This is a genomic window from Streptomyces gelaticus, from assembly GCF_014649535.1.
Classification (GTDB): domain Bacteria; phylum Actinomycetota; class Actinomycetes; order Streptomycetales; family Streptomycetaceae; genus Streptomyces; species Streptomyces gelaticus.
This window is the reverse complement of record NZ_BMTF01000002.1, coordinates 113,960-228,411: the sequence shown is the minus strand read 5'-3', so window position 1 is coordinate 228,411 and position 114,452 is coordinate 113,960. Positions and strand designations below refer to the sequence as shown.

At 71.3% G+C, this 114,452-nt stretch carries 107 protein-coding genes and 2 pseudogenes (2 of these 109 running past the window's edge); 42 read left to right on the top strand and 67 right to left on the bottom strand.

The genetic code is table 11. The annotated features are described in order from the left end of the window. The 3 genes in view from dmpG to IE107_RS03765 are tightly spaced (each overlapping or abutting the next) and all read right to left on the bottom strand, a layout consistent with a single transcriptional unit that may run on beyond the window. Positions 1–908, bottom strand: partial view of a 4-hydroxy-2-oxovalerate aldolase gene (gene dmpG, locus IE107_RS03775; RefSeq protein ID WP_189541005.1) — the 5' portion only. It extends 175 nt beyond the left edge of the window; only the first 908 of its 1,083 coding nucleotides appear in the window; its start codon is at positions 906–908; its stop codon lies off the left edge, out of view. Next, positions 905–1,873 (bottom strand): acetaldehyde dehydrogenase (acetylating), encoded by a 969-nt coding sequence (locus IE107_RS03770; RefSeq protein WP_189541002.1) that lies wholly within the window; start codon positions 1,871–1,873, stop codon positions 905–907. Before IE107_RS03770 ends, dmpG begins: the two co-directional genes overlap by 4 nt. Further along, a complete protein-coding gene (locus IE107_RS03765; RefSeq protein WP_189541000.1) occupies positions 1,870–2,685 on the bottom strand; it encodes a 2-keto-4-pentenoate hydratase in 816 nt (271 codons plus the stop codon). The genes IE107_RS03770 and IE107_RS03765 overlap by 4 nt, the downstream gene beginning before the upstream one ends. A 218-nt stretch (positions 2,686–2,903) precedes the next feature. Here IE107_RS03765 and IE107_RS03760 point away from each other — a divergent pair, with 218 nt between their 5' ends. Continuing rightward, the gene (locus IE107_RS03760) at positions 2,904–3,512 is read left to right on the top strand and encodes a helix-turn-helix domain-containing protein (protein WP_229866674.1); all 609 of its coding nucleotides are present in this window, start codon (positions 2,904–2,906) and stop codon (positions 3,510–3,512) included. Between the two features lie 62 nt (positions 3,513–3,574). On the opposite strand, the gene IE107_RS03755 is transcribed toward IE107_RS03760, so the two are convergent. Next, the gene (locus IE107_RS03755) at positions 3,575–4,426 is read right to left on the bottom strand and encodes an IclR family transcriptional regulator (protein ID WP_189540998.1); all 852 of its coding nucleotides are present in this window, start codon (positions 4,424–4,426) and stop codon (positions 3,575–3,577) included. Positions 4,427–4,611: 185 nt separating this feature from the next. Beyond that, positions 4,612–5,580 (bottom strand): zinc-binding dehydrogenase, encoded by a 969-nt coding sequence (locus IE107_RS03750; RefSeq protein ID WP_189540997.1) that lies wholly within the window; start codon positions 5,578–5,580, stop codon positions 4,612–4,614. Between the two features lie 313 nt (positions 5,581–5,893). Here IE107_RS03750 and IE107_RS03745 point away from each other — a divergent pair, with 313 nt between their 5' ends. The 9 genes from IE107_RS03745 to IE107_RS03705 all read left to right on the top strand — a co-directional run bounded on the left by IE107_RS03745 (position 5,894) and on the right by IE107_RS03705 (position 14,504). After that, positions 5,894–6,814, top strand: coding sequence for a VOC family protein (locus tag IE107_RS03745; RefSeq protein ID WP_189540995.1), 921 nt, complete (start codon positions 5,894–5,896; stop codon positions 6,812–6,814). Then, positions 6,811–8,118: an aromatic ring-hydroxylating dioxygenase subunit alpha gene (locus IE107_RS03740; RefSeq protein WP_189540993.1), complete on the top strand. Its 1,308-nt coding sequence runs from the start codon at positions 6,811–6,813 to the stop codon at positions 8,116–8,118. The genes IE107_RS03745 and IE107_RS03740 overlap by 4 nt, the downstream gene beginning before the upstream one ends. After that, on the top strand, positions 8,115–8,480 hold the full coding sequence (locus tag IE107_RS03735; RefSeq protein WP_189540991.1) for a bifunctional 3-phenylpropionate/cinnamic acid dioxygenase ferredoxin subunit: 366 nt from the start codon (positions 8,115–8,117) through the stop codon (positions 8,478–8,480). Before IE107_RS03740 ends, IE107_RS03735 begins: the two co-directional genes overlap by 4 nt. Then, positions 8,477–9,691: an NAD(P)/FAD-dependent oxidoreductase gene (locus IE107_RS03730; protein WP_189540988.1), complete on the top strand. Its 1,215-nt coding sequence runs from the start codon at positions 8,477–8,479 to the stop codon at positions 9,689–9,691. Before IE107_RS03735 ends, IE107_RS03730 begins: the two co-directional genes overlap by 4 nt. Before the next feature lie 127 nt (positions 9,692–9,818). Next, complete coding sequence (locus tag IE107_RS03725) at positions 9,819–10,382, top strand: 3-phenylpropionate/cinnamic acid dioxygenase subunit beta (protein ID WP_189540986.1); 564 nt, start codon at positions 9,819–9,821, stop codon at positions 10,380–10,382. A gap of 83 nt (positions 10,383–10,465) precedes the next feature. Continuing rightward, entirely contained in the window at positions 10,466–11,341 is an 876-nt protein-coding gene (locus tag IE107_RS03720; protein ID WP_189540984.1) for an alpha/beta fold hydrolase, read from the top strand. Between the two features lie 3 nt (positions 11,342–11,344). Further along, positions 11,345–12,217, top strand: coding sequence for a 3-(cis-5,6-dihydroxycyclohexa-1,3-dien-1-yl)propanoate dehydrogenase (gene hcaB, locus IE107_RS03715; protein WP_189540982.1), 873 nt, complete (start codon positions 11,345–11,347; stop codon positions 12,215–12,217). 81 nt (positions 12,218–12,298) lie between these two features. Beyond that, entirely contained in the window at positions 12,299–13,876 is a 1,578-nt protein-coding gene (locus IE107_RS03710; protein WP_189540980.1) for an AMP-binding protein, read from the top strand. Positions 13,877–13,979: 103 nt separating this feature from the next. Continuing rightward, entirely contained in the window at positions 13,980–14,504 is a 525-nt protein-coding gene (locus IE107_RS03705; RefSeq protein ID WP_189540978.1) for a GNAT family N-acetyltransferase, read from the top strand. Between the two features lie 27 nt (positions 14,505–14,531). Here the strand turns inward: IE107_RS03705 and IE107_RS03700 are convergent, their stop codons facing one another. Both IE107_RS03700 and IE107_RS03695 read right to left on the bottom strand, forming a co-directional pair. Continuing rightward, the gene (locus tag IE107_RS03700; RefSeq protein WP_189540976.1) at positions 14,532–14,861 is read right to left on the bottom strand and encodes a chorismate mutase; all 330 of its coding nucleotides are present in this window, start codon (positions 14,859–14,861) and stop codon (positions 14,532–14,534) included. 11 nt (positions 14,862–14,872) lie between these two features. Then, positions 14,873–15,766 carry a helix-turn-helix domain-containing protein gene (locus IE107_RS03695; protein ID WP_189540974.1) on the bottom strand — a complete coding sequence of 298 codons (894 nt, stop codon included), beginning with the start codon at positions 15,764–15,766 and terminating at the stop codon, positions 14,873–14,875. A 232-nt stretch (positions 15,767–15,998) separates the two neighbouring features. Here IE107_RS03695 and IE107_RS03690 point away from each other — a divergent pair, with 232 nt between their 5' ends. Further along, the gene (locus tag IE107_RS03690) at positions 15,999–17,804 is read left to right on the top strand and encodes a glycoside hydrolase family 35 protein (RefSeq protein ID WP_189540972.1); all 1,806 of its coding nucleotides are present in this window, start codon (positions 15,999–16,001) and stop codon (positions 17,802–17,804) included. A 24-nt stretch (positions 17,805–17,828) separates the two neighbouring features. On the opposite strand, the gene IE107_RS03685 is transcribed toward IE107_RS03690, so the two are convergent. Next, a complete protein-coding gene (locus IE107_RS03685; protein ID WP_189540970.1) occupies positions 17,829–18,605 on the bottom strand; it encodes a S1 family peptidase in 777 nt (258 codons plus the stop codon). A gap of 272 nt (positions 18,606–18,877) precedes the next feature. Between IE107_RS03685 and IE107_RS03680 the strand changes: the two genes are divergently transcribed. Next, positions 18,878–19,786 carry a hypothetical protein gene (locus IE107_RS03680; protein WP_189541378.1) on the top strand — a complete coding sequence of 303 codons (909 nt, stop codon included), beginning with the start codon at positions 18,878–18,880 and terminating at the stop codon, positions 19,784–19,786. A gap of 65 nt (positions 19,787–19,851) precedes the next feature. Here the strand turns inward: IE107_RS03680 and IE107_RS03675 are convergent, their stop codons facing one another. Continuing rightward, complete coding sequence (locus IE107_RS03675; protein ID WP_189540968.1) at positions 19,852–20,763, bottom strand: SDR family oxidoreductase; 912 nt, start codon at positions 20,761–20,763, stop codon at positions 19,852–19,854. A 98-nt stretch (positions 20,764–20,861) separates the two neighbouring features. Between IE107_RS03675 and IE107_RS03670 the strand changes: the two genes are divergently transcribed. Genes IE107_RS03670 through IE107_RS03655 form a run of 4 tightly spaced genes read left to right on the top strand, consistent with a single transcriptional unit; the run spans position 20,862 to position 24,290 of the window. After that, on the top strand, positions 20,862–21,605 hold the full coding sequence (locus IE107_RS03670; protein ID WP_189540966.1) for an enoyl-CoA hydratase family protein: 744 nt from the start codon (positions 20,862–20,864) through the stop codon (positions 21,603–21,605). Positions 21,606–21,607: 2 nt separating this feature from the next. Continuing rightward, positions 21,608–22,477, top strand: coding sequence for a CoA transferase subunit A (locus IE107_RS03665; protein WP_189540963.1), 870 nt, complete (start codon positions 21,608–21,610; stop codon positions 22,475–22,477). Beyond that, complete coding sequence (locus IE107_RS03660) at positions 22,474–23,229, top strand: CoA-transferase subunit beta (RefSeq protein WP_189540961.1); 756 nt, start codon at positions 22,474–22,476, stop codon at positions 23,227–23,229. The genes IE107_RS03665 and IE107_RS03660 overlap by 4 nt, the downstream gene beginning before the upstream one ends. Next, on the top strand, positions 23,229–24,290 hold the full coding sequence (locus tag IE107_RS03655; protein ID WP_189540959.1) for an NAD(P)H-dependent flavin oxidoreductase: 1,062 nt from the start codon (positions 23,229–23,231) through the stop codon (positions 24,288–24,290). Before IE107_RS03660 ends, IE107_RS03655 begins: the two co-directional genes overlap by 1 nt. A gap of 77 nt (positions 24,291–24,367) precedes the next feature. Here the strand turns inward: IE107_RS03655 and IE107_RS03650 are convergent, their stop codons facing one another. The 5 genes from IE107_RS03650 to IE107_RS03630 all read right to left on the bottom strand — a co-directional run bounded on the left by IE107_RS03650 (position 24,368) and on the right by IE107_RS03630 (position 29,375). After that, positions 24,368–26,029: a DEAD/DEAH box helicase gene (locus IE107_RS03650; protein ID WP_189540958.1), complete on the bottom strand. Its 1,662-nt coding sequence runs from the start codon at positions 26,027–26,029 to the stop codon at positions 24,368–24,370. Positions 26,030–26,223: 194 nt separating this feature from the next. After that, the gene (locus IE107_RS03645) at positions 26,224–26,427 is read right to left on the bottom strand and encodes a cold-shock protein (RefSeq protein WP_004985680.1); all 204 of its coding nucleotides are present in this window, start codon (positions 26,425–26,427) and stop codon (positions 26,224–26,226) included. Between the two features lie 334 nt (positions 26,428–26,761). Then, complete coding sequence (locus IE107_RS03640) at positions 26,762–27,919, bottom strand: acetyl-CoA C-acetyltransferase (RefSeq protein WP_189540956.1); 1,158 nt, start codon at positions 27,917–27,919, stop codon at positions 26,762–26,764. Positions 27,920–27,950: 31 nt separating this feature from the next. After that, positions 27,951–28,562, bottom strand: coding sequence for a TetR/AcrR family transcriptional regulator (locus IE107_RS03635; RefSeq protein WP_189540954.1), 612 nt, complete (start codon positions 28,560–28,562; stop codon positions 27,951–27,953). Between the two features lie 30 nt (positions 28,563–28,592). Beyond that, entirely contained in the window at positions 28,593–29,375 is a 783-nt protein-coding gene (locus IE107_RS03630; protein WP_189540953.1) for an SDR family oxidoreductase, read from the bottom strand. Between the two features lie 93 nt (positions 29,376–29,468). On the opposite strand from IE107_RS03630, the gene IE107_RS03625 reads away from it, so the two are divergent. The 3 genes from IE107_RS03625 to IE107_RS03615 are packed head-to-tail and all read left to right on the top strand — an operon-like array spanning position 29,469 to position 32,520. After that, complete coding sequence (locus IE107_RS03625) at positions 29,469–30,359, top strand: enoyl-CoA hydratase (protein WP_189540952.1); 891 nt, start codon at positions 29,469–29,471, stop codon at positions 30,357–30,359. Further along, on the top strand, positions 30,359–31,504 hold the full coding sequence (locus IE107_RS03620) for an acyl-CoA dehydrogenase family protein (RefSeq protein WP_189540951.1): 1,146 nt from the start codon (positions 30,359–30,361) through the stop codon (positions 31,502–31,504). The genes IE107_RS03625 and IE107_RS03620 overlap by 1 nt, the downstream gene beginning before the upstream one ends. Further along, a complete protein-coding gene (locus tag IE107_RS03615; RefSeq protein WP_189540950.1) occupies positions 31,504–32,520 on the top strand; it encodes an acyl-CoA dehydrogenase family protein in 1,017 nt (338 codons plus the stop codon). Before IE107_RS03620 ends, IE107_RS03615 begins: the two co-directional genes overlap by 1 nt. Here the strand turns inward: IE107_RS03615 and IE107_RS03610 are convergent. The 3 genes from IE107_RS03610 to IE107_RS03600 form a co-directional block, all read right to left on the bottom strand. Beyond that, the gene (locus IE107_RS03610) at positions 32,500–33,000 is read right to left on the bottom strand and encodes a pyridoxamine 5'-phosphate oxidase family protein (protein WP_189540949.1); all 501 of its coding nucleotides are present in this window, start codon (positions 32,998–33,000) and stop codon (positions 32,500–32,502) included. The two genes, IE107_RS03615 and IE107_RS03610, sit on opposite strands and share 21 nt — an antisense overlap. Before the next feature lie 87 nt (positions 33,001–33,087). Next, positions 33,088–33,651 carry a HutD/Ves family protein gene (locus IE107_RS03605; protein ID WP_189540948.1) on the bottom strand — a complete coding sequence of 188 codons (564 nt, stop codon included), beginning with the start codon at positions 33,649–33,651 and terminating at the stop codon, positions 33,088–33,090. Beyond that, complete coding sequence (locus IE107_RS03600) at positions 33,648–34,394, bottom strand: vWA domain-containing protein (RefSeq protein ID WP_189540947.1); 747 nt, start codon at positions 34,392–34,394, stop codon at positions 33,648–33,650. The genes IE107_RS03605 and IE107_RS03600 overlap by 4 nt, the downstream gene beginning before the upstream one ends. Positions 34,395–34,546: 152 nt before the next feature. Between IE107_RS03600 and IE107_RS03595 the strand changes: the two genes are divergently transcribed. Beyond that, positions 34,547–35,470, top strand: coding sequence for a rhomboid family intramembrane serine protease (locus tag IE107_RS03595; protein WP_189540945.1), 924 nt, complete (start codon positions 34,547–34,549; stop codon positions 35,468–35,470). 113 nt (positions 35,471–35,583) lie between these two features. Here the strand turns inward: IE107_RS03595 and IE107_RS03590 are convergent, their stop codons facing one another. The 3 genes from IE107_RS03590 to IE107_RS03580 form a co-directional block, all read right to left on the bottom strand. Beyond that, complete coding sequence (locus tag IE107_RS03590; protein WP_189540944.1) at positions 35,584–37,044, bottom strand: glutamate synthase subunit beta; 1,461 nt, start codon at positions 37,042–37,044, stop codon at positions 35,584–35,586. Beyond that, positions 37,037–41,620, bottom strand: coding sequence for a glutamate synthase large subunit (gene gltB / locus IE107_RS03585; protein WP_189540940.1), 4,584 nt, complete (start codon positions 41,618–41,620; stop codon positions 37,037–37,039). Before gltB ends, IE107_RS03590 begins: the two co-directional genes overlap by 8 nt. A 489-nt stretch (positions 41,621–42,109) precedes the next feature. After that, positions 42,110–42,844: a VIT1/CCC1 transporter family protein gene (locus IE107_RS03580; protein WP_189540938.1), complete on the bottom strand. Its 735-nt coding sequence runs from the start codon at positions 42,842–42,844 to the stop codon at positions 42,110–42,112. 266 nt (positions 42,845–43,110) lie between these two features. Between IE107_RS03580 and IE107_RS03575 the strand changes: the two are divergent. From IE107_RS03575 to IE107_RS03545, 7 genes and pseudogenes are all read left to right on the top strand, one after another. Further along, positions 43,111–44,161: pseudogene (locus IE107_RS03575) on the top strand (ADP-ribosylglycohydrolase family protein); the annotation flags it as partial. 5 nt (positions 44,162–44,166) lie between these two features. Continuing rightward, on the top strand, positions 44,167–45,534 hold the full coding sequence (locus tag IE107_RS03570; RefSeq protein ID WP_373302392.1) for an ADP-ribosylglycohydrolase family protein: 1,368 nt from the start codon (positions 44,167–44,169) through the stop codon (positions 45,532–45,534). Continuing rightward, complete coding sequence (locus IE107_RS03565; RefSeq protein WP_229866672.1) at positions 45,476–46,663, top strand: ADP-ribosylglycohydrolase family protein; 1,188 nt, start codon at positions 45,476–45,478, stop codon at positions 46,661–46,663. Before IE107_RS03570 ends, IE107_RS03565 begins: the two co-directional genes overlap by 59 nt. Next, positions 46,660–48,033, top strand: coding sequence for an ADP-ribosylglycohydrolase family protein (locus IE107_RS03560; protein WP_189540936.1), 1,374 nt, complete (start codon positions 46,660–46,662; stop codon positions 48,031–48,033). Before IE107_RS03565 ends, IE107_RS03560 begins: the two co-directional genes overlap by 4 nt. Then, positions 48,030–48,914 carry a ribokinase gene (rbsK, locus tag IE107_RS03555; RefSeq protein ID WP_189540934.1) on the top strand — a complete coding sequence of 295 codons (885 nt, stop codon included), beginning with the start codon at positions 48,030–48,032 and terminating at the stop codon, positions 48,912–48,914. The genes IE107_RS03560 and rbsK overlap by 4 nt, the downstream gene beginning before the upstream one ends. Continuing rightward, positions 48,911–50,110, top strand: coding sequence for a CaiB/BaiF CoA transferase family protein (locus tag IE107_RS03550; protein WP_189540932.1), 1,200 nt, complete (start codon positions 48,911–48,913; stop codon positions 50,108–50,110). Before rbsK ends, IE107_RS03550 begins: the two co-directional genes overlap by 4 nt. Further along, a complete protein-coding gene (locus tag IE107_RS03545) occupies positions 50,107–50,907 on the top strand; it encodes an HpcH/HpaI aldolase/citrate lyase family protein (RefSeq protein ID WP_189540930.1) in 801 nt (266 codons plus the stop codon). Before IE107_RS03550 ends, IE107_RS03545 begins: the two co-directional genes overlap by 4 nt. Positions 50,908–50,968: 61 nt before the next feature. Here IE107_RS03545 and lgt read toward each other — a convergent pair whose 3' ends face one another. The 11 genes from lgt to hisI all read right to left on the bottom strand — a co-directional run bounded on the left by lgt (position 50,969) and on the right by hisI (position 59,829). Then, positions 50,969–51,970, bottom strand: coding sequence for a prolipoprotein diacylglyceryl transferase (gene lgt, locus IE107_RS03540; protein ID WP_189540927.1), 1,002 nt, complete (start codon positions 51,968–51,970; stop codon positions 50,969–50,971). A gap of 109 nt (positions 51,971–52,079) precedes the next feature. Further along, the gene (locus tag IE107_RS03535; protein ID WP_189540925.1) at positions 52,080–52,904 is read right to left on the bottom strand and encodes a DsbA family protein; all 825 of its coding nucleotides are present in this window, start codon (positions 52,902–52,904) and stop codon (positions 52,080–52,082) included. A gap of 74 nt (positions 52,905–52,978) precedes the next feature. Further along, positions 52,979–53,791 (bottom strand): tryptophan synthase subunit alpha, encoded by an 813-nt coding sequence (gene trpA, locus IE107_RS03530; RefSeq protein ID WP_189540923.1) that lies wholly within the window; start codon positions 53,789–53,791, stop codon positions 52,979–52,981. Further along, positions 53,788–55,068 carry a tryptophan synthase subunit beta gene (trpB, locus tag IE107_RS03525; protein WP_189540921.1) on the bottom strand — a complete coding sequence of 427 codons (1,281 nt, stop codon included), beginning with the start codon at positions 55,066–55,068 and terminating at the stop codon, positions 53,788–53,790. Before trpB ends, trpA begins: the two co-directional genes overlap by 4 nt. Positions 55,069–55,204: 136 nt before the next feature. Further along, the gene (trpM, locus tag IE107_RS03520) at positions 55,205–55,420 is read right to left on the bottom strand and encodes a tryptophan biosynthesis modulator TrpM (protein WP_373302390.1); all 216 of its coding nucleotides are present in this window, start codon (positions 55,418–55,420) and stop codon (positions 55,205–55,207) included. Between the two features lie 8 nt (positions 55,421–55,428). Then, positions 55,429–56,238: an indole-3-glycerol phosphate synthase TrpC gene (gene trpC / locus IE107_RS03515; protein WP_189540919.1), complete on the bottom strand. Its 810-nt coding sequence runs from the start codon at positions 56,236–56,238 to the stop codon at positions 55,429–55,431. 127 nt (positions 56,239–56,365) lie between these two features. Beyond that, a complete protein-coding gene (locus tag IE107_RS03510; RefSeq protein ID WP_229866670.1) occupies positions 56,366–56,821 on the bottom strand; it encodes a DUF2752 domain-containing protein in 456 nt (151 codons plus the stop codon). 80 nt (positions 56,822–56,901) lie between these two features. Then, positions 56,902–57,150: an HGxxPAAW family protein gene (locus tag IE107_RS03505; RefSeq protein ID WP_189540917.1), complete on the bottom strand. Its 249-nt coding sequence runs from the start codon at positions 57,148–57,150 to the stop codon at positions 56,902–56,904. A gap of 121 nt (positions 57,151–57,271) precedes the next feature. After that, on the bottom strand, positions 57,272–57,925 hold the full coding sequence (locus IE107_RS03500) for a TIGR02234 family membrane protein (protein WP_189540915.1): 654 nt from the start codon (positions 57,923–57,925) through the stop codon (positions 57,272–57,274). Positions 57,926–57,939: 14 nt separating this feature from the next. After that, positions 57,940–59,433, bottom strand: a complete 1,494-nt coding sequence (locus IE107_RS03495; protein ID WP_189540913.1) for an anthranilate synthase component I — start codon at positions 59,431–59,433, stop codon at positions 57,940–57,942. 12 nt (positions 59,434–59,445) lie between these two features. Next, on the bottom strand, positions 59,446–59,829 hold the full coding sequence (gene hisI / locus IE107_RS03490; protein ID WP_072483174.1) for a phosphoribosyl-AMP cyclohydrolase: 384 nt from the start codon (positions 59,827–59,829) through the stop codon (positions 59,446–59,448). A gap of 84 nt (positions 59,830–59,913) precedes the next feature. Between hisI and IE107_RS03485 the strand changes: the two genes are divergently transcribed. Next, a complete protein-coding gene (locus tag IE107_RS03485; protein ID WP_189540910.1) occupies positions 59,914–60,546 on the top strand; it encodes a TIGR03085 family metal-binding protein in 633 nt (210 codons plus the stop codon). 35 nt (positions 60,547–60,581) lie between these two features. Here the strand turns inward: IE107_RS03485 and IE107_RS03480 are convergent. From IE107_RS03480 to hisD, 9 genes and pseudogenes are all read right to left on the bottom strand, one after another. After that, positions 60,582–60,864, bottom strand: a pseudogene (locus tag IE107_RS03480) (MFS transporter); the annotation flags it as partial. Between the two features lie 77 nt (positions 60,865–60,941). Continuing rightward, a complete protein-coding gene (gene hisF, locus IE107_RS03475; protein ID WP_189540909.1) occupies positions 60,942–61,697 on the bottom strand; it encodes an imidazole glycerol phosphate synthase subunit HisF in 756 nt (251 codons plus the stop codon). Beyond that, positions 61,694–62,092 carry a RidA family protein gene (locus tag IE107_RS03470; protein WP_189540907.1) on the bottom strand — a complete coding sequence of 133 codons (399 nt, stop codon included), beginning with the start codon at positions 62,090–62,092 and terminating at the stop codon, positions 61,694–61,696. The genes hisF and IE107_RS03470 overlap by 4 nt, the downstream gene beginning before the upstream one ends. After that, positions 62,089–62,814, bottom strand: coding sequence for a bifunctional 1-(5-phosphoribosyl)-5-((5-phosphoribosylamino)methylideneamino)imidazole-4-carboxamide isomerase/phosphoribosylanthranilate isomerase PriA (gene priA, locus IE107_RS03465; RefSeq protein ID WP_189540905.1), 726 nt, complete (start codon positions 62,812–62,814; stop codon positions 62,089–62,091). The genes IE107_RS03470 and priA overlap by 4 nt, the downstream gene beginning before the upstream one ends. Beyond that, a complete protein-coding gene (gene hisH / locus IE107_RS03460) occupies positions 62,814–63,455 on the bottom strand; it encodes an imidazole glycerol phosphate synthase subunit HisH (protein WP_189540903.1) in 642 nt (213 codons plus the stop codon). The genes priA and hisH overlap by 1 nt, the downstream gene beginning before the upstream one ends. An 11-nt stretch (positions 63,456–63,466) precedes the next feature. Continuing rightward, complete coding sequence (locus tag IE107_RS03455) at positions 63,467–63,634, bottom strand: CG2302 family histidine operon protein (protein WP_189540901.1); 168 nt, start codon at positions 63,632–63,634, stop codon at positions 63,467–63,469. Beyond that, complete coding sequence (hisB, locus tag IE107_RS03450) at positions 63,631–64,233, bottom strand: imidazoleglycerol-phosphate dehydratase HisB (protein WP_189540899.1); 603 nt, start codon at positions 64,231–64,233, stop codon at positions 63,631–63,633. Before hisB ends, IE107_RS03455 begins: the two co-directional genes overlap by 4 nt. Continuing rightward, on the bottom strand, positions 64,230–65,357 hold the full coding sequence (locus tag IE107_RS03445; RefSeq protein ID WP_189540897.1) for a histidinol-phosphate transaminase: 1,128 nt from the start codon (positions 65,355–65,357) through the stop codon (positions 64,230–64,232). Before IE107_RS03445 ends, hisB begins: the two co-directional genes overlap by 4 nt. Next, entirely contained in the window at positions 65,354–66,676 is a 1,323-nt protein-coding gene (gene hisD, locus IE107_RS03440) for a histidinol dehydrogenase (protein WP_189540895.1), read from the bottom strand. The genes IE107_RS03445 and hisD overlap by 4 nt, the downstream gene beginning before the upstream one ends. 138 nt (positions 66,677–66,814) lie before the next feature. Between hisD and IE107_RS03435 the strand changes: the two genes are divergently transcribed. From IE107_RS03435 to ybaK, 4 genes are all read left to right on the top strand, one after another. After that, the gene (locus tag IE107_RS03435; protein ID WP_189540893.1) at positions 66,815–68,416 is read left to right on the top strand and encodes an oxidoreductase; all 1,602 of its coding nucleotides are present in this window, start codon (positions 66,815–66,817) and stop codon (positions 68,414–68,416) included. Positions 68,417–68,686: 270 nt separating this feature from the next. Further along, complete coding sequence (locus IE107_RS03430; protein WP_189540891.1) at positions 68,687–69,724, top strand: hypothetical protein; 1,038 nt, start codon at positions 68,687–68,689, stop codon at positions 69,722–69,724. Between the two features lie 5 nt (positions 69,725–69,729). After that, complete coding sequence (locus IE107_RS03425; RefSeq protein ID WP_189540889.1) at positions 69,730–70,473, top strand: LON peptidase substrate-binding domain-containing protein; 744 nt, start codon at positions 69,730–69,732, stop codon at positions 70,471–70,473. A gap of 31 nt (positions 70,474–70,504) precedes the next feature. Continuing rightward, positions 70,505–71,050: a Cys-tRNA(Pro) deacylase gene (gene ybaK, locus IE107_RS03420; RefSeq protein WP_189540887.1), complete on the top strand. Its 546-nt coding sequence runs from the start codon at positions 70,505–70,507 to the stop codon at positions 71,048–71,050. Here the strand turns inward: ybaK and IE107_RS03415 are convergent. The 4 genes from IE107_RS03415 to IE107_RS03400 all read right to left on the bottom strand — a co-directional run bounded on the left by IE107_RS03415 (position 71,047) and on the right by IE107_RS03400 (position 75,156). Then, positions 71,047–71,784: an ABC transporter permease gene (locus tag IE107_RS03415; RefSeq protein WP_189540885.1), complete on the bottom strand. Its 738-nt coding sequence runs from the start codon at positions 71,782–71,784 to the stop codon at positions 71,047–71,049. The two genes, ybaK and IE107_RS03415, sit on opposite strands and share 4 nt — an antisense overlap. Before the next feature lie 34 nt (positions 71,785–71,818). After that, a complete protein-coding gene (locus IE107_RS03410) occupies positions 71,819–72,679 on the bottom strand; it encodes an ABC transporter permease (RefSeq protein WP_189540883.1) in 861 nt (286 codons plus the stop codon). A 67-nt stretch (positions 72,680–72,746) separates the two neighbouring features. Then, positions 72,747–73,721 carry an ABC transporter ATP-binding protein gene (locus tag IE107_RS03405; protein ID WP_189541371.1) on the bottom strand — a complete coding sequence of 325 codons (975 nt, stop codon included), beginning with the start codon at positions 73,719–73,721 and terminating at the stop codon, positions 72,747–72,749. A gap of 154 nt (positions 73,722–73,875) precedes the next feature. Continuing rightward, a complete protein-coding gene (locus tag IE107_RS03400) occupies positions 73,876–75,156 on the bottom strand; it encodes an NYN domain-containing protein (RefSeq protein ID WP_189540882.1) in 1,281 nt (426 codons plus the stop codon). Between the two features lie 224 nt (positions 75,157–75,380). Between IE107_RS03400 and IE107_RS03395 the strand changes: the two genes are divergently transcribed. Beyond that, a complete protein-coding gene (locus IE107_RS03395; RefSeq protein ID WP_189540880.1) occupies positions 75,381–75,560 on the top strand; it encodes a hypothetical protein in 180 nt (59 codons plus the stop codon). Positions 75,561–75,659: 99 nt separating this feature from the next. Here the strand turns inward: IE107_RS03395 and dnaE are convergent, their stop codons facing one another. Continuing rightward, positions 75,660–79,199: a DNA polymerase III subunit alpha gene (gene dnaE / locus IE107_RS03390; protein WP_189540878.1), complete on the bottom strand. Its 3,540-nt coding sequence runs from the start codon at positions 79,197–79,199 to the stop codon at positions 75,660–75,662. Positions 79,200–79,433: 234 nt separating this feature from the next. Here dnaE and IE107_RS03385 point away from each other — a divergent pair, with 234 nt between their 5' ends. The 5 genes from IE107_RS03385 to IE107_RS03365 all read left to right on the top strand — a co-directional run bounded on the left by IE107_RS03385 (position 79,434) and on the right by IE107_RS03365 (position 85,446). Continuing rightward, positions 79,434–80,759, top strand: coding sequence for a DUF2252 domain-containing protein (locus IE107_RS03385; protein WP_189540876.1), 1,326 nt, complete (start codon positions 79,434–79,436; stop codon positions 80,757–80,759). A gap of 60 nt (positions 80,760–80,819) precedes the next feature. Continuing rightward, entirely contained in the window at positions 80,820–81,539 is a 720-nt protein-coding gene (locus tag IE107_RS03380; protein WP_189541369.1) for a hypothetical protein, read from the top strand. A gap of 48 nt (positions 81,540–81,587) precedes the next feature. After that, complete coding sequence (locus tag IE107_RS03375; protein WP_189540874.1) at positions 81,588–82,403, top strand: thioredoxin domain-containing protein; 816 nt, start codon at positions 81,588–81,590, stop codon at positions 82,401–82,403. A gap of 97 nt (positions 82,404–82,500) precedes the next feature. Next, entirely contained in the window at positions 82,501–84,162 is a 1,662-nt protein-coding gene (locus tag IE107_RS03370) for an alkaline phosphatase D family protein (protein ID WP_189540872.1), read from the top strand. Positions 84,163–84,477: 315 nt separating this feature from the next. Beyond that, positions 84,478–85,446 carry a zinc metalloprotease gene (locus IE107_RS03365; RefSeq protein WP_189540870.1) on the top strand — a complete coding sequence of 323 codons (969 nt, stop codon included), beginning with the start codon at positions 84,478–84,480 and terminating at the stop codon, positions 85,444–85,446. Between the two features lie 49 nt (positions 85,447–85,495). Here the strand turns inward: IE107_RS03365 and IE107_RS03360 are convergent, their stop codons facing one another. Beyond that, positions 85,496–86,074 carry a dienelactone hydrolase family protein gene (locus IE107_RS03360; protein WP_189540868.1) on the bottom strand — a complete coding sequence of 193 codons (579 nt, stop codon included), beginning with the start codon at positions 86,072–86,074 and terminating at the stop codon, positions 85,496–85,498. Positions 86,075–86,111: 37 nt separating this feature from the next. Between IE107_RS03360 and IE107_RS03355 the strand changes: the two genes are divergently transcribed. After that, positions 86,112–87,236: a mechanosensitive ion channel family protein gene (locus IE107_RS03355; RefSeq protein WP_189541367.1), complete on the top strand. Its 1,125-nt coding sequence runs from the start codon at positions 86,112–86,114 to the stop codon at positions 87,234–87,236. A 30-nt stretch (positions 87,237–87,266) separates the two neighbouring features. Here IE107_RS03355 and IE107_RS03350 read toward each other — a convergent pair whose 3' ends face one another. Beyond that, entirely contained in the window at positions 87,267–88,853 is a 1,587-nt protein-coding gene (locus IE107_RS03350; RefSeq protein ID WP_189540866.1) for a Na+/H+ antiporter, read from the bottom strand. Between the two features lie 200 nt (positions 88,854–89,053). On the opposite strand from IE107_RS03350, the gene IE107_RS03345 reads away from it, so the two are divergent. Further along, positions 89,054–89,359 (top strand): hypothetical protein, encoded by a 306-nt coding sequence (locus tag IE107_RS03345; RefSeq protein ID WP_189540864.1) that lies wholly within the window; start codon positions 89,054–89,056, stop codon positions 89,357–89,359. Then, on the top strand, positions 89,353–89,817 hold the full coding sequence (locus IE107_RS03340; protein ID WP_189540862.1) for a hypothetical protein: 465 nt from the start codon (positions 89,353–89,355) through the stop codon (positions 89,815–89,817). The genes IE107_RS03345 and IE107_RS03340 overlap by 7 nt, the downstream gene beginning before the upstream one ends. Here IE107_RS03340 and IE107_RS03335 read toward each other — a convergent pair. Genes IE107_RS03335 through IE107_RS03320 form a run of 4 tightly spaced genes read right to left on the bottom strand, consistent with a single transcriptional unit; the run spans position 89,742 to position 92,641 of the window. After that, entirely contained in the window at positions 89,742–90,224 is a 483-nt protein-coding gene (locus IE107_RS03335) for a GNAT family N-acetyltransferase (protein ID WP_189540860.1), read from the bottom strand. The two genes, IE107_RS03340 and IE107_RS03335, sit on opposite strands and share 76 nt — an antisense overlap. After that, positions 90,221–91,162 (bottom strand): RluA family pseudouridine synthase, encoded by a 942-nt coding sequence (locus tag IE107_RS03330; RefSeq protein WP_189540858.1) that lies wholly within the window; start codon positions 91,160–91,162, stop codon positions 90,221–90,223. Before IE107_RS03330 ends, IE107_RS03335 begins: the two co-directional genes overlap by 4 nt. A 23-nt stretch (positions 91,163–91,185) precedes the next feature. Continuing rightward, positions 91,186–91,776 (bottom strand): signal peptidase II, encoded by a 591-nt coding sequence (lspA, locus tag IE107_RS03325; protein WP_189540856.1) that lies wholly within the window; start codon positions 91,774–91,776, stop codon positions 91,186–91,188. Between the two features lie 58 nt (positions 91,777–91,834). Continuing rightward, positions 91,835–92,641, bottom strand: a complete 807-nt coding sequence (locus IE107_RS03320) for a TraR/DksA family transcriptional regulator (protein WP_189540854.1) — start codon at positions 92,639–92,641, stop codon at positions 91,835–91,837. Positions 92,642–93,208: 567 nt separating this feature from the next. Between IE107_RS03320 and ileS the strand changes: the two genes are divergently transcribed. Continuing rightward, a complete protein-coding gene (ileS, locus tag IE107_RS03315; protein ID WP_189540852.1) occupies positions 93,209–96,358 on the top strand; it encodes an isoleucine--tRNA ligase in 3,150 nt (1,049 codons plus the stop codon). Positions 96,359–96,616: 258 nt separating this feature from the next. On the opposite strand, the gene IE107_RS03310 is transcribed toward ileS, so the two are convergent. The 16 genes from IE107_RS03310 to rsmH form a co-directional block, all read right to left on the bottom strand. Beyond that, positions 96,617–97,747, bottom strand: a complete 1,131-nt coding sequence (locus IE107_RS03310; protein ID WP_189540850.1) for a DivIVA domain-containing protein — start codon at positions 97,745–97,747, stop codon at positions 96,617–96,619. Positions 97,748–97,796: 49 nt separating this feature from the next. Continuing rightward, positions 97,797–98,081 (bottom strand): YggT family protein, encoded by a 285-nt coding sequence (locus tag IE107_RS03305; RefSeq protein ID WP_189540848.1) that lies wholly within the window; start codon positions 98,079–98,081, stop codon positions 97,797–97,799. 70 nt (positions 98,082–98,151) lie between these two features. Next, positions 98,152–98,775: a cell division protein SepF gene (locus IE107_RS03300; RefSeq protein WP_189540846.1), complete on the bottom strand. Its 624-nt coding sequence runs from the start codon at positions 98,773–98,775 to the stop codon at positions 98,152–98,154. Positions 98,776–98,901: 126 nt separating this feature from the next. Beyond that, the gene (locus IE107_RS03295; RefSeq protein ID WP_189540844.1) at positions 98,902–99,621 is read right to left on the bottom strand and encodes a YggS family pyridoxal phosphate-dependent enzyme; all 720 of its coding nucleotides are present in this window, start codon (positions 99,619–99,621) and stop codon (positions 98,902–98,904) included. A 6-nt stretch (positions 99,622–99,627) separates the two neighbouring features. Next, a complete protein-coding gene (gene pgeF / locus IE107_RS03290) occupies positions 99,628–100,368 on the bottom strand; it encodes a peptidoglycan editing factor PgeF (RefSeq protein WP_189540842.1) in 741 nt (246 codons plus the stop codon). Beyond that, complete coding sequence (gene ftsZ, locus IE107_RS03285; protein ID WP_189540840.1) at positions 100,365–101,582, bottom strand: cell division protein FtsZ; 1,218 nt, start codon at positions 101,580–101,582, stop codon at positions 100,365–100,367. Before ftsZ ends, pgeF begins: the two co-directional genes overlap by 4 nt. A 277-nt stretch (positions 101,583–101,859) precedes the next feature. Continuing rightward, complete coding sequence (locus IE107_RS03280; protein ID WP_189540837.1) at positions 101,860–102,654, bottom strand: cell division protein FtsQ/DivIB; 795 nt, start codon at positions 102,652–102,654, stop codon at positions 101,860–101,862. 50 nt (positions 102,655–102,704) lie between these two features. Continuing rightward, a complete protein-coding gene (murG, locus tag IE107_RS03275) occupies positions 102,705–103,799 on the bottom strand; it encodes an undecaprenyldiphospho-muramoylpentapeptide beta-N-acetylglucosaminyltransferase (protein WP_189540835.1) in 1,095 nt (364 codons plus the stop codon). A gap of 6 nt (positions 103,800–103,805) precedes the next feature. Continuing rightward, complete coding sequence (ftsW, locus tag IE107_RS03270; RefSeq protein ID WP_189540833.1) at positions 103,806–105,266, bottom strand: putative lipid II flippase FtsW; 1,461 nt, start codon at positions 105,264–105,266, stop codon at positions 103,806–103,808. 84 nt (positions 105,267–105,350) lie between these two features. Next, positions 105,351–106,784 carry a UDP-N-acetylmuramoyl-L-alanine--D-glutamate ligase gene (murD, locus tag IE107_RS03265; protein ID WP_189540830.1) on the bottom strand — a complete coding sequence of 478 codons (1,434 nt, stop codon included), beginning with the start codon at positions 106,782–106,784 and terminating at the stop codon, positions 105,351–105,353. After that, positions 106,766–107,836 (bottom strand): phospho-N-acetylmuramoyl-pentapeptide-transferase, encoded by a 1,071-nt coding sequence (mraY, locus tag IE107_RS03260; protein WP_189540828.1) that lies wholly within the window; start codon positions 107,834–107,836, stop codon positions 106,766–106,768. The genes murD and mraY overlap by 19 nt, the downstream gene beginning before the upstream one ends. Continuing rightward, the gene (locus tag IE107_RS03255) at positions 107,833–109,239 is read right to left on the bottom strand and encodes a UDP-N-acetylmuramoyl-tripeptide--D-alanyl-D-alanine ligase (protein WP_189540826.1); all 1,407 of its coding nucleotides are present in this window, start codon (positions 109,237–109,239) and stop codon (positions 107,833–107,835) included. The genes mraY and IE107_RS03255 overlap by 4 nt, the downstream gene beginning before the upstream one ends. 4 nt (positions 109,240–109,243) lie before the next feature. Beyond that, positions 109,244–110,971: a UDP-N-acetylmuramoyl-L-alanyl-D-glutamate--2,6-diaminopimelate ligase gene (locus tag IE107_RS03250; RefSeq protein ID WP_189540824.1), complete on the bottom strand. Its 1,728-nt coding sequence runs from the start codon at positions 110,969–110,971 to the stop codon at positions 109,244–109,246. An 18-nt stretch (positions 110,972–110,989) separates the two neighbouring features. Further along, on the bottom strand, positions 110,990–112,972 hold the full coding sequence (locus IE107_RS03245) for a peptidoglycan D,D-transpeptidase FtsI family protein (RefSeq protein WP_189540821.1): 1,983 nt from the start codon (positions 112,970–112,972) through the stop codon (positions 110,990–110,992). 4 nt (positions 112,973–112,976) lie between these two features. Then, a complete protein-coding gene (gene ftsL / locus IE107_RS03240; RefSeq protein ID WP_189540819.1) occupies positions 112,977–113,540 on the bottom strand; it encodes a cell division protein FtsL in 564 nt (187 codons plus the stop codon). Between the two features lie 49 nt (positions 113,541–113,589). Beyond that, on the bottom strand, positions 113,590–114,452 hold the 3' portion of the coding sequence (gene rsmH, locus IE107_RS03235) for a 16S rRNA (cytosine(1402)-N(4))-methyltransferase RsmH (RefSeq protein ID WP_189540817.1). The gene runs 103 nt beyond the window's last position; 863 of the gene's 966 nt are visible here — the last part of the coding sequence; its start codon lies off the right edge, out of view — the gene reads right to left on this strand; it ends in the stop codon at positions 113,590–113,592.

Below are 114,452 nucleotides of genomic sequence, written 5' to 3'. Positions count from 1 at the left end.
GAATACACACCCGCGTAGCCGAGGGTCAGGGTCTCGCGGTCCACCCGGACCTCACGGTCCTGAAGCGGGCGCACCAGATCGTCGGCGGCGTCCATCAGGGGGAACAGGTCACAGCCGTGCTCCCAGCCCATCAGCTCGGCGACGGCGATGAACGCCTCGAGCGGGGCGTTGCCCGCACCCGCGCCCTGGCCTGCCAGCGAGGCGTCGACGCGCGTGACTCCGTTCTCCACGGCGACGACCGAATTGGCCACGCCGAGGGCGAGGTTGTGGTGGGCGTGGATGCCCAGCTCCGTCGTGGGGTCCAGTACCTCGCGGTAGGCGAGGACCCTCTCCCGTACGCCGTCCATGGTGAGCCGGCCGCCGGAGTCGGTCACGTACACGCATTGTGCGCCGTAGGACTCCATCAGCTCGGCCTGGCGGGCGAGTTCGGCGGGTTCGGCCATGTGGGACATCATCAGGAAGCCCGCCACGTCCATGCCCAGCTCGCGGGCGGCCGCGATGTGCTGCGCGGAGATGTCGGCCTCGGTGCAGTGGGTGGCCACGCGCACCGAGCGGATGCCGAGCGCGTGTGCCTGCCGGAGGTCGTGCAGGGTTCCGATGCCCGGCAGCAGCAGGGTGGTGGGCACGGCGTTCTTCGCGGCGTCCGCGACGGCTTCGATCCATTCCCAGTCGGTGTGCGCTCCGACACCGTATGTGATGGAGGAGCCGGACAGGCCGTCGCCGTGGGCGATCTCGATCGCGCCGACCCCTGCGGCGTCCAGGGCGGTGGCGATGGTTCGGGCCTGCTCGACGGTGTAGCGGTGTCTGACCGCGTGCATGCCGTCGCGGAGGGTCACGTCCTGGATGTACAGGGGGCCTCGGGGGTGCGTGTGTCCGGCGGTGGCCGTGGCTGGGGTCTGGTCGGTCATCGGGGTGCCACCTCGCAGGAGCGGTGAGCGGCCATGTGCTCCGCGGTGCGCAGAGCGGCCGAGGTCATGATGTCGAGGTTGCCCGCGTAGGCGGGCAAGTAGTGGGCGGCTCCCTCGACTTCGAGGAAGACGGAGATCTTCGCGGCTTCCTTCCCGGCGCCTGCGGGCAGCAGCGCGCGCAGCGGGTCGTCGGCGGCGACCCGGTCGAACTGGACCTTCTGCTTGAGGCGGTAGCCGGGTACGTACTCCTGGACGCGCGCGGTCATCTCCTCGACGGAGGCGGTCACGGCGGCGTCGTCGCACCCACCGACCAGGCAGTACACGGTGTCACGCATGATGAGCGGCGGTTCGGCCGGGTTGAGGACGATGATCGCCTTGCCACGGGTGGCGCCGCCGACCTTTTCGATGGCCGAGGAAGTGGTCTCGGTGAACTCGTCGATGTTGGCCCGGGTGCCGGGCCCGGCGGAGCGGGACGAGATGGAGGCGACGATCTCGGCGTAGTGGACCGGGGTCACGGCGTTGACGGCGGCAACCACGGGGATCGTGGCCTGTCCGCCGCAGGTCACCATGTTGACGTTGTCGGCGCCGAGGTGTTCGCCCAGGTTGACCGGGGGAACCACGTAGGGGCCGATCGCGGCCGGGGTGAGGTCGACGACGGTGCGTCCGGCGGCGCGGAGCACCTGGTGGTTGTAGCGGTGCGCGCCCGCGGACGTGGCGTCGAAGACGATGTGGACGTCGACGAACTCGTCCGTCTTCAGCAGGCCGTCGACTCCTTCGTGGGTGGTGGCGACCTTCAGCCGGCGGGCACGGGCGAGGCCGTCGGACTCCGGGTCGATGCCGGCCATCGCCGCCATTTCCAGGCGGTCGGAGAGCCGCAGGACCTTGATCATGAGGTCGGTGCCGATGTTCCCGGAGCCGATCACCGCGACCTTGGTGCGGCCGCCGTCCGATGCTGCGCTGCTCAACTCAGGTCTCCCTGCTCGGGGGCGGCGAAGCCGACCCGTACGGAACCGAGGCCCGAGATCCGGGCCTCGAAGGTGTCACCGGGCGCCGCGACGGCCATCGGGCCGAGCGCTCCGGTGAGGACGATGTCTCCGGCCCGCAGCGGGTCCCCCATTCCGGCGAGCGTGGATGCCAGCCAGACGGCGGCGTTCAACGGGCCGTCGAGGCAGTCCGCGCCGCTGCCTTCGGAGACCTTCTCGCCGGCGCGGGTCATCGTCATCCGGACTCCGCGCAGGTCCACGGCGGTCAAGGGCACGGGAGCGCCGCCGAGTACGAACAGCCCACAGGAGGCGTTGTCGGCGATGGTGTCGACGAGGCTGATGTCCCAGTCCGCGATCCGGCTGTCGACGATCTCCAGGGCGGGCAGGGCGAAGTCGACCGCGCGGATCACGTCGGCGGCCGTCGACTGCGGGTGCGGGAGATCGGCGCCCAGCACCAGGGCCACCTCGGCCTCCACCTTCGGCTGGAGGAGCCGGTCCGCCGGGACGGTCCCGCCGTCGGGAACGGCCATGTCGGACAGGAGTGCGCCGAAGTCCGGCCGGTCGACGCCGAGCTGGCGCTGGACGGCCGACGAGGTCAGGCCGATCTTGCGGCCCACGATGCGGCGGTCGCCGGTGAGGCGCGACTCGATGGTGCGGCGCTGCACGGCGTACGCGGAGGCCACGTCTCCGACGGCGAAGAGACCGCGTACGGGCGGGCAGGGAATGCCGGACCGCGCGGCCTCGGCCAGAGCCTCGGCCGCATCGGTGACGGCGGCGGGCGGTGCGGCGGTCACGGGTTACCTCCGGAGGAGAGGAAAGGGAAAGGGGTGAGGGAGTACAGGTCGGCGGCGCGGCGCACGCACCGCCGGGTCTCCGGTATAGACGCCTCGGCGAGGGCCGCGCCAAGGGTCGTTCCGCGACATGGAACAGCGCCCGCGAAATCCGCCGGTCTTGCGCGGTCTGCCTACCTGCGGCCCGGGAACCGGCAGTCCAAGTGACCTATGGTGGTGCGGTGTCAACAGGAAATGACGTGGTCGCGCGGAACCTTCGCATCCTCAGGGAGCAGCGTGGGCTGTCGCTGGCCGAGCTCGCCCGGCAGGCCGGTCTGTCGAAGCAGAATCTGTCCAAGGTCGAGCAGGGTACGGGCAACCCGACCGTGGAGACGCTGTTCGCGGTGGGGTCGGCCCTCGGTGTGCCGGTGACGCGGTTGGTGGCGGAGCGCGAGCAGGTCATGACGGTGCGCCCGGGTGACGAGGCCGTCTGGCAGCAGCACGAGGGGTACGAGAGCCGCAGCCTGGACCATGTCTACGGTTCGGGTGTCATCGAGAACTACATCCTGCGCGTGCGCGGCGCGGGTCGCTCCGCGCCGCATCCGGTGGGCACCCTGGAGCATCTGTACGTGATCAGCGGGCGGGTCAGAGTCGGCCCCGAGGACGGCCCGGTGGAGCTGAGCGCGGGCGATTTCGTCCGGTTCCCCGGCGACCGTCCGCATCTGTACGCCTCCCTCGAGGGGGAGAGCGTGGTGCACATCGTGGTCAGTGTGCCCCGTGTCCAGCCGGGCACCGGCGGCGGGGCGCGGGGAGGCACACACGGAACGAGGAGCGGCATCCCGCCTTCCTGAGCCGCCGCCCTGGGGGCCGTGACGTCCTGCCAGGTCGTACGGGCCCAAAGCGGCGCAATCGATCAGGCGGCGGCCGTCTGCTGACTCGTTGCGGGCTCCCTGCGGGCCCGCAGGCGGGTCGTGGCTCCGAGTTCCCTGGCGGCTTCGAACGCGATCCGGCGCAGCTCGGGCGCGATGCGTGCGGGGTCGAGTCGTCCTGTCGCACCGGAGACGGAGACGGCGGCCACGGGGCGCCCGCCGGCGCCCATGACGGGCACCGCCACGCAGGAGACGCCGGGCAGGATCTCCTCCCGGTCGTAGGCGATTCCCTCCTGGCGGATACGGGCCAGCTCGGCCCGGAAGTCCTCGGGATCGGTCACCGAGTTCTCCATCGGTGCGGGCAGTCCGCCGGCGATCGCCTGCTCGGCCGCGTCGTGGTCGAAGGCGAGCAGTGCCTTGCCGACGGCGGTGCAGGAGGCGGGCATCCGTGAGCCGATGCGGGTGGGTGTACGGGCGCGGCGGTGGCCGTGCAGCTTGTTGACGTACATGACGTCCGTGCGGTGCAGCACGGCCAGGTGCACGGTTTCCTGGGTGAGGACGTACAGCTCGGTGAGGAAGGGCAGCAGGCGCTCCTGGAGCATCAGCGGGGTCGGGCCGTAGACCCGGCGGCCGATGTCGAAGAGCTGGGGTCCCAGCCGGTAGCTGCTGCCCACCCGCTCGACGACGTCGTTGCGCTGAAGGATGCCGAGCAGCCGGAACGCGGTCGACTTGGTCAGGCTGGTGCGGCGGGCGAGCTCGCTGACACCGACCTCGCGGTCCTCCTGGGCCAGCGACATCAGCAGGGTGAGTGCCTTGTCCACGGCTGTCTGCTGCTCACGAGAGGTGTCCGATCCGGTCGGGCCGGTGCCGTCGGTGGTCGGGGTACGGTCGAGCATGTTCGCCTCCGCGCATTCCTGGGCGACCACTTCAGTGGACGTGCGTCCACTGTAGAGAACTGCCGCGCGCGTGTGAACAGTCAAGCCTGGGCAAAACCGAAATCACGGTGCCTCGTACATCACAGTCGGACCGTACGAGGCGTCGCGATCGGCGTCCCCCCGGCGCCGGGCCCGAGGCACGGGCCTCACGGCTTGACGATCACCTTCCCGGTGACCTCGCCGTCGATCATGGCCCGGAAGCCGTCATGGATGCCGGACAACGGGATCTCCCGGTCGATCCGGGGCCGTATCCCGGCACTCTCCATGAACCGCAGCAGCGAGACGAATTCCTGACGGGTTCCGCCCGTGGAGCCCAGCACCCGCTGCTGGAGGTAGAAGATCCGGTTCAGGTCGGCCGGCGGATTGGCCCCGCTGGTCGCCCCGGCGACCACGACCGTGCCGCCCGGACGCAGCGACCGCAGCGAATGCGGCCAGGTCGCCTCCCCGACGGTCTCCACGACCACATCGGCCTTCTCCGGCAGCCTCTCCCCCGTCGCCAACGCCAGGTGCGCGCCCATCTCCAGGGCCGCCGTGCGCTTGTGCTCCGACCTGCTGGTCGCGTACACCCTGGCCCCGGCTGCGCGGGCCAGGGTGATCGCGGCCGAGGCCACCCCGCCACCCGCGCCCTGCACCAGCACCCGGTCACCCGGCCGGATCCGGGCCTGGGTGAACAGCATCCGGTACGCCGTCAGCCAGGCGACCGGCAGGCATGCGGCCTGGGCGAAGGACAGCGACGCGGGCTTGGGGACGAGGTTGCGGCGCGGCACGCACAGCAGTTCGGCGAACGCGCCGTCGTGCCGCTCCGACAGCAGCGCCCGTCCGGGGTCGAGGGTCTCGTCGCCTCCGCCCGCCTGCGGATCGCCGATCACAGGATGGATCACGACCTCGTTGCCGTCCTCGTCGTACCCCGCCGCGTCGCAGCCCAGCACCATCGGCAACCGGTCGGCGGGGTGACCCACACCGCGCAGCGTCCAGATGTCGTGGTGGTTCAGCGCCGCCGCGACAACCCTGACCACGGTCCAGCCGGGCGGTGGCACCGGCGCGGGCACCTCGCGCAGTTCGAGCCCGCCGAGCGGGTCGGCCGGGTCCTGGCGTATGGCGACGGCGGCGAGCATCGGTCCTCCTGGACGGGCGTGAGGGAGTTGCACGAGACGGTGTGCGACAGCACACGGCGGCCACGGTCTGCGGCTGCGGCCCTCCGGGACAAGCGGCTGTGCCATGACACGGCACGCCGAAGCCGCCCCCGTACCCACGATTCAGCAGGCCAGGGGCGCACACCGGAACGTGACGCGGGCGTGTTCCACAGGGCGGCACAGCACGTGGCACCACCCGATCCCGAGACGGTCTGCTGTGAAATGCCCGAACGGACCGCCGAGCCGTCCGGCCCTCGCCCGTATTCCCCGAACAGACCTGAAGGGACGGCCCGTCATGCAACTCAGCGGACTGGGATACTTCGGACTCCGAACCCGGCGCGTCAACGAGTGGCGTACCTTCGCCGAGGACGTGCTCGGCCTGTCGGCGCAGACCACCGAGGACGGGCTGCGGCTGCGCGCCGACGACCGCGCCTGGCGGATCGCCCTGCACGAGTCCGATTCCGAGGAGTTCGGCTACGTCGGCTGGGAAGTTCCAGGACCCGCCGAACTCGCTGCGGCAGCCGAAGAGTTGGCACGAGCCGGTGTCGATGTCAGCCATGCGGACGACCGGACGCTCCGCGAGCGGGACGTTCTGGGGCTCTTCCACATCGAGGACCCCAACGGCGTACGCGTGGAGATCTTCCACGGCGCCCGCACCGCGACCACCCCGTTCGTCTCACCGACCGGCGCCCGCTTCGTCACGGGCGAACAGGGCCTGGGCCACGTGGTGTTCTCCGTCGACGACTACGCGGCGACCCTGCTGTTCTACACCGAACTGCTCGGCTTCCGGCTCTCCGACTTCTGCGACCTGGGTCGCAAGCGGATCGCGTTCCTGCACACCAACCCGCGCCACCACTCGCTGGCGTTCGCCGGGCTCGTCATCGAGCCCGAACGCAAGCCGCGCAAGGACGTGGAGCCGGGAGAGCTCTTCCACTTCATGCTGGAGGCCGACACGCTCGACACGGTGGGGTACGCGTACGACCGCTGCCAGGCCGGTGCGGCGCCGCTCGCACTGACGATCGGGCGGCACAGCAACGACAGGATGCTGTCCTTCTACGCGGTCACACCGTCCGGCTTCGAGGTCGAGTACGGGTACGGCGCCATCACCGTCGAGGACCCCTGGACCGCGACCCGCGTGGACGGCACCAGCCTGTGGGGGCACCACCGGCCGGCACGCGCCGCCGCCCCGGCCGGCCAGGAAGGAACGAAGGCATGAGCAGCCTCCACCGCACCCCCGCCCCCGCCGTCGACGTCACCGAGTACTTCGACATCGACAACGGCCTCGTCGACCGCGGGATCTTCGGCGACACCGCCCTCTACCAGCAGGAGCTGCGCCGCGTCTTCGCGCCGAGCTGGCTCTTCCTCGCCCACACCTCACAGTTCCGCAAGCCGGGTGACTTCTTCACCACGTACATGGGCGAGGACCCGGTCATCGTGACCATGGGCAAGGACAGGAGGATCCGGGCCTTCCTCAACGCCTGCCGCCACCGCGGTATGCGGGTCTGCCGGGCGGACGCCGGCGCGGCCAAGGCGTTCACGTGCAGCTACCACGGCTGGGCGTACGACACCTCCGGCAAACTCATCAACGTTCCCAACCGCGAGGGGTATCCGGAGAGCTTCGACGAGAGCCGCTGGGGCCTGAGGGAGGTCGCCCGGCTGGACACGTACAAGGGGCTGATCTTCGCGACCTGGAATCCGGACGCCCCCGCGCTCACCGAGGCACTCGGCGGGATGACCTGGTACATGGACGCCATGCTGGACCGCGACCCGGAGGGCACGGAGGTCGTCGGCGGGGTCCACAAATGGGTTCTGGAGGGCAACTGGAAGCTCGCCGCCGAGCAGTTCTCCTCCGACTGGTACCACGTGAACATCTCGCACGCCTCCGCGCTGATGGTCATGTCACCCACCGGCAAGGGCCCCAAGGCCGAGATCGTGCAGACCCCGGGACGCCAGTACACCGACCCGAACGGCCACGGCGCCGGCTTCCCGACCCACCCCAAGAGCCGTTTCGACGACCGGGTGGTGCACCAGTACTACGACTACGGCCAACTGCGCGAGCGCCTCGGCGACGGCCGCGTCGAAGGTCCGATGACGACCGGGCACGCCAACGTCTTCCCCAACTTCTCGTATCTGCCGGTCAACGGCAGCATCCGGGTCTGGCACCCGAAGGGGCCGGACAAGATGGAGGTCTGGGCCTGGACCGTCGTCGACAAGTCGATGCCCGACGAGGTCAAGAACGCCCAACGCCTGTACAACCTGCGCACCTTCGGGCCGACCGGCATCTTCGAGCAGGACGACGGCGAGAACTGGAGCGAGTGCCAGGCCACCGCGCACGGCTTCATGGCCGGTGGCATGACCCTCAACTACCAGATGGGCATCGGTATGAGCGCCGAGGACGGCGTCCACCCCGGTACCACCGGACACCTCTACTCCGACGGTGCCGCCCGAGGCTTCTACAGCCGCTGGCGCGACCTGATGAACACCCCGGCCTGGCACGAGAAGGCAGCTGACGAACGATGACCTCCACCGAAACCACCAGCACCGCCCACACCTCCGTGCTCGTCGCCGCAGTCGGTGACATCGCGGAGGGCGAAGCACTCCAGGTACCCGCCGAACGGACCGGGCACCACGACACCATCTCCGTCTTCCACGACGACGGCACGTACTACGCGCTCGACGACACCTGCTCGCACGGCCAGGCCTCCCTCGCCGACGGCTGGATCGAGAACGGCGAGGTCGAGTGCCCCCTGCACAGCGCCCGCTTCTGCCTCAGGTCCGGTGAACCGCAGTGCATGCCCGCCACCCTCGCGGCCCGGACCCACCGGGTCGAGGTCGTCGCCGGCGAGATCTGGCTGCACCCCGGCCAGGAGCCGACGTCATGACGAGGATCGCCATGGTCGGCGCCGGGCTCTCCGCCGTCTCGGCCTGCGACGCCCTGCGCGGCGGCGGCTACGACGGCGAGATCGTCCTGCTCAGCGACGAGGCGGGACCGCCCTACGACCGCCCCCCGCTGAGCAAGGACGTCCTGACCGGCAGCGCGGCCACGCGGGGGGACATCGCCCTGCGGCCCGCCGACTGGTACGAGAAACAGCGCGTCGAACTCCGGCCGGGCATCGCCGTCACCGCCCTTCGCCCCGACGAGGGTGTGCTGGAACTGGCCGACGGCAGCGAACTGACCGCCGACCGCATCGTGCTGGCCACCGGCGGCACCGCCCGCACCCTACCGGTGCCCGGCGCCGACGACCCGGCCGTGCACACCCTGCGCACCTGGGCCGAGGCGGAGAGGCTGCGCGCCCGGCTCGTACCGGGCGCCCGGATCGCCGTCATCGGGGCCGGACTCATCGGCGCCGAGACCGCGGCCGTCGCCACCGCGCTGGGCTGCGCCGTCACCTTGATCGACCCGGTGCCGGTACCCCTGACCGCCGTCGTCGGCCCGGACATCGCCGGGGCACTGCACGCCCGGCACCGCGCCGAGGGCATCGACGTCATCACCGGTGGTGTGGAGCGCATCGACCGTGCCCCCGGGACCGAGGAGGTCACCGTCACCGTGGGCGGGCGCCCCGAGCCCGTCGCCGCCGACACCGTGGTTGTCGGCATCGGCATCCGCCCTGCGACGGCGCTGGCCGAGGCCGCGGGGCTCACCGTCGACAACGGCATCGTCGTCGACGTGGCGCAGCGCACCTCGCACCCGCGTGTGTACGCAGTCGGGGACGTCGCCCGGCGCAGCGGTGACCCGGTGCGGCACGAACACTGGGACGCCGCCAGGAGCAGCGGTCAGGCCGCCGCCGCCGGACTGCTCGGAGCGGCCCCGCCCGCCCGGAGTGCCTCGTGGTTCTGGTCCGACCGGTACGGCAGCCGGCTGGAGGGGGTCGGTTCGATGGCCGACGCCGAAGAAACCGTCGTCCGGGGTGATGTCGCCTCCGGCGCCTTCACGGTGTTCGGGCTGCGCGCTTCGGTGCTGATCGCCGCCGCCGCGATCGACCGGCCCAAGGACATCAAGGCCGCCCAGCGGCTGATCGCCCGCGCCGTGCCCGTCCGCGCGGACCGGCTCACCGACCCGGCCACTGAGCTGCGCGCCCTGCTGCGCGGCTGAACCGGCCCCGCCCCGTACCTCTCCCCCGGCCTCGTACCGGCGTGTGCCGCCCATCGGCACACCCGCTCCCCGCACCCGCCGCCATGCGATGGGATGGCCGACACAGCGCGGCACGCAAGGAGGATCCATGAGCATCCACACCACGGAATCCGCCGCCGCCCCCACGGGCGGGCCGGCCCTGGACGATCTGCTGCTCCACTTCGAGGTTCAGCGCTTCTACACCCTCGAAGCCCATCTGCTCGACCAGCACCGGTACGCCGACTGGCTGGAGCTGCTCGCCGACGACCTGCACTACTGGGCGCCGGTACGCACCAACCGGCTGCGCCGCCAGCAGTCGCTCGCCGACGGTGTCCCCGGCGAGGTGGCGATCTTCGACGAGACGAAGGACAGCCTCGCCTGGCGCATCCGGCGGTTCGACTCCGGCATGGCCTGGGCCGAGGACCCGCCGTCGCGCACCCGGCACCTGGTCACCAATGTGGCCGTGCGCCCCGGCGACGAGGACGGCACGTACATCGCCGAGTCCGCCTTCCTGGTCTACCGCAACCGCCTGGAACGTGAGGTCGATCTGTACGCGGGTGGCCGCACCGATCTGCTGCGCCGGGCCCCGGACGGCTCGCTGAAGGTGGTACGCCGCCACATCCTGCTCGACCAGAACGTGCTGCTCGCCAAGAACATCAGCACCTTCCTCTGACACATCGGCGCCCGCTCCGGCAGGCACGCCAGATCCTGCGCCCCCGGTACATCCGAAACCCCCGCACCCCCTGGAGTTCCCCCGTGTCCTCTGCCCGCGGCACCGACGCCGTACAGCCCGAGATCATCACCCACACCGTTCGGACTTCGCTGGGCCCGGTCTCGGTCAGCGAGGCGGGCGAAGGCCCGGTGCTCGTGATGCTGCACGGCGGCGGGCCGGGAGCCGACGGCCTGGCCAACTACCGGCACAACCTCGCCGCTCTCGCCCCGCACCACCGGGTCGTCCTGCCCGACCAGCCGGGCTTCGGCGGCAGCTACCGCCCGACCGAGGACGATCTCGACGCCCGTTCCATCACCGAGATCACGGTCGACGCCGTACTGCAGACTCTGGACGCCCTCGGCATCGAGCGCTTCCATCTGCTGGGCAACAGCCTGGGCGGCGCCGCCGCCATCGCCATGGCCCTCGCCGCCCCCGACCGGGTCGGGAAGCTGGTGCTGATGGCACCCGGCGGCGGTTGGCTGCCCTTCGGCCCCACCCCCACCGAGGGGCAGAAGGCGATGTTCCGGTACTACAACGGCGAAGGCCCGACGGTGAGGAAGATGCGGGACTTCGTCCGCGTCATGACGGCTGAGCCCAAGCGGTGGGAGGACACCGTCCAGGCCCGCTACGAGGCATCCCTGGACCCGAGCCACATCGAGTTCTACCACCGCTACAACGCGGCGTTCGGCAAGCGGCACGGCATGGACCCGCTCTGGCGCGACGTGCACCGGATCAAGGCCCCGACCCTGCTGTTGTGGGGCCGCGACGACCGGACCATCACCCTGGACGGCGCGCAGCTCATGCTCAAGCAGATCCGTGATGTCCAGCTGCATGTCTTCGGTGGCTGCGGCCACTGGGTGCAGCTGGAGCGGCAGGCCGAATTCGAGCGTCTCGTCACCGACTTCCTCCAGGAGCGCTGAGTCATGGCCGAGCACGTACCGAACACCGCGGCCGCCCCGGCCGCGGGCTGGCTCGACGGAGACGTCGCGCTGATCACGGGTGGCGCGAGCGGCCTGGGCCGCGCCATCACGCTGCGCTATCTCGCCGAAGGCGCGTCGGTCGCCGTCCTGGACCGGGACGCCGCGCAGCTCGCGGCGCTGGTCGAGGCCGCGGGCGGGCACGCGGACCGGGTGCTGACCGTCACCGGTGACGTACGCTCGACAGAAGATCTGCACGGAGCGGTCGCGGGGGCCGTCGAGCGGTTCGGCCGGCTGGACGTCCTGGTGCCCAACGCCGGGATCTGGGACTATCACCGCAGCCTGACCCGGCTCTCGGGCGGGGAGCTGGCCGACGCGTTCGACGAGATCTTCTCCGTCAACGTCAAGGGCTATCTGCTCGCCGTGGAGGCGGCCTGGCGGGAGCTCGTCAAGACCAGAGGCAGCATCATCATGACGCTCTCCAATTCCTCCTTCCACACCAACGGCGGCGGCCCGGTGTACACCGCGAGCAAGCACGCCTGTCTCGGCCTGGTCCGCGAGTTCGCCTATGAACTCGCCCCCAAGGTCCGGGTCAACGGCGTCGCCTGCGGCGGTATGCGTACCCAGCTGCGCGGTCCGGAGAGTCTGGGGCTCCAGGAGCGCAGGATCGAGGACTCGTTCGCCCGCGCCGAGGCGGCCGGCGCCCGTCCGCACGTGCCGCTGTACGAGGCGAGTGTGGAGCCGGAGGACTTCACCGGGACGTACGTCCTGCTGGCTTCCCGCCGCGACAGCGGCAACATCACCGGTGCCGTGGTGCCCGTCGACGGCGGTATCGCCGTTCGCGGTTTCCGCAGCGCGGCCGGTGGCACCGACCTCTGAGCCGAGCTCCGAGGCGACACACCCCTTGTCCCCCCCTTCAGCGCCCACCTGCCGACAGCCACCGAAGGAGCCGTTCGGGTCATGGTCGACATCAGTCCCGCTGCCGCTGTGCAGCGCAGAGCCCGGTACGACGCAGCCGCCGCTGCCCTCGTCTACGAGGGCAGGACCATCACTGCGGGCACCCTCGCCACCACCGTGAGCCGACTGGCCGCGGGCCTCGCGGCACGGGGACTGCGACATGGTGACCGGGTGGCTTTTCTGGGGCTCAACAGCGCCACCCTGTTCGAGGCGCTGCTGGCGGCCAGTCATCTCGGCGCGGTGTTCGTGCCGGTCAACCACCGCCTCGCGGCCGACGAGGTGCGGCACATCCTCGCCGACTCCGGCGTCCACACACTGATCGTCGAGGAGAACCACCGCGCGCTGGCCGAGTCGATCCTCACCGAGATTCCGGTACGTCGGCCCGTCCTCGTCGACACGGACCCCTCGTGCCCGGCCGCACCCGCTCCACCCGCCGTATGGACACTGCTGTCGGAGCTGCTGTCGGCCGACGCGAAACGGCCGACCGCGGTGCCGCTGAGCGACGACGACCTGGCCGCCCTGATGTACACGTCGGGAACGACCGGCCGTCCCAAGGGCGTCATGCTCACGCACGGCAATCTGTGGTGGAACGCGGTCAATGTCGACTCCATGGTGGACACCCGCCCCGACGACGTGAACCTGGCCGTCGCCCCGCTGTTCCACATCGGCGGGCTGAACGCCCTCACGTTGCGCACCCTGACCCGTGGCGGCACCGTCGTCGTGCGTCGCGCCTTCGACCCCGCGCAGTGCCTGGCCGACCTGGTGGAGCACCGGGTGACCAGCATCTTCGCAGTGCCTGCCATGTTCGCGGCGCTCGCCCGCGTACCGGGTTTCACCGAGGCGGACCTTTCCGCGCTGCGGGCGGTCGTCGTGGCGGGTGCGGCCGTACCGCCGCGGCTCATCGAGGACTACGCGCACACCCACGGGGTCCTCCTCCAGCAGGCGTGGGGCCTCACCGAGACCGCCCCGTTCGCCACCTACCTCCCGGCGGCGCTCACCCTGGAGAAGACCGGTTCGGCAGGGCTTCCCATGCCGTACACCGAGGTGTGCCTGATGACTCCGGAACGGGGCGGCCTCATCGAGCAGCCCGACGTGCGGGGTGAGATCTGCGTCCGGGGGCCCAATGTCGTCAGCGGTTACTGGAACAACCAGGCCGCCACCCGGGAGGCCTTCGACGATGCGGGCTGGTTCCACAGCGGGGATGTCGGCTACCGGGACAAGGACGGCCACTACTTCATCGTCGACCGTCTCAAGGACATGATCATCAGCGGTGGGGAGAACATCTACCCCGCCGAGGTCGAGCGGGTGCTCAGTGCCTTTCCCGGAATCCTCGAGGTCGCCGTCGTGGGAATACCCGACCCCAAATGGGGAGAGACCGTCGTCGCGGTCCTGGTCTGCGAGGCGGGAGTCGAGCCGTTGCTGGAGGAGGTACGTGACTTCGCGAGCCGTCAGCTCGCCCGGTACAAGCTGCCCACCCGTCTGGTGGTCGCCCCGGAGCTTCCGCGCAATGCGGGGGGCAAGCTGCTCAAGGGCCAGGTGCGCGACTTCGTCGTCCAGCAGGTCACGGTGGTTTCGGACTGATCCTCGCGCCGGCCACGGCAGGTGATGCGGTGGCCGGTGGCCCCGGCACCGTTCCGGGCCGCCCGCTCCCCTCGTACCCCGTCGTCCTCGCGGAAGGCCGCCGATGTTCCCCCACGTCACGAGTCACGGCCCACAACCGGCCCCCGCTCTCCCCTCCGCTGTCGGCCCGTGGACCCTGCGGCCCGTACCGTCCACGCCGCCGGACGGCGGCCTCCCTCTCCCGGCCCCCGCCGGCACCGGCCGCGCGTACACGGCGCTGCGTGCCGGGTACGCGCCCGCGTACCGGGTGGAGATCCAGCGGGTGCTGAGCCACCCGCTGCGCGGCTGCTACCCGGTGGGCGCCCGTGACCTGCTCCTTGCTCTCGTCCCGCTCTCGCCGCAGCCCGAGCCGGACACCGCCGCCCTGCTCGACGCGCTCACCCAGGCCCTGTTCGGTGCCGATCCGCGCTGCCGCCGCATCATGGCGGCCCCGGACGTCGAGGACGTTCCCGCCCTTGAGCGCTACACCGCAGGACACTTCCGTACGGTCGCCGAGGCCGATCTGCACGAACACACCGTGACTCTGATGGTGGTGGAACCCCCGCGGGTCACCGAGGTCTCCACCGCCTTGGACGACATGCCGCACTGATCCGCCGCGGTACCGGGTGCGGCTCGTTCAGGCCCCCTCGCCGTTCGTCGCCGATTCCTCCGCGATCCGCTCGTGATGGCGGATGACCTCCGCCACGATGAAGTTCAGCAGCTTCTCGGCGAAGGCCGGGTCCAGGTGCGCGCTCTCCGCCAGCTGCCGCAGCCGGGCGATCTGCCTGCTCTCGCGGGCCGGGTCGGCCGGGGGAAGCTGGTGGGCGGCCTTGAGGTGGCCGACCTGCTGCGTGCACTTGAAGCGCTCGGCGAGCATGTGGACAACAGCGGCGTCGATGTTGTCGATGCTCTCGCGGAGCCGGTTCAGTTCCGCGTTCACGGACTCGTCGATGTCCCTCGTGGTCATGGTCAGTGAGCTTAGACGGCCGGTCCCGCAGGGGTGATCGTCGGAGGGTTCTCCGGGTCCGGGACCTGCTCGCTCCAGCCGCCCGGTACGTTGCGGCCCTGCTGTTCGCGGAAGCGGACCGGGGCGGTGCCGACCCGGCGGGCGAAGAGGCGGGAGAAGTACGCCGGGTCGTCGTAGCCGACGCGTCGGGCGACGGCGGCGACCGGCAGGTCGGTGGCGGCGAGGAGTTCCTTGGCGCGGCCCAGCCGGATACCGAGGAGGTAGTCCTTGGGGCTGCATCCGGCTCCCCGCCGTACCGCCGTCCGCAGCTCGGCGGGTGTCATACCGTGCCGGGCGGCATGCTCGGCGACGGACAGCGGCTGGAAGGCGTCCCGGGCGAGGGCCTGCAGGACGGGGTCGCCGTCCGGGCTGACATCGGCGCGGGCCCGGCGCAGGGCGACGAGGAGTTCGTGGACCGCGGCGCCGGTCTCGACCTCCAGGAGCGGGTTTCCGCGCCGTGCCGCACGCACCATCCGTCCGATCGCGGCACGTGGGCCCGCCGTGTCGGCGAGCGGGACGAGCGGGCGGTCGGGCTCGATGTAGCCGAGTTCGGTGTAGGTGGCGGTGGCGGGGCCGGTGAAGTCGACGAAGCTCTCGTCCCAGCCGGTGCCGGGGTCGGCCCCGTAGTGGTGCCGGGTGCCGGGTGTGAGCCAGATCAGGCTGGGCGCGGTGACGGGGACCCGGCGGCCGTCGGGGCCGGTGAACCAGCCGCTGCCGGAGCTGATGACGACGGCCACATGGTGGTCCAGGGTGCGCGGGCCGACCGTCGGCAGTGCGCCGTGCTGGAGTCCCACGCCCAGGCAGACGAGGCCCAGCCGGTGGTGGAGCGGGCTGGGAGTGAAGAAACGCATCCAGGTGTGGTACATCGGCCTTCCTTCCTCCCCTTCTTCCTTGGATCCGAGCGGTCGGTCCGGGCAGTCGGCCCGAACAATTGTGTCCAAACAGCAGCGATCTTTGTCCATGGACCGGCAGGACGCCAGGGGGCGAAGCTGGGAGGCAAGATTCCTCCCGGGTTCGCCCGCTCCGTGGTGCGTACCGTCGTACGGGCCCGGGGCCGTGCGGCTCCGGGGACCGCACGCACAGGAGAGTACGAGCACGATGGCAGACTTCACCGTGGGGGACGACCACTTCCGGCTCGACGGGAAGCCCGTACGGCTGCTGTCGGGGGCCCTGCACTACTTCCGGGTGCACGAGGCGCAGTGGGATCACCGGCTGTCGATGCTGCGTGCCATGGGCCTGAACTGTGTCGAGACGTATGTGCCGTGGAATCTGCATGAGCCGCGGCCGGGCCGGTTCCAGGACGTGGCGGCGCTGGGCCGGTTCCTGGACGCGGCGCAGCGGGCCGGGCTGTGGGCGATCGTCCGTCCGGGGCCGTACATCTGCGCCGAGTGGGAGAACGGTGGTCTGCCGGCCTGGGTGACGGGGCGGTTCGGCCGGTGGGTGCGCTCCCGTGACGCGGAGTATCTGGGTGCCGTGGAGCGGTGGTTCACGGCGTTGCTGCCGCAGGTGGTGCAGCGGCAGATCAGCCGCGGAGGGCCGGTGGTCATGGTCCAGGCGGAGAACGAGTACGGGAGCTTCGGCTCCGATCAGGTCTATCTCCGGCGGGTGGCCGGGATGCTGCGTGATCGCGGGGTGACTGTGCCGCTGTTCACCTCCGACGGGCCGGAGGACCACATGCTCACGGGCGGTTCGATACCGGGGCTGCTGGCCACGGCGAACTTCGGCTCGGGTGCGCGCGAGGCGTTCGAGGTGCTGCGCCGCCATCAGCCGAAGGGGCCGCTGATGTGCATGGAGTTCTGGTGCGGGTGGTTCGAGCACTGGGGTGCCGAGCCGGTCGTGCGCGAGCCGGCGCAGGCCGCCGAGGCGCTGCGGGAGATCCTGGAGTGCGGTGCGTCGGTGAACATCTACATGGCGCACGGGGGGACGAACTTCGCCGGGTGGGCGGGGGCGAACCGGTCCGGTCCGCTCCAGGACCAGGGCTTCCTGCCGACGGTGACCTCGTACGACTACGACGCGCCGATCGACGAGTACGGCCGTCCCACGGAGAAGTTCCGGCTGCTGCGCGAGGTGCTCGCCGAGTACGCGGACGGGCCGCTTCCGGACCTTCCGCCGGAGCCCGCCGGGCTTGCGGTTCCGGTGCGGGCGGAGCTGACGGAGTGGGCGCCGCTGGATGCGGTGCTGGAGGCGCTGGGCGACGAGGAGAGGGCGCCGTCCGGTGTTCCGCCGACCTTCGAGGAGCTGGGTGTCGAGCGGGGGCTGGTGCGCTACCGGGTGGGTGTGCCCGGTCCGCGCCGGCCCTACGAGCTGAGTGTGACGGGGCTCCGGGACCGGGCCGTGGTGTATGTGAACGGGGTGCGGGAGGGTGTGCTGACCGAGGAGAACAGCACCCTGGACGAGCCGGTGGCCGGGCCGGCGGAGGTCGAGCTGTGGGTGGAGTCGCTGGGCCGGGTGAATTACGGGCCGCGGCTCGGTGAGCCCAAGGGGATCACGGGCGGGGTGCGGCACGAGCGGCAGTATCTGCACGGGGTGCGGGCGAGGGCGCTGCGTCTGGACGCGTTCGAGGAGCCGGGTGCGGTGGCCGGGGTGGCGTTCGGCAGTGCCGAGGGGGCCGGGGCGACCGGGCTGTTCCGGGGGACGTTCGAGGTCACCGGGGTGGACGGCACCGGGCACGCGGGGCTCGAACTGCCGGGCTGGACGCGCGGCTTCGTGTGGGTGAACGGCTTCGGTCTGGGCCGGTACTGGTCGGTGGGCGCGCAGCGGACGCTGTACGTGCCGGGCCCGGTGCTGCGGGAGGGCGTCAACGAGGTGTGGGTGCTGGAGCTGGAGGGCGCGGGCGCGCCGTATGCGGAGCTGGGCCCGGGGGTGCCCGTCCGGACGGGCACCCCCGGGGATGTTCAGGTGTGACTCAGGAACCGGCCGGGGCCGGGGTCAGAGCGTGGCTGCCGCGGACGCGATCTGGGCGGCGAATGTCGAGACCTCGCTGTACACACCGGGGTAGCCGGGCCGTGCGCAGCCCTGGCCCCAGCTGACGATGCCCACCTGGATCCAGGCTCCGGCGTTGTCCTTGCGGAACATGGGGCCGCCGGAGTCGCCCTGGCAGGTGTCGACGCCGCCGGTGTCGACGAGGCCGGCGCAGATCTCTTCACCGGGGATGAGGTCGCTGCCGTACGCGGCCTGGCACTCGGCGTCGGAGACGAACGGCACGGAGGCCTTGAGCAGGTAGCGCTGCTGGGAGCCGCCCTCGGTGGCGGCGCCCCAGCCGGCGACGGTGAAGTCTCCGTTGTTGTACGCGGTGTTGGTGGCGATCTTCAGGGTCGGCAGGTCGATGGGCTTGGCGAGCTTGATGAGCGCCCAGTCCTTGCCCGCGCCGTTGTAGCCGGGGGCCTGGAGGACCTTGGTGGACTTGACCTTGATCGCGCTGGAGGACTGCAGGTCGACGACGCCCGCGGTGGCGGTGATGGAGGTGTTGTTGCCGGAGCCGTTCACGCAGTGCGCGGCGGTGAGGACGATGTCCTTGGCGTAGAGGGCGCCGCCGCAGCCCATCGACAGCCGGACCATGAACGGGAATTCGCCCTGGGCGGCACGGGTCCCGCCGACGACCGGCTGGGGGGCCGCGGAGGCTCCGGCGGGCTGGAGGCTGACCGCCGCGAGGGCGACGGCGGCTATGACGGAACATCTCTTCACGGCACGCAGAAGCTGCTTCAAGAGACTGCCTTCTTTCGTGGGGGGTGCTTGTGGGGGGTGCTTGTGGGGGGTACTTGTGGGGGGTACTTGTGGGGAGTGCCTGTGCCCGGACCGGGTTCTGACCGCGGGGCGGCACAGCACCGCATCTGTGGTCATGACCCCGACAAGGCATCGTTCGGATTATCGGGAAATGATCACAACCCCCACAAGGATCACTTTCCGGCCAAGATCACCCACGGTGTTCCGGCTACAGTGAAATCCGGCCGGACCTCGCGGACGGGGGGTGGGACGTGGTGGACGACGGCCGGAGCACCGGCAGTCCGGTGGTCCACGGTTTCCCGCACCTCGAAACGGTCCGGTCCGCGATCACGGCGCTCTACCGGCGGCTCTCGTACGACGGTGTCCGCAGCTACGCGACGAGCCTCGCCCCCGCCGACGCCGCCTTCTCCGACCAGGACGATCTGTATCCCGGCGCCCAGCGGGTGGCGCGGGCGCTGGTCCAGCATCTGCATCTGCCGGACGCCCGCATGATCGTCGCCTTCCGCGCGATGGAACACGCCGCCGACGTCGAACTGGCCGCAGGGCCCGAGTACTTCGTGGAACTCAACGACCGCTTCCGCACCCACCGCAGGGACATCGGCGCCGCGCTCTCGCACGAGGTCACCCATGTGCTGCTGCACCGCCTCGGCCTGGAGTTCCCCGGCACACGCGACAACGAGATCCTCACCGACACCGTGACCACGTACCTGGGCGCGGGCTGGCTGCTGCTCGACGCCTTCCGCGAGGACCAGGTCTCCAGCCAGAAGCTCGGCTATCTCACCCCGGAGGAGTTCGGATACGTCCTCGCCAAGCGGGCGCTGGCCTTCGACGAGGACCCGTCGCCGTGGTTCACCAGCCCTCAGGCGTACACGGCGTACGAGAAGGGGCGCGCGCGAGCACTCCAGGACGTCCGGCAGCCGCCGCTCGCGGCCGCCGGCTGGGCGGGCCGCCGCCGCCGCTACGCCCGGGACCGGCGGCGCGCCCGGGACCACCCGGACACGCCCCCGGCCCCCGATGCCCCGTACGCCTTCGGGAGCGGCCCGCAGGGACTCCGGGTCTCCTTCGCCTGCCCCGTCTGCCACCAGCGCATCCGTGTACCGGTGCGCGGACGGGTGCGGGCCCGCTGCGGGCTGTGCCGTACGGTCCTGGACTGCGAGACCTGAACCGAAACGGCGACGCCGTCTCCCGCAACGGCGCACGGAGCAGGGCCGGCCGCCCCGGACAGGCCCTACCCCGCCCCGTACACCGGCTGCGCCGGCTCCGCCTCCGCCAGCAGCTTCCGTACCGCCTCCCCCGCCTCCGCCGGCTCCCATCGCGCACCCCGGTCCGCGGTGGGGCCGGGGCGCCAGCCCTCCATGACCGTGATCCGGCCCGCCTCCACCTCGAAGACCCGCCCGCTCACCCCGTCGCTCGCACCCGAGCCGAGCCAGACCACCAGCGGGGACACGTTCCCCGGGGCCATCGCGTCGAACCCGCCCTCCCCCGGCGCCGCCATCGCCTGCGCGAAGGTCTGCTCGGTCATCCGGGTCCGGGCCGCCGGGGCGATCGCGTTGACCTGGATCCCGTACCGGCCCAGCTCCGCGGCGGCGACCAGGGTCAGGCCGACGATCCCGGCCTTCGCGGCGGAGTAGTTGCCCTGGCCGACGCTGCCGAGCAGCCCCGCGCCGGAGCTGGTGTTGATCACCCGGGCGGTGGGCGCGCGCCCCGCCTTCGCCTCGGCCCGCCAGTGCGCGGCCGCGTGCCTCAGCGGCAGGAAGTGGCCCTTGAGATGGACCCGCATCACGGCATCCCAGCCGTCCTCGTCCAGATTCACCAGCATCCGGTCGCGCAGGAACCCCGCGTTGTTGACCAGGGTGTCCAGCCGCCCGAAGCTCTCCAGCGCGGCCGCGACCAGTGACGCGGCCCCTTCGGTCGTGGCGATGTCGCCCGCGTGCGCGACCGCCTCGCCGCCCGCCGCCACGATCTCGTCCACCACCTGCCGGGCCGGGCCGGCGGAGCCGCCTCCGCCGTCGGGGCCGACGCCCAGATCGTTGACGACCACCTTCGCGCCCTCGGCGGCGAAGGCGAGCGCATGGGCGCGGCCGAGCCCCCGCCCCGCGCCCGTCACGACCACCACGCGGCCGTCGCACAGACCAGTCATCGCTCGTCTCCCTACTCGTCTCCTTGTTGGCGATGCGGGGGCAGGCTGCTACCTTCCACACCTAACAAATGTTTGGTGGAAAGGTAGCTGATTCGCTCATGGGTGTCTCCACCACAAGTCCCGGCAAGGGCATCCGACTCGTCACGGTCGACCACCCGCCCGTCAACGCGCTTCCCGTGCGGGGCTGGTACGAGCTCGCCGACGCGCTCCGCGCGGCGGGCCGCGACCCCGAGGTCCGCTGCGTCGTGCTGGCCGCCGCCGGCCGGGGATTCAACGCGGGCGTCGACATCAAGGAGATGCAGCGCGACACCGGGCACGAGGCCCTGATCGGCGCCAACCGGGGCTGCTACGAGGCGTTCGCCGCCGTGTACGAGTGCGAGGTCCCGGTGGTCGCCGCGGTGAACGGCTTCTGCCTCGGCGGCGGCATCGGCCTCGTCGGCAACGCGGACGCGATCGTGGCCGGCGACGACGCGACGTTCGGCCTGCCCGAGCTGGACCGGGGCGCGCTCGGCGCGGCGACCCATCTGGCCCGGCTCGTGCCGCAGCATCTGATGCGCGCGCTCTACTACACCTCGCGCACCGCCACCGCCGCCGAACTGCACGCCCACGGCTCGGTCTGGAAGGTCGTACCGCGCGAGGAACTCCTCGACGCGGCACTGGAACTGGCGGGCGAGATAGCCCGCAAGGACGGGTATCTGATCCGGCTGGCCAAGGCCGCCATCAACGGCATCGACCCGGTGGACGTACGCCGCAGCTACCGCTTCGAGCAGGGCTTCACCTTCGAGGCCAATCTCAGCGGCGTCGCCGGCCGCGTACGCGAAACGTTCGGCAAGGAGGCCTGACCATGACCGACAAGACCATGACCGCCGAGGAGGTCGTCTCCCGGCTCGGCAGCGGGATGACGATCGGCATCGGCGGCTGGGGCTCGCGCCGCAAACCCATGGCACTGGTGCGGGCACTGCTCCGCTCCCCGGTCACCGATCTCACCGTGGTCTCGTACGGCGGACCCGACGTGGGTCTGCTCGCCGCCGCCGGCAGGATCCGGAAACTGGTCACGGCCTTCGTCACGCTCGACTCGGTCCCGCTCGAACCCCATTTCAGGGCCGCCCGCCAGCGCGGCGCGTTCGAACTGACGGAGATCGACGAGGCCATGTTCATGTGGGGGCTGCACGCTGCCGCGAACCGGCTGCCGTTCCTCCCGGTGCGCGCCGGCATCGGTTCCGACGTGATGCGGGTCAACCCGGGCCTTCGCACGGTCGTTTCGCCGTACGAGGACGGCGAGGAGTTCGTCGCGATGCCCGCGCTGCGGATGGACGCCGCGCTGGTCCACCTCAACCGCGCCGACCGGTTCGGCAACGGCCAGTACCTCGGCCCCGACCCGTACTTCGACGACCTCTTCTGCGAGGCCGCCGACACCGCGTACGTCTCCTGCGAACGCCTCGTGGACACCGCCGAGCTGACCGGGAACGCGGCCCCGCAGACCCTGCTCGTCAAGCGGCACTCGGTCACCGGGGTCGTCGAGACCCCGAACGGCGCGCACTTCACCTCCTGCGCGCCCGACCATCCGCGCGACGAGGCGTTCCAGAAGGCGTACGCGACCGCCGCCGCCGACCCCGACGCCTGGGCGGCCTTCAGCGAGCGCTTCCTGCCCGCCGAGGGCGACGAGAAGAGCTATCAGTCGGCCGTCCGCACCTGGCACGAGGAGCAGAAATGACCACGGAGAACACGACCGCGACCGCGGCCACCCGGGCCGAGTACTGCGTGATCGCCTGTGCCGACGCCTGGCGCGGCGACGGCGAGGTGCTCGCCAGCCCGATGGGCCTCGTCCCGTCCGTCGGCGCCCGGCTCGCCAGGCACACCTTCTCGCCCGATCTGCTGCTCACCGACGGCGAGGCGCTGCTCCTCGCCCCGGACGGCACGACGGAGGGCTGGCTGCCCTACCGCCAGCACCTCGCCATGGTCACCGGCGGCAGGCGCCACGTGATGATGGGGGCGAGCCAGATCGACCGGTTCGGCAACCAGAACATCTCTTGCATCGGCGACTGGGAACAGCCCTCCCGCCAGCTGCTCGGCGTGCGCGGCGCCCCGGTCAACACCCTTAACAACCCGGTCAGTTACTGGATTCCCAAGCACTCCACCCGGGTCTTCGTCGAGCGCGTCGACATGATCTGCGGGGTCGGCTACGACAGTGCCGCCGCGGCCGGCCCCTCGGCGAGCCGCTACCACCGCATCCCGCGCGTGGTGAGCGATCTCGGCGTCTTCGACTTCGCGACCCCGGACCGCTCGATGCGCCTGGCCTCGCTGCACCCGGGCGTCACCGTCGACCAGGTCCGCGAGGCCACCGGTTTCGACCTCGCCGTCGCGGACGACGTCCCGTGCACCCGGGAGCCGACCGCCGCGGAGCTGTCCCTGATCCGCGAGGTCATCGACCCGCAGGGCACCCGGAACCGGGAGGTCAGGGTCTGATGCGGACGGCGCTCACGGAGCTCGTCGGCGTCCGCCACCCCATCGTCCAGACCGGCATGGGCTGGGTCGCGGGTCCCCGCCTGGTCTCCGCCGCGGCCCGTGCCGGCGCGCTGGGTGTCCTGGCCTCCGCGACGATGACCGCACAGCAGCTGCGGGCGGCGGTACGGGAGGTCAAGTCCCGGACGGACGAGCCGTTCGGCGTCAATCTGCGCGCCGACGCGGGCGACGCGCGCGAGCGGGTACGGATCATCATCGACGAGGGCGTGAAGGTGGCGTCCTTCGCACTGGCCCCCTCCAAGGAGCTGATCGCCGAGCTCCGGGACGCGGGTGTGGTCGTGATTCCGTCGATCGGTGCGCGGCGGCATGCCGAGAAGGTCGCGGCGTGGGGCGCGGACGCGGTGATGGTGCAGGGCGGCGAGGGCGGCGGGCACACCGGTGAGGTGGCGACGACCGTGCTGCTGCCCCAGGTCGTCGACGCGGTGGACATCCCGGTGATCGCGGCGGGCGGCTTCCGTGACGGCCGGGGCCTGGTCGCGGCGCTGGCGTTCGGGGCGGCGGGCATCGCGATGGGTACGCGGTTCCTGCTGACGTCGGACTCGACCGTGCCGGACGCGGTGAAGGCCCGCTATCTGGCGGCGGACGTCAAGGACATCACGGTCACCACGGCCGTGGACGGGCTCCCGCACCGGATGCTGCGTACGGAGATGGTCGCCGCGCTGGAGGACGCGGGCCGGGTCCGGGCACTGGCCCAGGCGGTGCGCCGGGCGTCGGGTTTCCGGCGGATCTCCGGGCTGAGCTGGTCCCGGATGGTGCGCGACGGTCTCGCCATGAAGCACGGCAAGGACCTGTCGTGGAGTCAGGTCCTGCTGGCGGCCAACACACCGATGCTGCTGAAGGCGTCCATGGTCGACGGCCGCACAGACCTGGGGGTGATGGCATCGGGCCAGGTGGCGGGCCTGATCGAGGATCTGCCCAGCTGCGCGGAGCTGGTGGAACGGGTGATGGCCCAGGCCCATGAGGCACTGGGCACGGTGACCCGCGCCAAGGATGCGGACGGGTAGGCGGCGGGTGCGGACGCGCGAGGGACGCCCGGATCCCTCCGGGCGCCCCCTCACAGTCCACCGGACGGTTCGTACGGCTACGCGGCCCTGCGGCCACGCCCCGCCGCCGCGCCGCCGCGTCCGGCCCCGGTGCGCCCGGCACCCGCGCCGCGCGGCTCACCGCTGCCACGACCGCCTGCCGCACCGGCACCACGGGAGGCACCACCCGCGCCCGCGCCCCGCGCAGCACCACCCGAGCCGCGGGCCTCGCCGCCCTGTCCGGCGCCACCTCGCCGGCCCCGGCCGCGGCTGCCCGAGCGGTGGCCGGTGCCGCCCGCGACGGCCCCGCCCGAGCGGGTGCGCTGCTTGGGCGGGGTCGGCTGCGGGACCTCGATGACGACCGCGACACCGGACGGCTCACGGGCGCCGGTGATCCGGACGAGCTCCTCGTCGCCGGACTTGATCCGGGTGGTCGTCGGGGCGATGCCCGCGTCCGACATCAGCCGGGTCATGTCCCGCTTCTCCTCGGGGAGCACCAGGGTGACGACGCTGCCGGACTCCCCGGCGCGCGCGGTGCGCCCGCCGCGGTGGAGGTAGTCCTTGTGGTCGGTCGGCGGGTCCACGTTCACGACCAGGTCGAGGTCGTCGACGTGGATGCCGCGGGCCGCCACGTTCGTCGCCACGAGCGCGGTGACCTGGCCGTTCTTGAACTGGTCCAGGGTCCGGTTGCGCTGCGGCTGCGAGCGTCCGCCGTGCAGGGCGGCGGCCCGTACACCGCTGGCGAGCAGCCGCTTGGCGAACCGGTCGGCGGCACGCTTGGTGTCCACGAACATGATCACCCGGCCGTCCCGGGCTGCGATCCTGGTGGCGACGGCCTTCTTGTCGGTCTCGTCGGCCACGTGCAGCACATGGTGCTCCATCGTGGTGACCGCGCCGGCGGACGGGTCGACCGAGTGCACGACGGGGTCGGTCAGGAACATCTTGACCAGCCGGTCGATGTTCTTGTCGAGCGTCGCGGAGAAGAGCATCCGCTGGCCGTCCGGCTCGACCTGCTTGAGCAGGGCGACGACCTGCGGCATGAAGCCCATGTCGGCCATCTGGTCGGCCTCGTCGAGGACGGTGACGGCGACCTGGTCGAGGCGGCAGTCGCCGCGCTCGATGAGGTCCTTCAGCCGGCCGGGGGTGGCGACGAGCACCTCGGCGCCGCGGCGCAGCGTGCCGGACTGCCTGGTGATCGACATGCCGCCGACCACGGTGGCCAGGCGCAGGTTCACGGATGTCGCGTACGGGGTCAGCGCGTCGGTGACCTGCTGGGCGAGCTCGCGGGTCGGGACGAGGACGAGCGCCAGCGGCGCCTTCGGCTCGGCGCGCCGCCCGGCGGTGCGGGCCAGCAGGGCGAGGCCGAAGGCGAGGGTCTTGCCGGAGCCGGTGCGGCCGCGGCCGAGGATGTCCCGGCCCGCGAGCGAGTTCGGCAGGGTGGCGCCCTGGATCGGGAACGGATCGGTGACGCCCTGCGCGGCAAGGGTCTTCAGCAGGGCTGCGGGCATGTCCAGCTCGGCGAACGCCTCTACGGCGGGCAGTGCGGGGGTCATGGTTTCCGGCAGGGCGAATTCGCCCTGCGGCGGCGTGGCCCTGCGACGCGGCGACGCCTTGCCGGATCCCTTGCCGGAACCCTTGGCGGTTGCCTTTGCCGGGGCCGTGCCGCGCCCCCTCGACGGGCGGTTGTGGGCGGGCCGGTCCTGGCGTTCGGAGCGGGTCATACGGAATTGCCCTCCTGGGGATTCCTGAGAAGTCCCGGGAAGTCCTGAGGATTCCTGAGAACTGCGTGGGACTGTGTGGGGCTGCGTGGAGCGCTGTGGGCAGGTGTACTTGTTCCGCCGTGCCCTGGGACAGCACAAGCCGGGACCCGCACCTTCACGGTGCGGGCCCCGGCTGCGAGGTACGCGTCCGGCGATCAGGCCGGGACGATGTTCTCCGCCTGCGGGCCCTTCTGGCCCTGCGTGACGTCGAAGGTGACCTTCTGGCCTTCCTGGAGCTCACGGAAGCCCGAGGTGGCGATGTTGGAGTAGTGGGCGAAGACGTCGGCGCCGCCGCCGTCCTGCTCGATGAAGCCGAAGCCCTTTTCCGAGTTGAACCACTTCACGGTTCCAGTAGCCATGTCATTCTCCTAAAAGAGGTGCAGTGCCGGAAATCCGCACTTTACGAATTCCAAGTCGCCGCATTGAGCCCCATCCGGAGAAAGCCGGAAAACAATAATGCGCCTGAGGAAGCATTCCCGTCAGGCGCACATAATGTTCATGGGTACCAAAACTGCAACCCGGCAACCGTAGCACGTTCCGTCGGCCCGCGGCGGGAACGCGCCGCGGGCCGACCGGTGGATTCCTGTTCCGGCCCCTGCGGCAACTGGCCGGGGGCCGTACCGGAACACCGTCGGATTCGTTGCCGCGACCGGTGTCCGAGCGGTTCGACGGCCGGTCGGGGCGGGTCCCGGGTCAGAGCCGTTCGATGATCGTCACATTCGCCTGACCGCCGCCCTCGCACATGGTCTGGAGTCCGTAGCGGCCGCCGGTGCGCTCCAGTTCGTGCAGCAGAGTCGTCATCAATTTCGCTCCGGTTGCGCCGAGCGGGTGACCGAGGGCGATTCCGCCGCCATTGACGTTGACCCGTTCGGGGTCGGCCCCGGTCTCCTTCAGCCAGGCCAGTACGACGGGGGCGAATGCCTCGTTGATCTCGACCAGGTCCATGTCGTCGATGGTCATTCCGGTCTTCTTCAGCGCGTACGCGGTGGCCGGGATCGGTGCCGACAGCATGCGGATCGGGTCCTCGCCGCGCACCGAGAGGTGGTGGACGCGGGCGCGCGGGGTGAGGCCGTGCTCGGCCACGGCGCGTTCGGAGGCGATGAGCAGGGCGGCGGCGCCGTCGGAGATCTGCGAGGAGCACGCGGCGGTGATCGTGCCGCCGTCCAGGACCGGTTTCAGCGCCGCCATCTTCTCCGGGGTGGTGTCGCGGCGCGGCCCCTCGTCGGTGGTGACGTCGCCGAGGGCGGCGGTCTCGCGTGCGAAGCGGCCCTCGTCGATGGCGCGGATCGCCCGCCGGTGGGAGCCGAGCGCGAACTCCTCCATGTCCTGGCGGCTGATGCCCCACTTCTCGGCGATCAGCTGGGCGCCGTGGAACTGGTTGACCGGTGCGTCGCCGTACCGGGCGCGCCAGCCCGTGCTGCCCGCGTACGGGCCGTCCGTCAGCCCGAGGGGTTCGGCGGCCTGGCGGGAGGCGAAGGCGATGGGGATCTGCGTCATGCTCTGGGTGCCGCCCGCGACGACCAGGTCCTGGGTGCCGGAGAGGACGCCCTGGGCGGCGAAGTGCAGGGCCTGCTGGGAGGAGCCGCACTGGCGGTCGACGGTCACGCCGGGGACCTCCTCGGGCAGTCCGGCCGCCAGCCAGCAGGTGCGGGCGATGTCGCCGGCCTGCGGTCCCACGGCGTCGAGGCAGCCGAAGACCACGTCCTCGACGGCGGCCGGATCGATCCCGCTCCGCTCCACGAGGGCCTTGATGACATGGGCGCCGAGGTCGGCGGGGTGGACGGCGCCGAGCCCTCCGCCGCGCCGCCCGACCGGGGTGCGTACCGCTTCGACGATGTATGCCTCGGCCATGTCTGCTGCTCCTTGGTGAGCGCGGGTGGGGTCAGGAGTCGAGGGCGATGCCGTCCAGGACCATCGAGAGGTACTGGCGGGCGATCTCCTCGGGGCTGTGCAGTCCGCCCGGCCGGTACCAGGACGCCGCGACCCAGACGGTGTCGCGGACGAAGCGGTAGGTCAGACGGATGTCGAGGTCGGCGCGGAAGCTGTGGTCGGCGACGCCGCGTTCCAGCGTGCCGAGCCAGGCCTTCTCGAACTTCTGCTGGGAGTCGACGAGGTACTGGAAGCGGGGCTGGGCGGCCAGCTGCCTGGACTCCTTCTGGTAGATGGCGACCGCCGCACGGTGCCGGTCGATCTCCCGGAAGGACTCGGTGACGAGTGCCTCGATGGTCTGCCGGGGGGCCAGTCCGGCAGCGAGCACCGCGTCGTATCCCTCCCAGAGTTCGGTGAGGAAGGTCGAGAGGATCTCGTCGATCATCGATTCCTTGGAATCGAAGTGGTAGTAGAGGCTGCCCGCGAGCATCCCGGCCGCGTCCGCGATCCTGCGGACGGTGGTGGCGTTGTATCCCTGGGCGGCGAAGACCTCGGCCGCGGTGGCGAGCAGTTCGCGGCGCCGCTCGGGCGAGGGGGTCACCTGGGGCTTCTTCTTGGTAGGCACCCGACCATTCTCCGCCCGTCCGTGGCACGGTCAGGCACGCTGACTGCTGACGGAGACGACCTCGCCGGTCAGGTACGAGGAGTAGTCGCTGGCGAGGAAGACGATGACATTGGCGACCTCCCACGGCTCGGCGTACCGGCCGAAGGCCTCCTTCGCGGTCAGTTCGTCGAGGAGTTCGGCGGAGGTGACCTTCACCAGGTGCGGGTGCATGGCGAGGCTGGGCGCGACGGCGTTGACGCGTACGCCGTACTCGGCGGCCTCGATCGCGGCGCACCGGGTGAGCGCCATGACGCCCGCCTTCGCGGCGGCGTAGTGGGCCTGGCCGCTCTGGGCGCGCCAGCCGACGACGGAGGCGTTGTTGACGACGATGCCGCCGCGGCCCGCCGCCCGCAGCGAGCGCAGGGCGGCCCGGGTGCAGCGGAAGGTGCCGTTCAGGGTGACGTCGAGGACCTTGGTCCACTGTTCGTCGGTCATCTCGGTGAGTTCGGCGGTGCCGCCGAGTCCGGCGTTGTTGACGACGATGTCGAGGCCGTCGTGGGCCCGTTCGGCGAGCGCGAACAGGTCCCGGACCTGGGTCTCGTCGGTGACGTCGCAGGGCAGTGCGGCGACACGGTCCGCGCCGAACTCGTCGGCGAACGCCTGCTCGGTCTCCTTCAGCCGGCGGGCGTGCGCGTCGCCGATGACGATGCGGGCGCCCTCCTCCAGGAATCGGCGGGCGGTGGCGCCGCCGATGCCGGCCCCCGCAGCCGCGGTGATGACGGCGGTGCGGCCGGCCAGCAGCCCGTGTCCGGATACGTACCGCGGTGCGCTCACGCCTGTGCCTCCTGGGTCCCGGCCCTCGGATCCTCGACGGTGCTCGTGCCCGTACGTTAACCTACCAAACACTTGTTAGGGAAGGATGAGCCGATGCCCTCTGTCCATGACACCCCGGGCCACGACGCCTCCGCCGACGGCCACGGCGCCGGCCCGGTGCTGTACGAGCGCCGCGGCCCGGTCACGTACATCACGCTGAACCGTCCGCGCTACCGCAACGCCCAGAACTCCGCCATGACCTACGCCCTGGACGACGCGTTCTACCGGGCCGCCGAGGACTCCGAGGTCAAGGTGGCCGTGCTGGCGGGCGCCGGGGAGCACTTCTCGGCGGGCCATGACATCGGCACGCCCGAGCGCGACGCGCATCTGCCCTTCAAGCGCCGGGCGGGCCTGTGGTGGGACCACTCCGACAAGACCGGCGCGGAGAGCCGCTTCGCCCGCGAGTCGGAGGTCTATCTGGGCATGTGCAGGCGGTGGCGCGAGCTGCCCAAGCCGGTCGTCGCCTCCGTCCAGGGCGCCTGTGTGGCCGGCGGGCTGATGCTGGCCTGGATCTGCGACCTGATCGTGGCGAGCGAGGACGCCTTCTTCGCCGATCCGGTGGTGCGGATGGGCATCCCCGGCGTCGAGTACTTCGCGCACCCGTGGGTGATGCCGCCCCGGATCGCGAAGGAGTTCCTGTACACCGGCGACCGGATGAGCGCCCGCCGGGCGTACGAGGTCGGCATGGTGAACAAAGTGGTGGAGCGGGCCGAACTCGCCGATTCCACCGATGAGCTGGCACTCCGGATCGCCGCGATGCCGCGCCTCGGGCTGGCCCTGGCCAAGCGCGCGGTCAATCAGGCCGAGGACCTCCAGGGAATGCACACCGGGATGGACTCCGTGTTCGGACTGCACCACCTCGCCCATGCGCACAACGCGGAGACCGCGGCGGACCCGCTCGGCGGCATGGACATCGCCTCGATGAAGAAGAAGGCGGACGGCTGATGGATCTGTCGTGCACGGCGCAGGAGGCGGCGTTCCGGGACGAGGCGCGCCGGTGGCTGCGGGCCAACGTCCCCGCCGAGCCGCTGCCGTCGCTGGAGACCGTCGAGGGCTTCGCCGCGCACCGGGAGTGGGAGGCCCGGCTGTACGCGGATCGCTGGTCGGTGGTCTCCTGGCCGGCCGAGTACGGCGGCCGGGGCGCCGACATCTTCCGGTGGCTGGCCTTCGAGGAGGAGTACTACGCGGCGGGCGGCCCCGGCCGGGTCTCGCAGAACGGCATCAGCCTCCTCGCCCCCACCCTCTTCGACCACGCCACGGACGAACAGCGGGCCCGGATCCTGCCGTCGATGGCGAGCGGCGAGGTGATCTGGGCGCAGGCCTGGTCCGAGCCGGAAGCGGGTTCGGACCTGGCCTCGCTGCGTTCACGGGCGGTGCGCACGGACGGCGGCTGGTTGCTCTCGGGGCAGAAGACCTGGTCCTCCCGGGCCGCGTTCGCGGACCGGGCGTTCGGCATCTTCCGCACCGACCCCGGGGCGGCCAGGCCGCACCACGGGCTGACGTATCTGATGTTCGATCTGTCGGCACCGGGGGTCTCGGTCCGGCCCATCGGCCGGCTCGACGGCAAGCCCGCCTTCGCCGAGCTGTTCCTGGACGAGGTCTTCGTACCGGACGAGGACGTCGTCGGGGAGCCCGGGCAGGGCTGGCGTATCGCCATGTCGACAACGGGCAACGAGCGCGGGCTGACGCTCCGTTCCCCCGGCCGCTTCCTGGCCGCCGCCGACCGGCTGGCCGCGCTCTGGCGCACCCACGGCGACCCGTCGGACACGGCGATGCGGGACCGGGTCGCGGACGCGGTGATCGGAGCGCGCGCGTACCAGCTCTTCACCGGCGCCAACGCCTCCCGTTTCGCCGCCGGGGCGTCCATCGGTGCGGAGTCCAGCCTGAACAAGGTGTTCTGGTCCGAGTACGACATCGCACTGCACGAGACGGCGCTCGACCTGCTGGGCCCGGAGGCGGAACTCGCCGGATCCGAGTGGGCCGAGGGCTACGTCTTCTCGCTCGCGGGCCCCATCTACGCCGGCACCAACGAGATCCAGCGCGACATCATCGCCGAGCGGCTGCTCGGCCTGCCGAAGGGACGGCGCTGATGCGTTTCCTCCTCGACGACGAACAGCGGGAGTTCGCCCGCTCGCTGGACGCGATGCTGACCGCCGCGGACACCCCTGCGGTGGTCCGGGCCTGGGCCGCCGGGGACCGCGGACCGGGCAGGGACCTGTGGGCGCGGCTGGCGGGAGCGGGGGTCTTCGCCCTCGCGGTGCCCCAGGCGTACGAGGGTGTCGGGCCGCTGCCGGTCGAACTCGCGGTCGCCTTCACCGAGTTGGGGCGTCATGCGGTGCCGGGGCCGGTGGTGGAGACGGTCGCGGCCGCGGTGCTGCTGGCGGACGTGGGCGGCCCGGCGGCCAAGGAGTGGCTGCCTCGGCTGGCGTCCGGCGCCGCAACGGCGACGCTCCTGCTGGAGGGACACGGGCCGTACGCGCTGGACGCGGACGCGGTGGACGCCGTGTTCACAGTGACCGGTGACGAGTTGCGGCTGGCGCCGGGCCCGGGGATGCTCAGCGTGTCGTCCGACCCGGCGCGGCGGCTGTGGCGCCCCCGGCCGGGCGGGGAACTGCTCGCCTCGGGGGCCCGGGTGGCCGGGGCGGCGGAGCGGGCGGCCGGGTGGGCGGCGTTCGCGACGGCCGCGCAGGCGCTCGGCACGGGCGAGACACTGCTGCGGACCACGGTCGAGTATGTGAAGCAGCGCACCCAGTTCGGTACCGCCATCGGCTCCTTCCAGGCAGTGAAGCACCGGCTGGCGGACACCCTGATCGGGCTGGAGTTCGCCCGTCCGCTGCTGTACGGGGCGGCGCTCGCGCTCGCCGGGGACGCGCCGGACGCCGGTGCGCAAGTGGCTGCGGCCAAGGTCACGGCGGGCGAGGCGGGGTACGCGGCGGCACGGACCGCGCTGCAACTGCACGGGGCCGTGGGCTACACGCAGGAGCTGGACCTCTCGCTGTGGCTGCGCAAGGCACGCCCCCTGCGCGACGCGTGGGGGACGCCGGGGGCGTGCCGGGCGCGGGTGCTGGCCGAGGGGCCGGCCGGTTCAGGAGACCTCGCCCGGTGATCCGTCGTCGCTTCCCCTGGCGAAGGTGCGCAGCGGGCGGCCGGGGCGCCATACCTGGACGGCCAGGGAGCCGCCTTCGATTCCGGTGCGTGCCACCTCGGTCGGCTCCAGCCGGAAGAGATGGAAGGGTTCCGGCGGCTTCACCACCTCCAGGTAGCGGGCCAGCAGGGCGGGCTCGGTCACTTCCACCGCGCGGCCGGAGATCCGGACGTCCCCGTCGGCCATCTCGGCATCCGGTCCGGGGTTGGCGTGCACCGCGAACCGTGGATCGCGCAGCAGGTCCTGCGCCTTGCGCGACGGCATCATGCCGAGGAACGGCTCACCCAGCCGGAAATCCACTTCCAGCCCGGTCACGCGCGGCGATCCGTCCTTGCGCAGGGTCGCCAGGACGTGGTGCCTGTACTGCTCGAAGCGTGTTTGGACGGTGTCGGCGAAGGCCGGCTCGGCCGAGCGGAAGTCTTCCCAGGAACTCGATGTCATGCGTCAATGGAAGCCGGGAATCCCGACGTCCTCTGTCTGCTTTTCTCGGCCGCACCGAGCGGCGGCAGGGCCGCCGGGTGCCCGTCGTCATCCGGCCGACAAGGTGATCAGCAGGGCCCAGCCATGCGTCCGCAGCACGCCCGGCGTCTCCTCCCGCGTCAACAGCGCGTCGTAGCGGCCGAGTTCGACGTCCGTGCCGTCGAGCACCGCACCGTCCTCCAGCGCGACGGCCAGGGCCGCCCCGCCCGGGGGCGCCGCGAGCCGGACCGTGCCGCGCACCACCGCGACCGCCGCGACCGTCCGTGCCCGGCGGCACATGACGTTGAGGTTCACGACCGGGCCGCCGAGCAGCCGGCCCTCCGTCTCCAGGTCGCCGGGGAAGTCGTGTGGCCAGTACGGCTCGTCGACGATGTGGTGCTCGCCGCCCACCATGAGGTCCATCCCGGCGCCCTCGACCACGGTCAGGGTCCGGTCGACGCCGGGGAACGCGGAGAACGGCCCGTCCTCGGTCACCTCGGCGAGGCTGACCCGCCAGTCGAAGGCGTCCAGCGGCGCACCCTCGGGGTGGGCCGCGATCTCCCGGGTGACTCCCCCGCCGTTCTTCCAGGGCGTGGCAGGACGGTCGGCAGCCCGCAGCACCCGCGCCGTCACTTGACGATCCCCTGGGCCCTGGCCGCGGCCAGCCACTGCGGGAATTCGGCGACGAGCCGGTCGTACAGCTCGGCGTCCGGGACCTGCCGCGGATCGGGTCCGGCGTGGAAGAAGCCGGCGTTGTCGACGGCGCGCTTGGCGGGGACGGGCAGCTCGTCGAGCCTGCGCAGGAAGTCGAACTGGTTGCTCCGTTTGTTGCCGAAGCCGATGAACTGCCAGAACAGGGGCAGTTCGGCCGCCTTGCAGAGATAGCGTTCCGCGGCGTGCTTGCTGATCGGGCCGCCGTCCGTCTGGAAGATGACGAGCGCGGGCGCGGTGGAGCCGCTGTCGAGGTAGTGGTCGATGACGGCGTCCATGGCCAGGTGGTAGCTGGTCTTCCCCATGTGCCCGAGGCCCGCCACGACGGCGTCGACCCGGCCGCGGTGGTTGTCCAGGGCGATGTCGGTGACGGCGTCGACCTCCGTGGAGAACAGGACGAGGGGGACGCGGCCGTCGTCGTCCAGATGGGCGGAGAGCCCCAGCACCCGGTCCGCGAGGGCCTGGACGCTGCCGTCCTTGTAGTACTCCCGCATGGAGCCGGAGTAGTCGAGCACCAGATAGACCGCGGCACGCTCGCCGCCCATGCGGTGCTTGGTCAGCGAGACTTCGGCGCTCTTGTAGAGGCTGACCAGCGCGGGGGCGCTCTGCTCCATCTTGCGGAGGCTGATGGCCGGACCTGCTGCGGCGGCGGACGGGCCGGCCATGCGGATTCTCCGATCCTCGATGCTTCGGACGTGTGCCGGAACCCCGAGCGTAAGCCACCCAGGTATGCCCCCGGCGGGCGGCGTTCGCTATCTTGCATCTGCCGCCGTCCCCACCGGCCGCTCGTGTCCGCTCACCCGTGAAGGAGCCTGCCGTGGAGGCAGCGGTCACCACCTGCTATCGCCATCCCTCGTACGAGACGTATGTCAGCTGCACCCGCTGCGAACGCTTCATCTGCCCCGACTGCATGCGTGAGGCAGCGGTCGGCCACCACTGCGTGGAGTGCGTGAAGGAGGGGCAGCGTTCCATCCGCCAGGCGCGCACGGTGTTCGGCGGCTCGGTCGCACGGTCCGCGGTACCGCTCGTCACGTATGTGCTGATGGGCCTCAACGTCGCGGCGTACCTGGGCGAGTTGATCCGCCCGGGGATCATCGACCGGTTCGCGATGCTCGGTGCGGGGCTGACCGGCCCGGACGGCGGCCAGTACGTCTACCAGGCCGGGGACTTCCCCGGTTTCGAGGTGGTCGGGGTGGTGGGCGGCGAGTGGTACCGGCTGCTGACCGGGGCCTTTCTGCATCTTCCGCCGAGCGGGTCGTCCTTCGGTCCGCTGCCGTTCGGGGTGCTGCACATCGTGTTCAACATGTACGCGCTGTGGAACCTGGGCCGGGTCGTGGAGGAGCAGCTGGGCCGGGCCCGTTATCTCGCGCTGTATCTGCTGTCCGCGCTGGGCGGTTCGGTGCTGGTGTACCTGATCGCGCCGTCGGACGGCACGGTGGGCGCCTCGGGTGCGATCTTCGGGCTCGGGGCGGCGTTCTACGTCATCAACCGGCGGCTGGGCCGCGACATGCGGGCGGTCAACCGGTTCATGGCCGGTTTCCTGATCTGGATGGTGATCTCGGCCGGATTCGCCTCGTGGCAGGGCCACTTGGGCGGTCTGCTGACGGGCGGCATCGTCACGCTCGCGTACGCCCATGCTCCGGCGAAGCGCCGTACGGTGGTCCAGGCCGCCGCGGGTGTGGTGCTGTTCGCCGTGCTGGTGCTGCTGGTGGTGCTCAAGACCTCCGCGCTGACCGGCTGAGCCGGGCCGCCTGCTGACGCGCCGCGGCGCCTGCCGAATCGTCCGGTCGGGGACGGGCAGGCGCCGCGTTCGGTTCCGCACGCCGTTGTGCGGGACGTCTGTGTGTGCCGCGATCAGACCGTCAGTGCGCGGTCCGTCGGGCGGATCGGGGCCGGCAGGGCGCTGGCTCCGGTCAGGTAGCGGTCCACCCCGCGGGCCGCGGAGCGGCCCTCGGCGATGGCCCACACGATGAGGGACTGCCCGCGGCCGGCGTCACCGGCGACGAAGACCCCGTCGACGTTGGTGGCGAAGTCCGCGTCGCGCGCGACGTTGCCGCGCTCGTCGAGCGCCAGGCCGAACTGCTGGACCAGACCGTTGGCCTGGTCGGTGCCGGTGAAGCCCATGGCGAGGGTGACCAGCTGTGCGGGGATGCTCCGCTCGGTGCCGGGCTTCTGCTCCGGCTTGCCGTCCTTGAACTCCACCTCGACCAGGTGCAGTGCCTGGACGTCGCCGTTCTCGTCGCCCTCGAAGTGGGTGGTGGAGACGGAGTAGACGCGCTCGCCGCCCTCCTCGTGCGCGGAGGTGACCTTGTAGAGCATCGGGAAGGTCGGCCAGGGCTGGTTGGCGTTCCGGTCCTCGCCGGGCCTGGGCATGATCTCCAGCTGGGTGACGGAGAGCGCGCCCTGGCGGTGGGCGGTGCCGACGCAGTCCGCTCCGGTGTCGCCGCCGCCGATCACGACGACGTGCTTGCCCTCGGCGGTGATCGGGGAGACCGTGAGGTCGCCCTCCTGCACCTTGTTGGCCAGCGGCAGGTACTCCATGGCGAAGTGCACGCCGTTCAGCTCACGGCCCGGGACGGGCAGATCGCGCGAGACGGTGGCACCCGCGGCGACGACGACCGCGTCGTACCGGCGGCGGAGCTTGGCGGCGTCGATGTCCTTGCCGATCTCCGTCTCGGTGCGGAACTTGGTGCCCTCCGCGCGCATCTGCTCGATGCGGCGGTTGATGTGCGACTTCTCCATCTTGAACTCGGGGATGCCGTACCGCAGGAGGCCCCCGATGCGGTCCGCGCGCTCGTAGACGGCGACCGTGTGGCCGGCCCGGGTCAGCTGCTGGGCCGCGGCGAGACCGGCCGGGCCCGAGCCGATCACGGCGACGGTCTTGCCGGAGAGCCGCTCGGGCGGCTGCGGGGTGACGTCACCGTTGCCCCACGCCTTGTCGATGATGGAGACCTCGACGTTCTTGATGGTGACGGCCGGCTGGTTGATGCCGAGCACGCACGCCGACTCGCAGGGGGCCGGGCAGAGCCGCCCGGTGAACTCCGGGAAGTTGTTCGTGGCGTGCAGCCGCTCGGACGCGGCCGACCAGTCCTCGCGGTAGGCGTAGTCGTTCCACTCGGGGATGAGGTTTCCGAGCGGGCAGCCGTTGTGGCAGAACGGGATGCCGCAGTCCATGCAGCGGCCGGCCTGCTTGCCGATGATCGGGAGCAGCGAGCCCGGAACGTAGACCTCGTTCCAGTCCTTGACGCGCTCGCCCACGGGGCGGGTCCGGGCGACCTCGCGTCCAGTGGTCAAAAAGCCCTTGGGGTCAGCCATTGGTCGCCGCCTCCATCATCTTCTCGGTGGTCTCCTGCTCGGAGAGACCGGCGAGCTCAGCGGCGTCCTTGGCGGCGAGCACTGCCTTGTACGTGGACGGGATGATCTTGCTGAAGCGGGCCACCGCGGTGTCCCACTCGGCGAGCAGCTTCTCGGCGACCGTGGAACCGGTCTCCTCCCGGTGGCGGCGCACCACGTCGTGCAGCCACTGCTTGTCGGAGTCGGAGAGCTCCTCGATCGCGCCGAGGTTCCCGGCGTTGACGTTGTCGCGGTTCAGGTCGACGACGTACGCGACACCGCCCGACATGCCGGCCGCGAAGTTGCGTCCGGTCTCGCCGAGCACGACGGCGTGACCGCCGGTCATGTACTCGCAGCCGTGGTCGCCCACGCCCTCCGAGACGACCGTCGCGCCGGAGTTGCGGACGCAGAACCGCTCACCGGTGCGGCCGCGCAGGAACAGCTCGCCGCCGGTGGCACCGTAGGCGATGGTGTTGCCCGCGATGGTGGAGTACTCGGCGAGGTGGTCGGCGCCGCGGTCCGGGCGGACGACGACCCGGCCGCCGGAGAGGCCCTTGCCGACGTAGTCGTTGGCGTCGCCCTCCAGGCGCAGCGTCACACCGCTCGGTACGAACGCGCCGAAGGACTGGCCGGCGGAACCGGTGAAGGTGATGTCGATGGTGTCCTGCGGCAGACCGGCGCCGCCGAACTTCTTCGTCACCGCGTGGCCGAGCATGGTGCCGACGGTCCGGTTGATGTTGCGGATCGCGATCTGGCCCCGGACCGGCTGGGCGGTCTCGGCGCTGTCCGCGTTCAGGGCGTCGGCGGCGAGCCTGATCAGCTCGTTGTCGAGGGCCTTGGCCAGGCCGTGGTCCTGCTCGATCCGCTGGTGGCGGACCGCGCCCTCGGGCAGCTCGGGGACGTGGAACAGCGGCGCCAGGTCGAGGCCCTGTGCCTTCCAGTGCGTGATCGCGCGGTCGGTGTCGAGGAGCTCGGCGTGGCCGACGGCCTCTTCGATCGTACGGAAGCCCAGCTCGGCGAGGATCTCGCGGACCTCCTGGGCGATGAACTCGAAGAAGTTGACGACGTACTCGGCCTTGCCGGAGAAGCGGTCCCGCAGGACCGGGTTCTGGGTGGCGATGCCGACCGGGCAGGTGTCCAGGTGGCAGACGCGCATCATGACGCAGCCGGAGACGACGAGCGGCGCGGTCGCGAAACCGAACTCCTCGGCGCCCAGCAGCGCGGCGACGACCACGTCGCGGCCGGTCTTCAGCTGGCCGTCGGTCTGCACGACGATGCGGTCGCGCAGGCCGTTGAGCAGCAGCGTCTGCTGAGTCTCGGCAAGGCCGAGCTCCCAGGGGCCGCCCGCGTGCTTCAGGCTCGTCAGCGGAGAGGCGCCGGTGCCGCCGTCGTGGCCGGAGATCAGGACGACGTCCGCGTGCGCCTTGGAGACACCGGCGGCGACCGTGCCGACCCCGACCTCGGAGACCAGCTTCACATGGATGCGGGCCGCCGGGTTGGCGTTCTTGAGGTCGTGGATCAGCTGGGCCAAATCCTCGATGGAGTAGATGTCGTGGTGCGGCGGCGGCGAGATCAGACCGACACCCGGGGTGGAGTGCCGGGTCTTCGCGACCCACGGGTAGACCTTGTGGCCGGGCAGCTGGCCGCCCTCGCCGGGCTTGGCGCCCTGGGCCATCTTGATCTGGATGTCGTCCGCGTTGACCAGGTACTCGCTGGTCACACCGAAGCGGCCGGAGGCGACCTGCTTGATGGACGAGCGGCGTGCCGGGTCGTGGAGCCGGTCGGCGTCCTCGCCGCCCTCACCGGTGTTGGACTTGCCGCCCAGCCGGTTCATGGCGATGGCGAGGGTCTCGTGCGCCTCGCGGGAGATCGAGCCGTACGACATGGCTCCGGTGGAGAAGCGCTTGACGATGTCGCAGACGGGCTCGACCTCGTCGACGGGGATCGGCTCACGGTCCGGCGTGAAGCCGAACAGGCCACGGAGCGTCATCAGCCGCTCGGACTGCTCGTTCACCCGGTCGGTGTACTTCTTGAAGATGTCGTAGCGCTTGTTGCGCGTGGCGTGCTGGAGACGGAAGACCGTCTCCGGGTCGAACAGGTGCGGCTCGCCCTCGCGGCGCCACTGGTACTCGCCGCCGATCTCCAGCGCGCGGTGCGAGGCGGAGATGCCGGAGGCGGGGTAGCCCTTGGCGTGCCGGGCCGCGACCTCCTCGGCGATGACGTCGAGGCCGGCGCCGCCGATCTTGGTGGCGGTGCCGTTGAAGTACTTCGCGACGAATTCCTCGTTCAGGCCGACGGCCTCGAAGACCTGGGCGCCCCGGTAGGAGGCGACCGTCGAGATGCCCATCTTCGACATGACCTTCAGGACGCCCTTGCCGAGCGCGTGGATCAGGTTCCGGATGGCCTTCTCGGGCTCGATGCCCTCGATGAACGTACCGGCGCGGACCAGGTCCTCGACGGATTCCATCGCGAGGTACGGGTTGACCGCGGCGGCGCCGTAGCCGATGAGCAGCGCGACGTGGTGGACCTCGCGGACGTCCCCGGCCTCGACCAGCAGCCCCACCTGGGTGCGCTGCTTGGTGCGGATGAGGTGGTGGTGGACGGACGAGGTGAGCAGCAGCGACGGGATCGGGGCGTGCTCGGCGTCGGAGTGCCGGTCGGAGAGGACGACCAGACGGGCACCGTCCTCTATGGCGGCGTCGACCTCGGCGCAGATCTGCTCGATCCGCGCGGCGAGGGCCTCGCCGCCGCCGCCGACCCGGTACAGGCCGGAGAGCGTGGCGGCCTTCATGCCCGGCATGTCGCCGTCGGCGTTGATGTGTATCAGCTTGGCGAGCTCGTCGTTGTCGATCACCGGGAAGGGCAACGTGACGCTGCGGCACGACGCGGCGGTCGGCTCCAGCAGGTTGCCCTGCGGGCCGAGCGTGGAGCGCAGCGAGGTGACGAGCTCCTCGCGGATGGCGTCCAGCGGCGGGTTGGTGACCTGCGCGAACAGCTGGGTGAAGTAGTCGAAGAGCAGCCGGGGGCGCTCGGAGAGCGCGGCGATGGGCGAGTCCGTGCCCATGGAGCCGAGCGGCTCGCCGGCGGTGCGGGCCATCGGCGCGAGGATGACGCGGAGCTCTTCCTCGGTGTAGCCGAAGGTCTGCTGGCGGCGGGTGACGGAGGCGTGCGTGTGCACGATGTGTTCCCGCTCGGGGAGGTCCTCCAGCTCGATCTCGCCGGTCGCCAGCCACTCCTCGTACGGCTGCTCGGCGGCGAGGGCGGCCTTGATCTCGTCGTCCTCGATGATGCGGCCCTCGGCCGTGTCGACGAGGAACATCTTCCCGGGCTGGAGGCGGCCCTTGCGGACGACCTTCGCGGGGTCGATGTCCAGGACGCCGACCTCGGAGGAGAGCACGACGAGGCCGTCGTCGGTGACCCAGTAGCGGCCGGGACGCAGACCGTTGCGGTCCAGGACCGCGCCGACCTGGGTGCCGTCGGTGAAGGTGACGCAGGCCGGGCCGTCCCAGGGCTCCATCATCGTGGAGTGGTACTGGTAGAAGGCGCGCCGGGCCGGGTCCATCGACTCATGGTTCTCCCATGCCTCGGGAACCATCATCAGCACCGAGTGCGGCAGCGAGCGGCCACCGAGGTGGAGCAGCTCCAGGACCTCGTCGAAGGAGGCGGAGTCGGAGGCGTCGGGGGTGCAGACGGGGAAGATCCGGTCGAGCTGTGCCTCGCCGTTGTTTCCCCTGCCGGCGGAACCGAACAGGCCGGAGGCGAGCTGGGACTCGCGGGCCTTCATCCAGTTGCGGTTGCCCTTGACCGTGTTGATCTCGCCGTTGTGCGCGACGAAGCGGTACGGGTGGGCGAGCGGCCAGCTGGGGAAGGTGTTGGTGGAGAAGCGCGAGTGGACCAGGGCGACCGCGGTGGCGAAGCGGCGGTCGGAGAGGTCCGGGAAGAACGGCTCCAGCTGCCCGGTGGTGAGCATGCCCTTGTAGACGATCGTGCGGGCGGAGAGCGAGGGGAAGTACACCCCGGCCTCCCGCTCGGCGCGCTTGCGCAGCACGAAGGCCTTGCGGTCGAGAGCGATGCCGGTGCTCTCGCCGTCCGCCACGAAGAGCTGCCGGAACTCGGGCATGGTGGCGCGGGCGCCGTTGCCGAGGAAGTCGGGGGTGACGGGGACCTGCCGCCAGCCGAGGACCTTCAGGCCCTCCTCGCTGGCGATCTTCTCCAGCTTGCGGACGGCCTCGGTGGAGTCGTCGGCGGGCAGGAAGGCGATTCCGACGGCGTAGCCGCCGGCCTCGGGAAGGTCGAAGGCGGCCTCTTCGCGCAGGAAGGCGTCCGGCACCTGGAGGAGGATGCCGGCGCCGTCGCCGGAGTCGGGCTCGGATCCGGTGGCGCCGCGGTGTTCGAGATTGCGCAGTACGGTCAGCGCCTGCTCGACCAGCTCATGGCTGGCCACACCGGTCAGAGTGGCCACGAACCCGACACCACAGGCGTCGTGCTCGTTACGGGGGTCGTACATCCCCTGCTGGGCGGGGCGACCGTCCATGGGCGACCAGGCGTCGGAACGCATGGGCTCTCCCGTCGTCGTCGTGGCATATGCAGTGCCGAGGGACGACGTTGGCCCTCTGCGAAAGTTGGTGCAGATTTACATGATGGGGCGCTTCTCAAGAAGCGGATAGTTCGTTCCAACATACGGACACCGCCCGAGGTGATGGGGGTGGGTCGCAGTCGGAGGATCGGCGCCCGGAGGGGACCGCAGAGAGCAGGCGTCGTTGCCCACAGTGTCTACGGCTTGCCCGGCGGTGGAGAAAATGAAACCGCCCGGAAATGGCTACTTATGTGTAGCGCTGCATAGCGACTCATTTTACGCCCGCAGGAGCCGTCCCGCCCAGTGGTATTCACCAGGACGTACGTCACACGGGTGGCGGATACGTTACGGGCAGCCACCCCACCTGCGGGAATGACTGCCCGGACCTTGGACCGACCGGCAATTGGGGGGCGGCGTCGCGTGCCCAGCCCCGCGACGCCGCCCCCCAATTGCCGGTCGGTCTTAGAGGTGTCAGCTGCCGACGGCCACACCGAACAGCGTGCCCAGCCCATAGGTGATGGCCGCCGCGGCCCCGCCCAGCACCAGCTGACGCAGCCCGCTGTACAGCCAGCTGCGGGCCGTCACCCGGGCCACCACCGCCCCGCAGGCGAAGAGCCCGACCAGCGCGAGCAGCACGGCCGGCCACAGCGCGCTCGCCCCGAGCAGATACGGCAGCACGGGCAGCAGGGCACCCAGCGCGAAGGCCCCGAACGACGAGACCGCGGCGACGAGCGGCGAGGGCAGATCGCCCGGGTCGATGCCCAGCTCCTCGCGGGCGTGTATCTCCAGGGCCTGCTCCGGGTCGCGGGACAGCTGCCGCGCGACCTCGCGGGCGAGCCGGGGCTCCACTCCGCGGGACTCGTAGAGCTCGGCGAGCTCCCGCTCCTCGTCCTTGGGGTGCTTGCGCAACTCCCGCCGCTCGACATCGAGTTCGGCCTCGACGAGCTCACGCTGCGAGGCCACGGAGGTGTATTCGCCGGCTGCCATGGAGAACGCCCCGGCGGCCAGGCCGGCCAGACCGGTGATCACGATCGTCTGCTGGGAGACCGAGCCGCCCGCGACGCCGGTCATCAGCGCGAGGTTGGAGACCAGCCCGTCCATGGCACCGAAGACCGCCGGACGAAGCCAGCCGCCGTTCACATCACGGTGGGTGTGGTTGTCGCGGTGCGCCTCGTGCAGTACGGCGTCGGTCTCGATGATGGACACAGCTCTCCCCTTCTCCGGCGGGGAAGCCACTCGCTCCGCCCCCGCTCGACAGCATCGAAAGTACGCACGAAAAACGCCTCCCGCCAGCAAGGCAGGCCGTACTTACCACCCTCCGTGAGCAAGTAAGTACGGCCTGCCTTGCCACTTCCGGCCCTTCATCCGACTGGCCCTTTTGTGGCGATGGACGGCCTCCGGAGGGGCTCCGCGTGGCACAGATCGATCGGGGGGTACGAGAACTGGCTCGGTGCGAGCGAAGGGTCGACGCGATGGAGTTGATCACAGGGGATCCGGTGGAGCCGCGGACGGGCGGCACGGGCCGGCCCGAGGTGCCCCGGACGGACCTCGCCGACCGGGCCCGCGGCTGCCTGCTCGGTCTCGCCGTCGGGGACGCGCTGGGCGCACCGGCGGAGAATCTGCGGCCGTCCGAGATCCGCCGCCGCTGGGGCCGGATCGAGGGCTTCGTGAACGACGACCCCGCGGGCACGGACGACACGGAGTACGCGATCTTCTCCGGGCTGCTGCTCGCCCGGCACGGGTCGGCGCTGACCGTCACCCATGTGGAGCGGGCCTGGCATCTGTGGATCGCCGACCTCGACGAGGGGCAGTTCCGCGGTGCCGGGTTCAGCGAGCGGGGAACGCTGGAGAATCTGCGCCGGGGGCTCGCCGCCCCGATCTCCGCCCAGCACCGGCACGCCTGGAGCGACGGCCTGGCGATGAGAGCGGCACCGTTCGGGGTCTTCGCGGCGGGCCGGCCGGACGAGGCGGCCCGACTGGTCGCGGTGGACGGGCGGGTCAGCCATGACGGGGAGGGCATCTACGGCGGCCGGGCGGTGGCGGCCGGGGTGGCCGCCGCGATGACGGGTGCCGGGGTCGCGTCGGTGATCGCCGCCGCGCTGTCGGTCGTCCCCATGGACTCCTGGACGGCGCGTTCGCTGCGGCGCGCGGTGGCCGCGGCGCAGCGCGCCCACCCCGACCGGCTCACCATGGAACGCGCGGTGCGCTCCGCGGTCGTGGTCGGCGGCTACCCGTGGACGGACCTGGCGCCCGAGGCGGTGGGGCTGGCCTTCGGGGCATTCGCGGCGGCACGCGGCGACTTCCGTACGGCGGTGCTGACGGCGGTCAACATGGGCCGTGACGCGGACACCACGGCCGCGGTGGCGGGGGCCCTGGCCGGTGCCCTGAACGGGGAGTCCGCGATCCCGCCGCAGTGGGGGGACGCGATCGGTCCGGTCCGGGGCAGCTGTCTGCCGACCATGCGGGGCCATCACGTCCTGGACATCGCGGAGTTGCTCACCCCGGACGAGGCGGACGACGCGGGCGGGGTGTACGGGGCGGGCGGCACGTACGAGAACGCCACGCCGCGCGGCGGCCGTACCGACGACGAGGGACCGGTCCCGCACCGTTCACGTACGGACGCGGGCGCGCGGCCCTCGGACGCCGGCACCCCCCGCGCCCCCGCGTCCCCGGCCGCCCGTCCCGGTACCCGCTCGGCCGCCGGGCATCGGGCCCGGATCGAGGGGCTGTTGCTCGGGCTCGCCGCCGGGGACGCCGCCGGGTGGCCCGCCGCACGTCACCGGGCGGCCCGGATGCCCGAGTGGACCCGGCGGCTCACCCGGGAGCTCGACACCTTCGCCGAGCAGAACGCCACGACCACGCTGCCCGTCCCCATCGCGCTCAACCAGCCGCCCGAGCCGCTGCGGCTGGGCCCCTCCGACGACGCCGAATGGGCGGCCTTCGCCGCCGGGACGCTGCTCGCCTCGGCGGCCGGTCCGCTGCACGGGCTGTCCCCCGAACGCCGGACGCGGGCCGCCGTCGACGTCGCCTGGAACGCCCTGGCGGCCGAGGTCGCCGCGGCTGCCGCCCGTGCCCCCGAGGTCGAATCCGCGGTGCTTCCGCTGCGCGCCCGGATCTCGGTACGGGCCGGGCTCGGCAATCTGGCCGCCGGACTGCGCCCGCCCGCCACCGGCCACGACAACCCGCACTACTTCGACGACGCGGCCTGTGTACGGGCCGCCGTGCTCGCCGTCGCCCACCCCGCGGACCCCGTCGGCGCCGCCCGCCTCGCCGAGTTCGACGCACGCTACACCCAGGACGGCGACGGGGTGCACGGGGCCCGCGCGATGGCGGCGGCGGTCGCCGAGGCGCTGGGCGGGGCGGACGTGGACACCGCGGTGAACGCCGCGCTCGCACAGCTCCCCGAGGGCACCGAGATCGCCCGCAACGCCGCCCACGCCGTGCGGATCGCCCGTGACTTCGTCGGGGAGGCGGCGGGCGCCTTCGCCCTGGTGCCGGTGCTGGAGCATCAGATCGTCGACCATGTCTACAGCTACGGGATCGCCGCCGCGGAGACCGTCCCGGTCGCCCTCGCGCTGGCCACCGCCGCCCGCGGCCGGATCGCCCAGGCCGTTCCCGCCGCGGCCTGCCTCTCGCGGGTGGCCGACTCGGCGCCCGCCCTGGCAGGCGCGCTGACCGGTGCGCTCGGCGGCATCGGCGCCGTCCCGGACGGCTGGCGCGAGGCCTGCCGCACTCTCGCGGGCTGTGCGCTGCCCCGGCTCGCGGGGACCGATCTCATCGAACTCGCCGGGCTGCTGGCAGACACGGAACCGAAGCCCCCGGGTGGACAATTCGGACATGACATCCACGATGCCCCTGCGGCCCGAGGCCGGACCCACCACACTCGCACTCGATGAACGGATCACGGGCGCACTCGTCGGCGCCGCCGTCGGCGACGCGCTCGGCGGTCCGGTGGAGGGCCGGTCCCCCGAGCAGATCGTGGCCCGTCACGGCGGGCGGATCGACGGCGTCGTGGGCCCGTGGGACGGCGACAACTGGCGTACCGCGCGCCCCATCGCCCCGTACCACAAGGGCGACGGGCACGTCACCGACGACACCCTGATGACCCATGCGCTGGTGCGGGTGTACGGCGCCGTGCGCGACCATCTCGACGCCTACGCGGTCGCCGCGCATCTCGTGCCCGAGCTGATTTCGGCCCCCCGCTGGATCCCGGAGCTGGAGGCCGAGGCGCTGCCGCTCCAGCGGGTCTTCCTCGCCGAGAAGTGGATCGTCGCCCGGCTGCACTACGGCCATGTCGATCCGCGCGAGGCGGGCAACGGGAACATCGTCAACTGCGGTGCGGCGATGTACATGGCCCCGGTCGGCCTGGTCAACGCCGCCCACCCCGGGGCCGCGTACGCCGAGGCGCTGGATGTCGCCGGTGCCCACCAGTCGAGCTACGGAAGAGAGGCCGCCGGGGTCTTCGCGGCGGCCGTCGCCGCTGCCTGTGCCCCGGGCGCGACGCCCGCCGGCGTCGTCGACACCTGTCTGTCGCTGGCCAAGGACGGCACCCGCTCGGCGATCGAGGCGGTGTGCGAAGTGGCCTCGAACCACAGCGACTTCGAGTCGGCACTGGCCCCGCTGCGCGCCGCCGTCGCCCCCTTCGACACGGTCGGCCCCGACTACCGCGCACCGTCCCTCGGTGCCCGCCGGCCCTCCCGGCTGCATGCCATCGAGGAGCTGCCGATCGCGCTCGGGATGCTGCTGGTCGCGGACGGCGACTACCGGCACACGGTGCTCGGCTCGGTCAACTACGGCCGGGACTGCGACTCGATCGCCACGATGAGCGGAGCGATCGCGGGCGCGCTCCACGGCGAGCGGGCGATCCCCGCCACCTGGGTGGAAACGGTCGCCGGGGCCAGCCGCCTCGATCTGCACGCACCCGCACGGACCCTGGCGGACGTCGCCCGCGAGGTGTTCGTCCGCGACACGGCCCGCCGCCGCGCGCACGAGTCGGCGTTCGCCGCGCTGGCGGGTACGCCATGACCGTACGGGTGACATGGGTGCAGCCCGAGGACCTCGTCGGGCACGAGCTGCGCCAGGCGGTCGAGGACGGGCGGGACGCGCAGGCCGTCGCACGGCGGTGGTACGAAGCGGGCGGCGCCCCCGCCCCGGAGCGCGCGGGAGCCTCCACCTCTCCGGCACCGGAGCTGCGCGCCCTGGCCGAGCGGCTGCTCGACGAACTTGCCCTGCTGGACTCGCCGTTGGCGAGGGACGAGCCGACGGAGCTGGCCGCGATCCGGGCCGCGTGCCCCAACTGGCCGGCGCCCCGCCCCGAGGCCCAGCCGGTGAGCCGGGACCGGCTGCACGCCGCCTGGCTGGGCCGGGCGGCCGGCTGCCTGCTCGGCAAGCCCGTCGAGAAGCTGCCGCTGGACGGCATCCGCGCCCTGGCCCGCGCCACCGGCAACTGGCCGCTCACCACCTGGTTCACCGCCCGGAACCTGCCCGCCGCACTGGCCGCCACCTATCCCTGGAACCGCCGTTCCGCACCCAACTCGCTGGCCGAGAACATCGACGGCATGCCCGAGGACGACGACCTCAACTACCCCTTGCTCACCGTGCTGTTGCTCCAGCGGCACGGTCCGTCCTTCACCACCGCAGACCTCGCGAGGCTCTGGCTCGACGAGTTGCCGGCCGGCCGGACCTTCACCGCCGAGCGGGTCGCGTACCGCAATCTGCTGGACGGCATCGAGCCCCCGCACACCGCCCGCCACCGCAACCCGTTCCGGGAGTGGATCGGCGCGCAGATCCGGGCCGATGTGCACGGCTGGACCCATCCCGGCGACCCGTCGGCCGCCGCCGAGCAGGCACACCGGGACGCCGTGCTCAGCCACACCGCCAACGGTGTGTACGGGGCGATGTTCACCGCCGCGGTGCTCGCCGAGGCGGCCGGGGGCGAGAGCGATGTGCACGGATGCCTGGCCGCCGGGCTGCGGGTCGTGCCACCGCGCTCGCGGTTCGCGCACGCGGTGCGCTTCGGTGTCGCGGCGGCCCGGGAATGCGCCGGTTTCGACGCGGTGGCCGACCGGCTGCACGCCGAGTACGGCGGCTACCACTGGGTCCATGTGCTGCCCAACGCCGCGTTGCTCGCCGCCGCCCTCACCCATGCCGACGGCGACTTCTCGCTCTCCATCTGCCGTGCGGTGTCGGGCGGCTGGGACACCGACTCCAACGGCGCGACCGCCGGTTCGCTCACCGGGCTGCTGGCCGGGGCCCCGGAGCGGCTGCCGGAGCGCTGGACCACTCCACTGAAGAACCGTCTCGCCTCGTCCGTCCCCGGTTTCGGCTCCATCGGCTTCGACGAACTGGCCGAACAGACCCACCGGCTCACCCAGAAGGAGGCCCTGTGCCCATGACCGGTATCGCGGTGCTCGGCAGCACCAATATGGACCTCGTCGCCTACGTCGCACGGGCTCCGGAGCCCGGAGAGACCGTCACCGGGCGGGAATTCCGCACCGTCCCCGGCGGCAAGGGCGCCAACCAGGCCGTCGCCGCCGCCCGCGCGGGCGGCAATGTGACGATGATCGGTGCGGTGGGCGACGACGTGTACGGCGCGCAGCTCCGGGCCGGTCTGGAGCACGCGGGCATCGACACCGATCTGCTGCACACCGCCGAGGGCCCCAGCGGCACCGCGCACATCGTCGTCGACGACACGGGCGCCAACTCCATCGTGGTGATCCCCGGCGCCAACGGCACCGTCACCGCCATCGGCCCCGGCGAGATGGCCGCCATCGCGGGCGCCGATCTGCTGCTCCTCCAGCTGGAGCTGCCGCTTTCCGCGGTGGTCGAGGGTGCACGGGTGGCCCACGCCCAGGGCGTACGGACCATCCTCACCCCCTCCCCCGTGCTGCCCCTGCCCTCCGAACTCCTCGACTGTGTCGACCTGTTGATCCCCAATCAGCACGAGGCGGCAGCGCTGACCGGCTTCGCCGACCCCCTTGCGGCAGCGCGTCATCTGCTCAGCCAGGTCCCCGCGGTGATCGTCACGCTCGGCGCGAAGGGCTGCCTGTACGCGGCCCGGGGCGGCGAGCCCGTCCTCTTCCCGGCCCCCGAGGTCACCGCCGTCGACACCACGGGGGCGGGCGACACCTTCGTCGGCACGCTCGCCGTGGCGCTCGGCGAGCGACGGCCCGTACCGGAGGCGCTGGCCTGGGCGTCGTCGGCCGCCGCGCTCTGCGTGCAGCGGCCGGGCGCCTCGGCGTCCATGCCGTACCGCACCGAGATCGACGCCGCATGAACGCGCCCGCACAGGCCCCCCTGACCGGGCTGCGGGTCGTCGACCTCGCCACGCTCTTCGCCGGTCCGCTCTCCGCGACCATGCTCGGCGACTTCGGCGCCGAGGTGATCAAGGTCGAGCATCCGCGCAGGCCCGATCCCTCGCGCGGGCACGGCCCCGCGAAGGACGGCGTCGGGCTGTGGTGGAAGCTGCTCGGCCGCAACAAGCGCAATCTGACCCTCGACCTGTCCAGCCCCGGTGGCCGTGACGTCCTGCTCCGGCTCGCCGCCGGGACCGATGTGATCATCGAGAACTTCCGGCCGGGGACGCTGGAGCGCTGGGGACTGGGCTGGGCGGAGCTGCACGCGGCCAACCCCCGGCTCGTCCTGGTCAGGGTCACCGGCTTCGGACAGTTCGGCCCGTACGCGCACCGCCCCGGCTTCGGCACCCTGGCCGAGGCGATGAGCGGGTTCGCCGCGATCACCGGGGAGCCGGACGGACCGCCCACGCTGCCGCCGTTCGGGCTCGCCGACTCGATCGCGGCGCTGGCCACCGCGTACGCCGTGATGGCCGCGCTCGCCGGGCGCGAGCGCACCGGGCAGGGACAGATCGTCGACATGGCGATCATCGAGCCGATCCTGACCGTGCTCGGCCCGCAGCCCATCTGGTACGACCAGCTCGGCTACGTACAGCCGCGCACCGGCAACCGCTCCCGGAACAACGCCCCGCGCAACACGTACCGCACCTCGGACGGGCACTGGGTCGCGGTCTCCACCTCCGCGCAGTCGATCGCCGAACGGGTGATGCGCCTGGTCGGCCGGGCCGAGCTGATCGACGAGCCCTGGTTCGCCTCCGGCACCACCCGCGCCGAGCACGCCGACGAGCTCGACGAGGCGGTCGGCCACTGGATCGCCCGGCACACCCGGAAAGAGGCGGTCTCGGCCTTCGAGGAGGCGGAGGCGGCCATCGCACCGATCCACGACGTCCAGGACGTGATGGAGGACCCGCAGTACCGGGCCCTGGACTCCGTCACCGAGGTCGACGACCCGGAGCTGGGTCCGCTGAGGATGCAGAACGTGCTGTTCCGGCTCTCGGCGACGCCGGGCGCGATCCGCTGGGCGGGCCGGCCGCACGGCGCGGACACCGAGGAGATCCTGACCGGACTGGGTCTGTCGGCGCCGGAGATCGCCGCGCTGCGGGCGGAGCGGGTCCTGTGACGGCGACGGTCCCGCTCACCTGGCTGTACGTCCCCGGGGACCGGCCGGAGGTGGTGCGCAAGGCGCGGGATTCGGGCGCGGACGTGGTGATCGTGGATCTGGAGGACGCGGTGGCGCCGGACCGCAAGGAGTACGCGCGCGCGGCCACCGCCGAGCTGCTGTCCGAAGCGGCTGCGGCCGTGCCGGTCCACGTCCGGGTCCACACCGAGGCGGACATCCTCGCTCTGGCCGGACTGCCGGGCCTCGCCGAGCTGCGGCTGCCGAAGATCACGCACGCGGCGTCCGTCCATCACATCGCGGCCGTGGCGCCGGGGGTCGCGCTCTGTCCGCTGCTGGAGTCGGCGCTCGGCATCGAGCACGCGTACTCGGTCGCCGCCTCCCATCCCCAGGTGCGCTCCATCGCCCTGGGCGAGGCGGACCTCCGGGCCGATCTGGGGGTACGGGAGGACGCCGGGCTCGACTGGTCGCGCAGCCGGGTGGTGGTCGCCGCCCGCGCGGCCGGACTCGCCCCGCCCGCCCAGTCGGTGTTCCCGGACGTCCGGGACCTGGACGGCCTGTGGGCGTCCTGCGCGCACGGCCGTGCGCTGGGCTTCCTGGGCCGGGCGGCGATCCATCCCCGCCAGCTCCCGGTGATCGAGCGGGCGTTCCGCCCGACGCCGCAGGAGATCGAGGCGGCGGCGGAGATCGTGGCGGCGGCCGCTGCCGACGAGGGTGCGCTGGCCCTGCCGGACGGCCGGTTCGTCGACGCGGCGGTGGTCGCCTCGGCCAGGAGGACGCTGGCGCTGGCCGGCGAGTGAGGCCGCATGCGTGGGGCCCCGGACCGGGCGGTCCGGGGCCCCACGCACGGGTTCACACGGCTCAGCCGTTCTTGGCCGCCTCCGCGGTGTCGTTCTTCTCCAGGCTCGTGACAGCGGCTTCATCGGCCCCCGCGGGCTCCGGAGCCGTGGCCGCGTCGTCCCCGGCGGTCTTCGAGTCCTCGGACGCCTTGGAACCCTCGGCGTCACCGGCCTCCGCCGCGTCCTTCGCCGCCTCTGCCGCTTCCTCCGCGGCTCCCGGTTCCACGACCTCCTCGCGCCCCGGCCGTACCTTCGCCGAGATCACGATGTACGCGACCGCCAGCACGAACACGATCAGCGCGGTCCACACGTTCAGACGCAGGCCCAGGATGTGGTGGGCCTCGTCGACCCGCATGTACTCGATCCAGGCACGCCCCGCGCAGTACGCGGCGACGTACAGGGCGAACGCCCGGCCGTGTCCGAGCTTGAAGCGGCGGTCCGCCCAGATCACCAGCAGGGCGACACCGATGCACCACAGCGACTCGTAGAGGAACGTCGGGTGGTAGGTGCCGGCGACCCGGTTGGGGCCGTCGCTGATCTCCAGCGCCCACGGCAGATCGGTCGGCTTGCCGTACAGCTCCTGGTTGAACCAGTTGCCCCAGCGGCCGCAGGCCTGGGCCAGGGCGATACCGGGGGCGAGCGCGTCGGCCCAGGCGGGCAGCGGGATCCCGCGGCGGCGGCAGCCGATCCAGGCACCGACGGCACCGAGCGCGATCGCGCCCCAGATACCGAGACCGCCCTGCCAGATCTTGAAGGCGTCGACCCAGTTCTCGCCCTCGCCGAAGTACAGCTGGTAGTCGGTGATGACGTGGTAGAGCCGGCCGCCCACGAGGCCGAAGGGCACGGCCCAGACGGCGATGTCGGCAACGGTGCCGGATCTGCCGCCCCGGGCGACCCAGCGTTTGTTGCCGAACCAGACGGCGACGAAGACACCGATGATGATGCAGAACGCGTAGCCGCGGAGCGGGATCGGTCCGAGCTCGATCACGCCGGTCGACGGGCTGGGAATGTAGGCAAGGTCCATGGCAAGGTCGACGCTACCCTGCCGGGTGGGCCGTACCGCAACCCACCCGACAACGTATGGGTAACGGGCAGGTCATCGTTTCCCCTGCCGGACCCGGTGCGTGGGCCGGTCAGGAACCCGACGGTGCCGGGGTGACGGTGCCCGGCTTCTTGCCCTTGTTGGCCTCGGCGACCCACTTCTTCAGATTGTTCACATTGAGCGGCTCGTTCCCCTTCTTCGGGAAGATCAGCTCACCGTTGAGCAGCGCGGTCGGCGTGCCCTGGAATCCGCCGTTGACGAACGCCGTGTTGGACTTCTTGACCCAGCTGTCGTGCGTGCCGTCCTCCACGCAGCCGCGGAATCCGGAGGTGTCGAGCCCCCGGACCTTCCCCGAGAGCTCGATCAGCTTGGCGTTGTCACCGAAGGCGTCGTCGGTCTCCTTCGGCTGGTTGCTGTAGAGCACGTCGTGGTATGCGGAGAACTTGCCGACGTCCTGGGCGCAGGCGGCGGCGTTGGCCGCGCGCAGCGAACCGCTGCCGCCGAGATTGCCGTCGATGATCGTGGCGAGGTGGTACTCGACCTTGATCTGACCGGTGCTCTGCAGCTGGTGGATCGTCTCGCGGAACACGTTCTCGAACTGGGCGCAGACCGGGCAGCGGAAATCCTCCCAGATGGTGAGCGTGGACGGCGCGTTGTCCGCGCCGACCTGAATGGCCAGGCTGTCCTTCCCGGTCGCGCCGGACGGTGCGACGACGTGACCCGCCTCGCTCTTGCCGCTCTTGCCGCCCGAATTCGCGGCGATCACCCCGACGACGGCGGCCAGCGCCAGCACACCCACCACCGCACTGGCGACGATCAGCGTGCGTCTGCGGCGCTCGCCGGCCTTCTGGCGCTCACGCTGCTGTGCGAGCCGGTCTCGCGCGGCCCTTTTTCCCTGTTCGTTCTTCTCGCTCACACCCGCAGCAACGAACCGGGGAGGCACGCGCGTGCCTCCCCGGTCCAGGTCCACTCGTTTGAGTTACACCCGATTCAGCGCTTTCGAACGCCTTCGGCGAGTTCGCCCGCCAGGGAGCGGACGGCGGCCAGGCCGGCCGCCTCGTCGGGGGCGTCCAGCATCGCCTTGACGAAGGCGGAGCCGACGATCACCCCGTCGGCGAAGCCCGCGACCTCGGCGGCCTGCTCGGCGTTGGAGACGCCCAGGCCGACACAGACCGGCAGCCGAGTGGTGGCGCGGGTGCGCTGGACCAGCTCCTGGGCCTTCTCGCCGACCGAGGCGCGGGTGCCGGTGACGCCCATCAGCGAGGCCGCGTAGACGAAGCCGGAGCCGGCCGCGGTGATGGTGGCGAGGCGCTCGTCCTTGCTGCTCGGCGCGACGACGAAGACGGTCGCCAGACCGTGCTTGTCGGCGTGCTCGCGCCACAGCTCGGACTCCTGGACCGGCAGGTCGGGCAGGATGCACCCGGCGCCGCCCGCCTCGGCGAGCTCTGCGGTGAAGCGCTCGACGCCGTACCGGTCGATCGGGTTCCAGTACGTCATGACGAGGATCGGGACACCGGTCGCCTCGTGCGCCTCGCGGACGGTGCGCATCACGTCAGCGATCTTCACCCCGCCGCGCAGGGCGATGTCGTCGGCGGTCTGGATGACCGGTCCGTCGAGCACCGGGTCGCTGTGCGGCAGCCCCACCTCGACGATGTCGGCGCCGCCCGCCACGACCGCCTTCACGGCCTCGATCCCGCCGTCGACGGTCGGGAACCCGGCCGGGAGGTACGCAATGAGGGCGGCCCGGTTCTCCGACTTCGCCTGTGCGAGGGCGGAACTCAGCAGCTCCACGTTGCCGCTCACTTGGTGACCTCCTCTTCCCCGTCGGCCACATCGGCCTCGACGACACCGTCGGTTCCGTCGTACAGCCCGAAGTAGCGGGCTGCGGTGTCCATGTCCTTGTCGCCTCGGCCGGACAGGTTGACCACGAGCAGCCCGTCCTTGCCGAGTTCCTTGCCGACCTCCAGGGCTCCGGCCAGCGCGTGGGCGCTCTCGATGGCCGGGATGATTCCTTCGGTGCGGGAGAGGAGACGCAGCGACTGCATGGCGGCGTCGTCGGTGACCGCGCGGTACTCGCCGCGGCCGATGTCCTTGAGGTACGAGTGCTCCGGGCCGATGCCCGGGTAGTCGAGACCGGCCGAGATGGAGTACGGCTCGGTGATCTGGCCCTCGTCGTCCTGGAGGACGTAGCTGCGCGAGCCGTGCAGGATGCCGGGCTCGCCCGCGGTCAGGGTCGCCGCGTGCTCGCCCGTCTCCACGCCGTGTCCGGCGGGCTCGCAGCCGATGAGCCGGACATGCGCGTCCGGGATGAAGGCGTGGAAGAGTCCGATGGCGTTGGAGCCGCCGCCGACGCAGGCGACGGCGGCGTCCGGCAGCCGGCCGGTCCGCTCCAGGATCTGGCGGCGGGCCTCCACGCCGATGACCCGGTGGAAGTCGCGGACCATGGCCGGGAAGGGGTGCGGTCCCGCGACGGTGCCGAAGAGGTAGTGCGTGCGGTCCACATTGGCGACCCAGTCGCGGAACGCCTCGTTGATGGCGTCCTTCAGGGTCCTGGAGCCGGACTTCACGGCGATGACCTCGGCGCCGAGCATCCGCATCCGCGCCACGTTCAGCGCCTGCCGCTCGGTGTCGATCTCGCCCATGTAGATGGTGCATTCGAGGCCGAAGAGCGCGCAGGCGGTCGCGGTGGCGACGCCGTGCTGGCCGGCGCCGGTCTCGGCGATGACCCGGTTCTTGCCCATGCGCCTGGTGAGCAGCGCCTGGCCCAGCACGTTGTTGATCTTGTGCGAGCCGGTGTGGTTGAGGTCCTCGCGCTTGAGGAAGATCCGGGCGCCGCCCGCGTGCTCCGCGAAGCGCGGGACCTCGGTCAGTGCGCTGGGCCGGCCGGTGTAGTTGACCATGAGCTCGTTGAGCTCGGCGGCGAAGGCCGGGTCGTGTTTGGCCTTGTCGTACTCGACGGCGACCTCGTCCACGGCGGCGACGAGAGCCTCCGGGATGAACTTGCCGCCGAACGCACCGAAGTATCCCTCGGCGCTGGGGATCAGACCCTCCGGGTCCGGGATGAAGAAGTCAGATGACATCCGACGTGCTCCTCGACATCGCAATGGGTGGGTTCACCGTATGCGCCGTGAGCGGAGCGCCACCGCGACCGGCGATCGGTCGGGCGGTGCGGTCGTACGTACGACGGAGTGGTGCGGGTACGTCGGCCGGGGCTCGCTACAGCGCGGTCCCCGTGCGCCATCGCATGCCGTTGACCTGGCCGGGCTCGTCACCGATCACGTACCGCACCCGTCGGCCGTGGACACGGCGCGCGGGGGCGCGGCAGCCGCGGGGGCGGCAGCCGCGTGCCAGCGGGGCGTGCGGCACCCGGGCCGTGGCTCCGGTGGGGCGCAGGCCCCGCCGGCGACGGGACGCGGGGCGTTCGGCGGACACGGGTCGGGTCAGCTCCGTCCGTGCCGGAGTGCCGGGTGGGCGCCGGCGGCGACCAGGTCGGCGACAGCGGCCCGCGGGTCGCGGCCGGTGACCAGCGACTCGCCCACGAGCACCGCGTCGGCGCCCGCGTTGGCGTACGCGATCAGGTCGTGCGGGCCGCGGACACCGGACTCGGCGACCTTGACGATGTGGGCCGGGATCTCGGGGGCGACGCGCTCGAAGGTGGAGCGGTCGACCTTGAGGTCCTTCAGGTTGCGCGCGTTGACACCGATGACCTTCGCCCCGGCGTCCACGGCGCGCTCGGCCTCCTCCTCGTCGTGCACCTCGACCAGCGGCGTCAGGCCGATGGACTCGGCGCGCTCGATCAGCGAGACCAGGGCCTCCTGGTCGAGGGCGGCGACGATCAGCAGGGCGAGGTCGGCGCCGTAGGCACGGGCCTCCCAGAGCTGGTACGAGGTGACGATGAAGTCCTTGCGCAGGACCGGGATGTCGACCTTGGCGCGGACGGCCTCCAGGTCGGCGAGCGAGCCGCCGAAGCGGCGCTCCTCGGTGAGGACGGAGATGACGGACGCGCCGCCCGCCTCGTAGTCCGCGGCGAGGCCGGCCGGGTCGGCGATCGCGGCCAGGGCACCCTTGGAGGGGCTGGAACGCTTGACCTCGCAGATGACGGTCACGCCCTCGCCGCGCAGGGCGGCGACCCCGTCCTTGGCTCCGGGAGCACGCGCGGCGCGCTCCTTCAGGTCGTCGAGGCTGACACGCGCCTGCCGCTCTGCGAGGTCGGCGCGTACGCCGTCGATGATCTCGTCGAGCACACTCACGCGAGCGGCCCCCCTTCCGGGACGGTGATGATGAGGGAACACGATCAGCTATTCAGCCATATCAATGCTATCTGCACGAGCGCGACTGGCCCGAATCCGACCGACGAATGTCCCACTACCTGGGCATTCAAGGCGCCAGAACCGAACCGATCGGTAGATTCCGGACGACGGAGAAGATCAGCAGCACGGCCCCGATCCCCCACCAGACGACGGGCTTCGCGGCGAGGCTCATGGGCCTGCCACGGGCGGCGCGGACCATCCAGACGGCCCACAGGACGGCGAAGGCCGCGTAGCCGACGACGGCGAGCGCGTTGGAGCCGAGGGCTGCGGCGATGTCGCCGTGCGCGACGGCATGGGCGCTGCGCAGCCCTCCGCAGCCCGGGCAGTAGAGCCCGGTGAACCTCAGCAGCGGGCAGAGCGGGTAGTGGCCGGGCTCGTTGGGGTCGACCGCGCCGACGTAGCCGAACGCGCCGACGACGACGGCCATGACGCCCACCGGCGTGGCCAGCCGCCGGATGCGCGAGGCGGGTACGGGGGCCGGGGGGAACGCCGGCGCGGCGGCGGGGGTAGGCGATGCGTCCACCCGGTGATTGTCCCCGCTGACGCGGAAAGGCGCAGCCCGGACCGGGCTGCGCCTCGCATGCGTACGGGTGCCGCGTGGCTTCAGGAGATCTGGGCCTGTGCGGCGCGGGCCCGTGCCTGGGCCATCTCCGCGGACTCCTTCGGCATGCCGAGGCCCGCGGCCTTCATCGCGAGGCCGACGACCCCGCCGAGGAGAACGACGGCGATTCCGGCCCAGAAGCCGACGGGGCTGGCCGCGACCATGAAGACGCCTGCGACGCAGAAGCCGATGAAGGAGATGATGACACCGGTCCAGGCGGCCGGGGTGTGTCCGTGGCTGCTGCCCGCCATGAGTTGCTCCTTGTTGGTGTTGCACTGTTGGTATCGCTGTACGCAAAGCTGGTGCCGCTGTGCTGATAGCTCGGCTTCATTGTCCCGTACGTGCGGGTAGTACGTGAGCTGGGGGTCACAGCTAGCGCGTCGGGTCCTCGCCGCGGTCCAGGGCCTTCCAGAGGTCCTCGGGCCGGTCCGGGTCCAAAGCGGTGCGGGCGGCCTTGCGGGGGCGGGGGGTGCCGTCCCGTTCGTACCGTCCCGACATGGTGGGCCAGAGCTTCCCGTAGCGCAGGGCGAGCAGCCCGGCGAGCAGGATCAGCAGGCCGCCGGCCGCGGTGACGTAGGGCCACGCGGTGTGGGCGAGTGCGCCGATGGTCGCCGAGGCGTCGCCGGTGGACCGGGCGGCCTTCTCGTCGAGCGCCGCGCTGTCAACGGCGCCGAGGCAGGCGCTCAGCCCGGCACCGAGGCCGCTGAGGGCGAGGAGTCCGGCGACGACCAGCCGGCCGGTACCGCGGACCGCGAAGACGGCGACCAGGGCGGCCAGGCCGACTATGGCGAGGGCCGCCGGGAGGCCGGTGACGTCCTGGCCGTCGGCGGTCAGGGGCAGCGAGCCGCCGCCGACGGACACCTCGCCCTCGGCCCAGGTCTGGGCGGAGGCGAGCAGCACGACGGTGGCGCCGGCCGCCCCGAGGAGCAGGCCGGCGGCCAGACTGCGACGGCTTCCCGCGGCGGCGGGCGCGGTGGCGGCTCGGCCGCGGGGCTGGGATACGGGGACAGCACTCACGTACTCCACTATCCCCTACCGTCTCAGGCGCCGTGGAGCCGGTTGGCCGTATGCACCGCGCGGAGCACCGCCGCGGCCTTGTTGCGGCATTCGGTGTCCTCGGCGACCGGGTCGGAGTCGGCTACGACGCCCGCTCCGGCCTGGACGTAGGCCGTGCCGTCGCGGAGCAGGGCGGTACGGATGGCGATGGCGGTGTCGGAGTCCCCGGCGAAGTCGAGATAGCCGACGCAGCCTCCGTACAGTCCGCGGCGGGTCGGTTCGAGCTCCTCGATGATCTGCATCGCGCGCGGCTTGGGAGCGCCGGAGAGGGTGCCCGCGGGGAAGCAGGCGGTGAGGACGTCGAAGGCGGAGCGGCCCTCGGCGACGCGGCCGGTGACGGTGGAGACGATGTGCATCACGTGCGAGTACCGCTCGATCGACATGAAGTCGACGACCTCGACGGTGCCGGGTGCGCAGACCCGCCCCAGGTCGTTGCGGCCGAGGTCGACCAGCATCAGGTGCTCGGCGCGTTCCTTCGGGTCGGCGAGGAGTTCGTCGGCGAGCGCCTGGTCCTCCTGCGGGGTGGCGCCGCGGTGCCGGGTCCCGGCGATCGGGTGGACCATGGCGCGTCCGTCCTCGACCTTGACGAGGGCCTCCGGGCTGGAGCCGGCGACGTCGAAGCCGTCGAACCGGAAGAGGTACATGTACGGCGAAGGGTTGGTGGCGCGCAGTACCCGGTAGACGTCCAACGCGCTTGCCGTGCACGGGGTTTCGAAGCGCTGGGAGGGGACGACCTGGAAGGCCTCGCCGGCCCTGATGCGCTCCTTCACGTCCTCGACGGCTTCCTGGTACACCGTGCCGCCCCACAGCGCGGTGTACGGGGGAAGCTCGGACGGCGGGAGGGTGGCGGCGGCGTTCTCGACAGGGCGCGAGAGGTCGCGTTCCATGGCGTCGAGGCGGGCGACGGCGTCCGCGTACGCCTCGTCGACGCCGGTCGACAGGTCGTTGTGGTTGATCGCGTTGGCGATCAGCAGGACGCTGCCGTCCCAATGGTCCAGCACGGCCAGGTCCGAGGTGAGCAGCATCGTCAGCTCGGGAACGCGCAGGTCGTCCTCGCCGCTGTCGCCGATCCTCTCCAGGCGGCGCACGATGTCGTAGCCGAGGTAGCCGACCATGCCGCCGGTGAACGGGGGCAGTCCGTCGTCGGCGACCAGGTCACGCGGGGTGTGCAGGGTCTCGATGGTGGCGCGCAGGGCCTGAAGCGGGTCGCCGTCGACGGGGACGCCGACGGGCGGGACGCCCAGCCAGTGCGCCTGTCCGTCGCGTGCGGTGAGGGTGGCGGCGCTGCGTACCCCGATGAAGGAGTAGCGCGACCAGGTGCGGCCGTTCTCCGCGGACTCCAGCAGGAAGGTGCCGCTGCGCTCGCCCGCGAGCTTGCGGTAGAGCCCGACGGGGGTGTCGCCGTCCGCGAGGAGCCTGCGGCTGACGGGGATGACGCGCCGGTCGACGGCGAGTTTGCGGAAGGTGTCGAGATCCATGGCGGGCGGCCCTTACTGCGCGAGCGGGAGGACGTCGGCGTCGAAGCAGGTGCGGTCGCCGGTGTGGCAGGCGGCACCCGTCTGGTCGACCCGGACGAGGACGGTGTCGGCGTCGCAGTCGAGGGCGACGGACTTGACCCGCTGGATGTGGCCCGAGGTGTCGCCCTTGACCCAGTACTCCTGCCGGCTGCGGGACCAGTAGGTGCAGCGGCCGGTGGTGAGGGTGCGGTGCAGGGCCTCGTCGTCCATCCAGCCGAGCATCAGCACCTCACCGGTGTCGTACTGCTGGGCGATGGCCGGGACGAGTCCGTCGGCACCGCGCTTGAGGCGGGCCGCGATGGCCGGGTCGAGATTGCCGGACGGCGGCGGAGTGCTGGGCGTGGGCGCGCTGGTCATGCGCCCATTGTGCCGTGGCCGCGGGGTCGATTCCGTGCGGCGTCCACTGGGCGGACCGCGTGCGGCAGCCGTACGCTGGCGACCATGTCGACCCATGCGAAGCGCGAACGACTTCTGCTCGCCGACCTGTTGGAGGCGGCGGGGCCGGAGGCACCGACCCTGTGCCACGGCTGGACCACCCGGGACCTGGCCGCCCATGTGGTGGTCCGCGAGCGCCGGCCGGACGCGGCGGGCGGGGTGGTGCTGGGCGTGCTGAAGAACCGCCTCGAACGGGTGCAGGCGGAGTACGTGGCGAAGCCGTACGAAGAGCTGATCCAGCTGATCCGTACCGGACCGCCGCGGATGTCCCCGTTCGGTCTGAAGCAGATCGACGAGGCCGCCAACACCGTCGAGTTCTACATCCATGCGGAGGACGTCCGCCGGGCGCAGCCGGACTGGTCGCGGCGCGAGCTGGACCCGGTCTTCGCCGATCTGCTGTGGTCGCGCGCCGAGAAGACGGCCCGGCTGCTGGGCCGCAGGTCCCCGGTGGGGCTGGTGCTGCGCCGCCCGGACGGCCAGACGGCGGTGGCGCACAAGGGCACCCCGGTGGTGACGGTGACCGGCGAGCCGGGCGAGCTGCTGCTCTTCGCGTTCGGGCGGCAGGACGCGGCCGTGGTGGGCCTGGAGGGCGACAAGGACGCGGTGGACCGGCTGCACACGGCGGAGCTGGGGATGTAGGGCCTTCGTCCGGATCAGGCCGGGAGTTCCGCGCGGCCGCACGGGGCTCCGACGACATCGGCGAGACGAGTGGCGAGCCCGCGCGGCCCCTGGACGCGGGCCGGCTCTCCGGCAGTGGTGATCCGGGGCGGCAGGGCGCCGACGGCGGGCAAGGAAGAGGGCGTCGACCACGCCGAAGACCAGCGCGACGGCGATCAGCATCCACAGCGCGGGCGAGGTGAGCAGCAGCGCGGCGGCCAGAGCGAGGACGACCAGGCAGCGGCGGGCGGCGTCGCTGCCGATGACGACACGGCGCGGTCCGATCCGGTCGGCGAGCATCAGCAGGAACGGCACCGGAAAAGCCGATCGCCGGACGGGCCGTGGCGGCCCGTCCGGCGATCGATGGGTACTGCCGATCAGCGGACCGGGTGTCCGGCCTCCCTGAGCGCGTCCTTGACCTCGGAGATCCGCAGATCGCCGAAGTGGAAGACGGAGGCGGCGAGCACCGCGTCGGCCCCCGCCGAGATGGCGGGTGCGAAGTGGGCGAGCCGGCCGGCGCCGCCGGAGGCGATGACGGGGACGGTCACGTGCTTGCGGACCGCCGCGATCATCTCGGTGTCGTAGCCGTCCTTGGTGCCGTCCGCGTCCATCGAGTTGAGCAGGATCTCGCCCGCGCCCAGCTCGGCGGCGCGGTGCGCCCATTCGACGGCGTCCATTCCGGTGCCCCTGCGACCGCCGTGCGTGGTGACCTCGAAGGTGCCCGCGGGGGTGCGCCGGGCATCCACGGAGAGCACCAGGACCTGGCGGCCGAAGCGCTCGGCGATCTCCCGGATGAGGTCGGGGCGGGCGATGGCGGCGGTGTTGACGCCGACCTTGTCCGCACCGGCCCGCAGCAGCCTGTCGACGTCGTCGGCGGTACGGACGCCGCCACCGACCGTGAGCGGGATGAAGACCTGCTCGGCGGTGCGGCGCACCACGTCGTAGGTGGTCTCCCGGTCGCCGCTGGAGGCCGTGATGTCCAGGAAGGTCAGCTCGTCGGCGCCCTCGGCGTCGTACAGCTTCGCCATCTCGACGGGGTCGCCCGCGTCGCGCAGGTTCTGGAAGTTGACGCCCTTGACGACCCGGCCGTTGTCGACGTCCAGGCAGGGGATGACGCGTACCGCGAGGCTCATCGCGCACCTCCCCGGTACGCCTCGACCTCGACCTCGACGACCAGGCTCGGGTCCACCAGACCGGACACGATGATCATCGACGCCGCGGGGCGGACGTCGTCGAAGAGCTCCTTGTGGGCACGGCCGACCTCGTCCACGTCCCGGGCGTGCGTGACGTACATCCGGGTGCGGACGACGTCCTCACGGCCCAGGCCGAGCTGCTTCAGCGCGTCGAAGGCGACCTTGAAGGAGGTGACGGTCTGCTCGTACGGGCCGCCCGCGGAGATCTGCCCGTTCTCCACCGACGTGCAGCCGGCCACCAGGACGAGGCCGTTCGGCAGCTCGACCGCGCGGGAGTAGCCGAACTTCTCCTCCCAGGGGGCGCCGGAGGAGATGCGGTTGACGGAGTCGCTCATCCGGAGACCACCTGCAGCGCTTCTTCGAGGGTGAACGCCTTGGCGTACAGCGCCTTGCCGACGATCGCGCCCTCGACGCCGTCCGGGACGAGCGAGGCGATGGCCCGCAGGTCGTCCAGCGAGGAGACCCCGCCGGAGGCGACGACGGGCTTGTCGGTGGCGGCGCAGACGTTCTTCAGGAGCTCCAGGTTGGGGCCCTGGAGCGTGCCGTCCTTGGCGATGTCGGTGACGACGTAGCGGGCGCAGCCCTCGGAGTCGAGGCGCTCCAGCGTCTCGTAGAGGTCGCCGCCGTCGCGGGTCCAGCCGCGGCCGCGCAGCGTGGTGCCGCGGACGTCGAGGCCGACGGCGATCTGGTCGCCGTGCTCGGCGATGACCTTGGCGACCCACTCGGGGGTCTCCAGGGCGGCGGTGCCGAGGTTGACCCGGCGGCAGCCGGTGGCGAGGGCGGCGGCGAGCGAGGCGTCGTCGCGGATGCCGCCGGAGAGCTCGACCTTGATGTCCATGGCGCCGGCCACCTCGGCGATCAGCGCGCGGTTGTCCCCGGTGCCGAAGGCGGCGTCCAGGTCGACGAGGTGCAGCCACTCGGCCCCGGCACGCTGCCAGGCGAGAGCGGCCTCCAGCGGGGAACCGTAGGAGGTCTCGGAGCCGGACTCGCCATGGACGAGGCGGACGGCCTGGCCGTCGCGGACGTCGACGGCGGGGAGCAGTTCAAGCTTCGGCATCAGAGTGTCTCGATCCAGTTGGTCAGCAGCTGGGCGCCGGCATCGCCGGACTTCTCGGGGTGGAACTGGGTGGCCCACAGGGCACCGTTCTCCACGGCGGCGACGAACGGCTCGCCGTGGGTGGCCCAGGTGACCCGGGGGGCACGGATCTTGGGGTTGGTGACTTCCAGGCTCCAGTCGTGCACCGCGTAGGAGTGCACGAAGTAGAACCGGGCCTCGGGGTCGAGACCGGCGAAGAGCTGGGAGTCCTCGGGGGCCCGCACGGTGTTCCAGCCCATGTGCGGGACGACCGGGGCCTTCAGCGGGGTGACGGTGCCGGGCCATTCGTCCAGGCCCTCCGTCTCCACGCCGTGCTCGATGCCGCGCTCGAAGAGGATCTGCATACCGACGCAGATGCCCATGACGGGGCGGCCGCCGGAGAGCCTGCGGCCGATGATCCATTCACCGCGGGCCTTCTTCAGCCCGTCCATGCAGGCGGAGAAGGCGCCGACGCCGGGCACCAGCAGCCCGTCGGCGTTCATCGCCTTCTTGTAGTCGCGGGTGATCTCGACGTCCGCGCCGACGTGGGCGAGGGCCCGCTCGGCGGAGCGGACGTTGCCGAAGCCGTAGTCGAAGACGACGACCTTCTTGTTGTCGCTCACAGCTCGTTTCCTCAGTCCCAGAGTCCCTGGATCCGCAGAATGCCTGCCAACAGGCACATCACGGAGCCGAGCGAGAGCAGGACGATGACGCCCTTGGGCATGCCCTGCTTGGCGAAGGAGTAGACACCGCCGGCCAGGAAGAGGCCGACGACGATCAGGATGGTGTTGAGGCCGGTCACAGCGCGCCCTTCGTGGAGGGAAGGATCCCGGCGGCGCGCGGGTCGCGCTCACTGGCGTAGCGCAGGGCGCGGGCGAGCGCCTTGAACTGGCACTCCACGATGTGGTGGGCGTTGCGCCCGTACGGCACGTGGACGTGCAGGGCGATCTGCGCCTGCGCGACGAAGGACTCCAGAATGTGCCGGGTCATCGTCGTGTCGTACGCACCGATCATCGGCGCCATGTTCTCCGGCTCGGTGTGCACCAGGTAGGGGCGGCCGGACAGGTCGACGGTGACCTGGGCGAGCGACTCGTCCAGCGGGACGGTGCAGTTGCCGAAGCGGTAGATGCCGACCTTGTCACCGAGCGCCTGCCGGAACGCGGCACCGAGGGCGAGGGCGGTGTCCTCGATGGTGTGGTGCGAGTCGATGTGCAGGTCGCCGTCGGTCTTGACCGTGAGGTCGAAGAGCCCGTGCCGGCCGAGCTGGTCGAGCATGTGGTCGTAGAAGCCGACCCCGGTCGACACATCGACCTTGCCGGTGCCGTCGAGGTTGATCTCGACGAGTACCGAGGTTTCCTTGGTGGTGCGTTCGACTCTTCCTACGCGGGCCGCGCGAGTCATGCGTCGTGCTCCTTCTTCAGTTCGCGTACCGCATCGAGGAACGCGTCGTTCTCTGCCGGGGTGCCCGCGGAGACCCGCAGCCATCCCGGTACGCCGTTGTCCCGGACCAGGACGCCCCGGTCGAGGATCCGCTGCCAGGCGATGTGGCTGTCGGCGAAGCGGCCGAACTGGACGAAGTTGGCGTCCGAGTCGGTGACGTCGTAGCCGAGAGCGCGCAGCTCGTCGACGATCCGGTCGCGCTCGCTCTTGAGCTGTGCGACGTATCCGAGCAGCGTATCGGTGTGCTCCAGGGCGGCGAGCGCGGTGGCCTGGGTGACGGAGGACAGGTGGTACGGCAGCCGCACCAGCTGGACCGCGTCCACCACGGCCGGGTCGGCGGCGAGGTACCCCAGACGCAGTCCGGCGGCGCCGAACGCCTTCGACATGGTGCGCGAGAGCACCAGGTTCGGCCGGCCCTCGATCAGCGGCAGCAGCGAGGCGTGGTGGCTGAACTCGCCGTACGCCTCGTCGACGACGACCATCGACGGCTTGGCCGCCTGGGCGGCTTCGTGGAGCGCGAGCACGGTCCCGGCGTCGACGGCGGTGCCGGTGGGGTTGTTGGGAGAGGTGATGAAGACGACGTCGGGCCGGTGCTCGGCGATGGCCCGCTTCGCGGCCTCGACGTCGATGGTGAAGTCCTCGTTGCGCGGTCCGGAGATCCAGCCGGTGCCGGTGCCGCGGGCGATGAGGGCGTGCATGGAGTACGAGGGCTCGAAGCCGATCGCGGTGCGGCCGGGGCCGCCGAAGGTCTGGAGGAGCTGCTGGAGCACCTCGTTGGAGCCGTTGGCCGCCCAGACGTTGGCGAGGGAGACCTCGTGCCCGGCGGTGCGGGTGAGGTAGCGGGCCAGTTCGGTACGGAGCTCGACGGCGTCCCGGTCGGGGTAGCGGTTGAGGTCGCGGGCGGCCTCGCGGACCCGCTCGGCGATCCGCTCGACGAGCGCCTCGGGCAGCGGGTAGGGGTTCTCGTTGGTGTTCAGCCGCACGGGTACGTCGAGCTGCGGCGCCCCGTAGGGGGACTTGCCACGCAGTTCGTCGCGGATCGGGAGATCGTCGATGCGGGTGCGGGGGGTGTTGCTGTGCGTCACTGCTGCGGGACCTTCCAGCCGAACCTGGCCTTGAGCGCGGCACCGTGGGCGGGGAGGTCCTCCGCCTCGGCGAGGGTCACGACGTGGTGGGTGACCTCGGCGAGCGCGTCGCGCGTGTAGTCGACGATGTGGATGCCGCGCAGGAAGGACTGCACGGAGAGGCCCGAGGAGTGGCAGGCGCAGCCGCCGGTGGGCAGGACGTGGTTGGAGCCGGCGCAGTAGTCGCCGAGCGAGACCGGGGCCCAGGGACCGACGAAGACCGCACCGGCGTTGCGGACCCGGTCGGCGACGGCGGCGGCGTCGGCGGTCTGGATCTCCAGGTGCTCGGCGGCGTACGCGTCGACGACCTTGAGGCCGTCCTCCAGGTCGTTGACCAGGACGATCGCGGACTGGGGGCCGGCCAGTGCGGGCTCGATCCGGTCGGTGACGTGCTTGGTCGCGGCGATCTGCGGCGTCAGCTCGGCCTCGGTGGCCGCGGCCAGCTCCGCGGAGTCGGTGACCAGGACCGCGGCGGCCATCGGATCGTGCTCGGCCTGGCTGATCAGGTCGGCGGCGACGTGCACCGGGTCGGCGGTGGAGTCCGCGAGGATCGCGATCTCGGTGGGGCCCGCCTCCGCGTCGATGCCGATGCGGCCCTTGAGGAGGCGCTTGGCGGCGGCGACGTAGATGTTGCCGGGGCCGGTGACGAGGTTCACCGGAAGGCATTCGGCCGTTCCGTACGCGAACATCGCGACGGCCTGGGCGCCGCCGGCCGCGTACACCTCGTCGACGCCGAGCAGGGCGCAGGCGGCGAGGATGGTGGGGTGCGGCAGACCGCCGAAGTCCTTCTGCGGCGGGGAGGCGACGGCGATGCCCTCGACGCCCGCCTCCTGGGCCGGTACGACGTTCATGACCACGGACGACGGGTAGACGGAGCGCCCGCCCGGGACGTACAGGCCGACGCGCTCGACCGGCACCCACTTCTCGGTGACGGTGCCGCCGGGGACGACCTGAGTGGTGTGCGTGGTGCGGCGCTGCTCGCGGTGGACGAGGCGGGCCCGGCGGACCGACTCCTCCAGGGCGGCGCGCACGGCCGGGTCGAGCTGTTCGAGAGCCTCGGCGATCGCTGCGGCCGGGACCCGGATCGAGTCGAGCCGTACGCCGTCGAATTTCTCCCCCCACTCGATCACTGCCGCGGAGCCACGATGGCGTACGTCCTCGCAGATGGGCCGCACCGTCTCCAGGGCGGCTTCCACGTCGAACTCGGCACGGGGCAGCAGGTCGCGCAGGGCTCCGCCCTCGGGGAGGGCCTTGCCGCGCAGATCGATTCGAGAGATCACACCGCAATTCTCGCAGACCGCCTGCGGCGTCCGGTCGCCCGTATCACTGGCTGATACGTGTCCCGGACGTCACCGCTGACCAATAGCGTTCACGTCGTCACCCAGGGGGAAGAACAGCTCCGAGCGGAAGGGGCACCCGTGACCGAACCGCACGACGGCGATTTCCCGGACGGTCTGAGCGCAGCCGAGCTGGGCATGTGGCAGGCCTTCCGGAACGGCAGTACCTACGATCTGCGCGCCCGCGACCCGGCGCAGGACGATCCGTTCGCGCCGCGCGTCTGGGGGCCGGAGCGCAGTGTGGACGGGCGAGTCGTCGCGCGTCTGCTGCTCTCGGGGCCGCCGCCGCGGCCCGGCCGGGTCGCGGCGCTGAAGCTCCGGGGGGTGCGGATCACCGGAACACTCGATCTCGCGGGCGGGCGCGTCGCGCCTTACGTCGAGATGACCGGCTGCCGCTTCGAGAACGAGGTGGTGCTGCCGGAATGCCACTTCACGACGTTGCGGATCGTCGGCTGCGCGATGCCGAGGCTGGAGGCGGCCCGGCTGCGCACCGAGGGCGATCTGCATCTGCCGCGCTGCCGGATCCCGCGCGGGATCCGGCTCACCGACGCCCAGATCGGCACCGATCTGCTGATCAACCAGATCGAGATCGGCCCGGACCGGGGCGGACGGGCGCTGGCCGGTGACGGGCTGGCGGTCGCCCAGGACCTTCAGGCGGAGCTGATCGAGGCGCGCGGCGAGCTGAGTCTGCGCGGGGCGAAGGTCGGCGGTTCGCTGAGCCTGCGCGGCAGCCGGCTGCGGGGCAGGGAGGGGCGGCGTGCGCTGAACGCCCCGCAGCTGACCGTGGAGCGGACGCTGTACATGAGCGAGGCCTGGGTGAGCGTCGACACCGGGATCCAGGGCACCACTCCCCCGTTCGGCATCGTCATGACGTCGACCCCGGCGAACGGCACGCGTGCGCAGGGCTTCGAGTGCCGGGGCGGGGTGCGCCTGGACGACGGACGGTTCGGCGACGCCGTCGACCTGCACAAGGCGCGGTTCGTGCTGGGCCGGCACGAGGAGCTGTCGTTGCGCCGGATCGTCACCCCGGAGCTGCGGTTCAACGCGGAACGGCCGGAGGAGGGCCGGGTCGTGCTGAACGGCGCGAAGGTCGTCACGCTGATCGACGTGTCGACCAGCTGGCCGGGGCCCGGCGGACTGGCGATGGGCGGTTTCGCGTACGAGAACCTCGTCCCGTACGGGCACTTCCCGCTCTCCCGGCGCCTGGAATGGGTGGCGGCGGCGACCCCGGAGTACGTCCCCGAACCGTACGAGCGCCTCGCGACGGTGCTGCGCAACTGCGGGGAGGACGCGGATGCCCGGGAGGTGCTGCTGGCCAAGCAGCGGCGGCGGCGCGAGACGCTGCCGCTCGCCGCGAAGCTCTGGGGCTTCCTCCAGGACTGGACAGTGGCGTACGGCTACCGGCCGGGGCGGGCCGCTGTGTGGATGGCCCTGCTGTGGGCGGCGGGGACGCTGGCCTTCTCCCGGCACGTCCCGGCCGCGATCAAGGGGGACGAGCACCCGCAGTGGAACCCGGCGCTGTACGCGCTGGATCTGCTGATCCCGGTGATCAACCTGGGCCAGGACGGCTACTGGCGGATGGAGGGCGGCTGGCAGTGGGCGTCGGCGATGCTCGTCCTGCTGGGCTGGATACTCGCCACGACCGTCGCGGCGGGTGCCTCGCGGCTGCTGCGCCGGGGCTGACGCGGAATCCGGCCACGGCCGGCCGGACGACGGACCGTCCGGCCGGCCGTGGCCGCTGCTGCCGGAGGGGCGGCGCGGCCGTCATCGGCCGTGGTCGAACGACCGCCCGAGCCACGTCCGAACTACCGGAAGCCATCGGCCGGATCAACAGGAACAAGCCAGATTCCGCACTTTCCTTTACTTCTTCTTGACTCGGCCCGATACAACCCATTCACTCGGCACCAAAGCTTCACAGCGAGCCTCTGGCGCCGTCCCGACCAGCGCTTTTCAATGGTCTGCACCATGCCAATCCTTCGTGCTCTGCTCCGTGCCGCGTGCACGGTCCGGCGCCCCGCACAGGGCTCCGCCGGACTGCCCGCGGACGACGAGGTGCTGCTCGACGCCCCCGACGAGCGGCTCTCCCCGGCCCTCGTCGCCGCCGCCCTCGGGGAGTACGGACCGGCCGCGAAACTCCTCGCCACCACCCGGGACGGCGCCGAGTGGGAGAACCGCGACCGCTACCTCGGCCGGCTCGTCACCTTCGCCCGCAGCCGCGACGGCTGGCTGACCGACTGGCTCGCCGCCGCGCCGCACGACCCGGACGCGCTGCTCGTCAAGGCCGAGCTGGCGGTCCGCCGGGCCTGGGAGTCGCCCGCCCGGGCCGAGCAGCTGCGCCAGGTGGGACCGCTGATCACGGCGGCGGCCGAGAGCGATCCGCGCGACCCGGTGCCCTGGCGCCTCGCGCTCGACCACGCCCGTGGCACCCACGCCACGCACACCATGTTCGAGGCCCTGTGGGAACAGGCCGTCCGGCGTTCCTCGCACCACTACGGCTGCCATGTCGCGGCGCTGCGATACCTCTCCGCGGCCTGGTACGGCTCGCACCGCGAGTGCTTCGACTTCGCCGAGCGGGCCGCCGAGGACTCGCTGCCCAGCTCACTGGTGCAGGCGCTGCCGCTGCGGGCCGCCTTCGCCCTGCTGGTCGAGGGACCCGGTGCCCGGACCACCTCGGTGCAGGAGGAACGGATCGACGCGGCGGCGGATCTGGCCATCGCGCTGTCCGCCACCTTCGCCCCGGGCGACCCCTGGCCCGCCGAGGTCCGCAATCTGCTGGCATTCGTGCTGGTCACCCGGGGCCGCTGGGGCGAGGCGCTGGAACAGTTCCGGCGGATCGGACCGCACGCGGCGTCGTTCCCGTGGTCGTCGGTCTCCGAGGATCCGCTCGGCCGGTTCCTGGAGGCGCGGGACGTCACGCGGCTCCGGGCGGCCCGTGCGGCACCGATCCCGGGACGGGCCGACCGGAGCGGGCCCGGCGGCCATTACGCTTGAGCGTTGTGACCACCGCTCGCCTGCCTCTGTTCCCGCTGAACGCGGTGCTGTTCCCCGGCCTCGTGCTGCCGCTGAACGTCTTCGAGGAGCGTTATCGCGCCATGATGCGCGAGCTCCTGAAGACCGACGAGGACGAGCCCCGCCGCTTCGCCGTGGTCGCGATCCGCGACGGCCGCGAGACCGCCCCGACGGGCACCGGAATGCCGGACGCGGTGAACGTCCCCGCCGAACGCGGCCCCGCCGACGGCTTCGGCCCCGACCCGGTCCAGACCTTCCACCGGGTCGGCTGCATCGCCGACGCGGCGAAGATCCGGGAGCGGCCGGACGGCAGCTTCGAGGTCCTGGCGACCGGCACCACCCGGGTCAAGCTGCTCTCCGTCGACGCGAGCGGCCCGTTTCTGACGGCCGAGCTCGAAGAACTGGACGAGGGGCCCGGCGAGGAGGCGGGGGCACTCGCCGAGGGCGTACTGCGGGCCTTCCGCACCTACCAGAAGCGACTGGCCGGGGCGAGCGAGCGGTCCCTCACGACCGGCGCGGACCTGCCCGACGACCCCGCCGTCGTCTCCTACCTGGTCGCGGCGGCGGCCGTACTCGACGTACCGGCCAAGCAGCGGCTGCTCCAGGCGCCCGACACCGCGACCCGGCTGCGCGAGGAACTGATGCTGCTGCGCTCCGAGACCGCCGTCATCCGCCATCTGCCGTCCCTGCCCGCGGTGGATCTGACCCGCGCCCCGACCCACCCCAACTGATCCGACCACCGATCGACCGAGGACCGTCCCCGTGGCGAAGAAGCCCAAGAAGCAGCAGCAGTCCGGCGGCACCCCCGCCACGGTCGCCCTGACCGCGGCGGGCACGGCGTTCACCGTCCACTCCTACGACCACGACCCGGCGTCCGCCTCCTACGGCGAGGAAGCGGCCCAGGCGCTGGGCGTCTCTCCCGACCGGGTCTTCAAGACCCTGGTGGCGGACATCGACGGCACCCTGACCGTGGCGGTAGTCCCGGTGGCCGGCACCCTGGACCTCAAGGCCCTGGCCTCCGCGGTGGGCGGCAAGCGGGCCGCCATGGCCGACCCGGCGGCCGCCGAACGCACCACCGGCTACGTACGGGGCGGCATCTCCCCCCTGGGCCAGCGCAAGCGGCTGCGTACGGTGCTGGACGCGTCGGCACAGTCCCACGAAACGATCTGCGTCTCGGCGGGCCGCCGCGGCCTGGAGGTCGAACTCGCCCCGGCGGACCTGGCGTCACTGACGGGCGCGGTGTTCGCGGAAATCGGCCGGGACAGCCGTCAGCCGAGCGCGCCCGTACCCACGCAGCGGCCCGACTAGGACTTCACCGGCGGCACCGACCCCCCGGACCCGGGCACGCCCGGCGCACCCGGCATGCCCGGAAACACCCCCCACTCCGGCTCCGGATCGCGCGGCCCGAACAACGCGGTCAGGCCGAGGTGCACCGCCATCGCCGCCAGCGGCCACGCCAGCAACGCCCCCTTCGCCCGCAGCTGGAGCGGCGCGTCGAAGACCACGCCCTTGCCGACCGCCCGCGCGTGCGCGACCACGTCCTGGGTCGGCCCGAGCCACACCCCCAGCCGCCAGGCCAGCAGCGAACCGAGCAGCCCGCCCAGCGCGAGCCCCGCCACCAGGGCGATGCCGCCGCGCCGCTGGAACCAGAAGACCAGCACCGCGGAGAGTGCCCCGAAGGCCAGGGCCAGCAGCACGAACGTCCCGTCGGCGCCGATCGCCTCCTCGCCCTCGCTGTCCTTCAGGAAGACGGCGGTGCTGTCGGAGATCAGCGGAACCCTCGGCGCCAGCCACAGCCAGAGGAGCCCGAGCCCGATGCCCGAGAGGGTCACGAGAGCAGTGACGACCGCGGCCCGCCGCAGGTCCGGCTGGAGATCCTGATCCTTCTCCTGCCGTGATTCCAGCGGGGCTCCCGGGTAGTGCCCGCCGGCCCCGTGCGAACCACCGGGTCCGCCGGATCCACCCGGGCCGCCCCAGTTCGGCGGGGTCTGCCAGGGATCGTTGGACGAGGGCTGGTGAGGCGGCGTCAGAGGTGCGGTCACCGTGCCATCGTGCCAGGCGCCCCCGCGTCGCGCCTCACCGGACCGCTGCCCTGCGGTACGCCCAGGTCGCCACGGCCAGTGAGAGGACGCCGACGACGGCGCAGACGGCGAGGTCCAGCGCGACGACCGCCCAGTCCGGGTGGGCGTCGAAGGAGCGCGAGAGTGCCTCGACCCCGTAGGTGGAGGGCAGCAGATCGCGCGCCCAGCCCATCGGTGCGGGCAGCCGGTCGGCCGGGAGCACACCGAGCAGCAGTGCCGCCGACATGCCCAGCTGACCGAGCAGCGTGGCCAGCTCCTGCCGGGGCGCGAGCAGCCCCAGCGCGGCGCCCAGCCCGGAGAGTGCCGCCCCGGAGAGCGGGATGACGGCGACGAGCACCCACAGATGCGTCAGCGGCAGCCCGAACAGCACACTGCCGGCCACGGCCGTGACGATCGTGCCCGGCACCGTGAAGGAGGCGTACGCCCCGGCCGAGCCGAGCACCACCGCGGCGGGCGGCACCGGCAGGGTGGCGTAGTGGTCGAGTCCGCCGCCGGCCCGCAGCTGCCCGAAGTACTGGGCGAGGAGATTGAGCGCCACGAAGGCCACGACGAGGACGCTGGAGCCGGCCACGACGGCCCGCGCCTCGGAGCCGCCGTCGACGACTCCGCGCATCAGCACCATGATCCCGACGGACTGGAACGTCGCGACGAAGAGCAGCGGGATACGCGCGACCCTGGCCCTGGACAGCTGGGCGCGGTAGACGGCCGCGAGCGAGGGGAACACCCGGGCCCGCGGGGCGAGCGGCGCGGGCCCCGCCTCCTCCTCGGCGGTGGCGTCGCCGGGGGTACCGGTCCGGCCGTCCGCCGTTGCCCGGACGGGTCCGGTCACCGCGTGCCCGGGAACGATGCTCGTCACCTGGCGCTGCTCCTGTTCGATCCCCGCCCGGCCGCGCACCCGCACCCGGTCGTCCGGCTCACCCCGGTCATGACTTCACCAGTCCTTTGGTCGCGTCCCCGCCGAGGGCGAGATAGACGTCCTCCAGGCTGGGTGTCGCCAGCGTGAAGTCGTCGAGTGCGGCGAAGGCCGCGCCGCCGGTCACCGCGGCGACCGCCGCCCGTGCCTCGTCGGGGCCGAGCCGCAGCACCCAGCGGCGGCCGGACTCCCGGGCCGAGGCGCGCAGCGCGGCGACTTCGGGCACGTCCAGGGGTGCCCGGTCGCGCCACACCAGCTCGACCCGGACCTCGCCCGCGACACGTTCCTTGAGCCCGTTCGGCGTGTCGCAGGCGATGACCTTGCCGCGTTCGATCACGGCAACCCGGTCGAGGACCGTCTCGGCCTCGATGACGTTGTGGGTGACCAGCAGTACCGTCGTGCCGCGCTCGGCCCGGCGCCGGTCCACGGCGGCCCAGACGGCACGCCGCGCGACGGGGTCCATGCCGGTCGTCGGCTCGTCCAGTACGAGCAGCGGCCGCTCGCCGACCAGTGCGGCCGCGAAGCAGGCGAGCCTGCGCTGTCCACCGGAGAGCTTCTTCAGGGGGCGACCCGCGATCTCGGTGAGCCCGAGTTCGCCGAGCACGGCGTCGCGCTCGGCGCGGGCGTCCGCCGCCGTGAGGCCGCGCAGCCGTCCGGTGGTCTCGGCGGCGAGCGACACGGTCAGCTCGTCGAGGGCGGTGGACTCCTGCCCGAGGTAGCCGATCAGCCGGGATGCCCGCTCCGGGTGGCGTACGAGATCGTGGCCCAGCACGGTGACGCCGCCGGAGTCGGGACGCATCAGCCCGGTGAGCTGGCGTACGAGGGTGGACTTGCCGGCGCCGTTGGGGCCGAGGAGTCCGAAGATCTCACCGCGCCGCACGTCCAGGCAGATCCCGTCGGTGGCACGCACCTCGGGTGTGGCGGGTGCGCCGCGGCGGCCGCGGGCGGCGGGATAGGTCTTGACCAGATCATGCACCGCGCACACGGTCCCGGTCGCCGGCTGCGCCTGTGCTGTGCCCGTACTCACGAGGTACGAGGGTACGGGGTCGGATGCCCCGGATTGCGCCCGGGGCCACACCGGCCGGGCGCCGCCGGGGCGGTCGGAGACCGGGCCGCCCGCCCCCGGTCGCGCCCGGCGGTCAGCCGGCGGGCGGGGTCGTCCGGTCCGCCGCAGGGGTGTGTTCGGCCGCGGCCCGTACATCGATCTCCCGCCAGAATCCCGCCCGGATCGCGTAGCGGTCGTGCTCGTCGATCTGGTCGTCCTTGTGGGCGAGCAGGCCGAAGCGTGCCGCGTAGCGCAGCAGTTCGCCGTCGATGCGGTGCGGGATGCGGGGATACATGCTCGACAGCGTCTGCAGATGGACGGTCTCCGGAAGCCGCTCCATCCAGCGACGGGCGAAGACCTGGCCCACCTCGAAGGGGTCGCCGCCGACGGTGGTGATGTCCTCCTCGCGGTCCGCCCAGCGCTGCTCGGCGCTGGTGAGCTGGGCCAGCGTCGGCAGGGAGGCGGTCTCGGCGGGCTCGCCCAGCGGTCCGCCGCGGTCCGTCCAGCTCTTGTCGGAGGACCAGCGCAGGGTCGCGCCGGCGGGCGAGGGCGGCGGGAGGTGCCGGTCGGGCTGGGCGCCGGGGCCGCGCAGGCTGCCCGCCAGGTCCTTGGGGGTGGGGACGCCCCTGCCCGCGTGCGGCGGCCGGTCGGTGCCGGGGCTCTGCTCGGACGGCGGGGCCGTGCCGTCGGCGGCGGCCCCCTGGACCTCGGCGGTCCGCTCGGCGGAGGCGGCGAGGGCGGCCTCGGGCAGCGGCGCGGAGAGGATCGCGGCAATCTCCGGGCGGGGCGCGGGCGGCGGGGCGCAGATGCCGCCGGTCTCCTTGGGACGTACGGCCTGAGTGATCCAGGCCCGGTCGAGCACCCTTCGTTCGTCGGCCTCGGCCACCAGGTCCTCGGACTGGTTGTAGTCGCCGTCGGCGGCCTGGACGGCCCACAGGTGGACGGCGACGCCGTGTTCCTTGGCGGACATCAGGCCGGGCAGCAGGTCTCCGTCGCCAGTCACCAGCACCACGTCCGAGCAGGCCCGGTTCCTGGCGAGTTCGGTGAGCTCGGCGTGCATCGCGGCGTCGACGCCCTTCTGTGCCCAGCGCCCGTCGCTGCGGGTGAGGGCGCCGAGCCGGACGGTCACCCGGGGCATCACGCGCAGTCTGCGGTGCTCGGGCTGCGGCACGCGGTCGGGGGCGCCGTCGAACCAGTAGATCCGCAGCAGCGGCTGCTGCGTATCGGCCTCGGCCCGGTCGCGCAGACCCCGGATGAGGGCCGCGTGGTCGACCGTGATGCGGGAACGCGCGGGCTCCCCGGCCAGCAGACTCGCGGCTGCGCCCAGCAAGTAGCCGGCGTCCACCAGAACGACGCAACGGTCCACGCGATCCACCCTCTTCCGGAAGTTCGGGTGCGGTCTTTGCCAAGGGTTTCCTTCGAGTCTGCCCGACCGCGCAGGGGTTGACGTCCGGAACTCGATCATCGGCGTGGCGGATCGGGAAAACGACGCATCCCGCCCCACCACTACGCACGGTAATGATCCAACATGCACGGCTTATCCCGCTATGTGAATCTGAACGCGGTCCTGGCCCCGAGAGTCCCCACAGGAGGAACACCATGGCCAAGAACAAGAACCGCAAGCAGGGCAGCCAGCAGAACCGCGCGTCCGGTCCGGAGCGCGGCGCGGAAGAGGCCAAGACGAGCGCGTACGACTCGCAGATACAGCCTCAGTCGCAGGCCCAGGGCAGCCCTGCCGATGTTGCCCGTAAGCACCAGCGGCGCTTCGGTCACAACTGACCGGAGCCGTCTGCGGTCCGGACTGCGGCCCGATGACCGAGAGGGGCGCACCCGCTTCCGCGGGGCGCCCCTCTCGTACGTCTGTGCGGGAGAGCCGGCTCAGCCGGCCAGGCAGGACGGGCCGAGCAGCACCTTCAGGTCGCCGAAGAGCGCCGGGTCCGGCTTGACCCGGTGCCGGTCGAGCCGGAGCACCGTGGTCTTGCGGGGGCCCTGGAGCCTGATCCGTACCTCGGTGTCGCCCCGGTGGCTGCTGAGGACCTCGCCGAGGCGGCTGACCATCGGCGGGGTGATCTTGACGGTGGGGATGGTGAGGACCACGGGGGCGTTGGTGCCGGCCGACGAGATGTCGGGGACCTGCATCTCCATGGCGACCAGCCGGGGCACGTCCTCGCGCTTGTCGAGGCGTCCCTTGACGAAGACGACGGTGTCCTCGACCAGCTGGGTGGAGACCAGTTGGTAGGTGGCCGGGAAGAACATGCACTCGATGGAACCGGCCAGGTCCTCGACGGTGGCGATGGCCCAGGCGTTGCCCTGCTTGGTCATCTTGCGCTGGAGGCCGGAGATGATGCCGCCGACGGTGACGATGGCGCCGTCCGCGTGCTCGCCGCCGGTCAGCTGGGAGATCGAGGAGTCGGCCTTGTCGGACAGCACGTGTTCCAGACCGAAGAGCGGGTGGTCGGAGACGTAGAGGCCGAGCATCTCGCGCTCCTGGGCGAGCAGGTAGGACTTCTCCCACTCGATGTCGGAGAACTCCACGTCGAGCCCGAAGCCCGGCTCGTCGCTCTCCTCCTCGCCCATGCCGCCGAAGAGGTCGAACTGCCCCTCGGCCTCCTTGCGCTTGACCTGCACCACGTTGTCGATCATCGGTTCGTGGTGGGCCACCAGGCCCTTGCGGGTGTGGCCCATCTCGTCGAAGGCGCCGGCCTTGATCAGCGATTCGACGGTGCGCTTGTTGCAGACGACCGCCTCGACCTTGTCCAGGAAGTCGGGGAAGGAGCTGTACTTCCCCTTGGCCTTGCGGCACCGGATGATCGAGTCGACGACGTTCTGGCCGACGTTGCGCACGGCGGTGAGGCCGAAGAGGATCACGTCGTCGCCCTGGGCGGCGAAGTTCGACAGCGACTCGTTCACATTGGGCGGCAGCACCTTGATGCCCATGCGGCGGCACTCGTTGAGGTAGACGGCCGACTTGTCCTTGTCGTCCTTGACCGAGGTCAGCAGCGCCGCCATGTATTCGGCGGGGTAGTTCGCCTTGAGGTACGCGGTCCAGTAGGTGACCAGGCCGTACGCGGAGGAGTGCGCCTTGTTGAACGCGTATCCGGCGAACGGGACCAGCACGTCCCACAGCGCCTTGATCGCGGCGTCGGAGAAGCCCTTCTCCTTGGCTCCCGCCTCGAACAGGACGAAGTTCTTCGCCAGCTCCTCCGGCTTCTTCTTGCCCATCACGCGGCGCAGGATGTCGGCCTCGCCGAGCGAGTAGCCGGCGACGATCTGGGCGGCCTTCTGCACCTGCTCCTGGTACACGATCAGGCCGTAGGTGAGGCCGAGGACCTCCTTGAGGGGCTCCTCCAGCTCCGGGTGGATCGGGGTGATCTCCTGGCGGCCGTTCTTGCGCTCGGCGTAGTTCGTGTGCGAGTTCATGCCCATCGGGCCCGGCCGGTAGAGGGCCGAGACGGCGGAAATGTCCTCGAAGTTGTCGGGCTGCATCTGGCGCAGCAGGGAGCGCATCGGGCCGCCGTCGAACTGGAACACGCCGAGCGTGTCACCGCGGCAGAGCATCTCGTACGTCTTGGGGTCGTCCAGCGGGAGGCCGAGCAGGTCCAGCTTGACGCCCTTGTTGGACTCCACCATCTTCACGGCGTCGTCCATGATGGTGAGGTTGCGCAGGCCCAGGAAGTCCATCTTCAGCAGGCCGAGCGACTCGCACTGCGGGTAGTCCCACTGCGTGATGGTGACGCCGTCGGTGTGCCGCACCCAGATCGGGGCGTGGTCGACGATCGGCTCGCTGGACATGATGACGCCGGCGGCGTGCACGCCCATCTGCCGGACCAGGCCCTCGACACCCTTCGCGGTGTCGATGACCTTCTTGACGTCCGGCTCGTTCTCGTACATCCCCCGGATCTCGCCCGCCTCGCTGTAGCGCGGGTGCTTGGGGTCGGTGATGCCGTTGAGGTCGATGCCCTTGCCGAGGACGTCGGCGGGCATGGCCTTGGTGAGCCGGTCGCCCATCGCGTACGGGTAGCCGAGGACCCGGGCGGAGTCCTTGATGGCGTTCTTCGCCTTGATCTTTCCGTACGTGCCGATCATGGCGACCTTGTCGGCGCCGTACTTCTCCGTCACGTACCTGATCACTTCGACGCGCCGGCGCTCGTCGAAGTCGATGTCGACATCGGGCATGGAGACGCGCTCGGGGTTGAGGAACCGCTCGAAGATCAGTCCGTGCTCGATCGGGTCGAGGTCGGTGATGCCCATCGCGTACGCCACGATCGAACCGGCGGCGGAGCCTCGGCCGGGGCCGACCGCGATGCCGTTGTTCTTCGCCCACATGATGAAGTCGGCGACGACCAGGAAGTATCCCGGGAACCCCATCTGGATGATGATGTCCATCTCGTACTCGACCTGCTTCTGCCGGTCCTCGGGAACACCCCCCGGGAAGCGCCGGTTCATGCCGACGCGGACCTCTTCCTGGAACCAGGTGATCTCCGTGTAGCCGTCCGGGATCTCGAACTTCGGCATCAGGTCGCGCTTCTCGAACATGCCGGTGGTGTCGATCTGCTGCGCGACCAGCAGGGTGTTGGCGCAGCCCTCCTGCCAGGCGTCGGAGGAGTCGACGCCGTACATCTCCTCGGTCGTCTTGAGGTAGTAGCCGGTGCCGTCGAAGCGGAAGCGGTCCGGGTCGGAGAGGTTCTTGCCGGTCTGGATGCAGAGCAGGGCGTCGTGCGCGGTGGCCTCGTGGGCGTAGGTGTAGTGCGAGTCGTTGGTCACCAGCGGCGGGATGCCGAGCTTCTTGCCGATTTCGAGGAGCCCGTCGCGGACCCGGCGCTCGATCTCGATGCCGTGGTCCATCAGCTCCAGGAAGTACCTGCCCTCGCCGAAGATGTCCTTGTAGTCGGAGGCGGCCTGGACGGCCTCGTCGAACTGGCCGAGCCGCAGCCGGGTCTGCACCTCGCCCGAGGGGCAGCCGGTGGACGCGATCAGGCCCTCGGACCACTGGGCGATGGTCTCCTTGTCCATGCGCGGCCACTTCTGCAGCCAGCCCTCGGCGTAGGCGTCGGAGGAGAGCCGGAAGAGGTTGTGCAGCCCGGTGTTGTTCGCCGCCCAGATCGTCTTGTGGGTGTAACCACCCGAACCCGACACGTCGTCGCGCTTCTGGTGCGGCTGGCCCCACTGGATCTTCCGCTTGTGCTTGCGCGACTCCGGGGCGACGTACGCCTCGATGCCGATGATCGGCGTCACCCCCGCCTTCTTGGCCGAGTGGAAGAAGTCGTAGGCGCCGTGCAGGTTGCCGTGGTCGGTCATCGCGATGTGCGACATGCCCATCTCGCCGCACGCCTCGAACATGTCCTTGAGCCGCGCGGCACCGTCCAGCAGCGAGTACTGGGTGTGGACGTGAAGGTGCGTGAAGGGCGGCTTGGTCACGGCGGTGGGCCTCCGATTGTGCAGGCGCGGCGCGGAGCGCCTCGACGAGGAGCGGCGGTCGGGCGACGGGCGGGCGGGCGATGACTGACTGGGGGGACAGCGTGGAAGTCTACGTCTCCGAGCCGACAGCCGACGGGCACTCCGGGATACGGTCGCGCGTTGGAAGGGCGGGGACGCCCGTCCCATTTGTCATGTACTTCGTCATACACGTCAGGTACCAGGAGGCACCCAGAGATGTCGGAAGCGCAGACCGGCGCGGCACAGCGCGGCGAGCAGATTCTTGAGGTCTTCGACACCGCGTTCGGGGAGCTGCTGGCCGCCGATCCGGCTGCCTTCCGGGTCAAGTTCCGCAAGATGGCGGGCTCGGCCTTCGCCTTCTACCGGGGCACGGCGTGCCTGTTCTACAACGACCTGGAGCGGGAGCGGCACGGCGGCCCGTTCCTGGACGAGCGGACCGGCCGGGTGTGGATCCACGGCGATCTGCACGCGGAGAATTTCGGCACGTACATGGACGCCAACGGCCGGCTGGTCTTCAACGTGAACGACTTCGACGAGGCGTACGTCGGCCCGTTCACCTGGGACCTCAAGCGGTTCGCCGCCTCCGTCGCCCTGATCGGGTACGCGAAGGCGCTGAGCGACGACCAGATCACCGAGCTGGTCGGGATCTACGCGGCGGCCTACCGCGAGCGGATCCACGCGCTGGCGACGGGCGCGAAGAGCGACGAGCTGCCGCCCTTCACGCTGGACACGGCCGGGGGCCCGCTGCTGGACGCGCTGCGCGACGCCCGGTCGCTGACCCGGTTCTCGCTGCTGGACTCGATGACGGAGATCCGGGACTTCGAGCGCCGCTTCGCCCCGGGCGGCGGCTCGATCGATCTGGACGCGGCGACGCGCTACAAGGTGCTGGCCGCCTTCGACGGCTATCTGGAGACGCTCCCGGAGTCGAGCCTGGCCCGCCCCGACTCGTACCGCGTGAAGGACGTCGTCGGACGCCGCGGGATCGGCATCGGTTCGGCAGGGCTGCCCTCGTACAACATCCTTCTGGAGGGCAACAGCGACGCCCTGGAGAACGATGTGGTGATCTACCTCAAGCAGGCACAGACCCCCGCGGTCTCCCGGCACATCACCGACACGGCCGTGCGCGAGTACTTCCAGCACGAGGGCCACCGCACCGTGATCTCGCAGCGCGCCCTGCAGGCGCACGCCGACCCGTGGCTCGGCTGGACCGAGCTGGACGGGGCGGGCCAGCTGGTCGCCGAGGTGTCGCCGTACGCGGTCGATCTGGACTGGTCCGACATCGACGAGCCGGAGGAGATCGCGGCGGTCGTCGCCGATCTCGGCCGGGCGACGGCGACGATGCACTCCGCGGCGGACGACGAGAGCGGTCACTCGCTGGTCCCGTTCTCCACCGAGCGGGCGATCGACGCGGCCATCGCGGCCGACGAGGAGGGCTTCGCCGGTCTGCTGGTGGACTTCGCCCACAGCTACGGCGCGCGGGCCCGCGCCGACCACCAGATCTTCGTGGACCTCTTCCGCAACGGCCGTATTCCGGGGCTGTAACACTCCGTTGTCCGTCCCTTTAGGGGTCACTTACAGGTTGGCATGCGACACTCCTCGGCGATGGACATATCCGGGACACACCTCAGAGTCGTTCGCGCGACGCTTTTCACAGCGCTCGTCGTGACGCTCTCCGTCGCGTCCCATGTGCTGCTCTCCCGGGCCCCGCTGCCGCTGACCGCCGTCGCCCTGCTGGCCGGCGCGGTCTTCGCCATGGCCTACGCGCTGGCCGGCCGGGAGCGCGGCTTCGGGTCGATCGCCGGACTGCTGGTCCCGCTGGAGCTGGCCGCCGACACCTTCTTCACCACCGGTCAGCACGTCTGCTACGGCGCGGCCGGCGGCCCGATCGCCGGGCCGCTGCGTTCGGTCGGCGTCGATGTGCTGTGCGGTGGCACGATCGGCACCGGGGCGGCACGGGCCGGTGCCGATGTCACCCCGCTCGCCTCGGTGACCGATGCCGGGCACACCACGGCCGCCCTGCTGGCCTCGCCCGGCCCCGCGGTGCCGTGGCTGCTGCTCGCCGCCCATGTGACGGTCGGCCTGCTCGCCGCGGCCTGGCTCCGACGGGGCGAGTCCGCGCTGGCCCGCCTGCTGGAGGCGGCCGCCGTCCTGGCCTTCCGGCCGCTGCTGGTCGCGGTCGCCGTCGTCGGTACGGCCCGCCGCCCGGTACGCCGCCGGGTGCGGCCCACCGGGCACGGCCCGCACCTGCTCGTACACGCGCGTCTGCTCGTGCACTCCGTGGGACGGAGGGGACCGCCGCGCTCGGCGCATGCCTTCGCCTGAGCACACGGTTTCCCGACGACATACCCCTCACACCATGGAGATACAGACATGAGCAAGCGCAACAGCCAGGCCAACAAGGCGGCGGCCCGCGAGCGGCTGCGCGCCGAGCGCGAGCGCCAGGCCAAGAAGGACAAGGCCCGCCGGCAGATCGTCGTCGGCGTCTCGATCGTCGGCGTCCTGGCGGTCGTGGGCCTCGGTACCTGGGGCGTCATGCAGCTGAACAAGCCGTCCCACTGGGAGGCGGCCAAGGACACGAAGAACGTGACGGCGCCCAAGAACACCTCGGGCAAGGACGGCACCACCGTCGTCATCGGCAAGTCGAGCGCCAAGAAGACCCTGGAGCTGTACGAGGACTCGCGCTGCCCGATCTGCGGAACGTTCGAGCAGGCGATCGGCGAGACGGTGCACAAGGACGTCGACGCCGGAAAGTACAAGATCAAGTACATCGGTGCCACGTTCATCGACGGCATGACCGGCGGCGAGGGCTCGAAGAACGCGCTGAGCGCGCTCGGTGCGGCGCTCGACGTCAGCCCCGACGCCTTCCTCGACTACAAGGCCGCGCTCTACTCCGCGAAGTACCACCCGGAGGAGACGGACGACAAGTTCAAGGACGACTCCTACCTGATCAAGATCGCCGACTCGGTGGACACGCTGAAGGGCAACGCCGCCTTCCAGAAGAACGTCAAGGACGGCACGTTCGACGGCTGGGCGATGAAGATGTCGGCGGCGTTCGAGGACAGCGGTGTGAAGGGCACCCCGACGCTGAAGATGGACGGCAAGGTACTCACCGACGGGCAGAGCGAGAACGCTCCGATGACGGTGGACGCCTTCAACACCGCGATCACGGCCGCGCTGAAGGGCTGACCGGCCGGCGACCTCACGGCAGCGGATCCCCGACGGGCAGGCGAACTTCCTTCATTCGCCTGCCCGTTCGCCTTACCCGCCAGTAGGGTTTTTGTCCGTGACCAGTCGAAAGCGCATCTCGCCGCTCTCCGCCCCCAGCCGCCGCACGGTCGTCAAGGCCGCTGCCGCCCCCGCCGTCGCTGCCCCCGCTCTGGCCTCCGCCGCCACCGCACGCGCCGCGGACGGACCCGCCTTCCTCCACGGCGTCGCCTCCGGCGACCCGCTGCCCGACGGCATACTCCTGTGGACCCGCGTCACCCCGACACCCGACGCGGTGCCCGGTTCGGGCCTCGGTTCCGATACGGCGGTGCGCTGGGAGGTCGCCGAGGACAAGGACTTCGCCCGGGTCGTGGCCCGGGGCACGACCGTCGCCAGGGCCGCGTCCGACCACACCGTCAAGGCCGATGTGCGGGGCCTGGCCCCCGCCACCGCGTACTGGTTCCGCTTCTCGGCGGGCGAAGGCACACAGGCCGTCTCACCGGCCGGGCGCACCCGGACGGCGCCCGCGGCCGGGGCCGCCACGCCCGGTGTCCGGTTCGGGGTGGTGTCGTGCGCCAACTGGGAGGCCGGGTACTTCTCCCCGTACCGCCACCTCGCCGCCCGCGCCGACCTGGACGCGGTCCTGCATCTCGGCGACTACATCTACGAGTACGCCTCGGGCAGTTACCCGGACGCGAAGTATGTCGTGCGGCCGCACGAGCCGAAGCACGAGATCCTCACCCTCGCCGACTACCGCACCCGGCACGGCACGTACAAGACGGACACCGACCTCCAGACCCTGCACGCCACCCACCCGGTGATCGCGATCTGGGACGACCACGAGTTCGCCAACGACGCCTGGTCGGGCGGGGCCGAGAACCACACGCCGGGCACGGAGGGCTCCTGGGCCGACCGGGCGGCGGGCGCCAAGCAGGCGTACTTCGAGTGGATGCCGGTCCGCGCCTCCACCGAGGGCACCGTCTACCGGCGGCTGCGCTTCGGCAACCTGGCCGATCTCCACCTACTCGACCTGCGCACCTTCCGCTCCCAGCAGTCGTCGATCGGCAACGGCGGGGTCGACGACCCGGAGCGCACCATCACCGGCCGGGCGCAGCTGGACTGGCTGAAGTCGGGGCTGGCCGGCTCGGACGCGACCTGGCAGCTGGTCGGCACCTCGGTGATGATCTCGCCGGTGGCGTTCGGCTCCGTACCCGCCCATCTGCTGGAGCCGCTGGCCGAGTTGCTGGGGCTGCCCAAGGAGGGCCTCGCCGTCAACGTCGACCAGTGGGACGGCTACACGGACGACCGCAAGGAGCTGATCTCGCATCTGCGGGACCGGTCGATCACCAATACGGTCTTCCTGACCGGCGACATCCACATGGCGTGGGCCAATGACGTGCCGGTGAAGGCGGCGACGTATCCGCTCTCCGCCTCGGCCGCCACCGAGTTCGTGGTGACGTCGGTGACCTCGGACAACATCGACGACATCCTGCACGTCGCGCCGCAGACGGTCTCGGTGGTCGCGGCCGCCGCGGTCAGGGCCGCCAACCGCCATGTGAAGTGGGTCGACATGGACTCGCACGGCTACGGCGTCCTCGACGTGACCGCCGAACGCTCGCAGATGGACTACTACGCGGTCTCCGACCGGACCGAGCGCGACGCGACCTCGGCCTGGACGCGTTCGTACCGGACGCTCAGCGGAACGCAGAAGGTCGAGCGGGTGGACAGCCCGGTGCGCTGAGGGATCATTTTCGGCCACTCCCGCATATGTTGACGGTGCATGACATCGCTACGGCGGGTGGTGTGTCCCACGGCCCGAATGGGGACACACCGCCCGCCGGGGTAACGCCTACGGTTACGCCGCCGTCTCAAACTCTGGAACGCGAAGAAAGATTCCTTCCGCTTTCCACCCTTTGGTGAATATCCGATTGGGCTTGATCATTCCTCCTCGGGGGATGACATGCGCACGTAATCTCCCGGCGGCGGGTGAGGAAATTCCTCTCCCACACATTCGCGAGGAGTCCCCGTGCGCACTCTTGCCCGTATATCGCCGCGTATGCGTAACCGTGCGATCGGCACCGCCGTTCTGGCCGGAACTCTGGCCCTGGCACCGCTCTCCGCCCCCTCCGGCTCCGCCGCTTCCGCCGCCTCCAAGGTCTCCGCCTCGTCCGCCCAGAAGTGCGGGGACGACGCGGGCACCAACGCCACGGCACGGGAGGCCCGCCCCTCGGGCGCCGCCCACACCGACGACCCCAATGAGCTGACCGCGAGCCAGGCCAAGGCGATGGACGCGCAGCTGAAGCAGAGACTCGCGGACCGGCGGCTCAGCGGCCCCTCGCTCGCCGCGGGCGCGACGATCCCGGTCTACTTCCACGTGGTGCACTCCGGGACCACCGGGAAGCTCAGCGCGTCCGCGATCAACAGCCAGATGAACGTCCTGAACGCCGCCTACAGCGGACAGGGCTCGGGCAACACGGACTCCGGCTTCCAGTTCACACTGGCCGGCACGGACTACACGGACAACAGCTCCTGGTACAATGGCATCTCCCCGGGCTCCGCCGCCGAGAAGGCCATGAAGTCCTCGCTGCGCAAGGGCGGCGCGAACGCTCTCAACATCTACACCGCCGACCTCGGCGGCGGGCTGCTGGGCTGGGCCACCTTCCCCAGCTCGTACAAGTCCAACCCCTCGGACGACGGCGTCGTCATGCTCGACGCCTCGCTGCCCGGCGGCTCCGCCACCAACTACAACGAGGGCGACACCGCCACCCACGAGGTCGGCCACTGGATGGGGCTCTACCACACCTTCCAGGGCGGCTGTAACGGCAACGGCGACTACGTCGCCGACACCCCGGCCGAGAAGAGCGCCGCGTACGAGTGCCCGACCGGGCGCGACACCTGCACCAACAAGACCGGCGCCGACCCGATCCACAACTTCATGGACTACACCTACGACTCGTGCATGACCCAGTTCACCGCGGGCCAGGTGCAGCGGATGAGCGACAGCTGGACCGCCTACCGCGGCTGATCCGTCCCGTCCGTACGAAGGGCCCCGCCGTGCGGGGCCCTTCGCGCGGTCACAGCGTGGCGAGGAAACCGAGCGCGACCTTCCAGGCCAGCTCGGCCGACGCCCGGTCGAAGTCGGGCAGTTCGGCGTCCGTGAAGAGATGGCCCGCGCCCGGATAGCGGTAGACCTCCACATCGGCACCGGTCCGCTGCATCTGCAGATACCAGGAGTTCAGCCAGTCGTGCGTCTCGAACGGGTCCGGGTCGGCGACATGCAGCTGTACCGGCAGCTCGTCCACGGAGGCGTTCTCGGCGATGTCCGAGGTGCCGTGGAACATCAGCAGGCCGCGGGCCTTCTCGTCGCCGAGCGCCAGGGTCTGCGCGGTGGCGGCGCCGAACGAGAAGCCCGCGTACACCAGGCCCCGGTCCGAGTAGGGGGCGGCGGCCAGCACGGCCCGCTTGAGCAGCTCGTCCTTGCCCACCTCCTCCTTGAAGGCCAGGCCTTCCTCGACGGTGCCGAACGTGCGCCCCTCGAAGAGGTCGGGCACCTGCACCTCGTGCCCGGCGGCACGGAGCCGGTCGGCAGCGGCGTGCACCGCGGGGCGCAGACCGTACGTCGAGTGGAAAAGCATGATGTTCATGGGTCCCATGGTGCCAGCTACGGTCGGGGGCATGGAGAACGACGGGATGGAGAACATACTGCGCCCGCTGATCGTCGTCGGCGGCTCGGTCGTGATCACGCTGCTGGTCGGCGCGCTGGTGGATCTGCTGCTCAGACGGGCCGACGGCCGGCACCACGACACCCCGCTGTGGGGGCTGCTGCGGGGCTGCCGGATTCCGCTCCAGCTGACGCTCTGCGCGGCGCTGCTGCGGGGTTCGTACACCCACACCCGGCTCGAACCGGTCCAGGACCACCGGGCGGGGATCGGCCAGGTCCTGACGCTGGTGCTGATCGGGGCCTCGGCCTGGCTGGTGGTGCGGATCGCGACGGCCGTCGTCGATTCGCTGTACGCGAGGTACGCCGCGAACACCGCCGATCCGGCGAGGGTGCGGCGGGTCCGGACCCAGGTGACACTGATTCAGCGGGTGGTCACCGCGATCGTGGCGGTGGTCGCGGCCGGCGCGATGCTCCTGACGTTCCCGGGGATGCGGACCTTCGGCACCTCGATGCTGGCCTCGGCGGGTGTGCTCGGCATCGTCGCGGGGGTGGCCGCCCAGTCGACGCTGGGCAACCTCTTCGCGGGGCTGCAGATCGCGTTCGGCGACATGGTGCGCATCGGTGACACGGTGGTGGTGGACGGCGAGTGGGGCACGATCGAGGAGATCACGCTCACCTTCCTCGCGGTGCGGACCTGGGACGAGCGGCGGATCACGATGCCGGTCTCGTACTTCACCAGCAAGCCGTTCGAGAACTGGTCGCGCGGCGGCGCGCAGATGACCGGCTCGGTCTTCTTCCACCTCGACCACTCGGCCCCGGTCGCCGCGATGCGCGAGCGGCTGCGGGACGTCCTGGGCGAGTGCGCCGCCTGGGACGGCCGGGACTGGTCTTTCGCCGTCACGGACACCACACCGTCGACGATCCTGGTCCGCGCGGTGGTCACGGCGAAGGACCCGAGCGACATCTGGACGGTGCGCTGCGCCGTGCGGGAGGAGCTCATCGGCTGGCTGCGCGACCACCATCCGTACGCGCTGCCGAGGGTCGCGACGGCGCCCGCGGCGCTGCCGCCGGGCAGTGAGTGGCCCTATCCGCACCGCCCCGCGCACGAGAAGCCGTCGGACCTGGACGGGTCCCCGCGCACGGGACGCGGCTGACCGGGACACCGGGCGCGGCCGCCCACCGCCTCACCGCAGGCTGCGGACGTCCAGCTGCCGCAGCACGCGGTCGACGATCTCCGGGTCCGACCCCGCCTCGTTGCGGGCCGAGAGCACCGCGTGGCGGGCGGCCGACATCATCTCGCGCTGGACGCGGCTGACCGCCTTGAAGCGCTCGGCCCGCTGCGCGTACGCCTCGCGGCGCTCGTCGTCGACCATGTCGGGGCTGATCCGCGCCCCCACGTCGTACGCCAGCCGCTGCAAGCGCTCGGCGACCTCGTCCGGGAACTCCTCGACCTCCTGGATCTCCCTGAGGCGCTGCTTCGCGGCCTTCGCGGCGCGGATCGCGAGGTCCTTCTCCAGCGCCTCCTCGGCATCCGTGTCCGCCTTGACGCGGAGCTTGCGGACCAGCCACGGCAGGGTGAGCCCCTGGATGACGAGCGTGGCCATGATCACCACGAAGGCGATGAAGACGATCTCGTCGCGGCCCGGGAACGGCTTCCCGTCGTCCGTCTTCAGCGGGATCGCGAGCGCCAGCGCGACCGAGGCCACTCCGCGCATCCCGGCCCACCACATGACGACGGTCTCCCGCCAGCTGGTGGGGATCTCCTCGCTGACGTCGCGCCGGGTGTGCAGCCGCTTGGCCAGCCAGGTGGCGGGCAGCAGGTACAGCAGCCGAACGCCGACCACCACCACGACCACGGCGAGCCCCCAGCCCAGCATCTGGAGTTCGCGCCCGTCCGAGGTCCCGAAGACGTTGTGCAGTTCCAGGCCGATGAGCCCGAAGGCGACCCCGGTGACGAGAGTGTCGACGATCTCCCAGAAGCTGCGGCCGGTGAGGCGCCCGAGGACGTCGTCGGCGTCGGCGGTGTGCTCGGCCAGGAAGAGCGCGGTGGTCAGGACGGCGAGGACACCCGACCCCCTCAGCTCCTCCGCGAGCACGTAACTCACGAATGGCACCAGCAGTGTGAGGCCGACCTGGAGCGTGGCGTCGCCGAGCAGGCCCATGAGCTTGATGGTGAGCCAGCCGAGCACCAGGCCCACCACCACGGCCACCACCGCGGAGAGGACCAGCAGCCCGAACGCCTCCGGCAGCGAGAAGCTCCCGCTCACCGCGGCGGCGATCGCCACGTGGTACAGCACGATCGCGGTCACGTCGTTGAACAGCCCCTCGCCCTCCAGGATGGAGACGAGCCTGCGCGGCAGCCCGACCGAACCGGCGACGGCCGTCGCCGCGACCGGGTCGGGCGGGGCGACGAGCGCGCCGAGCGCCACGGCCGCGGCGATGGGCAGCCCGGGGACGATCGCGTTGGCGACCGCGGCGACGGCGGCCGTCGTGACGAAGACCAGCGCCACTGCCAGCAGAAAGATCGGTCGTTTATTGGCGGCGAACTGCCGCCAGGAGGTTCGCTGCACGGAGGCGTAGAGCAGCGGCGGCAGCAGCGCCGGCAGGATGATCTCGGGCGGGATCTCCACGTTCGGTACGAAACTGAGGAACGCCATGCCGGCCCCGGCGAGGGTCATCAGCACCGGCGCGGGCAGCCCGAGGCGCTCCCCCAGCGGCACCGTGACCACAGCCCCGAGCAACAGCAGGAGGAGCAGTGCCATTTGGTCCACGAGGTGCCTTCCGGAGCGCGGAACGCCGATCCCGGTGATCGGCGGATCGGGGGTAAAAGCCTGCCACGCGGAGTTCGCAATCCAGACAACACCCCCTGATTCCCGCCTCCTCGACCGACAATGACGAAACGCGGCTGGGGCGCTGGCAGGACATCGGGCGGCGCCTCACCCCGTACGCCGAGGACCCGGCGACGGACGTCATGATCTGCAAGGGCGTCCCGCTCGCCGGCTCGCACCGGCACACTCGCATCTGCTACCACTGGGTCTCCTTGCAGCAGCTGTGGCACGGCTACAGCTACGCCGCCTCGTCCATGTACTCGGTGATGGACGAGGCGGAGAAGGCCCTCGACTTCCTGACCTTCTTCACCGATCTGAAGGTGGTCGCGGACTGCCGGATGACGGTCAACACGATGTATCGGGAGGGCAAGAACCTCGCCCTGGAGAGCCCGCTGTCCGCCGCCCAGTCGATGCTCGACATGGTGGTGCAGAGCCACGAGGGGTGGTGAAGGTCTTCCCCTCCGTCTCGGAGCGCTGGGCGGACGCGTCAATCGCGTCGCTGCGCACCCAGGGCGCCTTCCTGGTGGACGCGGACCGCTCGGGCGGTGCGACGCGCTGGGTACGGGTGCACAGCGAGGCGGGCGCACCGCTGGTCCTGGACCACTCGATCAGGGGCCGGAGCGAGGTACGGGACGCGCGCGGGCGCCCGCTGCACTGGCGGGAGACCGGACCGGGGCGGATCACAGTCTCCCTGCCACGCGGCTCCACGGCGGTGGTCACCCCGCACGGTTCGCGCCACCCGCGGACACGGGGCCTGGACCCGCTGGGGCCTGCCGGAGTAGGGCCTGTCCGGCGGATCGGGGTCGGACAGGCCCTGGGGCCGGCCCCGCCTCAGCCCCGCAGAGCGCGGCGCATCGCCCGGTGGGGCATGCCCGCGTCCGGGAACTCGGGGCCGTACGCCTCGTAGCCGAGGCGCTCGTAGAAGCCCAGCGCATGGGTCTGGGCGTGCAGGTCGACGGCGGCCAGGCCGAGCTCACGGGCCGCGTCCTCGATGGCCCGTACCAGCGCCGCGCCGACGCCGAGGCCACGTGCCGCCTTGGTCACCGCGAGCCTGCCGAGCGAGCCGACGGCCGGGTCGCCGCCGGTCCTGGCCGCGGCGGCCGGGCCGTGCAGCAGCCGCCCGGTGCCGAGCGGCACGCCGTCCGCAGCGAAGGCGACGACATGCAGGGCGACCGCGTCGTACTCGTCGTACTCGATCTCCTCGGGCACGTCCTGTTCACCGACGAAGACGTCCTTGCGGACCAGGAAGCAAGCCGCGAGGTCCTGCTCCCCGACGGCGACACGCGTGGTGTACGGGGCGGGCGAGCCGGTCACTGACTCTCCGCCGCGATCTTGTCCAGGGCCCGCTGGAGGTCGTCCGGGTAGCTGCTGGTGAACTCCACCCAGCTGCCGTCGGAGGGGTGCTCGAAGCCGAGCCGGACGGCGTGCAGCCACTGCCGGGTCAGGCCGAGGCGCTTGGCCATCGTCGGGTCGGCACCGTAGGTGAGGTCGCCGACGCAGGGATGGCGGTGGGCGGACATGTGCACCCGGATCTGGTGCGTACGGCCCGTCTCCAGCTTGATGTCCAGGAGGCTGGCGGAACGGTAGGCCTCGACGAGGTCGTAGTGCGTCACGGACGGCTTGCCCTCGGCCGTGACGGCCCACTTGTAGTCGTGGTTGGGGTGGCGCCCGATGGGGGCGTCGATGGTGCCGCTCATCGGGTCCGGGTGGCCCTGCACCAGCGCGTTGTACTTCTTCTCGACGACCCGGTCGCGGAACTGCGCCTTCAGCAGGGTGTAGGCCCGCTCGGACTTGGCGACGACCATCAGGCCGGAGGTGCCGACGTCGAGGCGGTGGACGATGCCCTGGCGCTCGGCGGCACCGGAGGTCGAGATCCGGTACCCGGCGGCCGCGAGCCCCCCGATGACGGTCGTGCCGGTCCAGCCGGGGCTCGGGTGCGCGGCGACCCCGACCGGCTTCACGATCACGACGATGTCGTCGTCGTCGTGCACGATCTCCATGCCCTCGACGGGCTCGGCGACGATCTGCACCGGAGCGGGGGCCTGCGGCATCTCCACTTCCAGCCAGGCACCGCCCTGGACCCGCTCGGACTTCCCGACCACCGAGCCGTCCACCTGCACCTTCCCGGCGGCCGCCAGCTCGGCGGCCTTGGTGCGGGAGAAACCGAACATCCGGGAGATGGCGGCGTCGACACGCTCGCCCTCCAGACCGTCGGGTACGGGCAGGGTGCGGACCTCGGGATACGTACTCACCTGTCGAGTATGCCTTGCGGCCACTAGTCCTTGTGCACGGTGCCGTCGGGGTCCAGGCCCTTGAAGGAGAGGATCACGATCAGGATGCCGCCGCAGACGATCGCGGAGTCGGCGAGGTTGAAAACGGCGAAGTGCGCGGGGGCGATGAAGTCCACCACCGCGCCCTGGAAGGCGCCGGGGGCGCGGAAGATGCGGTCGGTGAGGTTGCCGAGCGCGCCACCGAGCAGCAGGCCGAGCGCGATGGCCCACGGCAGGCTGTAGAGCTTTCGCGCGAGCCGGGCGATCACCACGATGACGGTCGCCGCGATGACCGTGAAGATGATGGTGAACGCCTCACCGATGCCGAATGCGGCACCGGGGTTACGGATCACGCTGAGCTGCAGCCACTCGCCGATGAGCTCGATCGGCTCGTGGTGCTCCAGCTTCGCGACCACGATCATCTTGCTGATCAGGTCGGCGATGTAGGCGAACACGGCCACGGCGAAGAGCACCTTGATCTTCCGCGCGCCCCTGCTCGGGGCGGCCTCGCCGCCCCGGCCCTCGGCCTCGTCCCCTTCGGTCCCCTCAGCATCGGGGATGTCCGGCGTACCGATGATGCGCTCCGCCTCTGCCACGTGAATCCCTCAACCTAGGTTCCTGACTGAGGACGAGGGTACGGCACACCGCCGGGGATCAACCGCGTCGCTCCTGTTTCTGTTTGTCCTCGACGCAGAGCGTGGCGCGCGGGAACGCCTGCATCCGCGCCTTGCCGATCGGATCGCCGCAGATCTCGCAGAGTCCGTACGTCCCGGCGTCGAGCCGGGCCAGGGCCCGCTCGGTCTGGTCCAGCATCTCCCGGGCGTTGGCGGCGAGCGACATCTCGTGCTCGCGGGTGATGTTCTTGGTGCCGGTGTCCGCCTCGTCGTCACCCGCGCCGTCGCCGGAGTCGCGCATCAGCCCGGCGAGCGCGGCGCTCGCGGCCTCCAGCTCACTGCGCAGCCGCATGGTCTCGCTGCTCAGCACGGCCCGCGCCTCGGCGACCTCCTCCGAGGTCCAGGGGTCCTCGCCCGGCCGGACCGCCAGCTCTCCGGGTGCTGTCGTGACGCCCCCACGGGCCGGGGGCACGGGCGGCGCGCCCGTGTCGGCCGTGCGGTTTCGGGCCGCGCTCTTCTTGGCTACCACCGTGTGGGCTCCCGTCTTCTCGGCGGCCTCGGCCGCCTCCTGGGCCGCGTCCGCGGCCTTCTTCGAAGCCTTCTTGGCCGCGCCCTTCTTCGCGGCGGCCTTCCTGGGCGGCGCGGCGTGCCCGGTATCCCCGGGCCCGGCGGCCGCCGCCTTCATGCCGGCCGCCGTCTTCCTGGCCGCGGTCTTCTTCACGGCGGCCTTCGTCGCACCGGTCTCCGGAACGGTATCCATGCCCGCGCCGCCGTCCGGCTCCCAGGCTGCCGCGCCCGTGGATCCGGTCGACGCCGTCTTCTTCGCGGCGGTCTTCTTCGCCACCATGGCCGCGGCCCCTTCACATATTGTGATCTTGCACGCGAATCGTGCTGGGACGATAAATCGACCCCAGCCCCGCGGCAACGGGGCACGCCGCCGAATCGCTCCTCCCCACGTCCGGACAACGACCTGCCTGCCTCCGTTGTGCCCAGCTCACCGCCGGGTAATCCGCCTCCCGACCCCCTGCCCGGACTCCGTACCGCGCCGTCTGCCCATTCGGGTCACGCCCCGCCCCCCGGGTTAAACCGGTCGGCCGTCCCCCGTAAGGGCCCGTACACTGGCCCCAGCGAGAGGCGTGGATGGGACGAGTAGCGTCGTACGCAGCCAGGAGCGACCCGGGGACGGTGGAAGCCCGGGGGTGAGCGCGTCGTGAAGATCACCCGGAGCCGTCGGAAGAAAGCTTTGGACAGTGGGCTCCGCCCACGGGCGCAAGGCGAGTAGAACCGGCATCGCGACCCCAATGAGGGGGCCACGGGCACGCGCCCGGGGCCAAGGAGGGTGGTACCGCGGGAGCCGATGAGGCCCTCGTCCCTCCGACGGAAGTGGAAGACGTCCGCCGGAGGAAGCCCGCCCATGACATCACCGCAGTACCACCAGGTACCCGCCCAGGTCGACCTGCCCGCGCTGGAGCACGCCGTGCTCGATTTCTGGCGTGACAGCAAGGTCTTCGCCAAGAGCCTCGAACAGTCCGAGGGCCGCCCCGAGTGGGTCTTCTACGAGGGCCCGCCCACCGCCAACGGCATGCCGGGCGCCCACCACATCGAGGCCCGCGTCTTCAAGGACGTCTTCCCCCGCTTCCGGACCATGCAGGGCTACCACGTCGCCCGCAAGGCCGGCTGGGACTGCCACGGACTGCCGGTCGAGCTCGCGGTCGAGAAGGAGCTGGGCTTCAACGGCAAGAAGGACATCGAGGCGTACGGCATCGCCGACTTCAACGCCAAGTGCCGTGAGTCCGTGACGCGCCACACGGACGCGTTCGCCGAGCTCACGACCCGCATGGGCTACTGGGTCGACCTCGACGACGCGTACCGCACGATGGACCCCGAGTACGTCGAGTCGGTGTGGTGGTCGCTGAAGGAGATCTTCAACAAGGGCCTGCTGGTCCAGGACCACCGCGTCGCCCCCTGGTGCCCCCGCTGCGGCACCGGCCTCTCCGACCACGAGCTGGCCCAGGGGTACGAGACGGTCGTCGACCCCTCGGTCTTCGTCCGCTTCCCCCTCACATCCGGCCCGCTCGCCGGCGAGGCGTCCCTCCTGGTCTGGACGACAACCCCCTGGACCCTGGTCTCCAACACCGCCGTCGCCGCGCACCCCGACGTCACCTACGTCGTGGCGACGAACGGCGATGAGAAGCTCGTCGTCGCGCAGCCGCTCGTCGAGAAAGCGCTGGGCGAGGGCTGGGAGACCACCGGTGAGACCTTCACCGGCCGCGAGATGGAGCGCTGGACCTACGAGCGCCCCTTCGAGCTGGTCGACTTCCCGGCCGAGGCGCACTACGTCGTCAACGCCGAGTACGTGACGACCGAGGACGGTACGGGTCTGGTCCACCAGTCCCCCGCCTTCGGCGCCGACGACCTCCTGGTCTGCAAGGCGTACGGCCTGCCGGTCGTGAACCCGGTCCGCCCCGACGGCACCTTCGAGGAGGGCCTGCCGCTGGTCGGCGGCGTCTTCTTCAAGAAGGCCGACGAGGCGCTGACCGAGGACCTGGCCACCCGCGGCAAGCTCTTCCGGCACGTCCCGTACGAACACAGCTACCCGCACTGCTGGCGCTGCCACACCGCGCTGCTCTACTACGCGCAGCCGTCCTGGTACATCCGCACGACCGCCATCAAGGACCGGCTGCTCCAGGAGAACGAGGAGACCAACTGGTTCCCGGACTCGGTCAAGAACGGCCGCTTCGGAGACTGGCTGAACAACAACGTCGACTGGGCGCTGTCCCGCAACCGCTACTGGGGCACCCCACTGCCGATCTGGCGCTGCGAGGACGGCCACCTCACCTGTGTCGGCTCCCGCACCGAGCTCGGCGAGCTCACCGGCGCCGACCTCTCGGGCCTCGACCCGCACCGCCCGTTCATCGACGAGATCACGTTCACCTGCTCGCACGAGAACTGCCAGCTGGAGGCGTACCGCGTCCCCGAGGTCATCGACGCCTGGTACGACTCGGGTTCGATGCCGTTCGCGCAGTGGGGCTACCCGTACAAGAACAAGGAACTCTTCGAGAGCCGCTACCCGGCGCAGTTCATCTCGGAGGCCATCGACCAGACCCGCGGCTGGTTCTACACGCTGATGGCGGTCGGCACCCTGGTCTTCGACAAGTCGTCCTACGAGAACGTGGTCTGCCTGGGCCACATCCTCGCCGAGGACGGCCGGAAGATGTCCAAGCACCTGGGCAACACCCTCGAACCGATCCCGCTCATGGACCAGCACGGCGCCGACGCGGTGCGCTGGTTCATGGCGGCCGGCGGCTCCCCGTGGGCGGCGCGCCGCGTCGGTCACGGCACGATCCAGGAGGTCGTCCGCAAGACGCTCCTCACTTACTGGAACACGGTCGCCTTCCAGGCCCTTTACGCCCGTACATCGGGCTGGGCGCCGTCCGCGGCCGACCCGGCCCCGGCGGACCGCACGGTCCTGGACCGCTGGCTGCTGAGCGAGCTGAACGCGCTGGTGGACCAGGCCACGCAGGCCCTGGAGGGATACGACACCCAGCGCGCCGGCAAGCTCCTGTCCGCCTTCGTCGACGACCTGTCCAACTGGTACGTACGCCGCTCGCGCCGCCGCTTCTGGCAGGGCGACAAGGCCGCGCTGCGCACCCTGCACGAGGTCATCGAGACGGTGACCCGGCTGATGGCCCCGCTCACCCCGTTCATCACCGAGCGGGTCTGGCAGGACCTGGTCGTTCCGGTCACGCCGGACGCCCCCGAGTCGGTCCACCTCTCCGGCTGGCCGAAGGCGGACCCGGCGGCGATCGACCCGGCCCTGTCCATGCAGATGGCACTGGTGCGCCGCCTGGTCGAGCTGGGCCGGGCCACCCGCGCCGAGTCCGGCGTCAAGACCCGTCAGCCGCTGTCCCGGACCCTGGTCGCGGCGGCCGGCTTCGATTCGCTCTCCCCCGAACTGCACGCCCAGATCACCGAGGAGCTGAACGTGTCCTCGCTGGCCTCCCTGTCCGAGGTAGGCGGTTCGCTGGTCGACACGACAGCGAAGGCGAACTTCCGGGCGCTCGGCAAGCGGTTCGGCAAGGGCGTCCAGGCGGTGGCCAAGGCGGTCGCGAACGCCGATGCGGCAGCCCTCTCGCTGGCCCTGCGCGACGGCACGGCGTCGATCGAGGTGGACGGCGAGACGATCACCCTCTCCCCGGACGAGGTGATCATCACCGAGACCCCGCGTGAGGGCTGGTCCGTCGCTTCCGACTCCGGCGCCACGGTCGCCCTGGACCTGGAGATCACCCCCGAGCTGCGCCGCGCGGGCCTCGCCCGTGACGCGATCCGCCTCATTCAGGAGGCCCGCAAGAACAGCGGCCTGGACGTGGCGGACCGCATCGCCGTCCGCTGGACGTCGACCTCCCCCGCGACGGTGGAGGCCCTGACCGAACACGCCGCCCTGATCGCGGACGAGGTCCTGGCCCTGGACTACGCCCAGGGCGAGGCGGACCCGGCCTACGGCGAACCGTTCGAGGACGAGTCCCTGTCCCTGGCGTTCCGCCTCCGCAAGACGGAGCAGTAACCCGCGACAAGAAGGAGGGCCCGCCCGGACACTGCGGTCCGGGCGGGCCCTCCTTCTTGTCGCCCCTCGCGCGATTGAGGAGCGGGGTCCGGGCAGAGCCCCGGGTTCGGGACAGCCCGCGCAGCGGCCCCACCCCCAAGCACCCGCCCCCGCACAACGCCCCGCAGCGCGCACAGCAAAAGGGCCGGGCCCCGGGGAAAACCCCGGGGCCCGGCCCTCAGCCTGCCGACGGCTACGCGCTCAGCGCGCGCACCCGGCTCAGTTGTCGTCCTCGTCGATCAGGAACCCACGCATCGGCGAAGGAGCCTGCTGCATCGGCTGCGGCGCCTGCGGCCGCACCGGCGCCATCGGCTGGGTCATCGCCGGCGACATCTGCTGCTGGCCGCCGTACGAGGGCCCACCGCCCATGGACGGGTTGCCGCCCATCGGCTGGTTGCCGTGGTTGCCGCCCATGCTGTGGCCCATGGCACCCGCACCGGCCGGAGCCAGCGAGGGCGACGGCGGCAGCGACGCGGTCGCGGGAGTCCGCGGCGGAGCCAGCGAGTCGTCCGCCTGGGTCTCCAGCTGACGCAGCTGGCTCTCCAGGTAGGACTTCAGGCGGGTCCGGTACTCACGCTCGAAGCCACGCAGATCCTCGACCTTGCGCTCCAGCGTCGCGCGGGCCGACTCCAGCGAGCCCATTGCCACGCGGTGCTTCTCCTGAGCGTCCCGCTCCAGGGCGTCCGCCTTGGCGCGTGCGTCCCGCTCCAGACCCTCGGCACGGCTGCGCGCCTCGCCGACGATCTTGTTGGCCTCGGAACGGGCCTCCGCGATCGCCTGGTCGGCGGTCTGCTGCGCGAGCGAGAGGACACGGGCGGCGCTGTCGCCGCCGGGGCCCTGACCGGGCTGCTGCATCTGCGGCTGCTGCATCTGCTGCATCTGCTGCTGCGGGGCGTGACCGCCCATGGGGCCGCCCATCGGTCCACCCATGGGACCGCCCTGCATCGGACCGGGGCCGTGCGGGCCCTGCGGACCGGGCCCGTGCTGGCCCTGGGGACCAGGACCGTGACCACTGGGACCGGCTGGCAGCTGCGGAGCACCACCGGGCAGCTGGGGCGGACCCATCTGCGGGGGCTGCTGCTGGACCGGCGGACCCGATATGGCGGCGGGCACAGGTGCCCCGGGCCGGTCCTGCGGCTCCGGCTTGCGCATGCCCTGCTGCTGGTTCTGCGCGGCGGCACGCGTGGCGGCGGCCAGCTTCGCGCGCAGGTCCTCGTTCTCACGGAGCAGGCGGGTCAGCTCGGACTCGACCTCGTCGAGGAAGGCATCGACCTCGTCCTCGTCATAGCCTTCTCGGAGGCGGACGGTCGTGAACTGCTTGTTCCGCACGTCCTCAGGAGTCAGCGGCATCTCTTCTTCACCTCTACGTAGTCGTCGGCAGTCGGCAAGACCGTATCGCTCACAGCTTGATCACGATGTTGATCAGGATGTAGACGATGATCATCAGAACGAAGAAGGACAGGTCGAGTGCCACGCCCCCGAGACGCAGCGGCGGGATGAACCGCCGCAGAAGCTTGAGCGGTGGATCGGTGACAGTGTAGGTGGCCTCAAGTATGACCACCATCGGCTTGCCGGGCTGCCATGAACGCGCGAACTGGAAGACGTAGTCCATGACCAGCCGGAAGATCAGCACGATGAGGAAACACATCAGCGCGATATAGACAACCTGCAGTGCGACGCCCATTTCGCGCTTCCCTCTCCCCTGGCTCTCGTAGCTCCGGCCCAGCGGCCGGGTTGTTCCCGGTGTCGTGTTCTCAGCTCTGGTTGAAGAATCCGCCCTCAGCGATGCGGGCCTTGTCCTCCGCCGTGACATCGACGTTAGCAGGCGACAGCAGGAACACCTTCTGCGTCACGCGCTCAATGCTGCCATGGAGACCGAAGACGAGTCCTGCGGCAAAGTCGACAAGTCGCTTTGCGTCCGTATCGTCCATCTCCGTGAGATTCATGATCACCGGAGTGCCCTCGCGGAAGTGTTCCCCGATGGTACGGGCCTCGTTGTAGGTCCTGGGGTGCAGCGTGGTGATGCGGTAGGGCTCCCGCTCGGACACGACCTTGGGCATGATCACCGGTGCGTTCTTCTCCATGTTCGGACGTTCAGGTGTGATGGATGCCACGGGTGCGATCCGGGCGGGTCGTTCTCTTTCCACCGGGATCTGAACCGGCTCCCGCTGCGCGGGAGGCTGCACCGCTCGTACCGGTTCGTCCCGCTCCCGTTCCCGGTCCCGCTCCACCTGATGCGCGGGCTGGTGCCGCCGCCGGTCGCGCTCCGGCTCCGGCTCGGGTTCGAATTCGTCGTCGGGGTCGAACCCCGGACCGTCGTACCCATCGTCCTCCACGAGGCCGAGGTAGACCGCCATCTTGCGCATCGCGCCGGCCATGCTCTGAGTCCTCCGCTCTGTGGTGGATCGGCATCTGTCACCAAGTGCCCCGCGATCCACTGAGGCCCGCCCGCCATAGGCGGGAATGACCATATTTTCTGCTGTGGTCCGACCTGCTTGGCGACGTTACCCGAGCCCGGGTCGGACTCCGAGTACCGCCGTACCGATGCGCACATGTGTCGCTCCGGCCGCGACCGCATCCTCGAGGTCCGCACTCATCCCTGCAGAGACCATGTTCGCAGCTGGATGGTTCCCGCGCAGGCGGGATGAGAATTCCATCAGCCGGTCGAAGGCGGCCCGTTGCCGTCCCGCGTACGGTCCGGCGAGCGGTGCGACGGTCATCAGACCGCCGAGCCGCAGCCCGGGCGCGGATTCGACCGCGGCGGCCAACTCCTCGATCCCGTCCGGCGCGACGCCGCCCCGGTCACCCCGCTCGCCGCTCTCCGCGTCGAGTGCGACCTGGATGAGGCAGCCGAGTTCACGCCCCTCGCGCACGGCGGCCGCCGAGAGTGCCGTGACCAGTCTGGCCCGGTCCACCGACTGCACGACATCGGCATAACCCGCCACAGAACGAACCTTGTTCGTCTGCAATTGACCGACAAAGTGCCATGTGAGCGACAGATCCGAACATTCGGCTGCTTTGGGGGCCGCGTCCTGGTCACGATTCTCCGCGACATGACGTACACCCAGTTCGTGCAGAATCCGCACATCGCTCGCGGGGTAGGTCTTGGTGACCACGATGAGGGTCACCTCCTCCCGCGCGCGACCGGCGGCGGCACAGGCGGAAGCAATGCGTTCCTCCACCCGTGCCAGATTTTCGGCGAGTTGAGCCTTACGGTCCGTCATGCCCTATCAGTCCAACCAGACATATCCGGCGAGCCGCCCGGTGGTGCGGTCGCGGCGGTACGAGAAGTGATCACTCGATTCGAGCGTGCAGACCGGCGAGGCCTGCCGGTCCTCGACCCCGAGCGCTTCGAGCTGGGCATGGACCCCGGCGGTGACGTCCACGGCCGGAGTTCCCCAGCTGGTTTCGGACCAGGCGGCCGGGACGCTCCGGGCGGCTTCGGCGCGCATGTCGGCCGGGACCTCGTAGCAGCGTCCGCAGACCGCCGGTCCGGTGCGGGCGACGATCCGGGAGGGGTCGGCACCGAGCCCGGCCATGGCCTCGACCACCGCGGGGACGACCCCGGCGACCAGGCCCGGGCGGCCCGCGTGCGCCGCGGCCACGATCCCGGCGACCGGGTCGGCCAGGAGTACGGGGGTGCAGTCGGCGGTGAGCACGGCGAGCGGGAGACCGCGCCGCGCGGTCACCACCGCGTCCACCGCGGGGATCTCCGAAGCGTCCGGCCACGGGCCCTCGACGACCGCGACGTCCCGTCCGTGCACCTGGTTCATCCAGACGACCCGCGCGGGGTCCAGACCGAGGGCCCGGGCGGCACGTTCGCGATTGGCCAGAACGGCGGCGGGGTCGTCTCCGACCGCGCCGCCGAGGTTGAGCTCCTCGTACGGAGCGGCGCTCACTCCACCCCACCTGTCGGTGAAGGAGAAGTGGGCGCCGCCTGCCGAGGACCGTGCGTGGTGCTGAGCTATCACTTCAAGAAGTCCGGAACATCCAGCTCTTCGGCCTGCGAGTCCTGGTACGCAGGACGGGCCGGCGGAACGTGCGGCGCGGCGACCGGCGGCAGGTGGGTCTCGCTCGCCACCGGTACGGAATCCGCCTGGGCCGGCGGCTCCTCGCGGATGGGCACGGAGCCCAGTCCACCGCTCTGACGCACGGGCTCGGGCGTCCGGACCGGCGCGGCGGGCTCCTCGCGCTTGGCGGAGTTCGCGCCCAGGACGTTCTCGCGCCGGGCCGGCGGCTGCCCGCCGTCGAAGCCTGCGGCGATCACGGTGACGCGTACCTCGTCGCCCAGCGCATCGTCGATGACCGCACCGAAGATGATGTTCGCCTCGGGGTGCGCCGCCTCGCTCACCAGCTGGGCGGCCTCGTTGATCTCGAAGAGACCGAGGTCGCTGCCGCCGGAGATGGAGAGCAGGACACCGCGGGCGCCGTCGATGGACGCCTCCAGGAGCGGCGAGGAGATCGCCATCTCCGCGGCGGCCACCGCGCGGTCGTCGCCGCGGGCCGAACCGATGCCCATGAGTGCCGATCCGGCCTCGGACATGACCGACTTGACGTCGGCGAAGTCGAGGTTGATCAGACCCGGGGTCGTGATGAGGTCGGTGATGCCCTGGACACCCGAGAGCAGGACCTGGTCGGCCGACTTGAAGGCGTCGAGCACGCTGACCTGGCGGTCCGAGATGGACAGCAGCCGGTCGTTGGGAATGACGATGAGGGTGTCGACCTCTTCGCGGAGTTCGGCGATGCCGTCCTCCGCCTGGTTCGCACGTCGCCGGCCCTCGAAGGTGAACGGGCGGGTGACCACGCCGATCGTCAGGGCGCCGAGCGAGCGCGCGATGTTGGCGACGACGGGTGCGCCGCCGGTGCCGGTGCCGCCGCCCTCTCCGGCGGTGACGAAGACCATGTCGGCCCCCTTGAGGACCTCCTCGATCTCCTCACGGTGGTCCTCTGCCGCCTTGCGACCGACTGCCGGGTTGGCGCCGGCGCCAAGGCCGCGGGTGAGTTCGCGGCCGACGTCGAGCTTGACGTCGGCGTCGCTCATCAACAGGGCTTGCGCATCAGTGTTGATCGCGATGAACTCGACGCCCTTGAGACCGACCTCGATCATTCGGTTGATGGCATTGACACCACCGCCGCCGACACCGATGACCTTGATGACTGCGAGGTAGTTCTGCGGTGCTGCCACGTCGAAGGCCTCTCGCCTCGAGTTACGTGTCGTCGCTTAGCGGTAGTCCCGCCGCGACGACGGATGCCGATTGGGACGGTCCGAAATGCCGACCCAAACCCTAACGTTGAAGTTTAGGGTTACCAGTGTGTCTGCTTCATGGACTCTTCCGAACAGGACACTAAGTCGACAAGTGGCGCACGTTCAACGAACACGCCGAACCTCCCGTTTTTCTTTTCACCCTATGTGATCACCCGTAGCGCTGACCAACCAGGGTGCTGGCCAGGCCAAATACGCGTCAACTGCCCGATGCGGCAGGGGCGGTGGGTGCACTCACGTCGAAGTGTCCCGCTTTGGGCGCGGCTTTCATGAGAGCGGTGAGCACCTTCGCCTTCACCGGACCTCCTTCACCACTGCCCCAGATCACCGTGCGCCCCCGGGTGAGCTCCAGGGAGATCGAGTCGTACGAGGTGACCCGTACGACCTCGGTGTCCTTGGCGACCGCGCCCGGGAGATCGCCCGCGACCCGGACCGCTTCCCGCACCAACCGGTCACTGTCGAAGCGGCGCAGACTGGCGGACTGATCGGGTTTCAGTTCCAGCAGAGGTACGCGTCCGGGCGATTTGTCCACCGTTGCGAAATGCACGCCTTTTGCGTCCACTTCAATGAACTTTGCACCCTTTTTCACCAACAGGACCGGCTGTCGTTCCGTCACTTTAAGTCCGATTCCGTGCGGCCATGACCGTACGACATCCACGGAATCGATACGAGGCAACTTCTGGCGCAATCGGTCGGCGATGGCATCGGTGTCGACGGAGATCAGCGGGGCCCCGATCGGGACCGCCGCGGCGGCCTCCACCTCGGCCGGTGTCAGTACGTCGACACCGGTGGTCCTGACCTGTTCGGCCCGGAGCCAGGAGGAGCCGTAGAGCGCCCAGGCGACGCCCGAGGCGAGCAGCAGCACCAGCACGCCGATCACGATCAGCGTGCTGCGGCTGGGCAGTCGGCGCCCTTCGGGGCCCGGGCGCGGCGGGCGGGCCGGGGAGTCCTTCTGCTGCCCTGTTCCGCGCTCGGCGGTCGTCGGTCCGGCCACGCTCGCTCCTTATGCCGGGTCCGGGGGCGGTGCCCCCGGACCCGTCCGCCTCACGCGCCTCGGCGTGCGGCAATCGCCTCGTACACCATGCCGACGAGCAGGTCGTCGGCGTCCCGGCGGCCGAACTCGGCGGCGGCGCGGGACATCTCGTACAGCCGGTGCGGATCCGCGAGCACCGGGAGGACGTTGCCCTGCACCCACTCGGGGGTGAGCGCCGCGTCGTCCACCAGCAGACCGCCGCCGGCGTTGACCACCGGCTGGGCGTTGAGCCGCTGTTCGCCGTTGCCGATGGGCAACGGGACGTATGCGGCGGGGAGCCCGACGGCGGAGAGTTCGGCGACGGTCATCGCACCGGCACGGCAGAGCATCATGTCGGCCGCGGCGTACGCGAGATCCATCCGGTCCACGTACGGTACCGGGATGTAGGGCGGCATCCCGGGCATGTTGTCGACGCGCGGCAATTCATTCTTCGGTCCGACCACGTGCAGGATCTGGATGCCCGAGCGCTGCAGCAGCGGGGCGACCCGCTGGATCACCTCGTTGAGGTGGCGGGCGCCCTGCGAGCCGCCGGAGACCAGCAGCGTCGGCAGGTTGGGGTCCAGGCCGAAGGCGGCACGCGCCTCGGGGCGGACCCGGGCCCGGTCCAGGGTGGCGATGGTGCGGCGCAGCGGGATGCCGATGTAGCGGGCGCCGCGCAGCTTGCTGTCGGGGGTGGAGACGGCGACGCCGTGGGCGTACCGCGAACCGATCTTGTTGGCCAGGCCGGGGCGGGCATTGGCCTCGTGGACGACGATCGGCACACCGGCCCGCTTGGCGGCGAGGTAGCCGGGCAGGGCGACGTAGCCGCCGAAGCCGACCACGCAGTCCGCCTTGGTGCGCTCCAGGACCTGCTCGGCGGCCTTGATGGTGCCGCGCAGCCGTCCCGGGACGGTGATCAGTTCCGGGGTGGGCTTGCGCGGCAGCGGCACGGCCGGGATCAGGGCGAGTTCGTACCCCCGCTCGGGTACGAGCCTGGTCTCGAGTCCGCGCTCCGTGCCGAGGGCAGTGATTCCCACGGTCGGGTCCTGCCTGCGCAGGGCGTCCGCGAGGGCAAGCGCGGGCTCGATGTGGCCGGCGGTCCCCCCACCGGCGAGTACGACATGCACCGAAATTCACCGCTCTCCGGACGGACGCTTCTTGACGCGCCGTCTCATCGTCTTCCATCTCACCCCGGGCCTCCGCACGGCCAGGGCCGCCTTCGCCGCGGGATCCTCTCGCGCGAACGCGATCAGCAGCCCGACGGCGAACATGGTCGGCAGCAGGGCCGATCCTCCGTAGGAGAACAGCGGGAGCGGGACACCGGCGATCGGCAGCAGGCCGAGCACCGCACCGATGTTGATCACGGCCTGCACCGTGATCCAGGTGGTCACACCTCCCGCGGCGTACCTCACGAAGGGGTCCTCCGTGCGTCCGGCCACGCGGATACCCGCATAGCCTAGAGCCGCGAAGAGGGCGAGTACCGACAGCGTCCCCGCCAACCCCAGTTCCTCCCCCGTGATGGCGAAAATGAAGTCGGTGTGCGGTTCAGGCAGTTGGCCCCATTTTTCCACACTCGCACCGAGCCCGGAACCGAACCATCCGCCGGACGCCAGAGCATAGATTCCGTGCACCGCCTGCCAGCAGGAGTCCCCCGGTCCGGGCTCGCTGGCGCCGATGCAGGCGAGCCTGGACATCCGGTTCGGGCTGGTCTTGATCAGTACGAAGGCGATCAGCGCGGCGAAGCCGAGCACCCCGCCGAAGAGCCTGGTGGGTGCCCCGGCCAGCCAGAGCAGTCCGAACAGGATCGCGGTGAGAATGATCGCAGTTCCCATGTCGCCGCCGAGCATGATCAGCCCGAGGAGCATGAAGGCCACCGGGACGAGCGGGACGAGCAGGTGTTTCCACTGCGTCAGCAGCCGCTTGTCCTGTTTGCGGGCGAGCAGGTCCGCGCCCCACAACACCAGGGCGAGCTTGCCGAATTCACTGGGCTGGAGCTGGAAGGGGCCGCCCAGGTAGAGCCAGTTCTGGTTGCCGTTGACCGACATCCCTATCCCCGGCACCTGGACCAGCACCATCAGGAAGACGGTCCCCATGAGCAGCGGGTAGGCGAGGGCCCGGTGCAGCTTGGCGGGCATCCGGGCGGCGAGCGCCATCAGTCCGGCGCCGATGACGGCGGCGAGGAACTGCTTGCGGAAGAAGTAGGTGCTCGGTTTGTCCAGCTCCAGGGCCTTGATCATCGAGGCGGAGTAGACCATCACCAGGCCGAGCACGGTGATCAGCAGGCCGGCGCCCAGGATCAGGTAGTACGCGGTCAGAGGGCGGTCCCAGGCCCGGCGTACCCGCTCATGGATCCGCCGCACGCCGCCGCGGGGCGAGCGGGGAACGCGGGGGCCGCCGGTGGAGCGCCCCTTGGAGCGCGGCACCGGGGGGCGCCGGGAGCCGGTGGCCGACCGGACCCGCAGGGCGGGGCCGAGCGCCGCCGGGGCGCCCGCTCCCGCTCCCGCGAGCAGTGGCGGGGTGAGTGCCCGGCTGATCGCCTCGGTGGCCCGTGAGCGGCCCCCACGGGGCCCGGCGGAGCTCTCTTCGGCCGGCATTGTCGCTGTCCCCTCCACTGCTCGTGCCCACGGCCGCCGCCGAGGGCCGGCGGCCGTGACGGGGCGGCGCGGGGGCCGGGCCCGTCAGGCGCTCTCGGCGGCGAGCGCGCGGACCGCGTCCGCGAACGCCTCGCCCCGCTTGTTGTAATTGACGAACATGTCCATCGAGGCACAGGCCGGGGCCATCAGTACGGTGTCTCCCGGCCGGGCGAGCCGTGCCGCCTCGCGGACCGCCTCGGACATCGCCCCAGTGTCGGTCCGGCCGAGGTCGACCACCGGGACCTCGGGGGCGTGTCGCGCGAGGGCTTCGCGGATCAGCTCCCGGTCCCGGCCGATCAGTACGACCCCGCGCAGCCGTCCCGCGGCCCCGGTCACCAGCTCGTCGAAGGCGGCGCCCTTGGCGAGGCCGCCGGCGATCCAGACGATCGGGTCGTAGGCCGCCAGGGAGGCCTCGGCGGCGTGGGTGTTGGTGGCCTTGGAGTCGTCGACGTACGCGACCTGGGCGACATCCGCGACGTGCTGGATGCGGTGCGGGTCGGGGCGGAAGGCCCGCAGTCCGTCGCGTACGGCCGCGGGCTCGACGCCGAAGGCGCGGGCCAGGGCCGCCGCCGCGAGGGCGTTGGCGATGTTGTGCGGGGCGGGCGGGTCGATGTCCTTGACCTCGGCGAGCTCCTGGGCCTGCTTCTGCCGGTTCGCCACGAAGGCGCGGTCGACGAGAATGCCGTCGACGACGCCCAGCTGGGACGGGCCCGGGGTGTTCAGGGTGAAGCCGATGGCCCGGCAGCCCTCCTCGACATCGGCCTCGCGGACCAGGTCCTCGGTCGCCGGGTCGGCCGCGTTGTAGACGCAGGCGACCCGGTTGCCCTCGTAGATCCGGCCCTTGTCCGCGACGTACGCCGCCATGGAGCCGTGCCAGTCGAGGTGGTCCGGGGCCAGGTTGAGGACGGCGGCGGAGTGGGCGCGCAGCGAGGGCGCCCAGTGCAGCTGGTAGCTGGACAGCTCGACGGCGAGTACGTCGTACTCCTCGTCGCCGAGGACGGCGTCCAGGAGGGAGACGCCGATGTTGCCGACGGCCGCGGTGCGCAGCCCGGCCGCCTCGAGGATCGAGGCGAGCATCCGTACGGTCGTGGTCTTGCCGTTGGTGCCGGTGACCGCGAGCCAGGGGGCGGCGCCGGGGCCCCGCAGCCGCCAGGCGAGTTCGACGTCGCCCCAGACGGGGACGTTCGCCTCGGCGGCTGCGGTGAAGAGCGGCTTGTCGGGCTTCCAGCCCGGGGTGGTGACGATGAGCTCGGTGGACTCGGGCAGGGTCGCCCCGTCGCCGAGGCGCACGGTGATCCCCTGCGCCTCCAGCTCCGCGGCCTGCGTACGGGAACGCTCGTCGTCCCCGTCGTTGACCACCGTGACGACGGCCCCGAGGCCGCGCAGCACCTTGGCCGCCGGGATTCCCGAGACCCCGAGTCCCGCGACGGTGACGTGCTTGCCCTGCCAGTCCTGGTTGCTCACTTGTCGGCTGCCCATCCCGCGTAGAAGAGTCCGAGTCCGACGATCACGCACATGCCCTGGATGATCCAGAAGCGGACCACCACAAGGACTTCGGACCACCCCTTGAGTTCGAAGTGGTGCTGGAGCGGTGCCATGCGGAAGACCCGCTTGCCGGTCATCTTGAAGGAACCGACCTGGATGACCACGGACATGGTGATCATCACGAAGAGACCGCCGAGGACGGCCATCAGGAACTCGGTGCGGGAGCAGATCGCCAGACCGGCGAGGGCGCCGCCGAGCGCCAGCGAACCGGTGTCGCCCATGAAGATCTTGGCGGGCGAGGTGTTCCACCACAGGAAGCCGAAGCAGGCGCCCATCAGCGCGGAGGCGACGACCGCGAGGTCGAGCGGGTCACGTACCTGGAAACAGGCGTTGGGGTTGGTCAGGGTGTCCGCGTTGACGCAGGACTCCTGGAACTGCCACAGCCCGATGAAGGTGTACGCGCCGAAGACCATCACCGACGCGCCGGTGGCCAGACCGTCCAGACCGTCCGTCAGGTTCACGCCGTTGGACATGGCCAGGATCATGAACAGCGCCCAGACGACGAACAGCACCGGGCCGATCGACCAGCCGAAGTCCGCGACGAACGACAGCTTGGTGGAGGCCGGGGTGTTGCCCTGCTTGTCCGCGAACTGGAGCGAGAGCACCGCGAAGGCGATACCCACGATCAGCTGGCCGGCCATCTTCGCCTTGGCCCGCAGACCCAGCGAACGCTGCTTGACGATCTTGATGTAGTCGTCGAGGAAGCCGACGAGGCCCATCCCGGCCATCAGGAAGAGCACCAGTACACCGGAGAACGTCATCGACTCGCCGGTGATCACCTTCGCGAGAAGGTACGCGATGATCGTCGCCAGGATGAAGGCGATACCACCCATGGTGGGTGTGCCCTTCTTGGACCCGTGGGTGCGCGGGCCGTCGTCCCGGATGAACTGCCCGTATCCCTTGCGGGCCAGCAGTTTGATCAGCAGCGGAGTTCCGACCAAGGTCAGGAAGAGCCCGATGGCCCCCGCGAACAGGATCTGCCTCATCGGCCGGCGACCTCGCCCTCGGACGCGTTCCCCAGCAGTGCCATGGCGACCTGCTCCAGGCCGACCGACCGGGACGCCTTCACCAGCACGACGTCTCCCGGGCGCAGTTCACTGCGCAGCAGGTCGACCGCGGCCTGTGCGTCGGACACGTGCACCGACTCCTCACCCCACGAACCCTCGTTGTATGCGCCCAGTTGCAGCCAGGAGGCCTCTCTGCCCCCGACCGCGACGAGCTTGCTGACGTTGAGCCGGACGGCGAGCCGTCCGACCGCGTCGTGCTCGGCGAGCGAGGCGTCGCCGAGCTCGGCCATCTGGCCGAGCACCGCCCACGTACGCCGGCCCTTCCCCATGGCGGCCAGCGCGCGCAGCGCGGCTTTCATGGATTCGGGGTTCGCGTTGTAGGCGTCATTGACGAACGTCACGCCGTCCGGACGCTCGGTGACCTCCATGCGCCAGCGGGAGAGGGTGCCCGCCTCGGAGAGCCCTTCGGCGATCTCGTCTGCGGACAGGCCCAACTCATGGGCGACGGCGGCCGCGGCGAGCGCGTTCGACACGTGGTGCTCACCGTACAGGCGCATGGTCACGTCGCTGCACCCGGTGGGTGTGTGAAGCCGGAACGCGGGGCGTCCGTCGTCGGTGAGACGGACCTTCTCGCCCCGTACGTCCGCTTCCGCGGCTTCACCGAAGAGCAGCACCCGGGCCTTGGTGCGGGAGGACATGGCGCGTACGAGCGGGTCGTCGGCGTTGAGTACGGCGACGCCGTCCTCGGGCAGCGACTCGACCATCTCGCCCTTGGCCTGTGCGATCTGCTCCCGGCCGCCGAACTCGCCGATGTGGGCGGTGCCGACGTTGAGGACGAGGCCGACGCGGGGCGGGACGAGGCCGGTGAGGTAGCGGATGTCGCCGATGTAGCGTGCACCCATTTCGAGGACGAGGTGGCGGGTGTCCTCGGCGGCGCGCAGCGCGGTGAGCGGCAGGCCGATCTCGTTGTTGAGGTTGCCCGCTGGGTAGACGGTGGGCCCCTTGCGTTCGAGGAGTTGGGCGATGAGGTCCTTGGTGGAGGTCTTGCCCGCGGAGCCGGTGAGCGCGACGACGGTGGTGCCGAGGCGGCCCACGACGGCACGGGCGAGCGCACCGAGTGCGGCCACGACGTCGTCGACGACGATCGCCGGAACGTCGACGGGGCGGGCGGCCAGCACCGCTGCCGCGCCCGCCTCGACGGCGCGCTGCGCATAGTCGTGGCCGTCGACCCGCTCACCGGCGAAGGCGGCGAACAGACTGCCTTGTTCCACCTCTCGGGAGTCGATGACGACGGGCCCGCTGACGATTGCTGCCGGATCGGGTATGTCGTGCGACTGCCCGCCGACGATTTCGGCGATCTCGGCGAGGGAAAGGGCGATCACTTGGTCATCCCTGACTGTTGTTCTCGTGGGTGTGGGCGCGGTGGTCGGAGCTCTCGGTGCGCTCGTGCCCCGTGGAGCGCTCGATGGCCGCGCGCAGGACCACGCGGTCGTCGAAGGGGCGTACCACGCCGTGGATGTCCTGGCCCTGCTCGTGGCCCTTGCCGGCGATCAGCACCGTGTCACCGGGCTCGGCGCGGGCGACCGCGGCGGCGATGGCGGCGGCCCGGTCGGCTTCGACCAGGACGTCGCCCCGCTCGTCGACGGGCACCTCGGCGGCGCCCGCGAGCATTGCGGCGAGGATTTTGAGGGGGTCCTCGGAACGGGGGTTGTCGGAGGTCAGTACGGCGGTGTCGGCGAGGCGGGCCGCGGCGGCGCCCATCGGGCCGCGCTTGGTCGTGTCGCGGTCGCCACCGCAGCCGAGGACGATGTGCAGCCTGCCCTTGGTGACCTTCCGCAGGGAGCGCAGCACGGACTCGACGGCGTCGGTCTTGTGCGCGTAGTCGACGACCGCGAGGTACGGCTGTCCGGCGTCGACCCGCTCCAGCCGGCCGGGCACGCCCGGGACGGCCGCGACACCGTCGGCCCCGGTCTGCGGGTCGATGCCCGCGACGGCGAGCGTGACGATCGCGGCGAGGGTGTTGGCGACGTTGAACGGTCCTGGCAGCGGGGCCCTGGCGGCGATCCGCTCGCCCTGGGGGCCGACGGCGGTGAAGGTGGAGCCGAGCGGCCCGGCCTCGACGTCCTCGGCGCGCCAGTCGGCGTCCGGGTGGCCCTCGGCGGAGAAGGTGACGACCGGGACGGACGCCTCGCTGACCAGCCTGCGGCCGTACTCGTCGTCGAAGTTGACGACGCCCTGCCGGCTGCGGCCCGGGGTGAAGAGCTGCGCCTTGGCCTGGAAGTAGTCCTCCATCCCGGAGTGGAACTCCATGTGTTCCGGGCTGAGGTTGTTGAAGACCGCGACATCGAAGACGCAGCCGTCGACCCGGCCGAGCACCAGGGCGTGGCTGGAGACCTCCATGGTCACCGAGTCGACGCCGCGCTCACGCATGACGGCGAACAGGGCCTGCAGATCGGTGGCTTCGGGGGTGGTGCGCTCGGACTTGATGCGCTCGTCGCCGATCCGCATCTCCACCGTGCCGATGAGGCCGGTGGCGCGCCCGGCGCCGCGGAATCCGCCTTCGATCAGGTAGGCGGTGGTGGTCTTGCCGGACGTTCCGGTGATGCCGATCTGGAGGAGAGCGGCGCCGGGCCGGCCGTAGATCTCGGCGGCGAGCTCGCCCATCCGGCCGCGCGGGTCCTCGGTGACCAGCACCGGGAGTCCGGTGGCCGCGGCGCGCTCGGCGCCCGCCGGGTCGGTGAGGATCGCCGCCGCGCCGAGACCGGCCGCCTGGGCCACGAAGTCGGCGCCGTGGAGGCGGGCGCCCGGCAGGGCCGCGTACACGTCGCCGGGGCGTACCGCCCGGGAGTCGTGGGTGATGCCGGTGACCTCTCCGGTTCCCGGCGGCTCGACGCCCAGCCGGGCCGCCAGTTCGCCTAGCGAGGTCGGTCCGATCCGGTCCGGGCGGGGCGCTCCCGGGAATTTCACAGGGGCGGCCTTCTGGGTGGTTTGGAACTGATCAGCGTGGGGCACGGCGGTGAGCGTACCGGGCGCACCCGGCCTCTCGCGAAGTGAGGGGCCGGGGTTCCGGTGGTTCCCGTTCCGGTTCCCGGGATCGGGCGTGATGGTTGTCACTGGATGGTTTCCCCGAGTTCACTCGCCGGGATCGAAGGACACCGGCAGCCGGGCTGGCCCGCTGCCGGACGGTGGGGTCTGGAGCGTCTTGAGCGCGAACTCCATGACCTGCTTGTAGATCGGTCCGCAGATCTGGCCGCCGAAATAGCTGCCCTTGGTCGGGTTCTGGATCGCGCAGTAGACGGTGACCTGCGGTTTGTCGGCGGGGGCGAAGCCCGCGAAGGACGCGGTGTAGCCGTGGTAGCCGCCGCGTACCGGGTCGACGCGGTTGGCCGTACCGGTCTTGCCCGCCACCCGGTAGCCGGGGATCTTGGCCTTCGTTCCGGTGCCCTCCTCGTCGCCGACCACCGACTCCAGCATGGCGGCGAGCGTCTTGGCGGTCTTCGCGCTGACCACCCTGGTCCGCCCGGGCGGGGCGGCAGCCGTGAAGTGGCCGTCGGCGCCCCTGGTGCCGCGTACCAGCGTGGGCGCGACGCGGAGCCCGTCGTTGGCGATCGTCGAGTAGATGGAGGCGGCCTGCATGGCGTTGAGCGAGAGACCCTGGCCGAACGGGATCGTGTACTGCTGCGAGGTCGACCAGTCCTTGGGCTTGGCGAGGATGCCGGGGGTCTCGCCCGGGTAGTCGAGACCGGTCGGCGAGCCGATCCCGAACTTGCGCAGGTAGGAGTAGAGGACCTTGTTGGCCTCGGCCTGGGTCCTGCCCAGTTCGCCGGTGGCCAGGATGGTGCCGATGTTGCTGGACTTGGCGAGTACGCCGTTGAGCGTGAGGTACCAGGTGGGGTGGTCGATGTCGTCCTTGAAGAGCCGGTCGCCGCGGTGCAGCCGGTTGGGGACGGTGACATGGGTGCCCGGGGTGGCGACGCCCTCCTCCAGCACGGCGGCCATGGACATGACCTTGCTGGTGGAGCCGGGTTCGTAGACGTCCTGGAGGGCGGCGTTGCCCAGCGACGCCGCATCGGCCTGCGAGAGGTCGTTGGGGTCGAAGCCGGGCGCGTTGGCCATGGCGAGGACCTCTCCGGTCCGGGTGTTCTGCACGACGACGTAGCCGCGGTCGGCCTTGGACTTCTTCACCTGGTCGGTGATGGCCTTCTGGGCGGCCCACTGGATGTCGCGGTCGATGGTCAGCTCGACGTCGGCCCCGGGGACGGCCGGGACCTCTTCGGTCCCCGCGGTGGGCACCCGCCGGCCGCCGGACTGGGCGTACCTGATCTTGCCGTCCTCGCCCGCGAGCTCCTTGTCCAGCTGCGATTCGAGGCCGCCCGCGCCCTCGCCGTCGGCGTTGACGTAACCCAGTATCCCGGCGGCGAGACCCCCGTTGGGGTAGACCCTCTTGGTGGTCGCCTCCTGGAAGACCCCGGCGAGCACATTGGCTCCCGGGCCGCCGCCCGCCCGGTCCTTGCCCGCCTTCTCGGCGAAGACGGACTTGAGGTCCTTGATCTGGTTCCAGACCTGCGGGGTCTGGCGGCGGGCCAGGACGACGTAGCGGCCCTTCCGGGACAGCTTCCGGGTCAGCTCGGTGGCATCGGTGCCGAGAATCGGGGCGAGGAGCGCCGCCGCCTGCTGGGGTGCGTCGGGGGCCTTGCTGAACTCGGGCGTGAACATCGAGGGATCGGCGGTGATGTTGTACGCGTCGACGCTGGTGGCCAGGGCGATCCCGCTGCGGTCGGTGATCTCGCCGCGCTCGGCGGAGATCGTGTAGCTGAGGTAGCGGTTCTCCTTGGCCTTGGCCGCGTACGCACTGGCGTCGACGGCCTGGACCTGGAGCAGCCTGACGACGAACGCCAGCATGACGAGCGTCAGGGCGAGGCTGACCAGGCGGAGCCGTGGGCGCGGGTTGCCGAGCCGCAGCGGGCGGGCGGTCCGGCCGCGGGGCGGTTGGGGGCGCCGGGCCGGGGAGGGCGGACGGCGGGCCGCGGGCCTCGGGCGCCCCTGGCCGCCTGCGGCGCTGCGCGGGCGCGCGGGGCCGGGAACCCGGCGGCGCGGTGGATCCTTGGGCGGCACTGCGTCACCTGCCGGGGCTCGTCGGGGACTGGTCTGCCGGGGTACCCGGCCCGGCCGCCGGGGTCGCGGAGGCGCTGGAGGGCGGCACCACGGTGCCCGGGGAGCCGGCCGGTGCCGGCGGGGCGGGCGAGGCCGGGGTGGTGGCGGGGGGCGCCGTCGGCGTACTGCTCTTCGGCGGAGGCGGGGTGGGGACGGGGTCGGCGGTGGTCTCGGCGGGTACGCCGCGGACCGTGCCGTCCGGGTTCAGGAAGGCGGGGCTGCCGCCGGGCACCATGCCCAGTTCGCGGGCGCGCCGCTCCAGGGCGTCCGGCTTGGAGTAGTTGTCGACGTCGTGCTGGAGAGCCTGCTGCTCGTCGGTGAGCTCGGTGGTCCGCTTCTTCAGCTCGCTCAGCCTGAACGACCCTTCATTGAGGGCCGAGTTGAGCACCAGGAGCGTGATCAGGCCGCCGCCCAGCAGCACCACGACCAGCAGGACGAAGGGGGTACGGGCCGCATTGCTGGGCCCGGACGGCATCAGCCGGGCGAGCCGCGCGGCGCGCCCTCTCAACTGCCCGGCCGGTTTGCTCACCGCGCCGCCCCCCGCGCCGCCGGCTTCCGGGTCCCCCGGCGCCGGACGGTCATCGTTCCTCCTCGCGGATCCGCTGGGCGCCGCGCAGCCGGGCGGGGGCGGCGCGCCGGTTCTCGGCGACCTCCTCCTCCGTGGGCAGTTCCGCGCCGCGGGTCAGCAGCTTCAGCCGGGGCTGGTAGCGCTCGGGGACGACCGGCAGTCCGGGCGGCGCCGTGGTGGCGGCGCCCGCCGCGAAGACCTGCTTGACCAGCCGGTCCTCCAGCGAGTGGTACGAGAGGACGGCGATGCGGCCGCCGACCGCGAGGCTCTGGACGGCGGCCGGAATGGCCCGCTCCAGGACGGTGAGCTCGCCATTGACCTCGATGCGCAGCGCCTGGAACGTCCGTTTGGCGGGGTTGCCACCGGTGCGCTTGGCTGCCTGGGGCAGCGAGTCACGGATCAGCTCGACGAGCCGGGCGCTGTTGCTGAACGGCTCCTTCTCGCGCTCGCGCACGATCGCCGAGACGATCCGCTTGGCCTGCTTCTCCTCGCCGTACGCGCGCAGGATCCGGACCAGTTCGCCCGGCGGATAGGTGTTCAGCACCTCGGCCGCGCCGATGCCGGTCGTCTGGTCCATCCGCATGTCGAGCGGGGCGTCCTGGGCGTACGCGAATCCGCGGTCGGCCTCGTCCAGCTGCATGGAGGAGACGCCGAGGTCGAACAGGACGCCCTGGACCTTCGGGATGCCGAGCCTGTCGAGCACCTCGGGCAGTTCGTCGTAGACCGCGTGCACCAGAGTGGCCCGGTCGCCGTACGGGGCGAGCCGCTCGCCGGAGAGCCGCAGCGCCTCCTTGTCGCGGTCCAGCCCGATCAGCCGTACGGAGGGGAAGGCGGAGAGCAGCGCTTCACTGTGCCCGCCGAGGCCGAGGGTGC

What these genes read in the sequence shown, in the direction of transcription:
- IE107_RS03755 (WP_189540998.1), bottom strand. Translation starts at nt 4,426, where the DNA reads ATGCTCGACCGTACCCCGACCACCGACGGCACCGGCCCGACCGGATCG.
- IE107_RS03750 (WP_189540997.1), bottom strand. Translation starts at nt 5,580, where the DNA reads ATGCTCGCCGCCGTCGCCATACGCCAGGACCCGGCCGACCCGCTCGGC.
- IE107_RS03745 (WP_189540995.1), top strand. Translation starts at nt 5,894, where the DNA reads ATGCAACTCAGCGGACTGGGATACTTCGGACTCCGAACCCGGCGCGTC.
- IE107_RS03740 (WP_189540993.1), top strand. Translation starts at nt 6,811, where the DNA reads ATGAGCAGCCTCCACCGCACCCCCGCCCCCGCCGTCGACGTCACCGAG.
- IE107_RS03735 (WP_189540991.1), top strand. Translation starts at nt 8,115, where the DNA reads ATGACCTCCACCGAAACCACCAGCACCGCCCACACCTCCGTGCTCGTC.
- IE107_RS03730 (WP_189540988.1), top strand. Translation starts at nt 8,477, where the DNA reads ATGACGAGGATCGCCATGGTCGGCGCCGGGCTCTCCGCCGTCTCGGCC.
- IE107_RS03725 (WP_189540986.1), top strand. Translation starts at nt 9,819, where the DNA reads ATGAGCATCCACACCACGGAATCCGCCGCCGCCCCCACGGGCGGGCCG.
- hcaB (WP_189540982.1), top strand. Translation starts at nt 11,345, where the DNA reads ATGGCCGAGCACGTACCGAACACCGCGGCCGCCCCGGCCGCGGGCTGG.
- IE107_RS03710 (WP_189540980.1), top strand. Translation starts at nt 12,299, where the DNA reads ATGGTCGACATCAGTCCCGCTGCCGCTGTGCAGCGCAGAGCCCGGTAC.
- IE107_RS03705 (WP_189540978.1), top strand. Translation starts at nt 13,980, where the DNA reads ATGTTCCCCCACGTCACGAGTCACGGCCCACAACCGGCCCCCGCTCTC.
- IE107_RS03700 (WP_189540976.1), bottom strand. Translation starts at nt 14,861, where the DNA reads ATGACCACGAGGGACATCGACGAGTCCGTGAACGCGGAACTGAACCGG.
- IE107_RS03695 (WP_189540974.1), bottom strand. Translation starts at nt 15,766, where the DNA reads ATGTACCACACCTGGATGCGTTTCTTCACTCCCAGCCCGCTCCACCAC.
- IE107_RS03690 (WP_189540972.1), top strand. Translation starts at nt 15,999, where the DNA reads ATGGCAGACTTCACCGTGGGGGACGACCACTTCCGGCTCGACGGGAAG.
- IE107_RS03675 (WP_189540968.1), bottom strand. Translation starts at nt 20,763, where the DNA reads ATGACTGGTCTGTGCGACGGCCGCGTGGTGGTCGTGACGGGCGCGGGG.
- IE107_RS03670 (WP_189540966.1), top strand. Translation starts at nt 20,862, where the DNA reads ATGGGTGTCTCCACCACAAGTCCCGGCAAGGGCATCCGACTCGTCACG.
- IE107_RS03665 (WP_189540963.1), top strand. Translation starts at nt 21,608, where the DNA reads ATGACCGACAAGACCATGACCGCCGAGGAGGTCGTCTCCCGGCTCGGC.
- IE107_RS03660 (WP_189540961.1), top strand. Translation starts at nt 22,474, where the DNA reads ATGACCACGGAGAACACGACCGCGACCGCGGCCACCCGGGCCGAGTAC.
- IE107_RS03655 (WP_189540959.1), top strand. Translation starts at nt 23,229, where the DNA reads ATGCGGACGGCGCTCACGGAGCTCGTCGGCGTCCGCCACCCCATCGTC.
- IE107_RS03650 (WP_189540958.1), bottom strand. Translation starts at nt 26,029, where the DNA reads ATGACCCGCTCCGAACGCCAGGACCGGCCCGCCCACAACCGCCCGTCG.
- IE107_RS03645 (WP_004985680.1), bottom strand. Translation starts at nt 26,427, where the DNA reads ATGGCTACTGGAACCGTGAAGTGGTTCAACTCGGAAAAGGGCTTCGGC.
- IE107_RS03640 (WP_189540956.1), bottom strand. Translation starts at nt 27,919, where the DNA reads ATGGCCGAGGCATACATCGTCGAAGCGGTACGCACCCCGGTCGGGCGG.
- IE107_RS03625 (WP_189540952.1), top strand. Translation starts at nt 29,469, where the DNA reads ATGCCCTCTGTCCATGACACCCCGGGCCACGACGCCTCCGCCGACGGC.
- IE107_RS03620 (WP_189540951.1), top strand. Translation starts at nt 30,359, where the DNA reads ATGGATCTGTCGTGCACGGCGCAGGAGGCGGCGTTCCGGGACGAGGCG.
- IE107_RS03615 (WP_189540950.1), top strand. Translation starts at nt 31,504, where the DNA reads ATGCGTTTCCTCCTCGACGACGAACAGCGGGAGTTCGCCCGCTCGCTG.
- IE107_RS03610 (WP_189540949.1), bottom strand. Translation starts at nt 33,000, where the DNA reads ATGACATCGAGTTCCTGGGAAGACTTCCGCTCGGCCGAGCCGGCCTTC.
- IE107_RS03600 (WP_189540947.1), bottom strand. Translation starts at nt 34,394, where the DNA reads ATGGCCGGCCCGTCCGCCGCCGCAGCAGGTCCGGCCATCAGCCTCCGC.
- IE107_RS03590 (WP_189540944.1), bottom strand. Translation starts at nt 37,044, where the DNA reads ATGGCTGACCCCAAGGGCTTTTTGACCACTGGACGCGAGGTCGCCCGG.
- gltB (WP_189540940.1), bottom strand. Translation starts at nt 41,620, where the DNA reads ATGCGTTCCGACGCCTGGTCGCCCATGGACGGTCGCCCCGCCCAGCAG.
- IE107_RS03565 (WP_229866672.1), top strand. Translation starts at nt 45,476, where the DNA reads ATGACATCCACGATGCCCCTGCGGCCCGAGGCCGGACCCACCACACTC.
- IE107_RS03560 (WP_189540936.1), top strand. Translation starts at nt 46,660, where the DNA reads ATGACCGTACGGGTGACATGGGTGCAGCCCGAGGACCTCGTCGGGCAC.
- rbsK (WP_189540934.1), top strand. Translation starts at nt 48,030, where the DNA reads ATGACCGGTATCGCGGTGCTCGGCAGCACCAATATGGACCTCGTCGCC.
- IE107_RS03550 (WP_189540932.1), top strand. Translation starts at nt 48,911, where the DNA reads ATGAACGCGCCCGCACAGGCCCCCCTGACCGGGCTGCGGGTCGTCGAC.
- lgt (WP_189540927.1), bottom strand. Translation starts at nt 51,970, where the DNA reads ATGGACCTTGCCTACATTCCCAGCCCGTCGACCGGCGTGATCGAGCTC.
- trpB (WP_189540921.1), bottom strand. Translation starts at nt 55,068, where the DNA reads ATGTCATCTGACTTCTTCATCCCGGACCCGGAGGGTCTGATCCCCAGC.
- IE107_RS03505 (WP_189540917.1), bottom strand. Translation starts at nt 57,150, where the DNA reads ATGGCGGGCAGCAGCCACGGACACACCCCGGCCGCCTGGACCGGTGTC.
- IE107_RS03495 (WP_189540913.1), bottom strand. Translation starts at nt 59,433, where the DNA reads ATGGATCTCGACACCTTCCGCAAACTCGCCGTCGACCGGCGCGTCATC.
- hisI (WP_072483174.1), bottom strand. Translation starts at nt 59,829, where the DNA reads ATGACCAGCGCGCCCACGCCCAGCACTCCGCCGCCGTCCGGCAATCTC.
- IE107_RS03485 (WP_189540910.1), top strand. Translation starts at nt 59,914, where the DNA reads ATGTCGACCCATGCGAAGCGCGAACGACTTCTGCTCGCCGACCTGTTG.
- hisF (WP_189540909.1), bottom strand. Translation starts at nt 61,697, where the DNA reads ATGAGCCTCGCGGTACGCGTCATCCCCTGCCTGGACGTCGACAACGGC.
- IE107_RS03470 (WP_189540907.1), bottom strand. Translation starts at nt 62,092, where the DNA reads ATGAGCGACTCCGTCAACCGCATCTCCTCCGGCGCCCCCTGGGAGGAG.
- priA (WP_189540905.1), bottom strand. Translation starts at nt 62,814, where the DNA reads ATGCCGAAGCTTGAACTGCTCCCCGCCGTCGACGTCCGCGACGGCCAG.
- hisB (WP_189540899.1), bottom strand. Translation starts at nt 64,233, where the DNA reads ATGACTCGCGCGGCCCGCGTAGGAAGAGTCGAACGCACCACCAAGGAA.
- IE107_RS03430 (WP_189540891.1), top strand. Translation starts at nt 68,687, where the DNA reads ATGGTCTGCACCATGCCAATCCTTCGTGCTCTGCTCCGTGCCGCGTGC.
- IE107_RS03395 (WP_189540880.1), top strand. Translation starts at nt 75,381, where the DNA reads ATGGCCAAGAACAAGAACCGCAAGCAGGGCAGCCAGCAGAACCGCGCG.
- IE107_RS03385 (WP_189540876.1), top strand. Translation starts at nt 79,434, where the DNA reads ATGTCGGAAGCGCAGACCGGCGCGGCACAGCGCGGCGAGCAGATTCTT.
- IE107_RS03380 (WP_189541369.1), top strand. Translation starts at nt 80,820, where the DNA reads ATGGACATATCCGGGACACACCTCAGAGTCGTTCGCGCGACGCTTTTC.
- IE107_RS03375 (WP_189540874.1), top strand. Translation starts at nt 81,588, where the DNA reads ATGAGCAAGCGCAACAGCCAGGCCAACAAGGCGGCGGCCCGCGAGCGG.
- IE107_RS03365 (WP_189540870.1), top strand. Translation starts at nt 84,478, where the DNA reads ATGCGTAACCGTGCGATCGGCACCGCCGTTCTGGCCGGAACTCTGGCC.
- IE107_RS03360 (WP_189540868.1), bottom strand. Translation starts at nt 86,074, where the DNA reads ATGGGACCCATGAACATCATGCTTTTCCACTCGACGTACGGTCTGCGC.
- IE107_RS03355 (WP_189541367.1), top strand. Translation starts at nt 86,112, where the DNA reads ATGGAGAACATACTGCGCCCGCTGATCGTCGTCGGCGGCTCGGTCGTG.
- IE107_RS03345 (WP_189540864.1), top strand. Translation starts at nt 89,054, where the DNA reads ATGATCTGCAAGGGCGTCCCGCTCGCCGGCTCGCACCGGCACACTCGC.
- IE107_RS03320 (WP_189540854.1), bottom strand. Translation starts at nt 92,641, where the DNA reads ATGGTGGCGAAGAAGACCGCCGCGAAGAAGACGGCGTCGACCGGATCC.
- ileS (WP_189540852.1), top strand. Translation starts at nt 93,209, where the DNA reads ATGACATCACCGCAGTACCACCAGGTACCCGCCCAGGTCGACCTGCCC.
- IE107_RS03310 (WP_189540850.1), bottom strand. Translation starts at nt 97,747, where the DNA reads ATGCCGCTGACTCCTGAGGACGTGCGGAACAAGCAGTTCACGACCGTC.
- IE107_RS03305 (WP_189540848.1), bottom strand. Translation starts at nt 98,081, where the DNA reads ATGGGCGTCGCACTGCAGGTTGTCTATATCGCGCTGATGTGTTTCCTC.
- IE107_RS03300 (WP_189540846.1), bottom strand. Translation starts at nt 98,775, where the DNA reads ATGGCCGGCGCGATGCGCAAGATGGCGGTCTACCTCGGCCTCGTGGAG.
- IE107_RS03295 (WP_189540844.1), bottom strand. Translation starts at nt 99,621, where the DNA reads ATGACGGACCGTAAGGCTCAACTCGCCGAAAATCTGGCACGGGTGGAG.
- ftsW (WP_189540833.1), bottom strand. Translation starts at nt 105,266, where the DNA reads ATGCCGGCCGAAGAGAGCTCCGCCGGGCCCCGTGGGGGCCGCTCACGG.
- murD (WP_189540830.1), bottom strand. Translation starts at nt 106,784, where the DNA reads ATGGGCAGCCGACAAGTGAGCAACCAGGACTGGCAGGGCAAGCACGTC.
- mraY (WP_189540828.1), bottom strand. Translation starts at nt 107,836, where the DNA reads ATGAGGCAGATCCTGTTCGCGGGGGCCATCGGGCTCTTCCTGACCTTG.